Genomic DNA, 114,603 nt, shown 5'->3' with positions numbered 1-114,603 from the left:
ACGCCACTGCGGTGCTCCTTCCGGACGTCGAACCCGGCCTCCTCGTTGCGATCGAGGACCTACAGGCGGCCTGCGCGGGAGAGCACTTCACCGGCACTTCATGCCCCGGAGAGCTCAACGAGGCGTTCGAGCAACCGCTCGACGCCTCCGTGACAGCAGAGTGGTTCCGCGAGCCCGGACCCGAGATCCTCTTCATCGACGGCAACTACCAGGCCACATCGACCTACTCGGTCCGCTTCTCCGACGACAACGTCTCCATCATGACCGTCTCCTACACCGGAACAGTCACTCGCGACGCGGCAGGGGCCATCGGCTTCACCCTCTGACCACACGGACTGCCCACGAGACAGGACGTTCTTCGGACCGTGGCACCCTCAGCCAGTCTGGGGAAGCCTGCGCATTGCCAACCCTGCCGCGGCCTCGAGCACGCACAGTGCGGCCAGCCGCACGGTGCGCTGGTCAGGGGTGTCGGCGGTCGCGTCGATCTCGGTGAGGTCGATGGAGGCGACGGCGGCGCATGCGCCGGCAACTCGGGCTGCGGCCCGTAGTTCGTGGGCGGCGATCCCGCCCGGAAGCGACGCAGGGCAGGCGGGGGCCACGGAGCGGTCGCAGACGTCGACGTCGAGGTCGACGTGGACGGGACCGCCGCCTGCCGAGGCGATCTCCAGAGCCTGGGCCATGACGTCCGCCATCGGGCGCCGGTGCAACTCGTCGCCGTGGACGATCGTGATCCCTAAGTCGAGTGCACGGGCCGTGTAGGCAGCCGAGTTCGCGAAGTCGGCGATGCCGACCTGGACCACGCGGCGTCCGTCCAGGCCGGCCTCGATCAGGCGTCGCACCGGGGAGCCGTTACTGACGCCGTCGCGCAGGTCGTGGTGGGCGTCCAGGGTGACCAGGCCCGCCGTCGCGAGGTTCTCGCCCCAGGTGCCGAGGGCTGCGGGCACGGTCGCGGCGTTGTCGCCGCCGAGCGCGACCAGGACGCCTGAGCGAGCCGATGCCTGCGCTACCGCGCGGATAGCGCGCGCCTCGCCGTCCGGGCCATCGGGCGCGGGGACGTCGCCGACGTCGGCGAAGACCAGGGCGCCGAGGTCCACGAAGGGCGACGCTCCGCCGTCGGGCACCACGAACGGGCTGTAGCGACGCAGCGCGTCGCGGACCGCGGCGGGCGTGGCGTGTGCGCCGGTGGGGGACAGGGACGTGCGGTGGGTGGGGATGCCGATCAGGGTGAGGTCGACGCGTTCGGCAGGGTCGGCGGGCAGTGGTGGCCAGTCGCCGGCGCGGGGCCAGAGCGGGTCGTGCGACAGCGCCGTCATGGTGGAAGAGTAGCCGCGGGGTCGTCGACGGCGAGGCTCAGCTGCCGGATCAGGAGTACTCGCGAGTCGATCGCGGTAGCGGCCAGGTTCTGACCTGATCCCTTCGTAGGGTGTGAATCAGGTGATCGGGGAGCGGTCGCCGCGAGGAAAGGATGACCGATGGACTGGAAGATCGAACTGATCCATGTGCCGGTGACCGATGTGGACCGGGCCAAGGAGTTCTACGTCAGGATCGGCTTCAATGCCGACCACGACCAGACGCCGTTCGAGGGCCTGCGGTTCGTGCAGATGACCCCGCCCGGCTCGGCGTGCTCGATCGCTTTTGGTACGGGGCTCGGGGGGACCCTGGAGCCCGGCCAGCAGAACACGATCCAGGTCGTCGTGCCGAACGCCGAGGAGGCGCTCGCACACCTGCGGTCGGTGGGCGTCGAGGCCAACGGCGTCGATGAGCAGGCGTGGGGAAACTTCGTCACGTTCGACGACCCCGATGGCAACACCTGGACGCTGCAGGAACTGCCCGTGCGCGGTTGAGGTGGTCGGTGCCAGGGTGAGGCTCAGGGTCCGGATCGGACCCCGGCGGGCTCGGTGACGTCGGGGACGACCGGGTCGTTGCCGAGCCAGGCCTGCAGGATCAGTACCAGGGCGGTTCCGGAGAGCAGCCCGTCGACGATGCCGGCCGGGAGCAGGAAGATCATCAGCGCGATCGTGACCACGCACATGATCAGCGACAGGCCCAGGCCCCACATCCGGTTGCGCCACAGTGCGACGGCGCCGACGATCCGCAGCACCCCGAAGATCCCGCTCATGACCATCATCAGCTCGAGGTTGTCCTGCAGGTACGGGACGATGAAGGAGAAGTACTCGCCGGACCGGGACAGGTCCAGGCCGAGCGCGCTCACCACCACGAGCGCCACCAGGACGCTGCACTCCATCAGGGCGCCCTGCACGATCTGCAGGACGGCCGCGGCCCGAAGTCTGCGGCGTCGGCCGTCGGTCACGGGGTAGGTCACGGGCGGAGGCTAACACCCGTCGTCAGCTGGAGGGTGAACGACGACTGGGCTCCCCGTTGGGCCGGCCAGCAGCGCAGACGCTCGTCCCATCGGCCATGGGTGAGTGGTATCGTCGATGCATGAGTGGTACGTACACAGTCACGATGGGCGATCGCGGTCGACTCGTTGTCCCCGCGGAACTGCGGGAACGTGCGGGCCTGAGTATCGGCACGCCGTTGATCCTCGTTGAGAGTGAGACCGGCCTGGTCATCATGACTCGTGATCAAGCGCGCGCCCACCTGCGTCGACAACTCGAGGGCGCCGACTTGGTCAGTGACCTCCTCGACGAACGGCGCCGGGCCGCAATCGCAGAGGACGCTGCGTGAGGTCGGTGCTTGATGCCTCCGCACTCCTGGCGTTCCTCCAAGGAGAGGTGGGGGCCGACGTTGTCGAGTCGGTCCTGACGGATCAGGCGCACTGCTCCGCGGTGAACTGGTCGGAAGTCGCTCAGAAGGTCCGATCCGCAGGCGGTGACTGGCCCGTCGCCGACGCGCTGTTGTCGAGCTATGGAATACAGATCGAACCGGCCACGATCGACGACGCCGAGGCCGCTGCCCGGATCTCGCAGCGCGGCTCCGGGCTCTCCCTCGCTGATCGGTTCTGCCTTGCGCTGGGCGACCGGCTGGGCGCGACGGTCTTGACTGCCGACACCGCTTGGAGCTCACTGGCAGACGTGCGGCAGATCCGGTGACTGCAGTACCGAAGCGATAGTCGCCTGCCGCGTGATCGTGCCGCTGCGCCCTGTCACCGGTTAGCGTCCCCTCACCGGGCATTTTCGCGGGCCGGTCTTACGGGACGGCCCCGCCGCGCAGCGATTGAGGTCGGCGCGATGAGCACCCCGTCCCGGTGGAGGTTCGGCTTATGGGACGTGCGGCCGTCACTCGGGCCAGGCGGAGTTCTGGATGATCTCGACGAAGTTCATACGCGTGAACCCGGGCTGGGTATGGGCGAGAACGTCGGCCTTGACGTTGCCGAATGTCGTGTGCGGGCGGTCCTTGAGGCCGTCTGTGAAGGCGGCGATGATCTGGTTCTTGAAATCGGGGCGCGGGTGGGCGGCGATGACGGCTGCTCGCTGTTCGTCGGTGATCGCGTCGTAGCCGATACCCAGGACGTCCAGCTCTACGCCGCGAGTGACGAGGGCGACCTCGGGTGCCATGTGCAGCGGAATTTCCGGCGTGGTGTGCAGAGCGATGGCGTTCCACACCCGGTCCGCGGCCTCGCCGTCGATGCCGTAGCTGCCGAGGAAGCGGCGGGACTCGTCGGCGGCGTCGATCTCGAACCGCTGGTCGGTGCGGCGGTAGCGCTCGGTGAGGCCCAGGTCGTGGAACATCGTGCCGATGTACAGCAGCTCGGGGTCATAGTCGAGGCCGTCTCGCTGCCCGCTCAGGGCGGCAAAGAGGAACACTCGACGGGAGTGGTCATACACGAGCTGGCTGGCCACATCGCGCAGCAGCGTGGTCGCGTCCTTGGCCATCGCGCTGTCGGGGATCTGGATACCGGTGATCGTCTCGGTCATCGTGGGCACCTCTCGGTCGGGGATCAGGTCTCCTGACATCGTGACGCGCCTTGCTACGGTGTTGCCATGTCATTCCTGCCCGATAACCCTCGGTTCCGGACATGAGGCGGCGCATCGGGATTGTTGTGTTCGACGAGATGACGCTGCTGGACGCCAGCGGTCCGGCCGAGGTCTTCCACCACGCCGACCTCTCGGGTGAGCGCTACGACCTCACCTATGTCTCTCCCGCAGGCGGCACGGTGGTCTCCTCATCCGGGATGGCCCTGTCGGAAACCGTCGCCGCCGATGACGTCGCACCCGTGGACACCGTGCTGGTCGCCGGCGGTGCCCGGTTGGCAACCGGACCACTCGACCCCGCACTGCTTGTTGCCGTGGAGCGGCTCGCAGACGGCGCCCGGCGGGTGGCATCGGTTTGCACCGGAGCCTTTGTGCTTGCCGAGCTCGGGTACCTCGATGGGAGGCGGGCCACCACACACTGGCGTCATGCCCACGCGCTGGCGCGACGCCACCCGCGGGTGCAGGTGGAGCCGGACGTCATACATGTCCGTGACGGGCGCTACCTCACCTCCGCCGGCATCAGCGCCGGCATGGACCTGGCCCTGGCGCTTGTGGAGGCGGACCTCGGAGTGGACGTCGCCCGGGAGACCGCACGCGAACTGGTGATGTTCATGCAGCGTCCCGGCGGCCAGACCCAATTCTCCAGTGCTCTGCAAACCCCGCCCGCCCGGACGCCACAACTGCGCTCACTCACGGACGCGGTACTCGCCGAGCCCGCAGCAGAGCACACGGTGGCCACGATGGCGGCCATGGCCGGGGTCAGCCAACGTCACCTCCACCGGATGTTTCGCGCTGAGCTCGGCACACCACCAGCGCGGTGGCTCGAGCAGGTCCGGGTCGACGTTGCCCGCACGCGCATCCTCGAGGGCCACACCCTGACGCGCGTAGCGCAGCTGTGCGGTCTCGGCAGCGACGAGACCCTCCGCCGAGCCTTTGCCCGGCACCTGGGAACGACGCCCTCGAACTACCGAGAACGGTTCAGCACGACAGCCACAGCCGGGCGATCTAGGTAGGTGTTGTCGAGGGGAGCGGGTCGGCGCTGACGTGAAGATGGGGCGCGCCCGGGTGTGCAGCCGTCAACCCGGGTACTGGAGATCGACAGGTGGCGGCCGACGCCGACCAACTGGTCACCAACCGGCATCGCCGCCGGGGTAATGGCTCAGTCTGAGTCTGGTGGGGGGTCGAACAACGCGAGCTCGGCAGCATCGGGCGCCTGGAAAAGGGCAGCCCATTCGTCAAGGTGGGCGCGGCGGATGGGTGCGCTGTCCCAAGGTGGCTTCGAGTTCCGAGCCTCGATGCGCCGCCAGAGTTCGTCCACGGGAGCGTCGAGGACGTGTAGTTCGACACCCACACCAAGGCCACGAGCCACGGATCGCACCTGGTCACGTTCGGTCCGCGTCGAGAAGCCGAAGTCGAGGACAACGCTCAGACCCAGGCGCACGATGTCCTGGGCGAGCTGCCATAGTTCGTGATTCACCTTCGCCTGGGTCGTCGTGGCCCACGGGGTGGGGCCGAGAGCCCAGAGCCAGTCATCCTTCGTGAGGCGTACGGCGCCCCGGTCCGCGGCCAACTGTCTCGCGAGTGTGGTCTTGCCCGCCCCGGGCAATCCGCAGGTGAGAATCAGTCGGGCCTCGCTCACGTGCCTAGTCAAGCAGTTCTGCGAGTTGGGTGATGGACCACGCGCACTGGCCAGAGGTCAGCCGTGCCGGCTCGGTCGGTAGATCAACTCCTGGATGCTGCCATCAAGCGTCCGGGTCTCGAGCAGTTCGAGGTCGAAGTCGGCCGCGCCCTTGAAGATCGGATCCATCCCGTTCTCGCCGGTGATCACGGGGAAGAGCGTCACGTGCACGATGTCGACCAGGCCGGCGTTCAGGAGTGCGTTGTTCACCGCGAGGCTGCCGTGGGAGCGCAACGGCACCTCGGACTCCCCCTTCAGCCGGGCGACCACGTCGACGGCGTCGCCGCCCACGATGGTCGCGTCCGGCCAGTCGAGGGGGCCTTCCAAGGTGTTCGAGACCACGGTCATGGGCAGGTTCCTCATCCGGGTGACCCAGGGGTCGCGTACGTCGGAGTCCTCGGTGCTCGCGGCGAGCATCTCCACGAACGAGCGGAACGTGTGCGCCCCGAACACCATCCGCTGCTCCTCGTCGTAGAGGGCGAGACGGCGGTCGAGCAGTTCGGGGCCCTGCTTGCCCCAGTATCCGGTCCAGTTGCCGCCGGCGGCGCCGAAGCCGTCGAGGCTGCTGAAGACGTCGAAGGTGTAGGTGACGGTCATGATCGGCTCCTCGCGTGGGTGGTTGTCCCCCGGGGAGGTAGACCGAGGGGCACGGCGGAACTCATCGCTCACAGTGCGGCTGCGTGTCCGTTCGACGCGGCATCCGGCCGGCCTGACAGACTCGCCAGGTGCCCGGATTTCATCATGTCGAGTTGTGGATCGCCGATCTCGAGCAGGCCCGGACGGAGTGGGGCTGGCTCCTGACCCGAGTGGGTTTCACGCTCGACGGTGACTGGTCCGGCGGGCAGACCTGGGCCGCCGGCGGCGCGTATCTCACGTACACGACCTCACCGAACCTGACGACGGCCGGGCACGATCGTCGCAGTGTGGGACTCAACCACCTCGCCTTCAAGGCCGGCCCGCGGCCAGCCGTCGACGCGATCATGGCCGATGCTCCGGAGCACGGCTGGCGCCCGCTCTACCAGGAGCGCTATCCGCACGCCGGCGGGCCGGATCACTACGCCGGCTGGCTGGAGAACTCCGCGGGCTTCAAGGCCGAGATCGTCGCCGACCTCACGTAGGAGCCGGGCGCCTCTGACGAAGGGCCCTGCCTGCAGTCCTGATTGGCACGGGCGAGGGGGGCCCGCTCGCCACCGGACCAGATCTGGCCGGCCGTTAGCATGAACTGTATGTCGATCAGACTCGAGAACGTCGGGATCGCCGTCCGCGACCTCGAGGCAGCGATCTCCTTCTTCACCGACCTCGGTCTGGCGGTCCTCGGCCGGGACACGGTCAAGGGTGAGTGGACCGACACTGCCGTCGGCCTGGATGGCAACCACGCCAATATCGCGATGCTCCAGACGCCGGACGGTCACGGTCGCCTCGAGCTCTTCGAGTACATCCACCCCGAAGCGATCGAGTCCGAGCCCACTGCTCCCAACGAGATCGGGATGCACCGCGTCGCATTCTCGGTCGACAACATCGACGAAGCCCTCGAGATCGCCGCGAGGCACGGGTGCCGTCCGCTGCGCGGCGTGGCGACCTATGAGGACATCTACAAGCTCGCCTACGTCCGCGGTCCCAGCGGCATCATCGTCATGCTCGCCGAGGAACTGAAGAAGAACTGAGGAGTGCGGCCGGCTAGGAGTCGGCGCCCGCCAGCACGGTCGGTCCTTCCTTGCCGCCGGCATGCTCCTCTTCCCAAACCGCCAACGATTTTAGGAACCAACGACACGCGACATTAGTAGCTCACCTCGCCCGGGCTGGCTGCGAATGTGTTGCAGTTCGGCGTCCGGTTGCTGAAGTAGCCAGCGCTCAGCCAGTCCTCGATGGAGGCCTCGCTGCCGTGGATCGGATCGCCGTAGAAGGTCCACCACTCGAGGTAGTAGTTGAAGCCCAGGTCACCGGCGAAGAGCACGCCGTAGTAGTTCTGGCTCCCGAGCCACATTCCTCCGAAGCACGATGCTTGCAGCTCTGTCCGTCGCGCGGAGAGCTCACCCTCGGACGTGTCTGGGCCGACCTCGAATCGGTGCTCCCACTCCGCCGCCAGGATGCCGGAAAGGTGCTGGACATGATGCCCGAACTCGTGCGCAACAGTTTCGAGGTATGCCTCCATGGGCCACCCATCGTCGACGTTCATGTTGTCCATCAGCAGGTAGATGGTCTCGTTCGATCCGCAGTAGAACGCTGGTGCACCGGCGTAGTTCTGTCCGCACGGCGACTCTGCGTTCGATGCGCTCTCGACGATCACCAGACCCGGATCGCGGTACGGGATCTCCAACCCGGTCAGCGTCTCCTCCCAGCGGTCACCCAAGCACTCGACCGCGCTGGTCCAGTTCGCCCTGATCGATGCCGTGTCGTATCCCATCGGCGCGAGGTCGCAGCCTGGGCCGGCGACCCCGGTGCTGGTGGTGAGCAGAGGCAGCGTGCCAAGGTCCGCGAACTCCAGGGCGCCGACGCCTTCGAAGTCGACGCACCACTGGGTGCCGTCGGGCTGTCTGCCGCCGCAGTCTGCGCCGAACGTCTGGTAGCCCGATCCTTCCGGAGCCTGCTCATACAGCTGGTCGCAGGCCAACGGGTCACCCGCCGCACACTCGTCCCAGAGAGCGTCGAGCTGAGGGTCGTCACCGTGGGTGGGTGGGATCTCGTACGGGCTCGTGCTGACCGGCGTCGTTTCCGTGGTCGGCGGTTCTGTGGTGGACGGCTCCGTGGTGGGCGTGGGATCGGTGACGATCGGCGTGGGCGCGGCGGTCGGGTCGGGGTCGGTGTCGGCGGCGACAGCGCCCAGGAAAGCCACGAATAGAAACAACGCGAACCCGCCGCCCACGACCGCCAGTGTGATCCACAGGCCAGCGGAACTGCGTCGGCGCTGGGGCGGTCCGTACGTACCTCGCGGGTAGCCCGGGCGTGCCGCGTAGCCGGGGTGTGGGGCGTAGCCGCGGTGTGGGGCGTAGCCGCGAGCCCGGTGATATCCCGGTTGAGGGATGTTCCCCATCGGGGGTTGCCCCGGTTGCGCGTACCCCCGTTGCTGCCGGGCCGGCACCACCTGAGGGCGGGGCACACCGGGGTGAGCCTGCCCCCATACGGGTGGCCGCTGATGCGGATGGTTCGGTACCACCGCCTGCGGCGGCGGCAGGGGTGGCATATTCGACTGGCCGGTCAATTTCTCCCCAGGTGACACGTTCAGGCACGGAAGCGAACACAGACGCTATCTTGCGCAGCGTGAGACGACGACATCTGTTCATCGTTGGTGCGGCACTCGCGATGCTGGTGCCGGCCAGCAGCGCCGCTGCGGAGACGAGTGACGAACCGCACAGCGACGACGCCATCACCGTTCACGTGGACATGGTGCTGCAGGACGATGGTTCACTCTCGGTGACCGAGACGATCCGGGTCCCCGAGGGCATGCAGGCAGAGCGCGACCTGCCGCTGCGCATACCGCCCGCGGACGATCTCATGCGTGTGTTCACGCTCGCGGACATGGAGGTCACAGGTGCCGGGGCCGCAGAGGTCGTCGTGGATGCCTTGCACACCACGGCGCCCCCTGGCGAGACCGAGGTGAGATACGTCGTCTCCGGCACGGTCGCGGACAGCGCGGACGAGCAGCTCGCGACCTGGTACCCGACCGGTTGGTGGGACACGGACGTCGCCGTCGTGACCGGGACGTTCCTGGCGGCCACACCGGCGCTGTCGATCGGCTACTGCCGGGCGGGCGCGCCGGGCTCGACGGCGCGTTGCACACTGGCCGCTATCGCCGACGGCGGTGTCCTCGAGTTCGAGCAACATGACCTGCTCGGCGGTCAGCGCGTCGAGCTCGGCGTTGGGCTGCCGTTGCGGACCGTCCCTGCCACGGCTGAGTGGGACGAGGAGCCGACGCCGGTACGGGCGTTCGCCTTCACCACGCCGGCACTCGTGGCTACCGGTGCTCTCCTGCTGCTCCTGCTCGGCCTCGCGGCCTGGGTGGTCACCGCGCGCCGACGCGACCTCGCTCTGCTCGCCGAAGGCACCGCCGTCGACGTCATCACCGACTCCGACGGCGAGCCCGTCTTCTCGGTTCCCTACGGCGTGCTGCCCGGCACGCTGGGCACCCTCGTCGACGCCTCCGTGGATCCGGTCGACCTGGCCGCCTCGACGCTCGATCTCGCCGTCCGCCGCTATCTTCACATCGAAGCGGTTGGAAGCACCGCCGGGACAATCGAATGGACGCTCTCGCGCGCCAACGACCCCGATGACCAGCTCCGTGAGTTCGAGCGGCTGCTCGTCGAAGGGCTGGTGCCGGGTGACGGCGCGGTGGACCTCGGCGAGGTTGCGGAAGGATCGAACCTGGACCTTCGTGGCGTCCGTGCTGCCGTCTACGGCGACCTCGTGCACGCGCGCTGGTTCGCGGGCCGTCAGAGCCACCGGATAGCGACGTGGGCAGGCGGCGCACTGTTGCTCGCCGGCCTGGCTGCGACCATCGCGCTCGCTCTGACGGTGGGCCATGCCCTCGTCGGTGTCGCCGCCATGGTCGCCGGTTTTGGGGTCCTGCTCGCTCCCCGGTACCTCCCCCTGCGCACGGCCGCCGGCAGCCGTGTGGCGGGCGACCTGCTGGCCATGCGCCCGCACCTGCGGTCGATCGAGGCGGAGTCGATCCCGGCAGCGGAACGTGAGCTGCTCTTCACACGTGCACTTCCGTACGCGCTGGCGTTGGGTGAGTCCCGGACCTGGGTCAGCAAGTTCGCCGCACAGTCCCTGTCCGACGACGGAACACCCGGCATCGAGTGGCTGGGCGGGTTCGAGAACGACGCCGACCTCACCCGGTTCAGTGCGAGCTTCCCGCACCTGGTCGCCGAGCTCGAAGCGGCCTTCGCGGCACGCGACCACCGCGCCTCACTGGGTCACTAGTCGCCCGCCACCACGACCGGCCCTTCGTCCCGGCCGCGGTTGTCGAGCACGAGTGGGCGCTTGCCCTCGATGCGGTACCGGATGTGGGTGAGCCCGTCGGTGCCGATCACGCGGATGGGCGTCAATTCGATGCCCTCCTTGTCGCCGAGCCCGAGATCGGGGCCGAGCAGCCGCATCCCGTCGCCGAGCAGCACCGGGGCGATGTGCAGTTCGAGCTCATCGACCAGCCCGAGCGCCAGCGCCTGACGCACCAGCGAGCCGCCACCGGCGACCTGGACGTCCTTGCCGCGCGCTTGCTCCCTGGCCTGCGCCACCGCGCTCGCGACGCCGTCGGTGACGTACGTGAAGCTGGTGCCGCCGCCGCGGTGGAGCACCGGCCGGGGGCGGTGGGTGACCACGAACACGGGGGCGCGGAAGGGCGGCACGTCGCCCCAGGGCACCTCTCCGCCGTCGGCCATCCGCCGGCCCATCACGTAGGCACCCGCAGCCGCGAAGGTCTCCGCAATGATGTCCGAGTCGGACGTGTCCTCGCCTCCGGCGAAGCCCTGGCGCTCGCGCCAGGCCGCGGCGTCGGCGGCCCAGCGGGTCACGCGGTAGAACCCGGCGGCCTCCGCGCTGTCGATCCAGTTCGTGGTGTCGGTGTGCTCGGGACCGGCGTAGAAGCCGTCGAGCGAGACCGACATCTGTGCGGTGACCTTGGTCATGATCGTTCTCCTGCTTTCGTTGTGGGAAGGGGCGTGGCCGGACTCGGTCAGACGGCGAGCGACGCCCCGAGCTTGTCCAGCAGCCCCTTGGTGCCTTCCTCACGACCCGCGGGATCGTCGAGCCCGTCGAAGTGGGCGCCCTGCTCGGTGTAGGTGAGCCGGGTGGCCTCGCCGTCGGGCTCGAGCGCGATCGTCACCAGCGAGGTGGACATGTGCCGGTCGTCCACCCACATGTCGTAGGTGAAGACGATCCGGGTGAGATCGACGATGTCGGTGTAGGTCGAGTGGTAGCGGGACCGCGGGCCGCCATGCCATTGACCGTCCTCGGTGCCGTGCCCGCCGACCCGGAAGTCGTGGGACTTCTCGGTCTGGGTGAACTCGGGTTCGCCGGAGAACCACAGGTCCCGGGCGTCGTTGTCGGAGAGTGCATGCCAGACCCGTTCGGGCGATGCCGGGTAGGTCCGTTCGATCACGAACGTCGCGTGCGTCTGGCTGTGTTCGGTCTGCGTGTCCATCTCAGTTCTCCTTCGTGTTGTCCGGGGTGAGGAAGTCGCCCAGCCGGTCGAGTCGGCGTTCGGCGGGGAGCCGCTGGCGTCCGATCCAGTCCGCGCCGGGGCTCAGTGCGTCGACGGCGAACTGGAACGTGCGGACCCGGCCCACCTTCGACGAGGTGACGATTCCGGCCCGCTCCAGCACAGTGAGGTGCTGCAGCAGGGACGGCATGGCCATCTCGAACGGGCGGGCCAACTCGCTGACCGAGGCGGGGCCGAGGACCAGCCGTTCGATCAGGGCACGTCGCGTGGGATCGGACAGGGCGTGGAACATCCGGTCCAGATCCTCACGATAGTTAGGCATGTGCCTAAGTATTGATCGACGGGGCGCCGCTCGTCAACCACGCGCACAGAGGTTGCTTCCTACATGTGCACTCAACAACGAAGTTGCAGTCAACGCCCTGCCGCTCGGTCACGTGCTCCCGGCGGAACTCGGCGGACCCCTCGCCCGTGCCGTGAGTGGCCACCCCGTGCCGCAACCGCTGAGATTGCATCCGGGCAACCCGGTCCGAGCGCGGGTGGTCGCCGGAGGCTGCGGCCGCGGAGATGCTGACGCCTTGACCGTTCCGTCAGGTGCATGTTAGTTTCACGACACGCAACAGGTATCGACCGACAAGCTAGGACCCGATGATGAGTCGCAGATCTCGACGGACCCACCACGCGCCGCGGACCGGTCATAGCCGGTCAGCCCATTCCGCGCGAATGCACGAGTGACGACGCCCGGGCAGTGCTAGTCGGCTGCTAGTCACCGGCTCGTCATCACGGTTCGCCACCGTCGCTCACGGCACCGCGCTGGATGCGTGGAAGGCAGCGCCGTAAGCGCGGCGCACGAGTGCGTCCGAGCGAGAACTCAGCACGCGCGGGACGGCAGCGGTACGCCGTTCGCTGAGGCGTGCCCTGCCGCGCGTCCAGGTTCCGGTCGCAGGAGTCATCGCTGAATTGTGCGACCACCCGATCGCACGGGATGTCTGTCCCTTGTTCACGTAGTTCCCTTTTCGCCCTCAAGATCAGGAAGAAGACACGATGAAACGTCGACAGTTTTTGGGTCTCGGTGCCGCGGCCAGCGTTGCCGCTCTTGCCGCATGCTCGAATGGCACGAATTCCGGTGGCGGCTCCAGCGGTGGGGTCTCGCAGGTTCGATACGGCCACTGGGACAACGGAAGTGCGCAGGCGCTGTACGCCGCGTTGTTCCAGAAGTTCATGGACGCCAACGAGGACATCGAGATCCTCCAGGAATTCGCGTCCTACGATGCTTTCCAGGAACGAATGACCACCCAGATCGCCGGCGGCGAGGTGGCCGACATCTTCTGGATCGCCTCACCTCAGATCCTCGCCTACAACCAGGCGGGCATCTATCACGACGTCGAGGGCCTGCCCGGCTTCGATTTCGATTCGCTGGACGCGGACATGCTCGACCGCCTGAAGATCGACGGCAAGCTCAACACGCTCCCGGTGGGCATGATCACGCCGTGCTTCCGCTACAACCAGACCTTCCTCGACGAGCTCGGGGCAGAGGCGCCCTCGGTGTGGTCCTGGGACTCCACCGCGGAGTTCCTGCGCGACTACACGAACAACAACCCCGACGGTAACAAGGGCATCTTCTACCACGCCGGCCACGACCTCACGCTCGAAGCCTGGCTGCGTCAGCACGGTGAGGACCTCTGGACCGAGGACGGCCAGCTGGGCGCGAGCATCGACGGGATCGCCTCGTACCTGGACTGGTGGGAGCAGCTCAGGCTCGACGAGGTGACTCTCTCGGTCGAGGAACAGGGCGGCATCCAAGGCGCCTGGAACGAGTTCGGGTCCAAGGTGCTCTCGGACATCGGCAGCCACAACCAGATCCTCGAGGCGAGCCTGGTCTTCCCCGACTTCGAGTTGCGGGAGGTGCCGACACCGGTGCTCGAGGACGCCGCCGACGGCCACGCGTTCACCTACTTCGTCCGCGTGGGCGTCTACGAGGGCGTGCCCGAGGACCGGCTCGAGGCGGTCGGCCGCGTGCTCGACTTCAACCTCAACAGCGAGGAGTTCATCACCGAACTCGGCCCCGTCCAGGGGACGCCGGCCAGCCTGCGGCAGCGGACCGCGCTGGAGGGCACCGACGACCCGAACATCCAGCAGGCCAACAGCGTGACCGACGCGGTCCTGGCGCAGGAGATGCGGCCGCGGTACGACGCCCCGCCGAACGCGAGCACGTGGCGCCGGGAGTACGACGCCGCCATCGAGCAGGTCGTGCTGGGCCAGGCCTCGATCACGGACGCCGTCACCCAGTTCCACAGCACTGTGAGCGGGAGCCTTTGAAATCGGGCGTCGACGTGGGGGGGGGGGGCGCCGCCCCCCCCCCCCCCCCCCCCCCCCCCCCCCGCCCCGCCGGGGGGGGGGGGGGGGGGGCCCCCCCCCCCCCCCCCGCCCCCCCCCCCCCCACGCTCGGATCCGGAAGGGGTTCGATGACAAGCGGAACCGGCCGTGTTCGCCCCAGGCGAGCTCGCACGTGGCTCGCCGCGCACGTGATGCTCCTGCCGTGGCTCGTGGGCGCACTCGGGATCACGATCGGACCCCTGATCGCGTCGCTCGTCCTGTCGCTGACCAACTACTCGATCCTCGGCAGCACCGAGTTCGTGGGGTTGGACAACTACGCCGCGGTCTTCAGCGACCCGAAGTTCTTCAAGTCGATGAGCGTCACCCTGATGTACGTGTGCCTGGCCGTGCCTCTGCAGCTCGGGCTGGCGCTGGGTCTCGCGCTCCTGCTGGAGAAGGGCATCCGCTGGCTCGGGGTCTACCGGGCCGGCTTCTATCTGCCCTCGCTCCTCGGTGCCAGCGTCGCGATCGCGCTGCTCTGGCGGCAGATCTTCAAGACCGACGGGCTGGTCAACGCCGTCCTGTCGATCTTCGGGGTGACGGGCCGGAACTGGCTGTATGACCCCGACACTGCACTGCTGACCCTCGTGCTGCTGCAGGTGTGGACCTTCGGATCCCCGATGATCATCTTCCTTGCGGGACTCAAGGAGATCCCCAAGGAACTGATAGAGGCGGCCACGGTCGACGGCGCGGGGTACGGCCGCAGGCTGAAGAGCATCGTGCTCCCGCTCCTGACGCCGATGATCTTCTTCAACCTCATCCTGCAGACCGTAGGAGCATTCCAGGCTTTCAATCAGGCCTACATCGTCAGTGGCGGTACCGGTGGACCGGTCGATTCGACGCTGTTCTACACGCTGTATGTCTACATCGTCGGCTTCATCGAATACCGCATGGGTTATGCGTCGGCCCTGGCGTGGGTGCTGGTCATCTTCATCGGCATCCTGACGGCCGTGCAGTTCATCGTTTCCAGGAAGTGGGTCTATTATGGCGACCAGTAGTCTTGATCGCGTCGTCGCCGATCCGGTAAAGCTGCGAACATCGCGTCTGCGGCGTAATCGGTGGCTACGGCAGATCCTCGTCTCGGTGGCATTGGTGGCGATGATCTATCCACTGCTGTGGATGATTCGCCTCTCGTTCCTTCCCGAGTCGGAGGTCGCGAATGCGGGGCTGTGGCCGGAGGGCATCTGGACCGGCATCAACTACACGGAGGGCTGGTCGACGCTCAGCGTCGATTTCACGACCTTCTTCCTCAACTCCGCCGTGGTCGCGATCCTTGCCCTGATCGGGAATCTGCTGGCCTGCTCGCTCTCGGCCTACGTGCTGGCGCGGCTGCGGTTCAGGCTGCAGCCGGTGTACTTCGGCGTGGTCATCGCCACGCTGCTGATCCCGGTCCACGTGCTGTTGATCCCGCAGTACCTGACCTTCTCCTACATCGGCGCCCTGAACACCTTCATCCCGCTGGTGCTCCCGAAGTTCCTCGCCACCGACGCGTTCTTCGTGTTCCTGATGATCCAGTTCGTGCGGGGCATACCGCGGGAGCTGGATCAGGCGGCCTTCATGGACGGAGCGGGGTACTTCCGGATCTACTGGTCGATCATCCTTCCGCTGATGCGGCCGGCACTCGCGACGACGGCGATCTTCACCGTCATCTGGACCTGGAACGACTTCCTCGGCCCGTTGATCTATCTGACCAGGACCAGCCTCTACACCGTCCCGGTGGCGCTCAACGCGCTGCTCTCGACGGATACGGGCTTCGGCACGGGTCGCCTCCTCGCGATGTCCGTGCTGTCGCTGGTGCCGTTGGTGATCTTCTTCTTCGTCGCACAGAAGCAGATTCTTGAAGGCATCTCGAGCTCGGGTCTCAAGTAGTCCCCGCCGCTCGAACACCGGACCGGCGCGCCTGGCCGACAGGCGCGCCGGTCTACGCGTCGAGCGCCGTGGACAGGTCGGCGGCGGCCGCCTGGGCCGCCTGCACGATCGTGTCCTGGATGGGGTCGAGACGGTAGGACGGGCCATACACGCAGAGGGCGGCGATCGGCGCGCCGGCGCGGTCCCTGATCGCTACCGCGACCCGGCTGACGTCGTCGCCGCGGTCGAGGGTCGCCCAGCCGCGCCGCCGCGCGCGGGAGATCTCCAGGCTCAGGGCTTGGTGGTCCTCCGTGGAAAGCGGCGCCGTACCCACGTTCTCCGAGGCCTCGATGAGTTCCTGGACCCGGTCCTCGTCGTCCAGGGCGGCGAGCACGGCGATGCCCACGGCGACCTCGTGGAGCGGCCGCGGTGTGGTGGACTCCTCGCTGCGCACCACCTTGCTGGTCTGCATGTAGTCGAGGAAGAGCATCTCGCCGCCGTCGGCGATGGCCAGGTGGATCGCCTCGTCCACCTGGCGGTGCAGCTGCTCGAGACGCTCGCGGGCGAGGGCGACCAGATCGCTGCCGCCCGGCCGGCGGACCGCAAGTTTGGCGAGCTTCGACGTGCTGAAGTAGCGCCGGGTCCGGTCCTGCTGGACGTAGCCGATCGCGCGCAGGGTGGAGAGCGTGCGCGACGCCGTCGACTTGTCGAGCTCGAGCCGGGTGGCGACCTCCGTGACCGATGCGCCCTTCGAGCCGGACTGTGCCACCACCTCGAGAACCTGCAGGCCTCGGTGCAGCGACGAGGACGGTCGCGCTTCCGCGGCCTCCGCCGACGTGTCGTCGGACGTTCTCATGATCTGTATCCCATCTGCCGCTTGACACCTGACAAGCCAACAGTACATGCTGACTGCAACGCAGTTGTACAGAGCACAACCACGATGGAGGTGGTGAGACCCGGTACCAGGTGGTCCAGGCGAGCGTGCGGCCAGTGCGCAACTGAAACTGGTCCGCGGTGCCGGCCCCCGGGGTGCCGAACGTGCCTGCCGCACGCGTCCACCGGTGTCACCGGGCGCAACGGTCGGCCGAGACGCTGCCGTCAGACACCCCGACCGCCGCCGTAACTACATCGGCGAACGCACGACGAGGTCGCAAGTTGTCGCCGGCGCACCACGGGCCTCGCGGACGAGACCGCCCTTGCCGCGATACGACCGCGCGAGCGGCGGGCGAGCGAGCCGCGGTCCCGACCCTGGCGTGACCCAGGCCCGGCCCGGCTGACGACCCCGGCGGAACGGCGCCGCCAGCCGACCGGCCGGACGCCGCCGGTTCACCACAGTCCGATCTTCAGACCAACCACCCCCACGACCAGCCCCTCAACCAGGAGAACCACCCACATGAACCGGGTCATGCCCACCACCATGCTCGACGCGCGTGATCGCGACCTGATCGCCGCCCGGGACCGCGAGCTGCCGATCTCGGCCGAGCACGTCAGCCAGGCGTCGCGTCCCTCCGCGCTGCGCATCACCGACCTTCGCGTCGCGTGCCTCGACAAGGTCCCGTTCAAGTCGACGATCATCAGGATCGAGACCAACCAGGGCCTGGTCGGCTGGGGCGAGGTGCGGGACCAGGCGAGCGCGACCTACGCGTTGATGCTGAAGAGCCGGATCATCGGGGAGAACCCCTGCAACCTCGACCGGATCCTGCGCAAGATCCGTCAGTTCGGCGGCCACGGGCGCCTGGGTGGTGGCGTCTCCGGCGTCGAGATGGCCCTGATGGACCTGGCCGGCAAGGCGTACGGCGTCCCGGCCTACGCCCTGATGGGCGGGCAGTTCCGCGACCGGATCAAGTGCTACGCCGACACCCCGGGCGAGCGGGACCCGCACAGGATGGCCGAGCGGCTCAAGGGTCGTCTGGACGCCGGCTACACGATGCTCAAGATGGACGTCGGCGTCGACCTGCTCGACGAGGTCCCCAACGCCCTGGTGGGCCAGTCCGGCGCCATGATCGACCGGTTCACGCCGCACCCGTTCACGGCTCTGCAGATCTCCCAGGCGGGCGTGGACCACCTGGTCGACTACGTCCGCACCGTCCGGGCCGAGGTGGGCTACGACGTCCCGATCGCCGTCGACCACATCGGGCACGTGGACCTGAAGTCCTGCATCCGGATCGCCCAGGCCCTCGAGCCGTTCGGCCTTGCCTGGCTCGAGGACCTCATCCCCTGGCAGTACACCGAGCAGTGGAAGAAGCTGACCGACTCCACGACCACGCCGACCGCCACGGGCGAGGACATCTATCTCGCCGAGGGCTTCCGTCCCCTCCTGGACGCGGGTGCCGTGGACGTGGTGCACCCCGACCCGGCCACCGCCGGCGGTCTGGTCGAGACCAAGCGCATCGGCGATCTCGCGGAGGAGTACGGCGTGCCGATGGCCCTGCACCTGGCCGCGAGCCCGGTCGCGACCATGGCTTGCGTGCAGATCGCCGCGGCGACCTACAACTTCCTGGCGCTCGAGCACCACGGCGCGGACGTCGAGTACTGGAGCGACCTCGTGCTCGGCTTCGACGGCCCGATCATCGCCGGCGGCTACATCCAGGTGCCGGACAAGCCGGGTCTCGGCTTCGACGACGTCAACCTCGACCTCATGCGCGAGTGCCTCGACCAGTCGAACCCCATCTTCTTCGACGACAGCAGCGTCTGGGACTCCGACGTGGCACTCGACCGGACCTGGGGCTGACCTCCACGAGCGACGGCCGCCACCACGCGGCCGCACGAACGAAGGGAACATGATGTTCGTAGGCAAGGGCGCTGACTCCATCGAGGACATGCTCTCGGGGTACGTACACGCGAACGCCGAACTGGTGGCGCTGCGGGAGGGCGCCGTCGTGCGCAGGGAGGGAACCCCGGCCGGGCACGTGGCCGTGGTCGCGGGTGGTGGCGGCGGGCACTATCCCGGCTTCGCCGGCTGGGTCGGCGCGGGCATGCTGGACGCGGCCGTCTCCGGCCAGATCTTCTCCTCGCCCTCGGCGGCGCAGATCCACCGTGCGGCCCTGGCGGTGGAGAACGGTGGCGGCGTCCTGCTCGCCTACCTGAACTACAGCGGCGACCGTATCCACTTCGGCGAAGCCGCCCGCCAGCTCCGGGCGGAGGGCATCGCGGTCGAGGAGGTCGTGATCGCCGACGACATCGCGTCCCGGACGTCGCGGGAGGTGGCGGACGGGCGGGGCATCGCCGGTGCCCTGTTCGTGTGCAAGGTCCTCGGAGCGGCCGCCGCCGAGGGCCGCGGCCTCGAGGAGGTCGCCCACCTCGGCACCCGCGCGGCCGAGCGGACGGTCTCCCTCGGCGCCGCCGTCTCGGGCTGCACCCTGCCCGGAGACTCCGAACCGCTGTTCACGGTCGAGAAGGGGCAGCTCGCGATCGGCCTGGGGATCCACGGTGAGCCGGGACTCGAGACCCAGGAGCAGGGCACGCCGTCCGACCTTGCCCGGCGGCTCGTCGCGGCCACCCTCGACTACGAGCCCGAGGCCGGGCACGGCGGCTACGAGGGCCGCCTCGCGGTCCTGGTGAACAGCCTCGGCGGCTGCAGCCACGAGGAGCTGTTCGTCCTCTACGCACGGGTGCGGGAGGAGCTCGCGACCAGCGGCCAAGAGATCGTGGCCCCGGTGGTCGGGGAGCAGTTGACCAGCCTCGACATGGTCGGCGCCTCGCTCAGCACGATGTTCCTCGACGCGGACCTGGAGGCGCTCTGGAGCGCTCCGGTGCGCACGGCGAGCCTGCGCAGGGAAACACTGCCGACGGCGGACGAGCAGTCCGCGGGGACCGTGGCGGCCGGTGCCGACGCACCGGTGCAGGCCTCGCGCGCCCAGCAGGAGCTGGCCGCGAGGGCACGCGCCGCCATCGGTGCGGCCGCGGAGGCGGTGGCCCAGCACGAGGAACGCCTGGCGCAGCTCGACCGGGTCGGCGGAGACGGTGACCACGGGCGTGGCATGGTGCGCGGCCTGGCGGCGGCCCATGAGGCGGCCACGTCCGCGACGGAGGCGGGCGCCGCCGTCGGCGCCGTGGTCAGAGCCGCGGGCGCGGCCTGGTCGGACAAGGCGGGCGGCACGTCCGGCGCGCTCTGGGGCGCGGCCCTCGAGGCCTTCGCGTCCGCGCTCGGCGACGTCCGTCCGCCCACCGATGCCGAACTGGTGGACGGCCTCACCCGGGCGCGCGACGCCATCGTCGAACTCGGTGGCGCCCGACCGGGTGACAAGACCATGGTCGACGCGATCGAGCCGTTCGTGCAGGTCTTCGAGGCCGAGCCGGACGCCCCGTTCGCCCAGACCCTGGTCCGCGCGACCGCCGTCGCCGAGGCCGCCGCCGAGGCGACCGCGGACCTGGTCGCCACCAAGGGGCGGGCCCGGACACACGGCACCAGGACCATCGGGACGCCCGACGCCGGCGCCGTCTCCTTCGGGATCGTCGCCCGGGCCGTCGCCGAATCCCTCCAGCACGACCCGGCCGCGGCGCCGGCCGGAGAACCGACGTCATGAGCGAAACGGACAAGGTGATGAACGCAGTGAGCGAACGAACCGAACTGCTGGATGGCACGAGCATCCCGAAGGTGGGCCTCGGCTCCCTGCGGCTGGGGCCGGACGAGACCGATGCGACGGTCAAGGCCGCACTGCGGTCCGGCTACCGACTGATCGACACGGCCTCCGTGTACGGCAACGAGGCGGCGATCGGCCGGGCCGTCCGGGAGTCCGGGATCGACCGGGACGAGGTCTTCCTGACCACCAAGGTGTGGAACGGCGACCACGGGTACCAGCCGACGATCGACGCGTTCGAGGCCAGCCGCGCCCGGCTCGGGGTCGACCGCGTGGACCTGTACCTGATCCACTGGCCGGTCGCACCCGTCGAGCGGATGCTGGAGAGCTGGTCCGCGCTGATCGAACTGCGCAAGCGCGGCGACGTACGCGCGATCGGCGTCTCGAACTTCATGGTCAAACACCTGCGGGCCGTCGTCGAGAACTTCGACGAGGTCCCGGTCGTGAACCAGATCGAGTGCCACCCCTTGTTCCAGCAGCCCGAGCTCGAGGCCTACCAGCGCGAGCACGGGATCGTCACCCAGGCCTGGGCGCCGCTAGGCAAGGGACGCGTCCTGGAACACCCGACGGTAGCCGCGCTGAGCGCGAAGCACGGGGTCGGTGCCGCCCAGGTCGTGCTGAACTGGCACCTCGCACGCGGACGGATCGTCATTCCGAAGTCGACCAACGCCGAGCGCATCGCTCAGAACATCGATCTGGACTTCGAGATGCCGGAGGCGGACCTGGCCGCGGTCGACGCGATGAACGAGGACCTCCGGCTCGGCAGCCACCCCGACGCGCCACCCACGAACGCTCTGCCCGAGCAGTGAGCCTGGAGATCGCCGTCACCGGCGCCGCCGGCGTCCTCGGCCGGTACGTGGTCCGCGCGGTCACGGCCGCGGGCCACCGGCCGAGGACGATCGATGTCCGGGCGGATTCCGGCGTCGACGTCCGTGCCGACCTGCGCGACTACGAGGCCGCCGCCCGCGCGCTCGAGCGCGCGGACGCCGTCGTTCATCTGGCGGCCCACCCGAAGCCGGTCGCGGACCGGCCCGGCATGGTCTACGCCGAGAACACCACGATGAGTTTCAACGTGCTGTCCGCGGCCGCCGACCTCGGGATCGCGAAGGTCGTGGTGGCGTCGAGCATCAATGCGATCGGCGGGGAGTTCAGTGAGATCGCCGGCTATGACCGCTTTCCCGTCGACTTCGAGCAGGCGAGCCAGGCCCGCGACGAGTACTCGCTGTCCAAGTGGGTGATGGAGCAGCAGGTCCGCTACTTCGGGCGGATCCACGGCGACGACCGTTCCATGGTGTGCCTGAGGATCCACGCCGTCCAACCGCGCGAGGTCCAGCTCGGGGCCTACGAACGGTCCCCGGACCGGGGCCGCCGCAATCTCTGGGGCTATTCGCCGCCCGAGCAGACGGCCGCCGCCCTCGTGCGGGCCTGTGCCGCACCGCTGCCCGGCGTGCACTTCGGATACCTGGTCGCGACCGACAACGCGATGCACGCAGACCCCCGCGAACTGGTGCGCCGACACTGGCCGGACACTCCCTGCGACGGCCGGCTCACCGGCGTTCGCGGGCTGTTCGACACGTCCTTCGCGGAAGCGGAACTGGGGTGGGGTCCATAGCTCAGCCATGAGGCGGACTCCTCCGCCACCCACTGCGACAACACATTTCGAAAGGTTTGGAAGACTTGATGGTAGCGACGGAGAATGTGCCGGCTCAGAGCGTGGCACCCACGGCGACGACGACGGCGGACACGCCGATCCCGCGTATCACCCAGGAGCAGCGCGAGGCTCTCGCGGCGATCGGATCGGCGACGGTCAGCAGCCAGTTGTCGAAGCTCGGCATCCGCGACGCGCACCTCACCGGCATCGGGCAGCTCACCGACGGCGACGCGGTCGCCGGCACTGCGCTGACCCTGAAGTTCATGCCCAAGCGTGAGGACCTGTACCGGGTCGACGAGTACGCCGACCCGGAGGTGCAGCTGCACCGGCACGTCCTGTACGCGGTGGAGCCGGGGGACATCGTCGTGGTGGACGGACGCGGGAACATGTCCTCGGGACTGTTCGGCGAGATGATGCTCACCTACCTGCTCGGCCGCGGTGGCGTCGGGCTCGTCGTCGACGGTTGCATCCGCGACTGGCCGTCCGTGCGCAACCTCGGCCTGCCGGTCTGGGCGCGGGGAACCACGCCGAACTTCCACACCCAGACCGACCTGATGCCGTTCGACTACAACAGCCCGATCGCCTGCGGCGAGGCCACGGTCATCCCCGGTGATGCCATCGTCGCCGATGCCGACGGCGCCGTCGTGGTGCCGGCCGCCCTGGTGGACGAGGTGATCGCGCGGTCCTCCTCGCACCACGACTGGGAGGAGTTCTCCCGGCTGCGGCTGCTCGAGGGCGGCGACATGCGCCGCTACTACCCACTCTCCGAGGCGGCCCGGCCCGAGTACGAGGAATGGGCCCGGTCGAATGGGCACTGACGCCTCGCTCGGACTGACCGGCGATCCCACGGCCGAAGGCGGCGAAGGCCCATGAAACTGCTGATGCCGACGTCGGTGCCGGACGGGCTGGAACTCGACCCCGACCAGTCGGACGTCCGGGTGGTCTCCTATGACCCCGAGGCGCCGATCCCGGACGAGCACCGGGACGCCGAGGTGGTGGTCGCGTGGATGAACCCGCGGGACAAGCTCGTGGAGATCGCCGGGACGTTGCCGAGCCTGCGGTGGGTCCAGGCACTGGGTTCGGGCCCGGAATCGTTCCTGACCGCCGGCTTCGCGCCGGAGGTCGCCATCACGCGGGGCATCGACCTGCACAACGTGCCGGTCGCCGAGCATTGCGTCGCGCTGCTGCTCGCGGCGGCGCGGCGGCTGGATCTGGCGCGGGACGCTCAGTTGCAGGGCCGCTGGGCCACGGCGGTCACGGGCAACCAGCTGGTCACAAGATCCGGGTTCACGCAGATCCACGGGTCGAGGTTCGTGATCTGGGGTCTGGGGCGCATCGGTGCGACGGTGGCGACGTACCTGCAGGCTCTCGGGGGTTCGGTTCGGGGGATCGGGCGCACCAGCGGCGTCCGTGACGGGATCGAGATCAGTGACGTTGCCGACGCCGCGTCCGTCCTGGCCGACGCGGACGCGCTGATCGCCGTGCTGCCCGACCGGGAGAACACGGTCGGGGTGATCGACCGTCGGATCCTCGAGATGATGCCGGCGGATTCATGGTTCGTGAACGTCGGCAGAGGCCGGACCGTGGTCGAGGCAGACCTGATCGGCGTGCTCGAGGAGGGGGCCATAGCCGGCGCCGCCCTGGACGTGTTCGCGACGGAGCCACTGCCCGAGGACTCGCCGCTCTGGGGCCTGCCGAACGTGATCCTCACCCCACACAGTGCTGGCGGGCGTCCGTACGGCACGAGCGGGCTGATCAATGAGAATCTCAGGAGATATCGCTCAGGTCAGCCGCTGCTCGGGCTGCTTCACTGACACTGCCGACGCGATCCGGGCCTCACGCAAGCAGCGGCGGGCCGTCTCGACGGGTTCGCCCGGTCACGAAGCGCACCGCCTCGTCCGCCATCGCCGCGGGATTCCAGGCGTGATCCTTGCCATCGATCGAAGCGTGGGTCGCGCCAGGGATCGCCGCGACGACGGCGCGCGCCGCGTCGAGCATCATCGGGAAGGTGTGTGTTCCGGTCAGGAACGCCACCGGCACCCGGATGCCGGCGAGGAGGTCCGGCAACGGCTCGGACTCGATCCAGGCGAGCGACTGCGCGTCCGCGACGTAGCTCACGACGCCGGCGACCATCGCCTCCCACATCGGTGATCGCCTGGCGCCATCGAGCCACTCAGGGGGCATGTCCTTCATGTAGTGCGTGAGGGCGCCCTCGAGGTCGCCGCCGTCGATGCGGCGCAGCACCTCAGCGGCCCAGGCCGCGGCGCCGCCCGCCTGCCCGCCGATCGGTGCCTCCCAGAGCATCAGTCCGTCGACCGGGAGTCCGCGCACCGCGGCGGCGAGCGCGATGGTGCACCCGGACGAGTGACCGCAGAGCACGGCGCTTCCCCCGACCTCGTCGATCAGTGCCGCGATCGCCGCGAGCTCCCGATCGAGATCGATCACCCCGGCGGCGACCGACTCGCCGCGTCCGAGGCGGTCGTAGACGATCGTGGTGAGACCCGCGGCGGCGGCGCGTTCCGCGGTCTCGGTCGTCCAGGGGTCGATCGCTCGGAACGGCCCCGCGCCGGCCACGAACACGATGGCCGGTCCATCGCCGCGCCTGTCGAACGCGACCAGGTCGTTGGCACCGCTGGTGAGTGTCGTGGACATGGTCAGCCGACCCGTTCGGTGAGATGGACCGTCACGGGGTCTCCGTCGGTCTTGCCGAGAGCTTCACGCAGGGCGGCCTTGACGGGCACCATGTGGGTGCCGTCGCCCATGGGCAACAGGGTGGCGGCGAACGGATGCCCGTCCATCTCGCCACGGACCTTCACGGGCCTGCGCGTCCCGAAGTACTCGCCCGAGCCGGGCATGACCACGATCGTCCATGCGCCGGGAGTCTCCTCGTCCCTGCTGAGCGGACCCGTGAACGTGGTGTCGATGGGGTCTGGCATTACTCCTCCATGGAACTAGACCGTACAGTTCTTGTTTGGATGAAACTAGACCGTGCAGTACTGTCTGGTCAAGTACCTCCGAGGAGACCCACATGGCCGATACCGAAGAGCGCGCGCAGACCAGCCGCTCCGCGCAGCGTCGCGCGGCGATGCTCGCCGCCGCACAGGAGGCCTTCCTCCGTGACGGCTATCTCGGCACCAACATGGACGAGATCGCCACCGCATCCAAGGTCTCGAAGCAGACGGTCTACAAGCACTTCGGCAGCAAGGAGGCGCTCTTCGTCGAGATCGTCACCTCCATGACCGTGCGCGCGGGCGACGGCGTGCACGATGCCCCGCCGGACGTCCGGGACACCGAACAGCTCACCGACTACCTCCGCGACTACGCCCTCCGGCAGCTGATGTCGGTGCTGACCCCCCAGGTGGTGCAGGTCCGCCGGCTCGTCATCGGCGAGGCCGCCCGCTTCCCGGAGCTCGCCAGGGCGCTCTACGACCACGGCCCCCAACGTGCGTTGGACTCGATGACGGACGTCTTCGCGCGGCTGAGCGCCGACGGGCTGTTGCGCGTCGACGACCCTCGCCTGGCCGCCGAGCAGTTCAACTGGCTCATCATGTCCGGTCCGGTGAACCGGGCGATGCTGCTCGGCGATGACGCCATCCCCGCCAGAGCCGAACTGCGCCGCCATGCCGAGAACACCGCCCGCCTGATCGTCGCTGCCTACCGCCCGGCCTGAACCGCCGTCGAGATGCCCTGCCTTCCGCGGGCGGGTCCGACCGCGGCAGGCGCGCGCACGGGCCCGGCGACCCCACGGGAATGGACAACCGAGGGGCGAAGCGGTTGACTCCTGCGGTGCAGCGCCCCCGCAACCCGATGATCGCCACCCTCCTCAACCTCCGAGGCAACGGTCGTGCCGCCGTCTACACCGAGCCCCTGTGGGGCCTGTCGATGATGCTGGTGCTGCCCTACGCATCGGTGTTCATGCTGGCCCTGGGCGTGAACGACAACCAGATCGGTCTGTTGGCGACCATCTCGATCCTGTCGCAGGTGGTCTTCGGGCTGCTCAGCGGTGTGATCACGGACAAGCTCGGGCGTCGCCGAACCACGGCGCTGTTCGACATCATCGCCTGGGCGATCCCCTGTCTGATCTGGGCGTTCGCGCAGGACTTCTGGTGGTTCCTGATCGCTTCCGTCATCAACGGTGTCTGGCAGGTCACCCAGAACTCGTGGGACTGCCTGCTCGTGGAGGATGTCGACCGGTCCGAGATCCCCAAGGTCTACTCGCTGGTCAAGGTGGCAGGCGAATTCTCGGCACTCTTCGCGCCGATCGCTGCCCTGCTCGTCGTGAACCTCGGCCTGGAACTCGCGGTGCGGATCCTCTACCTCAACGCGTTCGTCATCATCTCGTTGAAGGTCTGGCTCCTGTACCGCTACACCACCGAGACGGCGACCGGACTGGTCCGGATGGAGCAGACGCGCGGGATCAGCATCTGGAGATCGCTCTGGGAGTACCGCACGGTGCTCTCTCTGATCGTCCGCTCGAAGGGCACCATCTTCTCCTTGGTGATCGCGGTGCTCGTGGGCGCCGTCGCCCTCGTGAACGGCATCTTCTGGCAGATCGTGATCAACCAGCGTCTCGGCGTGCCCGACGCGCTCCTGCCGTTCTTCCCCATGGTTCGGTCGCTGCTGTCCGTGCTGTTCTTCTTCACGATCATCCCGCGGCTCACGCGTGCCAGTGCGCTGAAGGTGCCGACTCTCATCGGCTTCTCCGTGTACCTCGCCGGGCAGTTGCTGCTCGTGAGCATCCCCGCCCCTGACGCCGCCGCTGCTGCGTCGACCTACCTCCTCCTCGCCGGCTGCCTGCTGCTCGACGCCTTCGGTGCCGGGATCCTGTTCATGCTGTCGGAGTCGCTGGTGGCACTTCACGTGGATCGAAACGAACGATCCCGCGTGATGGCCATCCAGCGCACCACGGTGATGCTCGCCATCGCCCCCTTCGGATGGATCAGTGGCTGGCTGTCCGGCATGGACCGCAGCTGGCCCTTCCTGCTGACCTCGGTGCTGCTGGTGCTCGGGCTCGTGGCCACTGCCCGGTTCTGGACGACCACGCACGAGGAGACCCACGCCGTCGAGGCCTGACGGCACTGCCGGGCATGAGTCACTCCGGCGTCGGGGTGACGTCCAGGTGCAGGTCGGTGCCGAGCGCGCGCAGGATCCGGCGCAACGACGGGACGGTCGGGCTCACCGTCTCCGCCTCGTACCGCGCGATCATCGCCTGGGAGGTGCCGGCGGCCTTGGCCAGCGCCGCCTGGGTCATGCCGGCCCGTATCCGCGCGTCGCGGATCAACGTGGCCGGGCTCGGCTCTTCATATCTGATCTGGTATGGCACGGCCGGATTGAACGCCGCCGCCGTGCCGAGCGTGCTCGATCGCACGACCAGGCGGTGCTGCACCACGGCTCGACGCGGTGGCGCCTCCGGCTCGGCGATCCGAGCGATGAGCAGCTTCAGGGCCTGGGTGGCGAAGTCGGCCATATCCGGGGCGATCGTGGTCAGCGGCGGCCAGGAGTACTCGCCCTCCGGCGCGTTGTCCCAGCCGAGAACCGCGACGTCGTCGGGCACCCGCAGCCCGAGGGAGGCGAGTGCGTGCAACGCCCCCACGGCAAGCAGGTCGGTGGCGCAGAGCAGTGCGTCGGGCCGGGCATCCGATTCGAACGCCATCCGCGTGCGCGCGAAGCCTTCGGACCGGCTGAACTCACTGGTCTCGATGAGCGTGAGCTCGGGCCGGTCCCGCTCGGCGGCTCGCGCCTGCTCGATGCCCGCGATGCGCAGCGACGAAGCGCGCCGATGGTTGGGGCCGATCTCGGCGCCGAGGAAGGCGAGCCGCCGTCTGCCCAGCATGAGCATGTGCCGCGTGGCCTCCCGGGCCGAGGCGCCGTTGTCGATGCTGACGTGGTCCAGGCCGCCCGACTCGGGCTGCTCGCCGAGCAGCAGCACCGGTGTGTCACTGCGCAGGGCGGCGACCTCGACGCCGGTCAGGCGCGAGGGACTCAGCATGACGCCGTCGGTGAAGCGGACCGCATAGCCTCGGGCCGCCGCCGTCTCGCGTACGACGGAGTGCCCGGTCTCGTCGATGAGCACCGTGTAGTCGTCCTCCCGGGCGCGCTGCACGATCGATCGGGCGAGGTCCGCGAAGTACGGCGTGGCGAGGTCGGGAACGGAGACCGCGAGCAGACCGGTACGGCCGTGCCGGAGCTGACGCCCGGCCAGGTTCGCGCGGTAGCCCAGGTCCTCGATGGCCTGCTCGACGCGGCGCCTCGTCGCCGGCCCGACGTTCGGTCTGCCGTGGATGACGTTCGTGACCGTCTTCCACGAGACGCCGGCCGCGGCGGCGACATCCTTGATGCCGACGGACCGCGCGCTGGACCGTCGTGACTGTGAATATGTCGGATCTGACATGCCGCAGACTCTATCGGGTCGAAATGCTGGTTCTGAGCCCTCTTCGCGGAGCAAATGCTGGCTTGACAGCGTCATCCATGCTCATGCCACACTCGTCTAACGTTGTACTGCTTGTCACCGCAGCCAGGCCTCTAGGAGAACCCGTGAAATCCACTCGGCGCACGCACCGCCGCCACGCCCAGATGACAGTCCTCGCCACCTGCGCCGCTCTCACGCTCGCCGCGTGCGGCGTGGGCGGAGGATCCGACGACGGTGGCGGGGAGCCAGCCGATCCGTCAGCCCCGATCCGCGCCGCCTGGTGGGGAGAGGACAACCAGAACCAGGCACTCGACGCGGCCATCACCGCGTTCACCGAGGCAGGTGGCCCGGACGTCTCCATCGAGGCGCAGCCCTGGGACGGGTACTGGGACAAGCTCGCCACCCAGGTGGCGGGCCGGGACATTCCCGACGTCGTCATGCAGGCGGCCAGCCAGCTGCCCACCTACGCCGGACGCGACGCGCTGCTCGACCTCTCCGAGGTCGACCTCGACCTGAGCGGCCTCGATGAGGGCATCCGCGACTTCGGCGCGGTCGGCGACGAGACCTTCGGCGTGGTCGCCGCGACCAATGCGATGGGCTTCGTCACGAACTCCGACCTCCTCGCCGAACTCGGCGTCGCCGCTCCGGAGGGTGAGTGGACCTGGGACGACCTGAGCACGTTCGCCAACGAGGTCCACACCGCCAGCGGCGGCGAGACCTGGGGCATTCAGGACGGCGGCGGCGACATGATCCTGTTCATCCTGTACGTCCGTGACAGCGGGCGTGAGTTCTACGCCGACGACGGTTCGATCAACGCCACCCCGGACGATCTGCGTGCCTGGTTCCAGCTGTGGGCCGACATGCGTGAGAGCGGCGCCGTCCCGCCGGCGGAAGCCACCGCGGAGGCCAGCGGCAATCTGCCCGGCAGCCCGTTGGCGAGCGGCCGCGCCGCAGCCACGTTCGCCTGGACCCAGGACTATGTCGCGGTCCAGTCGGTGACCGACGCGGCGCTCGACATCGGCCTGCCGCCGTACAACTCCGAGAACCCCAGCCTCTGGATCAACGCGGCCAGCCTCTGGTCGATCTCCGCATGGTCGGAGAACCCGCAGGGGTCCGCCGATCTGATCGACCACCTGGTCAACGACCCCGAGGCGATCGAGACGCTCGGCGTCTCCCTGGGCGTCCCGCCCACGGCGGCCGCCCGCGAGCAGCTGGTGGACCTGGTCAGTGACGAGGAGCGCCCGGCGGTCGAGTACATGGACCTCGTCGCGGACAACTCGCGTCCGCTGAACCGGCTGTGGCCCGATGGCTTCGCAACCTCGCGCACCCTCTTCGACCAGCTCGACGAGTCGGTGGCGTTCGGAGAGATGACGATCGATGAGGCCGTGGATGCGTTCTTCGCAGACGCTGAAGGCTGAGACGACGGCGGCTGCCAGGTCCGCGGCGCCGGTGCGGCCGAGCGGTGGGGCGCTGTCCGGGGGCGCGGCTCGTGGCCGCGCACCCAAGCCCCGGCGCTCGCCGCGGCAGCGCGGTGAGGCCCGGGCCGGCTACCTCTTCCTACTGCCGTGGTTCGTCGGCCTGGTCGGCCTCGTGCTCGGCCCGATGATCGTCTCGGCGTACCTGTCCTTCACCGAGTACGACCTGTTCCACGACCCGGTCTGGGTCGGCCTGGACAACTACCGCACGATGTTCACCGACGACCCGCGCTACCTCCAGTCGCTACGGGTCACGTTCACCTACGTGCTGGCCTCGGTGCCGCTGCGGCTGGCCGTCGCGCTCGGACTGGCGCTGCTGATGAACCGCGCGGTGCGCGGGATGTCCTTCTACCGCGCGGTGCTCTACCTGCCCTCGCTGCTCGGCGGGAGCGTCGCCATCGCGGTGCTGTGGCGCCAGCTCTTCGGCGGTGAGGGGGCGGTGAACCAGATCCTCGCGCTCGTCGGCATCGACGGGCCGAGCTGGATCTCCTCGCCCGACACCTCGCTGCTGACGATCATCGTGCTGGCGGTCTGGCAGTTCGGCTCACCGATGGTGATCTTCCTCGCCGGCCTGCGCCAGATCCCGCAGGAGGTGCTGGAGGCGGCCACCGTCGACGGTGCCGGTGCGGTGCGGCGCTTCTTCTCCGTGGTCCTGCCGCTGCTCACGCCGCTGGTGTTCTTCAACGTGATCATGCAGACGATCGTCGCCTTCCAGGCGTTCACGCCGTCATACATCATCTCGAACGGCACGGGAGGCCCGGTGGACTCGACCCTCTTCTACACGCTCTACCTCTACATCAAGGGGTTCAGCGAGTTCGAGATGGGCTACGCCTCGGCCATGGCGTGGGTGCTCGTCGCGATCATCGCGGTGTTCACCGCCGTCAACTTCCTCGGTGCCCGTCGCTGGGTGTTCTACGGGGACCAGTCGTGACGGCGCCGGCCGCGCTCCGCAGGGCGGACCCTCAGCGTGCCAGGGCCGCGCGGGCACGCCCGAGCAAACCCCCGACGAAGCGCTCGACGCCGTTGCGGACGATCGCCTGGCACGGGCTGATGGTGCTGATCTGCGTCGTCTCCATCTACCCGCTGCTGTGGATGGCGCGCAGCTCGGTGGTGCCGGAGACCGAGATCTTCTCGAGCCCCTCGGTGGTCCCGAGCGGCATCGACCTCTCGAACTTTCCCGCGGGCTGGGTCGCGAACCCGCCGGGATTCGGGCAGTTCATGCTGAACTCGTTCGTCATCTGCGTCGGTGCCGTGCTCGGGAACCTGATCGCCTGCACCCTGGCGGCGTACGCCTTCGCCCGGCTGCGGTTCCCGCTGAAGGGGCTGTGGTTCACGGTCATGCTCGGCACGATGATGCTGCCCGGGCACGTCACCCTGATCCCGCAGTACGCGCTGTTCTCCGCGATCGACTGGGTGGGTACGTATCTGCCGCTCATCGTGCCGAAGTTCCTCGCCACGGACGCGTTCTTCATCTTCCTCCTGGTCCAGTTCATGCGGGGCATCCCTCGTGAGCTCGACGAGGCCGCGGAGATCGACGGCGCCGGGCGCTGGCGCACGTTCCGCTCGGTGATGCTCCCGCTCACAGTGCCCGCTCTGGCCACGACGGCAGTGTTCACCTTCATCTGGACCTACGAGGACTTCCTCGGGCCGCTGATCTACCTCAGCGACCTCAACGACTACCCGGTGCCGCTCGGGCTGCGCATGTTCGTCAACGCGATGGGGAACTCCTCCTACGGTCAGCTCTTCGCGATGTCGCTGGTGTCCCTGCTGCCGGTGTTCATCACCTTCCTGCTCTTCCAACGCAAGCTCATCCAGGGCATCGCCACGACCGGGCTCAAGGGATGAACCCGGTCCGCCCTTCCACCACCACTTCAGTTGAGGAATCCACGTGATCACCCGTCAGGAAACGTTCCAGGTCGTCGTCTGCGGCGGCGGGCTCGCCGGCGTCAGCGCGGCTGTCGCCGCTGCTCGGCTCGGCCTCTCGACAGTGCTCGTCCAGGACCGTCCGGTCCTCGGCGGCAACAGCTCCTCCGAGGTGCGGGTGGTCCCGCGCGGCTCCGCGAACTACCACGGCTACGCCAGGGAGACCGGGATCATCGGGGACCTGCTCGAGCAGGAACGTCTGCTCAACCACGAGGAGATCTTCGAGAACGGCTTCACCAACAGCGTGTGGGACCTGACCATGTACGACCTGGTCGAGCGGACCCCCGGGCTCGAGCTGCGGCTCAACACCGCGGTGCGTGAGGTGAGCGTCGGCGACGACGGCCGCATCGAGGCCGTCGTGGGCTACACGGCCAGCGCCGAGACCGAGACGACCTTCCGCGGCGAGGTGTTCGTGGATTGCACCGGCGACGGCGTGGTCGCCGCGCTCGCCGGCGCCCCGTGGCGGATGGGGACCGAGGCGCGATCGGAGTTCGACGAGCCGCACGCCCCGCTGGAGGCCTCGGACGACGTGATGGGCAACTCCATCCACATCAAGACCAAGGACGTCGGTCACCCGGTGGACTTCACCCTCCCGGAGTGGGCCGTCAGCTACGACGACGCCGCGTTCTTCTACAAGGGAGGTCGCAAGCCGTCGACCCTCAAGGGCGGCTACTGGTGGATCGAGATCGGGGTGCCATGGCACACCATCCATGACGCGGAGACGATCCGGCACGAGCTGACCCGGCACGCCCTCGGCGTCTGGGACTGGGTCAAGAACAAGGATCCGCAACTCCGTGACCGGGCGCGCACCTTCGCCCTGGACTGGATCGGGCAGGTGCCCGGCAAGCGGGAGAGCCGCCGGATCATGGGCCAGCACCTGCTCACCGAGGGCGACCTGACCCGGTCCGAGCCGTTCGAGGACGAGATCGCCTACGGCGGCTGGAACATCGACCTGCACACCCCCGGCGGACTGCTCGCCGCCACGAGCGAGCCGACGGCCGCGGAAGGCCACGAGACCACCGCACCGGCCGCCGTCGCCGCCTACGTCGGCCCGTTCGGGGTCCCGCTGCGCTCACTGATCGCCCTCGAGGTGCCGAACCTGCTGATGGCCGGGCGCAACGTCTCCGCGACGCACGTGGCGCTCGGTTCCGTCCGGGTGCAGGCGACGACGGCGATCATGGGCCAGGCCGCCGGCACCGCGGCCGCCGTCGCGATCCGGGACGGCGTGCCCGTGCACGAGGTCGCCACCCGCTCGATCGAGGTGATCCAGCAGCGACTGCTGCGCGACGGCGCGTTCCTGCCGAGCGTGCGCAACACCGACGCCGAGGACCTGGCCAGGCGGGCCCGGGTCAGTGCCTCCTCCACGGCGCTCACCTACGGGGCCGGACCGGAATCGGTGGGTGTGACCCGCGGGCTCGCCGACCACTCCAAGCGCACCGACGACGTCCTGGCCGAGGTGCGCGGGCAATGGATCGCCGTCGAGGTGGGCCCCGGCGCACCGGGCCTGCGGGAGGTGTCCGTGTGCCTGACGAACACCTCCACCGAGACCCGCACGCTCGCCGCGCGGCTGCGGGCCGTGGACCACATCTGGGACTACCGCATCGACGACGCACCCGTCCTGGCGAAGACGGACCTCGAGGTGCCGTCGGGGGAGCGCGTCTGGGTGTCCTGGGAGGTGGACCTGCCGGCCGAGGACCTCACCGAGGGGGCGGCCGGCGACGTGCGCTACGTCCGGCTCGACCTCGACGCCGACCCGCAGATCTCCTGGCACCGCGCCGGCACGGTGGTGCCGGGATGCCTCTCCGGGGTGCGGATCGGCTCGGGCCGGATGCGCCGCTACCTGGACGCAATCACGCTGTCGCACCGGATCGACCCGCCCCAGTCCACCTACCCGGCGTCCGAGGTGCTCACCGGGGTCACCCGGCCGCACGCCTCGACGAACCTGTGGCGCTCCGACCCCGCGCAGGTCCTGGACCAGTGGCTCGAGCTGGCCTGGGACACCCCGCAGCGGATCGGCCGGGTCGAGCTGACCTTCGCGGGCAGCCTGCTGCGCGAGTACGACCGGTACCCGCCCGGCTACCGCGACCCGCAGGCCGCCAGGTCCTACTCGATCGAGGTCGCGGACGGCGATGGCGACCTACGCCGGGTGCTGACGATCGACGAGAACGCGAGCCGCCGCCGCCAGCACGACTTGCCCGAGCCGGTGCACGCGACGCGGCTGCGGCTCGTCGTGCACGCGACGAACGGCGACCCCTCGGCCGCCGTCGCCGAGGTCCGGTGCTACGCGCAGTAGGAGCCGGCGCGTCGGCGTCGCCAGTGGACCGCATCGGTGCCGGATCGTCGAACGGTGAGTGAGCATGGCGCGTAGATTCGTGCCATGACGTGCACCGTTGAGCGTCTTGGCCTCCTGATCCCCGACTGACCGCCGGGGCACAGGGGAATCGGCCATGGCACCGGAGGCGAGGCGGCCCGGCGCCGTGCGGGTCGCCAGATCGCGTCGGCCGGCCCGCGAGGCCGGCGCGTCCCAGTGGCTGCGCCACGATCGCTCCCGCCGCGCGGCCACGTACGCGGTGGTCGTGCTCGCGGTCCTCGGGCTGCTCTCGGCGGCTTCGGACCCGTTGCGCGGGCGGGTCCGGATCCTGCTGGAGGTCGTCCCGCTCGTCGTGCCGGAGACGGCGACGCTCACGCTCATCTTCGTCTCGTTCGCCTTGCTCCTGACCGCGCGGGGTCTGCGCCGCGGGCACCGGCTCGGCTGGATCGCGGCCGAGGCACTGCTCGTGACCTCCGTGGTGCTGCACCTGACCAAGGGCCTGGACGTCGAGGAAGCCGCGCTCGCTGCGGGCGGCGCGGTGTGGCTCGCGTTCAACCACCGGGCGTTCCCCGTGCTGGCGAGCCGTGCCGCCCTCACCCGGGCGGCGGTGGTCGGGATCGGCGGGGTGGTCCTCACCCTCACCATCTCCCTCGGGCTGGCCGTCCGGTTCGGCACCCTCGATGCCAGCGACCTCGACGAGTCGGCGCGGGCCGTCCTGCTTCGCCTCGGCGGGTGGAGCGACAGCCCGCTCCCGTTCATGGGCGCCTTCGCCGGCCCGATCCTGACCGCCGTCGGCCTTGGCCTGCTCGGCAGCGTGCTGTGGCTCCTGCTCTCTCCAGCGGCGTCGGCGCCGCTGGTGGGTGAGGCCCACCGGCAGGAACGCGAACGCGCCCGTGCCGTGGTCACCCGCTACGGCGGTGGCAGCCTGGACTACTTCGCGTTGCGCGACGACAAGCAGTGGTTCTTCACCGGTCGCAGCGTCGTGGCGCACGCGGTCCGCGGCGGCGTGTGCGTCGTCTCGCCGGACCCGATCGGGCCGCCGGAGGAGCGCGCCGAGGTCTGGGCCGAGCTCACCGCCCACGCCGAGCGGCACGGCTGGTCCGTCACGGTGCTCGGAGCGTCGCAGGAGTGGCTGAGCATCTACGAGACCAGCGGCCTGCGCGCGTTCTACCTCGGTGACGAGGCGATCGTGGACTGTGCCGCGTTCGACCTGACCGACAGCGCATTGAAGAGTGTGCGCCGTGCGCACCGGCGTATGGTCGCCGCCGGGTTCACGGTCGCGTTCCTCGACCCGGCCACGCTCGACGGCGGCACGCGGGCCGAGCTGGTCGAGGTCGCGGTCCGTAGCCGGCAGGGTGAGGCCGAGCACGGGTTCTCGATGACGCTCTCCAGACTGTTCGACCCGGCCGATACCGGGCTGTTGCTCGCGGTCGCGCGAGATGATGCCGGCCGGATCCAGGCGTTCATCCAGTGGGTGCCCGCTCCTCGGCTGCCGGGGTGGTCCGTGGACACCATGCGGCGGAGCCCGGCCGAGGGCATCCCGAACGGTGTGATGGACTTCCTGGTGGTCGAGTCCATCCGCCACATCGCCGCACGCGGCGGTGCGTCGGTGGCACTGAACTTCGCGGTCCTGCACAGCGTGGTCGCCGGGGACAGTGAGGCACCCACGAGCAGGCTCGCCCGGAGCGTCCTGCGCCGCGCCTCGAGCCGGATGCAGATCGAGTCGCTGTGGCGGTTCAACGCGAAGTACCAGCCACGCTGGGTGCCCCGCTACGCCGCCGTCGGGTCCATGGACCTGCTCGCGGCCCAGGGACTGGCGATCGCCGACGTCGAGGGCCTCACCGGGCTGCCGGTGGTCGGTCGCTTCCTCTCTCACCCGCCGCCGTCGTGAGTGGCTCCGAGGCCGGTCCCGTTTCCCCGGGAACCGGCGGGGTGCCGCGCAGATGCGTCGACGCGAACGTGAGCGCGTACGGCAGGCCGTCGCGCACCTCGGCCCAGCTGTGGCCGTGCCCCCGCGCGATGCGGAAGTACACGGTCTGGCCCCGGTCGGCGAGCTGGCGCGCGAGGCCGCGGACGGCACCGACGTCCGCGGTCCGTTCGCCGACGTCGAGGTAGACCGGCAGCCGCAGCGGCAGCGGCAGGGACGGCAGGTAGCTGCTGGGGGTGTGGGCGGCGATCACGTCGGGGTCGTCGCCGAGGGCCGCCGGTCCGGCGCTGCCGGGATCGCCGTAACCCTCGAACACCAGCGAGAGTCCCCAGGTGTCCAGGTGGCGCAGGCCCTGGTCGAGGGCGCAGAACCCGCCCATCGACATGCCACCCAGGCCGCGGGCGGACCGGTCCGCGATGGTGGGCAGCGTGCGGTCGACGAACGGGATGACCTTCCGGTAGAGCCACGACTCGATCTGCGGGCCGTCCCGCCAGTTCAGGCACTCGGTGTCCTTGGACGGTCCGCCGTTGGCGTCGATGGAGACCAGGATCATCGGTCGGACCAGGTGGGCGTGCAGCAGGACGTCCATCGCCCGGTCCACCAGCGCCGCGGCGAACCAGTCCGCCGAGGTTCCGGGCGTCCCGTGGATGAGGTAGATGGCCGGGTAGCGGACCACGGACGCCGCCTCCACGCCCGGGGGCAGGTACACCCAGGCGGTGCTCGGCGGCACCTGGAGGTCGAGGTCGCCGGGGACGGTGACCGTGTACACGGTTCCCCGCGACGGCGGTCCGTGCAGCAGCGCGGTGCGCCGCCCGGTCCGGCTCATCGGGTGCCGGGGCTGGAGCTCGGTGCTCTCGTGCCGGGCTCTGCGGAAGCCATGGGTGCCCAGGCGCAGGCCCGCGGAGGCGGTCGGCACGTAGCCCGCCAGCGCATTGGCCACCAGCGCTACCGCCGCCCCGAGCAGACCGGCTGCGGCACCGATCGGGAGCATGGCGGAGGGCGCCGTCGTACCGGCCGAACCCCGGCGAAACGCCCGGGTGGCCCGCAGGACCAGGGCGCCGGCCGCCGTCGTACAAGCAACGCCGACGGGCGCCACCACGCGCCACGAGCTCAGCCACACCACCTCGTGGAAGCGCCGAATCACGGCGGCCGGGACCTGGACGTCGACGTCGGCCGTGGTGGGAGGGTCGTGGGGGCGCTGCATGGTGGGTCCTCTCCGGGAACCACGATAGATCCGTCGGAACCGCGTCGCCCGGTGCCGTGCCAGACTGCTGCCCGGCGCACGCCACCGAAGAGCCGCACACCACTACGAGAGGCATGTCGATGGTTCCCGAAGATCTCGCCGTTTGGCGCCGCCAGCAGGACGCGGGCAACGCGAACCCCTGGTCGGAGGCCCTGCGCCTGCTCGCCGACGACGAGCAGCCGCCGGCGCTGGATACCAGCTACCTGACCGCCGAGGACCTCGCGAACCCGGACATCGCCGCCAACGTCCGGGCGATCGCGCAGACGGCCGCGCTGATCACGTGGGTCGCCCAGGACGAGGACGAGGGCCAGGCGTTCGGCTACTGGCGTGGCCCGAACGACCTCCCGCTCACCGCGGCAGCCATCGTCCGCTTCGACACCGAGGGCCAGTTCCACCTCCTCCGGGGCACCAACCTCAGCGAAGCCCTGAGCGACGAGTACGGCCAGTGGGCCGACGACGGCTATCCCGGCCTGGTCGCGCAGTGCCGGTCCCAGGGCGTCACGATCAGCACCGACGACCCCGACGAGCTCCCGGAGCCCGCGGTGTCGCCGACCCCCGCGGAGCACCACGAAGCTCGCTACCGCGACCTGCTCGCGGGCAGCTGATCCGGGGCCGAGCAGAGTGAGCGACGAGATCATCGAGGCCACCCCGGAGCAGGTGATCGCCGTGATCGAGCAGATGGTGGACCTGCCGTGGCCGGACGGGGACGAGTGGCTCGAGTGGGAGCTCGACGGGATCGAGGGGCAGACCACCTACTTGATGCACCTGCTCCCGCTGGCGGCCACCTCGGACGCGGCGGCCCAGGCGTCCTTCACCTCGGCCCTCGTGGTGGCGGCGAACCGGCGTTGGGGCGCCCGTCGCTACTTCGACGCGACACGTTTCACCGATGACAAGCACACCGACCCGGCGTCCTACGACCGGCGCAGTGCGCCCGCGAGCCTGGTGCGATCGCTCGGTGCGGACACCGCCGCGTGGTGGCCGCTCGGGAGTGACGCCGTGGTCCTTGCCGACAGCTCCGGGGCCGCGCTCGAGCGGAGCAAGGCGGCGGTATTCGTGCTGCCGGCGCAGTGGCTGGCCGGACCGGGAGCCGAGGAGGACGCGCTGCGGGCACCGCTCGTCGCGGACTTCCTCTCCGGCGAGAAGGCCCGCATCCTCAATGCGGTGTGGGAGGTGTTCGCGACCCGCGATCCCGAGATCCTGGCGCCGCTGGCACTGGCGTTGCCCGCCATCGAGAAGGCGACCGCGGACGCGGACCTCGGCGGCATGCTCGCGTCGAACAGCGCCAACCTCGAGCACGCCCTCGACCGGATCGAGCTCTTCGGCAAGGGAGTTTGCCTCTGCGCCGCCTACCCCTCGCACCAGTTCTACGACCCTGCGAAGGAGGTGCGCCGGGGGCACATCCGCATCGTGGAGACGGTCCCCAGCGACTGGAAAAGGGTGCCCGACCGCATCTGCGAGTGCCGCGACTGCGGCAAGCGGTTCCAGGTCGAGGAGGGGGAGTACCACTACACCTGGTGGAAGTGGACCGAGGCCGGGCGCTCCTAGGCAGTGGTGAACCCGAGCCGCCCGTCGCGGCCCGGGTCCACCGGTTCAGGGGGCCGGTCAGCCCAGCGCCACCTCCACGCCACCCGAAAGGAACGAGTCGTGCAACTCGAGCGTCGTCGGGACGGCGTCGGCCGGGATGTCGAACACGATCGTGCCCTCCACGGTGTTGCCCGGGTTGATCTCGGTGAAGAACGTGTCGTTGCCCTCGATCCAGAGCCCGGCGGTGGAGTTCGGGGAGAACTCACGCCCGGCGGCGTCGAAGAGCTGCTGGTCGCTGTCGGAGAAGTACTGCGGCGCCTCGCCGATGTTCGTCACGGTCAGGTGCACCAGGACGAACTGTCCCTGCGCCTGCTCGTTCAGGTACTCGCTGCCGACCGTATCCACGCCGGTCTCGATGCTCGTCACGACGAACTCGAACTTGCCGTCCCGCACCGCGGCGCCGACGCCGGGCAGCGCCTCCTCGACCGCGGGCTCGACGGCGGCCGGTTCCGTCGCGGCCGGTGCGGCCGGTTCGGAAGCGTCCCCGGCCGGGGCGTCCGGCTCGACGGCGGCCGGCGCCTGGGTGGTCGGCGCGTCGCCCTGGGCGGACGGCTGCGACCCGCCGCCGTTCACGGCGTTGATCACGATGCCGAGCAGCACGACGGCGCCGATCCCGGTCAGGATCTTGTGCCGCGCGAACCAACTGCGCTTCTTCGGCTCGACCGGCGGCGGCACCGGCGCGCCCGGGCCGTAGCCGCCCGAGCCAGGTCCGCCCGGCCCGGCCGGGTTGTACCCGCCCGGCCCCGGACCGGCGGGACCATACCCGCCCGGCTGGGCTCCGCCGTCGGGCGTGGAGTAGGAGACGGCGCCCTGCGGGGCGTAGGGCGGCTGGGGCGGCGTCTGGCCGCCGGGGACGTTGGTGCTCATCGGAACCTCCAGGTTCGGGGAATGACCCCAGCCAACGCCGTCGGGCAGCACCGCCACATCCACCGAACGCCTGGAGCCGGCTGGCCGATCGGGGGAGGGGCGACCGGGCGAACCTGACCGATCGATGGAGCCCGAATGTCCCCGCCGGGCCCTACGGTGCGGAATGTGCAGACAACGCCCGCCCGACGGCGCCGCGCCCCCTGGTGGCGGACGGCGCTGCTCGTCGTGGCGGCGTTCTGCGCCTCGATCATGAGTGTGGCGTTCTCCGACTGGGGTCAGGGCATCTCCGGTGAGAACACCGGGGTGGCCCTCGGGCTGTTCTTCGCGGCGATCGCCGTGCCCGCGCTGCTCGGGTGGCGCCACCGGTGGCCGTTCCTGGTCACGCTGGTCGCTGCGGGCGTCGCGGTGGTGCTACCGGTCGGGACATCGACGGCGTTGTTCGCCCTGGTCTCGCTGGTGGCCCACCGATCCGGGCCGCGCGTGTGGTGGACGGCGGGTGCGGTGGGCGTCGCGACCATGGTGACCGCGATCCGGGACGTGCTTGCCGAGACGATGGCCGAGTCGTTCCCGAAGACGATGCTTGGGCCGACCGGCGCGCCACCGGAGACGCCGGTCGAACTGAGCTGGTGGTTCGTGCCGCTGGCCGTGGCGCTGGCGCTGGGCCCGGCGATCGGGCTCGGCCTCGTGCTGCGGGCACGCCGGCTGTCCCGGGCCGCGGACCGGCGTGCCGACGAGGCCGTCGGCGACAGCGCTCGCCTCGGCGACGAGCTCGCCCGCCAGGTCGAGCGCGAACGGATCGCCCGCGAGGTCCACGACGTGCTCGGCCACCGGCTGTCCCTGCTGAACCTGCACGCCGGGGCCCTCGAGGTGAACGCGCAGGACGACGACGAGCTGGCCCGCAGCGCCGCGCTCGTGCGGGCCAGCGCCGGGCAGTCCGTGGAGGACCTGCGCTCGCTGCTGTCCGTGCTGCGCCAGGACCCGGGCGCCGACCACGCGCTGCCTGAGGCGTCCCTGGTGGACCTACCGGCCGTGATCGACGAGACCGTCCGCACCGGCGTGCCGGTCAGCGCCACCGTCTACCTGGACCAGGCCGAGTCGGCGGACCCGGCCCTGGCCCGCGCCGTCTACCGGATCGTGCAAGAGTTGCTCACGAACGCCCGCAAGCACGCGTCCGGGCAGCAGATCCGCCTCGCCGTGACCGGCGGCCCGAGCAACGGCGTCAGCATCGACGCCCGCAACCCCTACCGGCCCGCACCCGCCGGCGGCGCGCCCGGCCGCGGCCTGCAGGGCATCGCCGAGCGCGTCGAGCTGCTCGGCGGTCGCCTCCAGTACGGAGTGGACGACGGCGGAGCGACGTTCCGCGTCACGGTCACCCTGCCGTGGCGGCAGGTCGGGTAGACGGCGACGGCGGAGGTCGCCTGTGTCCAGCGCCGCGTGCTTCGGGCGCTACTGCTTCGCCTCGCCGCCGAGCATGCCGATCAGTAGTTCACGCACCGCGTCCTGGAGTTCGTCCAGCGCTGGCTCACTGCCGGCCCCGGCGATCGCGTCGAACATGATGCCCTCGCCGAATGCGACCACCTGGCGGCCGTGCCGGACCGGATCGGCCGACCCGGCAGCGGTGAGCAGGGCGACGGCGGCGTCGCGGAACCGGCGGCCGGCCCGGTCGTAGATGCGGCGCAGCTCGGGCCGGCGAGTCGCCTCCAGCGCGAGCTCGAAGCGCGCCAGGGTGCGCCGGCGGTCCTGCAGCTGGACCTGCAGCAACCGCGCCATCAGCTCGGACAGTTCGGCGACGGTCAGGGGCTCGCTCACGAAGGCGTCGGCGAAGACCCGCTCCTCCAACTCGGTCAGCCGGGACATCGTCAGCTCCAGCAGGGCGGCACGGGTGCGGGCCAGGTTGGACGTCGAACCGGGCGGCAGCCCGGCGGCCTCGTCGACCGCCCGGTGGGTGAGGCCGCGCATCCCCCGATCGGCCAGCAGGGTGATGGCTGCCTCTGCCACGGCCTCGGAACGCTTCATGGGTGCATACTATGGCTGTAGTGACACTACAGCCGTAGTGTTCTTGGATGGCGAACGTGGACTTGGAAGGGTCGAAAATGAAGGCAGTGGTGATCGGTGGCGGCATCGGCGGCTTGACGGCAGGCATCGCATTGAGCCGCGCGGGCTGGCATGTGGACGTGCTGGAGCAGGCCCAGGAGCTCGAACCCGTCGGCTCCGGTCTGGTGCTGGCGGCCAATGCGCTGCGCGCCCTGGACGCACTGGGCCTGGGCGACCGGGTCCGCACCCTGTCGCGGCTTGAGGGCCAGGCGGGCCTGCGTCGCCGCGACGGCCGGTGGTTGACGCACACCACCGAAGACAGGGTGCAGGAGCTGTACGGCGACTCCCTCGTCGTCCTCCTGCGCGCGACGCTCGTCGAACTGCTCGCGGACGCGCTCGGGGCGGACCGGTTGCGGCTCGGCACGGCGGTCACCGGCGTCGACGCCACCCGCGGGACGGTACAGACCAGTTCGGGTGAACTCACCGCCGACCTCGTGGTGGCCGCCGACGGCATCCACTCGCCGGTGCGGACAGCGCTCTTTCCCGGGCACCCGGGGCCGTCGTACGCGGGAGTGACGGCGTGGCGAGGGCTGGTGCGCAGGCCCGATTTGTCGATCCGGAGCTCGGAGAGCTGGGGTCGTGGCACCGTGTTCGGGATCCACGCGCTGGATGACGACCTCGTCTACTACTACGCCACCGACCGGTCTCCCGCCGGGGCGGTTCACCAAGACGAACGAGCCGAACTGCTGCGCCGGTTCGGAGACTGGCACGAGCCGATCCCCGCCCTGCTGGACGCCGCCGAGGCCGGCCGCATCCTGCGCAACGACCTGTACTACCTGCGAACGCCGCTACCCGCGATGCATGTGGGCCGGGTGGCCCTGCTGGGCGACGCGGCCCATCCGATGACGCCCAACCTGGGCCAGGGTGCCGGGCAGGCGATCGAGGACGCCGTGGTACTCGGGCACCTCGCGGACGGCGACCTGTCCGCCTACACGGCCGCCCGGCTGGAGCGGACAGCCGACGTCGTGCGCCGCTCGATGTCGATCTGCCGCGTCACCGCGGTGCACAACCCGGTCGCGGTGGCTGTGCGGGACCGGGCGCTCTCGCTGGCGACGCGGCTGCGGCCCGATCTGATGTTGCGCTCGATGGACGAGATCCTGGCATGGCGCCCGCCGGCGACCTGAAGGGCACAAGCCACACCAGCCCCCGCGATGCCGCGAACGTTGTAGCGGAATCGTTCGTCTACGGGACGCCAGACGTGTCCCGCACGACCCGCCGTCACCGGGCACTTTTTCGGGCGGGCTTGCGAACACTCGAACGTGGGTGCGCCCGGTGACCTGCACCGTTCCCTCGAGGGGTTCGGCTAACGGGACGCCTCAGGTTCTCAACGTCGGCGGCACGAGTGTCTTACCCGCGTGCACGCCGGTGTTCCATCGACCCGCTGCTGATGGGCAACCTCCAGACCGGAGCCAAACCGTTGCTTGAGCGAGCAGAACGGCCCGGCAGATGCTGCCGGGCCCCTCTATGCCTGGTGTGGGTCAACTGCGGGCGGAGACCCAGCCGGCCTCCATCTCAGCTGCGACCTCACCGAAAATCGCATCGAAGCGGTTGAACGTCACCGAGGACGAACCGCCGTCGACAGGGATGGTCACGCCACTGATGAACGAGGACAAGTCGGAGGCGAGGAACACCGCGGGGCCGGCGATGTCATTCGGGACACCAGTCCGGCCCAGGGGCTGCTCGTCCTTAGACTTCTCCTCCAGCCGCTCGAGGAACTTCCCGGAGTCCTCCTCGCTCAGCCCCGCGTAGCGGGTGAAGATCGGCGTCACAATGATGCCGGGGGCGATGACGTTGGATCGGATCCCGAACTTGCCGAGCTCGATGGTCGCCACTCGGGCGATGCTTGGTACGGCGGCCTTGGCGGTGGAGTAGCCAACGTCGCCCCACCCGCCTTGCAGACCAGCCAGGCTGGAGGTGGAGATGATGGACCCACCGGTGGCTTGCTTCTTGAACTGGCGTGCGGCGTACTTGTGGCCGAGAACCACAGAGCGGACGAACAGTGCGAGGGCCTTGTCGAGGTACTCAGTGCTGACGTCCACGATGGGCGACGGAGCGGACGGTGCGCCGGCGTTGTTGAACATCACGTCGAGCTTGCCGTAGGACTCCACCGCTGCATCCACGAGGCCGGCGACGTCGTCCTCATTGGTGACGTCAGCGTGGACGTATCGGGCCGAGTCACCCAGCTTCTTCGCAAGCGACTCGCCCAGCTCGTCTTGGATGTCGCCGATGATCACCTTTGCGCCGTGGTCGACGAAGGCCTCGACGCTCGCCTGGCCGATGCCGCTGGCGCCGCCCGTGATGATCGCTACCTTACCGTCAAGTAAATTTGCCATGTTTGTTCTTCCTCTCTCTCAATTTGTTTAACGCCGTCTGGCTGCTCGGTATTCCGTATGTGTAGCCGATCCGCCCGCCCTAGATGGACGGTGAGGCTTTCTGGGGAGCACGTCGAACTCCTGGTGTCGTTTTTGCTGGGCAGGAGGTGGCCGTCGTCGGCTCCCAGAGTGCTTTCTACAGGATCCGAAAGCCCAGGTCATCCGCGAGCCGACTCGGACATCGACCGCAAACTTCATCTCGCACTCCGTCCCCCATGGAGGATCGGTTTACGGAGCGTCAGCCAGCGCAGTGCCCGCCTGCATCGCCGCGAGCGGAGGCCGCCACAGAGCATCGACAGAACCCCGCCACTTAACGGCAAAGGCCGCAGGGCACAATCGGGCGGCCAGATGGGTAGATCGCCCAGCGGAGCCACCTTCCGCGTTGCCTTCACTAAGGGCTCCTTTAGAGACTTTTAGAGTCCGCCGATCAGGTTTCGTCAGCGCGTCGCTTCTTCTGCTCCTCGATCTCTTCGAACGTCGTGAACATGCCCTCGAACCGGCGCCAACTGCCATCGTCCGGACGCTTGCTGTCGAGCACCCGCTCGAGTGGCGCCGCGTGCTGTTCGCAGAGGTCGAATTGGACCGTCGAGCCGCCCTGCGTGATTCCGTAGCGCGCCGTCGACCGATCCAGTTGGCCACACATGTCGCACACGACGACGCTTACCTCAGCCATGGATCAGTCCTCCAAATGTCCGGTCCGACCGCCCAATGTAGCCCGGTCTCTGCTCACCATCTGTCGCACCATCGAAGGGGGCCACGTGGTGGTCGTCGCGGTCCGCGACTGGCGCCGGACCGTAGGCTTGCCGTATGACGACCAATGACGAACTGGACGAGGCAGTCCAGCAGGCACAGGTGGCATTCCTCGCAGCACGTGGGGCCGAACCGGACACCCGAGCAGGCTGGCTGGAGGCCATCGCGGACGGCCTGGACGCCGCCGCCGAGGACCTCGTCCCGCTGGCCCAGGCGGAGACCCACCTGGCCGAAGGGCGCCTGCAGGGGGAGTTGAAGCGGACCACGTTCCAGTTGCGCCTCTTCGCCGAAGAGGTCCGCCGCGGCGAGATCCTCGACGCCACGATCGACCATGCCGACGACTCCTGGGGCATGGGACCTCGGCCGGACCTGCGCCGGATGAACGTCCCCCTCGGCGTCGTCGGGGTCTTCGGCGCCTCCAACTTCCCGTTCGCGTTCTCCGTCATGGGTGGCGACAGCGCCTCGGCGCTGGCTGCCGGCTGCGCCGTGGTCCACAAGATCCACGAGGCCCACCTGCAGCTCGGGCTCCGCACGGCGGAGATCGTCGTGGCCGCGCTCGCGCAAGCGGGTGCGCCCGCGGGCCTCTTCAGCGCCGTCACCGGCCGGGATGCGGGCCAGGCGCTCGTGGACCACCCGCTCACCACGGCGGTGGGTTTCACCGGATCCACCCGGGTGGGCCGCATCCTCGCCGACCGTGCGGCCGCCCGCCCCGAGCCGATCCCGTTCTACGGCGAGCTGGGCAGCATCAACCCCGTGGTCGTCACCCAGCAGGCCTGGGCCGCGCGGCGCGACGAGATCCTCACCGCCTACGTCGGTTCCTACACCCTGGGCATGGGGCAGTTCTGCACGAAGCCCGGGATTCTGTTCGTGCCCCAGCTCGACGAGGACAGCACCCAGGTGCTCCGCGAGACCGTGGCCGGCAGCGACCCGTCGCCCATGCTCACCACAGGCCTGGCCGAGGGATTCCTCCACGCCCGCTCGGCCATGGCCCAGCGCGGCCTGACCGAGATCGTCCCCGGCGGGCAAGGTGACGCACCCGCGCCCGCACTCTTCGCCACCACCGTCGAGGCAGCCGTGCAGGATCCGGCCATCGTGCGCGAGGAGATGTTCGGACCGGCCAGCATCGTCATCTCCTACCGGGACGAGGCCGAGCTCACGCGGGGCGTCGAACTCCTCGAGGGCCAGCTGACCACCACCGTTCATGCCGAACCCGGCGAGCAACTCGACGAGCTGGTGGACGTCCTGGCCGCACGCTCGGGACGCGTGATCTGGAACTCCTGGCCCACCGGCGTCACCGTCAGTTACGCCCAGCAGCACGGCGGCCCCTTCCCGGCCACGACGGCGCCCGGCACCACCTCGGTCGGAACCGCGGCAGCGCGCCGGTTCATGCGCCCGGTGTCCTACCAGGGCTTCCCCGAAGCTTCGTTGCACGCAGCCCTGCGCGAGGACAACCCCTTGGCGATCTCCCGCCGAGTCGACGGCGAATGGCAGATCTCCGAACGAGGAGCGAAATGAGCACCCAGACCGACGCCGTGCACGCGATCCTCCCCACCGACGCCGACGAGGCGATCCTCGTCGGCCGGGTCTGGGACCCCGAGACCGGCGGACCCCGGCCGGTCCGGGTCCTCGGCGAAGCCGTCTACGACCTTTTCGACGTGGCCCCGACCGTCGCCGGCCTGCTCGAGCGCGATGACGCCGCAGCCGTAGTGACCGGCACCACCGGCGACCCGCGCTGGCGGCTCTCCGACCTCGTCGAGGCGTCCCTCGCTCGGGCGCAGGACCGCCCGCACCTGCTCGCCCCGCTGGACCTGCAGGTGGTCAAGGCCTGCGGCGTGACCTTCGTCGACAGCATGATCGAGCGCGTCATCGAGGAACGCAGCGCCGGTGACCCGGCCCGCGCGCGTCAGGTCCGCGAGACCCTCGCCGCCTCCCTGCACGCCGAGATCGACACCATCGAGCCCGGCTCCGAGGCCGCCGCGCGGGTGAAGGAGGTCTTCCTCGCCGAGGGCCTGTGGTCGCAGTACCTGGAGGTCGGCCTCGGCCCGGACCCGGAGGTCTTCACCAAGGCCCCGGTGCTCTCCTCGGTCGGCTACGGCGCCCAGGTCGGCATCCCGGCCTTCTCCTCCTGGAACAACCCGGAGCCGGAGCTGGTGCTCGTCGTCGACTCCCGCGGCCGGGTCCGCGGATGCGCGCTGGGCAACGACGTGAACTTGCGCGACGTGGAGGGCCGCAGCGCCCTGCTTCTCGGCATGGCCAAGGACAACAACGCCTCCAGTGCGATCGGTCCGTTCATCCGGTTGTTCGACAACGCCTTCACCTTGGACACCGTCCGGACTGAGCGGATCACGCTGCGGGTGGAGGGCGCCGAGGACGGCTACGTGCTCGAGGACGAGAACAACGTCGCCCGCCTGAGCCGGTCCTTCGAACGACTGGTCGAGGCCACCAGCGGCGACCACCACCAGTACCCGGACGGCTTCGCCCTCTACACGGGCACCCTGTTCGCCCCCACCCAGGACCGGGGTGTGCCCGGGCTGGGCTTCACCCATAAGATCGGCGACCGCGTCACCATCGCCAGCACCCACCTGGGCACCCTGGCCAACGAGGTCGCGCCGACGGACTCCCTGGCCCGCTGGGAGTTCGGGATCCGATCGCTCGTGGAGTACCTGCACCGCTCGCTTTCAGGCGGGCATTAGCCGGCGACGGCGGAGGTCACCCAAGCCCGTCTGCGCACCGTCTGTCGGTGCGGGCGCCTACGTTGGGGCCATGCCCCGACCGCACCGAGTGCTCCTCGTGGATGACGACGCTCTGGTGCGCACCGGGCTGCGCCTGATCCTGGACAGCGCGGCCGACATCGAGGTGGTCGGCGAGGCCGGCGACGGCGACGAGGTGGTGCAAGCCGTCCAGGCGCACGCCCCGGACGTGGTGCTCATGGACCTGCGGATGACCCGGATGGACGGCATTGCCGCCACCGCGGCCGCCCGTGCCCTGCCCAACCCGCCACACGTCATCGTCCTGACCACCTGGGACGTGGACGACGCCGTGCTGCGCAGCCTCGCCGCTGGCGCCGCTGGGTTCTTGCTCAAGTCCGCCCCGCCGATGGACATCATCCGCGCCGTGCGGGACGTGATGGCCGGCGACGCCGTGCTGTCCCCGCGCAGCACCCGACAGGTGCTCGACCACCTGGCCCGGGATATCGGCGGCGCCGAGCGGCGACGAGCAACGGACGCGATGTCGTCCTTGAGCGAACGGGAACGAGATGTCGCCATCGCCGTGGGACACGGGCACTCGAACGTCCAGATCGCCCGGCAATTGTACGTGTCCGAGGCGACGGTGAAGTCGCACCTGTCCGCGGCGCAGACGAAGTTGGGCGCCAGGAACCGGGTGGACGTGGCGGTGCTGGCGGAGCGTGCGGGCCTGTTGCATTGAACTCCCAGGATGACGGTCCTGTGCCGCTTGCTGATTGTGGTCAAGGTCCTAAACACGACGATCTAGGGGTGTCAGGGTTCAGTGGGACCCTCACGAGCCTCGTCCGCATCGCCAGGGATCCTCGGGTTTGCGGCTCACGCTACGGTTCGTTCGGAGCGCGTGACGTGAGGCTTGACAACGGCGCCGGGCGCGGTGGTGCGCACACGACCCCGACCCCGACCCGGAAGCCCCTAACCTACCCACGAGGCAGACGCGGCCAAGCTGAGACGGCCAGGGTTGCCAACTGCTTTTGGCGCCTATCGATGACGCTCTTCGTCCAATTTGAGTTCGCGGCCGCATCAGCCGTCACGCGAAGACTCGATAGCTTAAGTATCGACTGCTTGGCCGCCCACGGTTTGTTGCCGATTCGCCCGTTCGGGCCCTTCTGCAACAGGCAGAGGTTCCCTAAGCGATGGACGTACGCTCGCTGATCATCCTCTGTGAACGCTGGCCAGTCGTCACGCTTCGCGTTCTTCGGAAGGACATGCTCCAGATTGACGGCTTCGACGTCGTCGTTGACGACTAGCTCCGGCTCCGCATCGCCGCGCTCCTGTAATTCGAGCGCTCGAAGCAGGTATCTTGCGAGTGACCCACGCATGACGCGCCATCCAGCGAACGCTGCTTCGAACGCCCCGTCGGTTGGTATCAGAGTCCCTACGCGAGACTCTGCCAGGATTTGTTCGGTGGTCTTGATCTTGCCCGACCGGATGTCTCGAGCCGCCTCACAGAAAGCAGCCTCGGCGGTGCCTGCGCCGAGCGTTCCCGATGAGAGTCCGCGAATTGCCCATGAGACCATCGTGGGCACGAATCTAACGATCTCGCCGTGATCGAATTCGGACAAGGCTGCAAGCAGGAGCGGGCGGTATTGTTCAAGATTGAGCTCAACCAAGATCTCTGCGGCGCTCGACACATGCGCTGGGTAGTCGCCCCAGAAATCGCTATCAGCAGTAAGCATGGCGTAGTAGAGCCGAGACGAGTCCTTGAGCTCTTGGGAGAACGTCACTGCGGAGGCGGGCGAAGCGACGATGTCCTTCAATCGGCCATAGACCTCACGCTCGCGCGTCCGACCGTACTTAGAGCTGAGAAGGTGGCGCGCAAAGTTCGTAAAGCGCTGGTTGCCGACCCGGTTGATATCGAGGTTCGTCAGTGTTGCCACCCAGTTGTCACGAACCTCGTCGAGTCTCGACGCAGAGCGGCTGAACAGGAAGTTCTTGAGAAGATCGGCGACGGTCAGGTCGGCGCCGCGATCATTTAGCGTTTCGAAGATGAGGAAGGCATCGGCCTCGGTTGCCACATCGATGGCGACGATTTGTGCGCTCGTGTCAAGCCAGTCCACGAGCTCATTCAACTTGTCGCGCCAAGCGGTGCCGTGGCTCGCCGTGAAATTTTCAACCCTCTCGGAGAGATACTCAAATGCCTCGGAGATGAGCCCTTGACTGTAGTTTGCTGGCTCGACGTCGCTCCGACCCAAGACGATTCGACGCTCATAGAAGTCCCGGTCCTCGGTGTTCAATATGAGCTTAGGCTGATCGAGTCCAACTCTGCGATCGAACTTTCCGAGATAGTCCTGTTGGGTCGATTTCGCGAAGTCGTTCGCGCCGCCTGTCTCGAATTTGTCGCGAATCGCAGCCAGCAGGAGCGACGTCGTGGCTAGGCGCTGTTGGCCATCGATCACGAGTTGACGGCCATCGGCCCCGTCGCCCTCTCGTGCAAGGACGACGGTCCCCATGAAGTACGAAAAATTGTTCGCGAAGCTCGAGGTCAGATCACTCCAGAAGTCGATCACCTGAAGCTTGTCTACCTCTGAGTCGGGGGTGTAGGTGCTACCTTCCTTCGTGATCCATGAATAGGAACGCTGGTAGAACGGAACTGCGAGCGTTCGGGTGCGTAGCAGTGCGGCGATCCCTGAGGCTTCGTACTTGAGAAAATCGTCTTGGGGCACGTAGAGTCTCCGTCTCACTCGCTACTCCAGCTCCGGCGAGCCGAGTGCGGACCCCAAGCTTATTCGGTTCTTCCCGTTCGGCTGCCATTTTCCGCGACCCGCCCAGGCTCGTGTGGAGTCGCGTCGGGGAACTCGGTTCGCGCTCAAGCTAGTGGATCAGTCTCGCCAGGGATGCGGCTCGAAACCGCGTGAGTTGCCTCACCGGTTGGCCGCGCGCGTGCCTCGAGGCCCGACCGACATTAATTACCCTCGAAGGAAGGGCCGTGACCACCTACGCGACAGGCCGTCAACCACGAACCGCGTCGTCCTCAAAGCGGGAGACCTCGCCGTGTGGCCAGGGCGGGACATCGGCGGAGGAGTGGGTGGCTGGCTACCCGCGAGCCAACGGTGCCCCGGTAGCTTGTCGGAAATTGCCAACGGTGTAGCGGTTCCGGGAAGCTTCGAGGGCGCACAACGATAGGGGTGGCGTCACGGTGCAGCGGCGGTCGTTGACGAAAAGAGTTCGAGGGGCATCGGTGTGTTGAGCCGCCAGGTGATCGCGATGGGCCGTTCGCCCTGATGGGCGACCAGCTCGACCGGGCCGAGGTAGGTGTATGGCTCTGTGCCGACGGGCCCATGACCTCTGACGCGCACGAAGAGCAGGACGGTGCTGCTTCCGGCCACGTAGCGCTGTCCCGTGGGGGACAGCAGGGAGGTGGTTGATTGCGACTCCCAGTGGAAGAGAGTTCGAGAGATCGGGTAGTCGCGGTACATAGTGCTCGGCGAGAAGGCAGCTTCGGACTTCTCGACGGTCACGAAGAGGGCGTCGAGGTTCTGTTCGGATTCGTGGAGGACGCCAGCTTGGAACGACTTCGGGGTGCGCGACAGGTTCGCCCAACCCAGGGCGGCGAGCGCTTCCTCTCGTTGGTAGCGCGCGTGCAGGCGTAGCGGGAGGCCGGCCGTGGACCCCGTGGATGCGACTGTCAGTCGGAGCTGCGTGGCACGAGCGAGGTCGACCACCGTCATCAGTTCTTGGTTCGCTGCGGCCTCATGCGATGCCGCCGTGAGTCCATCGGCATACGACTCGAACCCACCGCCATCGGGGTAGAGCGAGAAGAACAGCATGCGGGCGAACGCTCGTTCCGTTGGGGAAAGTGATTCATAGTCTGCGCCGGACAGGACGGCGAGGTATGCGGCGGTCCGTTCGGAGTCGTCGACGTGGGCCAGCGCTCGGACTCGGCGAAGCAACACGTCCTCAAGTGGCCCACCCACCGGGACCTCTAGTCCCGCCTCACGTCGGAGTCGTGTCCAGGAGCGCTCGGGTCGCTCGATGACCGCACCAAGGTCATTGCCCGTCTCGTGTAGATATGTGCCGAGGGATACGTGGTCGCGTTGCGCACTCAGTGTCCGGAGTTCACTCACGAGCCGAGACCATCGGCGGGAGACCTGGTCTCTGACGTTTGCGAGGATTCGTTGCTGCGACTCGCGCTCCAGGACAATCTGGCATCCGCTCGGCAGGGTCGTGAAGCCCTTCTCGATGCCCTCAATCAGCCCTCGGCGAGACTGTCCGGTGATTGCTCCCAGTTTGAGGTCCCACCGGAACTCCTTGCGCTGGATCCCGACGAAGTCGAGCGCGGTCAGGACGCTCTTGGTTCGGGTGCGCCGCAGGCCTCGTCCGAGCTGCTGAACGAATATGGTCGCGCTCTCCGTAGGGCGCAGGAACAGCACGGTGTTGACGTCCGGTATGTCGACCCCCTCGTTGTAGACGTCTACGGCAAAGATCACTTTGGTGGCGCCGCTGCGGAGGTCCGTCAGGGCCTCGTCTCGGTGCGCGTGGGCAGTCTCTCCGGTGACTGCGCGCGACGGAATCCCAGCCTGGTTGAAGGCTTCAGCCATCGCGTGAGCATGTCCAACATCGACGCAGAATCCGAGTGCCTTCATCGCGTCGAGGTCAGCCACCTTGTCTCGCAACTGGCTAAGGATGATCCGCGACCGGGCGTCGTTGCCTGTGTAGAGGTTGCTGAGCGACCTGGCATCGTAGGCGCCGCGTGCCCAGGCGATCCGAGACAGATCTGTCTCGTCGTTGATGGCGAAGTAGTGGAATGGCGCGAGCAGATCTGAGGCGATTGCATCCCAGAGGCGCAGTTCCGTAGTTGGAGCCCCGCCGAACAATCGCGCAACGTGCACGCCGTCGGCCCGTTCGGGCGTTGCGGTCAGTCCCAGTGTCTCGTCTGGGGTTAGGTGTCGAAGCAGCTTCTGGTACGTGCTGGCGGCGGCGTGGTGGAACTCGTCCACGATGAGGACGCGGAAGCTCGCTGGTGGAATGTTCTCGACGCCATAGGCGGTCAGCGACTGGATGCTGGCGAACACGTGCTTCCAGCGCTCGGGGCGTTTGCCATCGACGTAGAGCTCGCCGAACTCAGGGTCCGTCAGCACTTCGCGGAACGTGCGCAGTGATTGTTGGAGGATTTCCCGGCGGTGGGCAACGAAGAGCAGCCGGGGGTGCTCTCCTGGACCCGCCTCCTCCGAAAGTCGGCGGTAATCCAAAGCTGCGACGACAGTCTTGCCCGTGCCTGTGGCCGCCACGACCAGGTTGCGGTGCCGCCCGTACACCTTGCGTGCGGCCTCGATCTCGTCGAGCATCCGCTGCTGGTATGGGTAGGCCCGCACCTCGAGTCCAGAGATGGAAAACGTGACTCGGGTGTGCTGCGAGCGGCCACTGGCTTCAGCGAGCGCGTCGTCAAGTCGGTCGCGATCTTCGACGTCGTCGGGCTGGTAGTCCTCGAACGTAGGGTCCGCCCAGTAGGTGTCGAACGTCGCCTCGAACTTCGCTAGCAGCGCCCGGTTGGCTCGCTGCGAGAGCCGTACATTCCACTCGACGCCGTCGAGGAGAGCCGAGTGAGACAGGTTCGACGATCCAACGTACGCCGTCGAGAAGCCTGAACGGCGGCGGAACATCCACGCCTTCGCGTGCAGTCGTGTCCGCTGGACGTCGTACTGGATCTTGACCTGCGCGCCGACTTCCCTGACCAGGCGATCCAGTGCCACACGTTCCGTGGCGCCCATGTACGTCGTCGTGGCAATTCGTAGCGGGACACCGCGATCTCGGAGGGAGGCGAGTCCGGGTCGCAAGGTTCGGACACCGGTCCACTTCACGAAGGCGCACAGCAGATCGACCTCATCTGCACTTGGCATCTCCGCGAGGATCTCCGACTGGAGCGATGGTTCACCATGCGCGTTCGTGAGGAGCGCTGCCTCCGAAAGGGGCGCCTGCGGTCGGGTAGCGAAACGAGAGGTCGTCGTGAGTTGCGTCGGGAGTCGCCGCTCGACAGCGAGCAGACGTTCAGCCGACGGGACCGTCTCGCCGTCATCAATGGTATCGAGCAGCTGGTTCACCAATGCGAGGCGCTCGGCGGAGTCTTTGACTCCCCGCAACCGGCGATGGACTGCCTCCGCGACGTGGGCGGCGAGCACGTGGGGTTGGTCCCCGTCAGGTACGGAACCGCTAGCCCAATCATCGGCGGGAAGGTTGCGTAGCGTGGCGGCAAGCCGCTCAGTGATGAGTTCCTCGTAGGCTCCCTCAACGAGCGCACCATCGTCGGGCAAGGGCGATGACGTCACTCGGTCAGTCTCACAGCAATCGGAAGCGCGGGTGGCTCGTCGAGGCCCTTGATTGCCCGCCGACTATGAAAAGTGCACCCCACCGTTGAGGTCCAGCACGGTCCCAGTGACGAACGCCGAGTCATCCCGCGCGAAGTACTCAGCCGCCGCGGCAACGTCTTCCGGATACCCGGGCCGCCCCACCGGGATCGACGCGATCGTCTTCTCCTGGTCCGCTGGTGCCGTGAACGTCTCGTGGAACGGGGTGTCCAGGATCAGTCCGGGGGCGATCGCGTTGACGGTGATGCCCTGCGGTCCGACCTCCTTGGCCAGCGCGCGGGTGAAGCCGTCGACGGCGGCCTTCGCGGTGGCGTACGGGGCAGAGCCGTTGCCGCCGCCGGTGGAGCCGGCCAGGGAGGAGATGTTGATGATGCGCCCGCCCTCGCCGAGGTGGCGCAGGGCGGCGCGGCTGACGTAGAAGGCGGAGGAGACGTTCACTCGCCACACGGCGTCCCAGTGGACGTCGGAGGTCTCGGCGATCGTGTGGCGGGCGAGCAGCCCGCCGGAGTTGTTCAGGACCACATCTAGGCCGCCGAGGCGGTCGGCGAGGACGTCGACGGCGGCGGTGACCTGCTCGCTGTCGGTGGCGTCGAACCGCAGGCCGAGCACGTCGAGGCCCTCGTCGGCGAGCTGCGCGACGACGTCGTCGGCGGACCGGGAGTGCGTGGTGAGCGCGACGCGGGCGCCCGCGGCGGCGAAGCGCCGGACGATGCCGAGCCCGATGCCGACGCCACCGCCGGTGACGATGACCCGGCGTCCCTCGAGGGTGCGGGGCAGGGGCGGGTTGCTGGCGCTGGCGGTCATGGGTCGAAAGTACCGCTGTCGCAACCTGTCAGATATCTGATAGGTTGCGGAACGTGTCGAAGCCGATGCTGTTCGAAACCGTGCAGGCCCAGCTCCTGGAGTACATCACCGAGCAGGGCCTTGGCCCTGATGACCCGATGCCCTCCGAGGGGGAACTCGCCGTCCAGCTGGACGTCAGCCGCGGGTCCCTGCGGGAGGCCACCCGCAGTCTGCAGTCGATGGGGGTGCTCTACGCGAAGGCCGGCAAGGGCCTGTTCCTGCAGGACTTCTCCCTCTCCCCGGTGATCCGGCTGCTGCCGTACCGGATGATCGCGAACGGCGCGAAACTCAACGAGCTGCTGGAGCTGCGGGCGGCGCTTGAGCGTGGCCTGATCCCGAAGGTGGCCGCGCGGATCTCCGAGGAGACCCTGGCCCGCCTGGACGCGATCGTGGACGAGATGGTCGAGCTCGAGGAGCAGGGCCTGGCCTTCCCGGAGCAGGACCGACTGTTCCACCGCACCATGTACGAGGCCATCGGCAATGACCTCATCCTCGACGTCCTGGACATGTTCTGGACGCTCATGTCCCGCATGCAGGCCGAACTCCCGCCGCTGCAGTACCACGACCTCGCGGACCGGCACCGCGCCATCGTGGACGCCCTGCGCCAGGGCGACGACGCCGTCTCCGCGCTCGACCAGCACTTCGTCGACATCGACTACCGGCTCGACCGGCTCATGCGGCCCACCGACTGACGCTCCGCATCACCACCCGCCGGCCGCGTCGAGGCCGGACAGAAATCCCAGGAGGGGATCGCACCACTCATGACTCACCCACTCGAGCGCGCGCACGGCATCGTGCCAGCACTGCTTACGCCCTACCTGGACGACGGCGCACCGAACCTTCCCGAACTGGGTCGCCTCACCGCGGCGCTGCTCGAGCGCGGCGTGGCCGGCTTCTACGTCGGCGGCAGCACCGGCGACGGCGTGATGCAGTCCCCGCAGGAGCGGCTCGCCTGCATCGAGGTTGTCGTCGCCGAGACCGGTGGGCAGGTGCCGGTGATCGCCCACGTCGGGACGAACGCGACCCGGCTCACGCTGGACCTGGCGAACCGGGCCGCGGCCGCCGGGGTCGACGCCGTTTCGGCGATCCTGCCGAGCGTCCCGCTCACCCCGGCCGAGCAGCTGGACTACTTCCGCACCGTCGCCCGCGGCTGCGACGTGCCGTTCGTCGCCTACAACTTCCCCGGCCGCACCGGGGTGAACCTCAGCGTGGAGTTCTTCGCCGCGCTCGCCGAGGAGCCGAACGTGACCGGGGTGAAGTTCACCTCCCTGGACATGTTCGGGCTGCAGCAGCTCGCCCGGATCGGCGACGGCCGGCTGGCCGTCTGGAACGGGCACGACGAGGTGGCCCTCGCCGGCTTCGTCTCCGGCGCCTGCGGCGCGATCGGGTCCACGTTCAACGCCGCCCCGGAACTGTTCGTCCGCCTGCTCGAGCAGTTCCGCCGCGGCGACTACGACTCCGCCCGGGCCACCCAGATCACCGTCTCGAACTACGTCCGCGACCTCGTCGCCACCGGGGTGCTGCCCACGCTGCGCGAGCTGCTGCGCCTCCAAGGGTTCGCCATGGGCCCCTCGCGCCACCCCCTGCACGACCTCGACGCGAACGGTGTGGCGCGCGTGCGCACCCTGTTCGCCGCGCACCCCGAGCTCTTCACCCCATCCGGAAACTGACTCACCGGCGCAGTTCGCTGCCGCCACCATGCAAAGGAGCTGTTGTGAACATCGTCGATCACCTCAACCTCACCCGCCGGCGCCTGCTGATCGGCGGCCTCGGCGCGGCCGGCCTCGGCGCGATCGCCGCCTGCACCCCGGGCGGCGGCAACGCCGGCGAAGAAGCCGAACAGACCGGGGACGGCAGCGCCCTGACCTTCTGGCACTACTACGGTGGCGGCGCCACCGCACCGATCGAGGCGCTGCTCGCCAAGTACACCGAGGAGACCGGTGTCGAGGTCACCCCGCGGCTGATCCCGTTCGGGGACTTCAACCGGACCCTGCTCCAGTCCGCTACGTCCGGCGACCTGCCGGACATCGCGCTCGTGAACGCCTTCGACACCGCCCTGTTCGCCGACTCCGGAATGATCGTCGACCTCAGTGATCGGGTGGAGGAGTGGGGCGAGAGCGACCAGTACTTCTCCGGGCCGATGGCCACCACCGTCTTCGGCGGCGCCACCTACGCCGTCCCGCACGTCGCCGACACCTACTCCCTCTGGGTCAACAACGCCACCCTCGCGGCGGCCGGCCAGCAGGCACCCACCACCTGGACCGAGGTCGAGGCCGTGGCCGCCGCCGTGACCGAGGGCCAGAACTTCGGGCTCGTGTTCTGCGGCATTGAGGGTGTCGAGGGTTCGACGGCCTGGATCCTGCGGTTCCTCGCCGCCGGCGGCGACATCCGCGAACTCGACTCCGATGCCGGGCTCGCCGCGATGGACTCGTTCCTGCGCCTGAAGGATGCCGGCGCGATCTCCGAAGGGGTGCTGACCTGGAACGAGGACGACGTGACCCTCCAGTTCCAGAACGGCACGGCCGCGATGATGATCAACAGTGCGTCCTACCTGTCCTCGCTCGCCGAGTCCGGCGACCTCGACTTCACTGTGGTGCCGATGCCCTCGGACGTCGATCAGTTCTCGTTCCTGTCCGCGGAGAACCTCACCATCACGAAGGACTCCGCGAACGCCGACGCCGCGTGGGAGCTGATCACCTGGATGCAGCAGCCGGACGTGATGAACTCCTACCTGCCCGAGCGCAACAAGCTCCCGGTCCGCTCCGACACCGCCGAGGCCGAGATCTGGGCGGACGAGACCCGGCAGGTCTTCATCTCCCAGCTGGACGTCGCCTGGGCCCCGGACGAGGAGGTCGCCCCGGTCTCCGCGGAGATCTTCACCGGGATCCAGAACGCCCTCCAGGTCAGCCTGTCCGGGTCCGGCACGCCCGCCGACGCGCTCGCGGCCGCGCAGGCCACGGCGGACGAGGCGCTGGCCTGATCGATGAGCACCACCGTTCGCGCGGCGAGCGCGCCCGCCGGGGCGACCACCCGCCGTCGACCTCGACGGCACTGGAGCCGATACGCCTACATAGCCCCCGCCGTCGTCTTCGTGGCCGCGACCACGCTCTACCCGCTGTACTACAACATCTCCCTGAGCCTGTACGACGCACCGATCCAGAAGTTCCTGGCCGGCACCATCGAGTTCGTCGGGCTCGCGAACTACGCCGAGGAACTGCGCAACCCGGAACTGTGGACCGGGCTGCGGGTGTCGCTGATCTACACGGTCGCCACGATCGCGCTGATGTACGTGATCGGGCTCGCGCTCGCGGTCTTCTTCAACCGGAAGTTCGTGGGGCGGAACGCAGTCCGGGCGGCGATCTTCCTGCCCTACATCCTGCCGTCGGTGGTGGCCGCGAACGTGTGGCGGTGGATCCTCGACGGCTCCTACGGGCTGGTCAACCACGCCCTGATGTCCGTCGGGATCATCGACGCCCCGGTGTTTTGGCTCGGCCGGGGCAACTCCGCCCTGGTCGCGGTGGTGCTCGCGACCGCATGGACGATGGCGCCGTTCGCGATGCTGCTCCTGCTCGCAGGGCTGCAGAACATCCCGAAGGGCCTGTACGAGGCGGCGAGCCTGGACGGCGCCGGCCCGGGCACCCGGTTCCGGGCGATCACGCTGCCGCTGCTGCGCCCGGTGTCCCTGGTGGTCGCGCTGCTCGGGTTCATCTACACGTTCCGCACCTTCGACACGATCTTCATCATGACCAAGGGCGGTCCCGGCGATGCCACCACGGTGCTGCCGATCCTCGCCTACAACGAGGCGTTCGTGAACTTCGAGCTCGGCAGCGGCGCGACCATCAACACGTTGATGCTGGTCATCCCGACCGTGCTCGCCCTGTTCTACTTCCGCGCGACCCGGAAGGAGGACGTGCTGTGAGGACCCGCACCGTCGGCCTGTCCGTGACCGGGCTGATCGTCGCCGTGGTCTACCTGATCCCGGTCTACTGGATGGTGGCCACGTCCCTGAAGGAGACCGGCGACGTCTTCAACTCACCGCCGGATCTGGTGCCGTCCCCACCGACCCTGGCCGCGTATCGGGACGCCGTGTTCGGCGACTCCGCGGTGCTGCAGGGCATCTGGTCCTCCACGATCATCACCATCCCGACGCTGCTGCTCACCCTCGCGCTCGCGGTCCCGGCCGCGTACGGGCTGGCCCGGTTCAGCCTGCGCGTCAACGGTGTGGTGATGCTGCTCATGCTCGCCGCGCAGATGCTGCCGACGATCAGCCTCGCGCTGCCCATGTTCGCGATCTTCAGCGACTACGGCCTCGTGGACACCTACGCCGGACTGATCATCGCGAACACCTCCCTGGCGCTGCCGTTCGCGGTGGTGATGCTGCGCCCGTACATGCTCGCGATCCCGCAGGACCTGATGGACGCCGGACTGCTCGACGGGTGCACCGGCTTCCGGGCGTTCTGGAAGATCGGCCTACCCCTGGTCCAGCCCGGCCTGGTCATGGTCGCCACCCTCACGTTCGTGATGACCTGGGGCGAGTTCGTGTTCGGCCTGACCCTGGCCACCAGCGACGCGATCCAGCCGATCACCGTGGTGCTGAACCGGTTCGTGGCGCAGTTCGGCACCCAGTGGACCAACCTGATGGCCGTCTCGACGATCATCGCGATCCCGATCATCGTCATCTTCGTGTTGCTGCAGAAGTACGTGGTGGCCGGGATCTCCGAGGGTGGGATCAAGGACTGATGGCCACCGCGATGAGCGCGAGCGAGCTCCGTGGGGTGTGGGGCACCGTGCTGCTGCCCCTGGACCCCGGCGACGGGATCGACCCCGGCCGGCTCCGCGCCGAGGTGGACCACCTCGCGCGCAGCGACCTGCACGGCGTGTACGCGCACGGCACCGCCGGGGAGTTCCACACGTTGACCGAGGCGGAGTACGACCAGGTCAACGCCGTCCTCGCCACGGCGTGCTCCGCCGTCGGCATGCCGTTCCAGATCGGTGCCAGCCACCCGCTGGCGCACGCGTCCCTGGCGCGGGTGCGCCGCGCCCGCGACCTCGAGCCGGCCGCGATCCAGGTGATCCTGCCCGACTGGATCCCGCTCAGCGAGGCCGAGGTGCTGCGCTTCCTCGACCGGGTCGCGCAGGTGGCCGCGCCCGTCCCGCTCGTGCTCTACAGCCCACCGCACGCCAAGACCCAGGCGAGCCCGGACCTGCTCGCGCGGATCGTGACCGAGGTGCCCGCCGTCATCGGCATCAAGACGCTCGACCGCGACGACGACTGGTTCGCCCGGATGCGGGCTCTGGCAGACCGGTGCGCGCTGTTCGTGCCCGGGCACCGGCTCGCCTCCGGGGTGGCCCGCGGCGCCCACGGCAGCTACTCCAACATCGCCGCGCTCTCGCCGGCGGGCGCGGCCGCCTGGTGGCGGCAGATCCAGACAGACCCCGACGGCGCAGCGGACGTCGAGCGTCGCATCGCTGAGTTCTTCGCGGCGCACGTTGCGCCGCTGGCCGAGTGCGGCTTTGGTGACCCGGCGCTCGACAAGTTCCTGGCCGCCGTCGGTGGCTGGGCCGACGTCGGCACCCGGGTGCGGTGGCCGTGGTTCGGGGCGCCGGAGTCGGCGGTGGTGCCGGCCCGGGAGCACGCGCGGGCGCGGCTGCCGGAGTTGCTGATCGGCTGAGTCGCGCCGCCACGCTATCGGCCAGCGCACACGACTATTCCTATTGTCACTCAGTGGTGAAAACTGTAATATTGGGTGGTGGAATGAGGAGGCCACCATGCTGATCGATGACGAGACGTTCACCCGACTCGCGCTCGAGCACGGAATCGAACTGTCCGACCCATCATCCCCGGACGCCGACATCGCGCTCCTCGTACCGGGCTGGCCGGCTGCGACCGAGTACAAGGTCAAGGTGTTCCCCACTCGGCTCACCCCCAGCGCACTGACGAAGGTCCTCGAACGCAGTTCGCCCAGGCCGCCGACGAGACTCCTTCTCGTCGTCCCGTCTGCCTCGAAGGCGTTCATCGACGGGGCGCGCAGGCGTGGTGTGTCCGTCGTGATCAGGCCGCCCGACGGTCGGACTCCGGCCCGCTCGGGTTACCTCATCGGAGACGGCGGCCGCATCCTGGCTCTTGAGAGCGCCCTGGAGCCCGACGCGCAGCCGACCCGGCGACCGGGCCCGGTGCCGTGGTCGACGTATGCCGTCGCATTCGAGTGCAGCGAGTCTGGACCGCGCACGCAGACCCAGATCGCGCACAAGCTCGGGATCTCCCAAGGCGGTGTCAGCAAGGCTATGCACAACATCAGTGCGACGAAGCTCACCAACGTCCTCACGACCTTCCCCAAGGACGCCGCACATGGCGAACGCAACGTCGAGAAGGATCAGCTGGCCCGACTGCACAACAGGCATAGCCCTGCGCGGGTGGAGACGCTGCTCAGTTGGCTGGCCGCCACCTACCCGCGCAGCTCGCGCGCGACGACCACCTGGTTGACACGCGAGAGCCCGAGCGACACGGCCCGCAGCGCCAGCGCGCTCCTCGCCCAGCGTGGGATCCGGCACGCCGTCTCCGGGCAGGTCGCCGCTGACAAGCTCGCACCCTGGGCGCGGCCCCAGCGAGCCCTGATCTGGGCCGAGAAGCTGACCGACATGTCCGAAGCCAACGCCACCCCCGTGCGAGCCCAGGACGCCAACCTCATCCTGGCCGTTCCCGAGGACCCGCATCTACTGCGCACAATCGACGACGAGCAACAGCCGCCGATCTTGCCGCCGGCACGTGTCTGGCTCGACTTGATCCGAGATGGAGACGACCAGGCAGCAGACGCGCTCAAGGCGCACCTCCTCAGGGGGCGTTCGGCTTGAGCGTCATCCCGGTACGGTCGCCGTCCGCTGCAACTGACGCAGCCTGGCTCGCCGCCGCCGACATCGCAACCATCGCCTCCACGCTCGAGGTCAAGTACCGGCTCGTCGGCGGGATCGCCGTCACGCTCCTCACCCACCGTTACGGCGTCCAGGACCAGGTCGACGCGCGCGAGACCGCCGACGCTGACATGGGTGTGCCCAAGGAGGTGTGTGGTGATGATCGGCTGCCGGCGGCCCTCCTGGGCCTCGGCTACAAGCGCGAAGGCGGCAACCGGTTCGTCCGGTCCGACGGTGACCGTAACCGCACTATCGACGTCCTCGCACCATCGCCCACGGTGCACCTGGAATCCAACCAGCCGGTCGGTGAGCTGTCCGTAGACCTCATCCCGGGCCTGACCACGGCACTGCGCCTCGACCCGGTGCAAGTCAGCATCAACGCCCAACTACAGGACGGTTCCTCGGTCACCATGACCCTGGATCTGCCGCACCTGATCGGCGCGCTGACCCTCAAGGCGTTCGCCTTCAAAGGCCGCCTGCAGACGAGCGACGCCATCGACATCTGGCGGCTCCTGGTGGCCGCTGACGCCGCCGGCATCACCGCCGCCGACTGGCCCAGCACCGGCGACGGGAAGCACGCTGGTGCGCTCCTGCACGAACACTTCGGAAGGACCAATGCGATCGCGGTCCGACGCGCGCTGCCCAGGCCAGCAGACCAGGCCAACCTGCGGCTGCTCCTGCGCGACGTTGTGGCCGACGCGCGAATCTGACGGGCGATCGTCCACGAGCAGCACGGTTGTCTTCCGGGGGACTTCCTCATCGGCCCGTCCCGAGGGCAATGTGCACGCCCCTCCCGGCAACAGCCCAACCTCGGCCTATCGCCGATCGGTGCCCACAGCAACGATCGCCGTCTAGGTAAGCGCTAGAAACTCCTTCCTCGAATCTCTGGACATCAGAATTTACAGCGCTGTAGTGTGCTCGATCAGCAGCAGTCACCGGAGCGAGCACGGCGGGCCCAGAGCCCGGCGGAAAGGAACAGAGACGTTCATGTCAGCGAGGACACGGCCGAACATCGTGCTGTTGATGACCGATCAGCAGCGCGCGGGGCTCACCGCCGGCGAGGGGGGCCCGGACACGATGCCGCGGCTCGACCGGTTGCTGGCCGGCGGCGTCCGGTTCGAACGTGCCTACACCAGCTCCCCGGTCTGCGTGCCCGCCCGGACCAGCCTGCTCACGGGCAGGTTTCCGAGCGCGCACCACGTGCGGCAGAACAGCACCGGACACCTTGCCCAGTACGCCACCGATCTGCTCGACCTGCTCCGGGGCGCCGGATACACGCTGCACTTCACCGGCAAACCCCACATGCATCCCGGACCGGAAGACTTCGACACGTTCCACGGCCCGTTCCTGCACGACGGCGGTCCGCAGGCCGGGGCGGAGCACGCCGCCTTCGACGAGTGGTTGCGCGAGCTCGACCACGCGGTCGCGGAGGAGCCGACGCCCTTCCCGGTCGAGTGCCAGCTCCCGCACCGGATCGTCGACGGCGCGATCGACGCGGTCGGCCAGGACGGCGACGCTCCGTTCTTCCTCTGGCTCTCGTTCCCGGAGCCGCACAATCCCTACCAGGTGCCCGAGCCGTATTTCAGCATGTTCGACGAGGCAGACGTGCCCGACCGGCTCGCCGGGCCGGAGGCCATCGAGCAGCTGGGCTGGCGCTACCGCTGGCTGCACCGGCTGATCGAGGAGAAGCGGCCGGGCTTCGACGAGCAGTGGCGCCGGTATCGAGCGAACTACCTGGGCATGCTGCGGCTGATCGATGACCAGATCGGGCGACTCCTGGATCGGCTCGGGGACCGTGCGCAGGACACCGTCTTCCTCTTCGTCAGCGACCATGGCGACTTCTTCGGGGACTACGGTCTGCAGCGCAAGGGCGCCGGGATGTCCGATGCCCTGATGCGAATCCCGCTGGCCATCGCCGGGCCGGGTATCGCCCCGCAGCGCCGTCGTGAGCTGGTCTCCATGGTCGACCTGTTGCCGACGATCGCAGAATGGCTCGACGAACCGATCCCGGCCGGGGTCCAGGGCCGCTCGCTCGCCCCACTGCTGCGCGGTGCGGATGCGCCCGAGACCGAGTTCGGCAGCATCCTCGGCGAGTCAGGGTACGGCGGCGTCTCCTACTGCGAGGACGACCTGCCGCCGCTGCACTTCCCCTATGACGGTCCCACCTTCGACGAGCTGAACAGCGTCACCCAGAGCGGCGAGATGCGGATGGTCGTCGCCGGTCGCTTCAAGCTGATCGTCGACGACAGCGGTGAGGGCGTGCTCTACGACCTCGTCGCCGATCCCGCGGAACTCGAGGACCTCAGCTCCGACCCCGCCCATCGCGACGTGCGCGACGCCCTCTACCGCACCCTCACGCGCTGGCTGCTCCGGGCCGCCGACGATCTGCCCGTCGGGCAGTACAACCCGAACACCCGTCCCCACAACTGGCGTTGGGCGTGAGCCCGACCGAGGGGAGCCGGCCCCGATGAGCGCGCAACAGCCGCACGTGCTGCTGGTGATGACCGATCAGCATCGGTCCGGCTTCACCCGACGATCGGGGTTCGCACTGGACACGATGCCGTTCTGCGATGCCCTCGCGGCGGACGGAGTCTCCTTTCCGAACGCCTACACCACGGCGCCGTCGTGCTCGCCCGCGCGTGCGAGCCTGCTGACCGGCCGGTGGCCGTCCGCTCATCGGGTGACGCAGAACAGCACCGCTCAGCACGCCTGGTACGACCGGGACCTGCTGCAGATCCTTCGTTCGGCGGGATACCGGCTGAGCTTCGCGGGCAAGCCGCACATGCACGCCGGCCCGGACGACTTCGATCACTACGCGGGGCCGTACTTCCATGTCGATGGGCCTCAACGCGAACCGGAACACGGTGCGTTCGACGCGTGGCTCGAGGAACTGGACCACGGCGTCGCAGCCGAGCCGACCCCCTTCCCGCTGGAGTGCCAGCTGCCCTATCGCATCGTCAGCGACGCGATCGCCGACGTGGACGCGGCCGCGGACCACGCGGGGCCGCAGTTCTTCTGGGTCTCGTTCCCGGAACCGCACAACCCGTACCAGGTGCCGGATCCGTACTTCAGCCTCTTCGCCGAGAGCGAGGTGCCCGAGCGTGCCCATGGCCCCCAGGCGGCTCGGGACAAGGGTGGCCACTGGCTGTGGCTGCAGGAGCTCCTCGAACGCAAGCGACCCGGCTACGACGCCGACTGGCGGCGCTACGTCGCGAACTACTGCGGCATGCTGCGGCTGATCGACGATCAGGTGCGCCGGTTCGTGGAGCACGCGCGAGCCACGCTCGACGGCGAGATCCTGGTCGTCTTCGTCAGCGATCATGGCGACTACACCGGTGAATTCGGCCTTCAACGCAAGGGCGCCGGGTTGCCCGAGTGCCTCGTGCGAATACCGCTGTTCTTCTCCGGCGCCGGGGTGTCCGGCGGCCAGGTGCGGGAAGAACTGGTCTCGATCGCCGATGTGCTGCCAACCCTGTGCGCGCTGGTGGGCCAGCCCTTCCCGGACGGGCTCCAAGGTCGCAGTCTGCTGCCCCTCCTGCGTGGGGCGCCCAGGCCGCGGGGTGAGTTCGACTCGATCTACGCCGAACGCGGGTTCGGCGGCCTGACGTACCGCTCGGACGAGCACCCGCCGTTGCACTTCTCTTACGACGGCCGCTCGCTCGACTCACTGAACTCCGTCACCCAGAGCGGCAGGTCCCGGATGGTGGTCCGCGACGGTCGGAAGCTCGTGGTGCACAGCGACGGCACCGGCGAGCTCTACGACCTGACGACCGACGCCGGCGAGGTCACCAACCTGATCGACGACCCGTCCCATGCCGCCGTTCGGCACGACCTGCTGTGGTGCCTGACGCAATGGATGCTCCGCGTCCAGGACGAGCTTCCGCGCGGCACCTACGTACCCAAGACGACCGAGCACAACTGGATGAAGTCCACGGGCTGACCCCGTGTTCACCGAGACGAAGGAGTCCTCATGCGCACCAACATCCCCCTCGAGCGCACCCCCGCCGGGATGCCGTCCCTCGACCGCCGCCGGTTCCTCGGCGTCTCCGGTGCGGGGCTGATGACCGCGGTCCTGGCCAGCTGCACCGGAGGTGGTCAGAGTTCCGAGGAGAGCGGCGGCAGTTCCGGCGCCGAGGGCACGATCAGGTGGTGGGACCAGTTCCGCCCGCTGACCGAGATGCTCGAGCAGGACCTGTTCACTCCCTACACCGAGGCGCATCCCGGCATCACGATCGAACGGCGCCAGCTCGCCGCCGCGGACCTCGGCCAGGCGCTGCAGGTCGCACGGCGCAGCAATCAGCTGCCCGACGTGCACACCCTCGTCGGTCTGGACTCGGCGCCCGCCGCGCTGGTCAGCGAGGACTGGTTCCAGCCGATCAGCGAATTCGCCGACTTCGACTCCAGCCCCGTGGCGGACCAGATCTTCGACGGACTCCACCGGTTCGACGGTGAGATCTACTCCGTCCCGCTCTTCTCCGCGCGCCAGCACCAGACCATCCCCTGGTACAACACCGAGCTGCTCACGCAGGCGGGCGTCGACCCCGAGGACGAGCCGACCACCTGGGACGACCTGCGCGCCGTCGCACGCCAGGTCACCGACAACACCGAGGCCTCCGGCATCTTCCTGCCCGCCCAGAACCCGAACTACCTCACCGCGATCGTGACCCAGCTCGCGATGGCGGCGGGTGCGCCGGGCGCCATCGACTGGAGCACCGGTGAGTACGTCTACGACTCGCAACCCTTCATCGACGCCGTCGAGTTCCTGCTCTCGCTCCAGCGGGACGGGCTGGTGCACCCGGCCTCGGCGGCGATGATCCCGCGGGACGCCCTCGCCCGGTGGGCCGCCGGCGAAGGCGCGATCTTCCCCTGGGGCCCATGGTTCATCGGCGACCTGATCACCGAGTCGCCGGAGGTCGTCGAGCGCGGGCTCGGCTGCTGGTCGATCCCGCGACCGGGTGCCGAGCGTCACTCGGTGCGGTCCGGGCCCGCGGGCGGCGTGTTCTGGGTCTCTACGGACTCCGGCCAGCCGGCGGTCGCGGCCGACCTGCTCCTGCAGATGACGGGCGAGGACTTCCAGGCCGCGCTGGCCAGCGCGATGGACCAACCACCGGCGCTGCTGGAGACGGTCGAGACCGCCGACGTGCACCCCGCCTACCGGGACTGCGTCAGCCGGTTCGCCGAGGACGTGCGGATCGCCCCGGCACCGGAGATCGGTCACCCGGAGGCGTGGCGCGTGGTCGCGGAGATGCGCGCGGTTCAGCCGGACCTCGGCATCATCGTGCAGTCCGCGCTCAGCGGCGAGGACATCGACGTCGCCGCCCAGCTCCGCACGTTCCGGGAGGCGGCCAGCGCCGAGCGTGACCGTGCCCTGGCGACGGTGCAGCAGGAGGGCATCGAGGTCGGGCTGGACGCGTGGGTGTTCTCGAACTGGGAGCCCGAGTCCGACTACATGATCGAGGACTACGAAGGACGATGACGGCAGAACTGGAACAACTGCGCACCACCCACCCGCCGGCGCCGCCGGCGCAGCCGAGGGCCGGTGTGCTGCGACGGCTGCGCAAGGACTGGTGGATCTACCTGTTCCTGCTGCCGACCGTCCTGGGGTACGGCGCCTATACCGTCTACCCGTTGCTGGCCTCGTGGTGGTTCGCCCTCCTGGACTGGCCCGGCTTCGCCGATCAGGGCACCTTCGTGGGGCTGGAGAACTTCGAGCGTCTGCTCGCCGACGACCTGTTCTGGAACTCCTTCCGCAACTCCCTGGTGTTCCTGGTGTGCGCCGTCCCCCTGCGGGTCGGACTCGCACTGTTCCTCGCGATCCTGCTCAACCGCAAGAAGACACCGTTCAAGGGCTTCCTGCGCACCCTGTACTTCCTGCCCGTCGTGACCACCGGCGCGATCATCGGCGTCTCCTTCACGCTGCTCCTCGACGCCGGTGGGCCGATCAGCCTGGCCCTGGTCCAGTCCGGCCTGTTGGACTCGCCCGTGAACTTCGTCGCCGACACCGGGACCTCGCTGTTCGCGGGGGCGGCCGTGTGGGTCTGGAAGTGGCTCGGGATCACGATGATCTACTGGCTCGCCGCCCTCCAGACCATCCCGGAGGAGGTCCACGAGGCTGCGATGCTCGACGGCGCTGGACCGGGGCGGGAGTTCCTGCACGTCACGCTGCCGCTGCTGGTGCCGTTCCTGGTGATCATCACGCTGATCGACACGGTCGGGGCGCTGAACGTGTTCGACCTGATGTACACGCTGACCGCAGGGGGGCCGGCGTTCTCGTCCGAGGTCATCGAGATCTTCATCTTCCGGACGGCGTTCGGTGCGAGCGTGCCGCAGTTGGGATATGCCTCGGCGGCGGCGGTGCTGTTCGGGTTGATCACGATGGGGCTGGCCGTCGCGCAGGCGGTCGGCGTGGGCTGGGCCCGGCGGTCGATCGGAGGCATGAAGTGACGGCCGCCGTGGAGTCGGACCGCACGCAGCCGCGGTGGCGAAGGATCCTGACCCGGCCCGGCAACGCGTTGATCTTCCTCGGATTGTTGCTCCTCGGCGTGCTGTGGATCTACCCGTTCATCTGGTTGCTTTCGGCATCGCTGAAGACCCAGCCGGAGATCTTCGGATCGGGCCTCGGGCTGCTGCCGCAGGAGCCGATCTGGGAGAACTACGCGCGGGCGTGGAACGTCGTCGGATTCGACCGGTACTTCCTCAACACGGTGCTGATCACCGGCGGCACGGTCCTGCTCATCGTCGTGCGCAGTGCGCTGGCCGGCTACGTGCTCGGCCGGTACAAGTTCATCGGCAAGAAGGTCCTCATCGCCGTCTTCGTGGTGACGTTCTTCCTGCCGGAGGGCTACACGATCATCCCGGTGGTCCAGCTGACCGACCAGCTCGGCCTGCTGAACACCTTCCTCGGCGTGATCCTCGGCCTCGGCGCCGGCGGACAGGTCGCCGCGACCCTGCTCTACGCCGGCTACTTCAGCGGCCTGCCCAAGGAACTCGAGGAGTCCGCGCGGCTCGACGGCGCCGGGCCGCTGCGGATCTTCACTCAGATCATGCTGCCGCTGTCGTGGCCGATCACCGCCACGGTCGTGATCCTGAGTTTCCTGTTCGCCTGGAACACCTACCTGCTGCCCTTGGTGTTCACCCTCAGCGAGCCGGAGATGCGGACCCTCGCGGTCGGCATGACCGCCTTCGTCGGCGAGAACAGCACCGACTGGCCCGGTCTGGCGGCCGCCGCGATCATCGCGCTGGTCCCCGTCATGGCGGTGTTCATCGCGTTGCAACGCAAGTTCGTGGACAGCATCGCCGGAGCAGTCAAGCAATGAGCGGCGCTCCCGCGAACCCCAGCGGCCCCCGGCCGCGCGATCCAAGGAGACCCATGTTCGGCAAGTCTGGACGTTCTCGCTTCCATGTCGGTGCCACGCTGATCACCGCGTGCGCGCTGTTGCTGCCGATGGCCCTGGCCAATGCCGCTCCCGGCGAGCAGGAGCCACCCGAGGCAAGCCCACCCTCTGGCCCCACGGTGACCGTGCGCGGCCAGGTCGTGGAGGCCGGCAGCGGTGAGCCGATCGAAGGGGCGTCCGTGCACGCCTCCCGCACGGAGGTCGTCGCCACCTCGGGCCCCGACGGCACGTTCGTGCTTCGCGACGTGCCCCGAGCGGCGGCGTTGGTGATCGCCGCCCGCGAGGGCTATGCCTTCGCGTCGGCCGCTGTCGGCAGCTCGGTTCGCCTCGAGCTCGAGCCTGACAGCGAACCCGCCCGAGGCGAGTACCCCCGTCCGGACGCCGACCGGCGGCCGTTCACCGACGACGCCTGGCTGTCCCTGAACGGGACGTGGTCGTTCGCGTTCGACCCTGAGGACGTCGGCGAGGCGGAGCGGTGGTACGACCCCGGCCATCGCCTGGACCGGGCGATCAGGGTGCCGTTCGGCTACCAGTCGCTGGCGGCGTGGGGCGAGGAGGAACTCGCGACCACCGAGGTGTTCCAGAGCGCCTTCGCCGACTACCGCGGCACGGTCTGGTACCAGCGGTCCTTCACCGTGCCGGCCGACTTCCCCCACGGCGCCCAGGTGCGGTTGCGCATCGGTGCCGCCGACTACGGCGCGGCGGTGTGGCTCGACGGCGCGCCGGTGCTGCCCTATTCGGGCGATGGGTACACCGAGATCAGCACGGACCTGGGGATGCTGGCGCCGGGGTCGACGCACACGCTGGCGATCCGGGTGGTGGCCCCCGCCACCGACGCGCAGACCCCGTATCCGCAGGGCAAGCAGACCGGAGAAGCCCCCGGCGGTGGCGGAGCGAGCGAGGGCTGGTTCAGCGACATCGGCGGCATCTGGCAGTCGGTATGGATCGAGCCCTATCGCGGGGCGCGCCTGACGCAGACGCACGTCACGCCCGAACTGACCTTCGAGGGAGACTCGCGGACGCCGTCGGAAGCCTTCGTGACGATCGACGTGACCGCCGAAGGCGTGCGCGGACGTCCGGCGGTGACCGTGGCGATCACGGATCCGGAGGGCCGCACCGTCCTCGGACGGGTACGGGTCCCACTGACCGACGGGCGCGGCAGTGTCCGGGTGCCGATCGAGGACCCCCACCTGTGGGACCCGGACGATCCCGCCCTGTACACCGCGGACTTCCGGCTGCTCAACGACGACGGCGTGCGAATCTTCTTCGGCATGCGCAGCATCGAACGGGACTGGGCCGCCGGGCACGAGGGGGAGTACCAGTACATCTACTTGAACAACCGCCCCATCTATGTCCGGGGCGTGCTCGATCAGGGGTACAACCCGTGGGGCATCTACACCTACACCGGGGTGACGGCCGGGCCCGATCTGCGGACCGGCACCGTGCAGGACCCGGGCCGCGGCTCGATGGTGCTGGACCTGCAGAATGCCCGCGACCTGGGCTTCAACCTGGTCCGCCACCACCTCAAGGTGAACGAGCCCGCCTACTACCACTGGGCCGACAAGCTCGGGCTGCTGATCTGGTACGACATGCCCAACGCGGGCTGGGGCTCGCAGGGCGACCCACAGGCCGAGCAGTTGTACGAGGAACTGCTGACCAACTCCCTGCAACGGGACCACAACCACCCGTCGATCGTGATCTGGACCGCGTTCAATGAGTCATGGGGGCTGACCGACCGTCCGTTCCAGGACCCGATCCCGCCCGGGGCCTTCGGCTACGTGCGCCGGATGGTGGACCTGATCCGAGAAGTCGACCCGTCACGGCTGGTGGTCGACAACTCCCCGTGCTGCCAGAACGGGCATCTCGAGGGGAGCACCGATCTCAACGACTTCCACTTCTACCTCGATACCTACGACGCCTGGAAGAACCTGCTGGACGGCTTCGTCGGTCAGCTCGAACCGGGCTCGAGCCGGAACTTCAACGACGGTGTCCAGGAGGGACAACCGTGGCTGAACTCCGAGTTCGCCGTGAAGGGCGGTCAGTTCCAGCACAGCGTCAGCCTGTTCCGGAGCTACCCCGAGATGACCGGCTACGTGGGTGTGCAGATCGCGGAGACGGAACAGGAGGTGCAGAGCCCGTTCCGCTACGACCGGCAGCCCAACTCGGCTGAGTTCCTCGACCACGAGGGCCGGGCCCGGACGATCGAGATGTTCCAGGCCGATGACGCGGTCGTGCTGATGACGCGCACCTCGCACACCCTTGAGCGCGGGGAGACGATCGACGTCCCGGTCCGGATCAGTCACTTCAGCGACCTGGACCTGTCCGGGGCGCAGCTGCGGTGGCGGATCGGCGGCTATGACGACGACGGCCGGTGGGTCGGTGACGCCGGCGGCGGGTCCCGGGCGATCGCCCCCGAGCGGTACACGGTGACAGACACCGGCACGGTCGCGGTGACGACGCCGGAGGACCTTCGGGTCGGGTATGTCTGGTTCTGGATCGAGGTCGACGGCGAGACCGTCGCCGAGCAGTACCTCACCTTCGACACCCCGTCGGGCGACGGCGAGGCAGGCTTCTCCCCGACCGACGTCGCCGGCCAGGAGTGGACCGGCGGGGCCGCCGCCCACGGTGACTCGGACTGGGTGGCCGGCTACGGCAGTGGCTACTTCGAGTACGAGGTGCCCGTGCCGGCGGAGATCCGCACCGGGGCGGAGGACGAGGCGACGCTGGTGCTGGAGGTGGCCTCGGCGCAGACCCCCGGCGTCTACGACCGGAACCACGTGACCAGCGCGCGCCGGTATCCGACGAATCTCACGGTCTCGGTCGGCGGGCAGGAGCTGCCATCGGTCCTGCTGCCCGACGACCCGAACGGGCCGCTCGCGGTGGCCGGCCGCTCGCGGGGCACCCCCACCGGTGACTTCGGCAACCGCTACGGCTACCGGATCGCGGTGCCGGTCACCGCGTCCCAGGTCGGCGACGGCGACACGGTCACGGTTCGGCTCGCCAGCGATGGTGGCGGCCTGGCGGTCTTCGGTGCACGGTCAGGCCGTCATGGCCACCCGCCGGTGCTGGTGGGCGGGACTATCACGGTCCCTGAGGAGCGGCCCGGCTACGACGCGGTCGACACCCGGCTGTCCGTCCATCAGGCCGCTGCCGAGATCTCACCCGCGACCGGGGCCGGGACGGTGATCGTCTCGGTCGTCAACGACACCGCCGAGCGGGTCGAGGACATCGAGGTCGGTCTCGCGACGCCGGAGGGCTGGACGACCGGCAGCCAGAGCCCGTCGCCGATCGCGTCGCTGGAGCCGGGCGAGGCGCGGCACGTCGCGTTCGCCGTCGAGGCGGCCGCCGAGACGGCTCCCGGCCAGACGGTGGAGTTCACCGCCACCGCCGGCTGGGACGGTCGCGCCATCCAGGCGACGAGTGTCTCGACGGTCGCCTTCGACCCTGCCGCCTACGGCACGGTCGGGGTTGCCGACGACTTCACGACCGACAGCAGCGACGAGTACACAGTCCTACAGCCGCCGGCGAGCACTCTCGTCCCGGAGGTGACGTTCGGAGCAGGCGCCCTCCAGGCACAGGCGGACGCGCCCTACTTCGGGATGGTCGCCCACCGCTCCGGTCCGGTGGGATCGCAGGTGGCGGTCGTGGTCGAGCACGGCTCCTTCGCAAGCAACGGCATCACGCCGGACGCCCAGTTCAACGGGCTCCTGAGGGACGAGAACAACTACGTGATGGCCTGGACCGGCATCGGGGGGAACTTCGGTGTCGACATCATGGTCGACGGGGTGCTCACGAACGCGTGCTGCACCCCCTACCGACTGCAACCCGGAGACCGGTGGGCCTTCGTGCTGGACGGGAACTCGATCGCGATCTGGATCAACGCGGGGCTCGGCTGGTCACGGCTGCGGACCGCGACCACCCAGGGGCGGATCGATTTCACCGAGCCGGGTGCCCTGGAGGGCTGGCACTACGCCGTCGGCATGCGCAGCGGCGGCGTCCAGACGATCACCTCGCTGGAAGGGCGAAGCCGGGAGAGCCATGGGTAGCCATGATCCCGCGCAGCTCGTGGGTGAGCGGCTGGTCGCGGTCGAACCGACCTCGCTCCGGGTCCGCTACCCGCGCACCGTGGGTCGCAACGCCCGGCTCGGCAGCCATGGGTCCGGCTTCCCCACCACGGCCGTGACGCTGCGCACGAGCTCCGGACACAGCGGATGGGGGCTGGTGGAGGGCAGGATCCACGACCTTCAGCAATGGGTGGGCCGTTCGGTGACGGAGTTGTTCCACCCGGACGTCGGCGTGCTCGAGAAGACGGCCGCACCGCTCGACTTCGCGCTGCACGACCTGGTGGCCCGGATCTTCGAGGTGCCCGTGCACGAGTTGCTGGGTGGTCAGGGCACGAGGAGCGTTCCCTGCTACTCCGGTGCCATCTACTTCGACGATCTCGACCCCGAGGATGCGCCGCGGGGGATCTCCGCGGTGTTGGAGAACTGCGCGTCCGACTGGGCCGCGGGCTTTCGCGCCTTCAAGCTCAAGATCGGTCGCGGTTTCCGGTGGATGGATCACGATGCCGGGTTCGCCCGCGACATCGAGGTGACCCGGGCCGTCCGCGAGGCCTACCCGGCCGCACGGATCCTCGTCGACGCCAACAACGGATACACCCCCGCCGAGACGGTCGACTATCTGCGGGCGGTCCAGGACTGCGCCCTCTACTGGATCGAGGAGCCCTTCCACGAGGAATCGTCCGGCCTCGGCATGGTGCGCGACCACCTGCGCGAATCCGGTTCGGACGTGCTGATCGCGGATGGCGAGTTCGAGCCGGACGAGCAGCACGTCCTCGAACTCGCCCGCCGCGGGTTGGTCGACGTGTTGCTCATGGACGTGTGTTCCTTCGGCCCGACGGCGTGGCGGCGCCTCATGCCGACGCTCGCCGAGATCGGGGTGCTGGCCTCGCCCCACGCGTGGGGCCAGCCGCTGAAGACCGCCTACGCCGCACAGTTGGCTGCCGGCTTGGGCAACATCGCGACCGTCGAAGGTGTGCCGGGCAGCACCGACGGGGTGACGGGTGAGGCGTTCGTGCTGCGCGACGGAGCCGTCGCCGTCCCCGACGCCTCAGGATTCGGCCTCAGGCTGACCGCGTCGCGTGGGGTAGCGTGATCGCCGTGGCACGCGATCGGAGGTCACCGCAGCCTCGTCTCGCCGACGTCGCCAGCATCGCCGGCGTGTCGATGAAGACCGTGTCCAATGTGATCAACGGCTACGCCCACGTCGCCGAAGGCACCAAGGAACGGGTCCTTGCCGCCGTCGAGACGGTCGGGTACCGACCGAACCTGTCGGCGCGCAACCTGGCGCGCGGCCGCTCGGGGGTGATCGCTCTCGTGGTGCCACGCCTGGAGATGCCGTACTTCGCCGGTCTGGCCGGTCAGCTCATCGAGCAGGCCGAGGCCAGGGGATGGTTCGTCCTCATCCACGAGACCGGTTGGGATCGCATGGCCGAGCGCGCTGCCATCGAGGGCCAGTTCCCGCAGCGCATCGACGGGCTGATCGTCAGTGCTCAACAGCTGGAGCGTGCGGACCTCGACCAGCGCACCGCCACCACGCCGCTGGTGCTGCTCGGCGAGCGTTCCTTCGGTGACGCGGTACACCACGTGGCCATCGACAACACCGCGGCTGCCCGCACCGCCGTCGAGCACCTCATCGAGCGCGGCTGTCGCCGGATCGCGATGGTCGGTGCCTCCGACGCCGCCGCGGACGACCCGCGGCGGCGCGGCTACCTCGAGGCCCTCGAGGCGGCCGGCCTGGAGCTCCAGCCGGACCTGATGCTGCCGATCCGGGCGAACTCCGGTGAGGAGGGCGAACGCGTCGTCCGTGAACTGTTGGAGTCCGATGTTGCGCTGCCGGACGGGGTCTTCGCGGTCACCGACTGGGTGGCGCTCGGTGCGATGCGTGCGCTGCACCTGCACGGGTTACGGGTACCCGACGACGCCGCAGTCGTCGGGTTCGACGACATCCCGTACGCACGGGCGGTGACGCCGTCGCTGACCACGATCGCCCCGGACCGGGCCGCGCTCGCCGAGGTGGCGCTACGGATGCTCGAGACGCAGTTGAACCCTGCCGGTGGACTCGCGGAACCAGTGCACCAGACCGTGCCGTTCGAACTGGTCGTGCGCGAGAGCACCACGAGTTTCGGTCCGCCGCAATCCCGGGCGCACTGAGCCGTACCCGACGCCGGGGCGAGCGAACCACCCAGAGGCGCCATCCGCCGTCGGGCCGGGCCTTGAGGACCTTGCTCGTCCGGTCACCGGCAACGCATCAGGCCCGGTCCCTACCGACGAGCCCGAACTCGTAGGCAGCGATCACGGCCTGCACCCGGTCGCGCACGCCGAGCTTGGCCAGGATCCGTCCGACGTGCGTCTTCACCGTGGTGGTCGACAGCTCGAACCGCTCGGCGATCTCGGCGTTGGACAGTCCTTCCGCCACGCAGCCCAGCACGTCGAGCTCGCGTGGGGTGAGTTCGCGCAGGCGCGGATCGAGCTCGCCGTCGGCAGGCTTCGCGGCAGCGCCGGCCGGCAGGTGCGCGGCGAACAGGTCGAGCATGCGACGCAGCACCCGCGGGGCGATGACCGAGCTCCCCGCCGCCACGGTGCGGATCCCCTCGACGAGTTCGTCCGGCCGGGCGTTCTTCAGCAGGAAGCCGCTGGCGCCCGAGCGCAGCGCCGCGAACGCCAACTCGTCGACGTCGAACGTGGTCAGCACGAGCACCCGCGTCGACGGGTGCTCCGCGGTGAGCCGCCGGGTGGCCTCGATGCCGTCCATGCCGGGCATGCGGATGTCCATGAGCGCGACGTCGGGTGCGAGGGCCGCGACCTGCTCAAGGGCAGCCAGGCCGTCCGATGCCTCACCGACGACCTCGAGGTCGGGCTCGGTCTCGATCACGAGGCGGAAGCCCATCCGCAGCAGGGCCTGGTCGTCGACGAGCAGCACGGTCGTCATCGGGTGATCGCCTGATCGGCCCGGTCCAACGGCAGGAGGACGTGCACACGCCATCCGCCGTCCGGCAGCGGGCCGACGTCGGCCCGGCCGCCGAGGAGCGCGGCGCGTTCTCGGATGCCGACGATGCCACGGCCGGTCCCACCGCCGGTCCCCGGCCGGGTGCCGCCGGAGTCGAGCACCTCCACCTCGACCGCCGAGCCGCTGGGCCGCACGGAGACCCGTACCGACGAAGCCCCCGGAGCGTGCCGGAGCACGTTCGTCAGGCTCTCGGTGACGATGCGCACCACCGCCAGCCGCACCGACGTGTCCTCGGGCAGCGGGCTGTCGAGACCGGTCGCGGTCACCGGCAGGCCGGCCACGCGGAAGCGTTCGACGGCGGTGGCCAGGTCGGTCTCGACGGGTGCTGGTCGGTCGTCGCTGACGTCGGCGTCGTCGGGGTCGAGTGCGCCGAGGACACGCTGCATGTCCGACAGTGCCGTGCGGCCGGTGTTCGAGAGCTCACGCAGGGCCTCCCGCGAGCTGGCCGGCGCACGGTCGAGGGCCGCGCCCGCGCCGTCGGACAACGCGACCATGACCGAGACGCTGTGCGCGACGACGTCGTGCATCTCCCGTGCGATGCGGGCGCGTTCGGAGGCTCGGGCGAGCGCGGCGCTGTTGTCCCGGTCCCGGGCCATCGCCTCATACCGCTCGACCAGACCCTGGGCGTGCGCGCGACGTGCTCGGGCTGCCGAGCCGGTCGCGACTCCGAGCAGCAGGAGTGCGAGCAGGAGTGACATGGACGCCGACCGCCGGCCCGGGGAGAACGGCGGTTCGGTGAGCTGGCGACCCGGGTCGCCGTCCGGTATCACGATCGGGTCGCTCCAGAGGAGGATCTCGGCCAGGCCGATGTCCTGCCACCACCAGATGGCCGCCAGGACCACGACGAACACGGCCGCGCAGGTGAGCCAGGTGGTTCGAGCCGAGTGTCTCAGGGCGACGTTGTGGAGCGCGGACGCGAGGCACACGCCCAGGACTCCCAGGACACCAACCGTGACCAGAGAGACGACGGCCAGGAGCGTGAGCGCCACCGTGATCGCCAGCGGCCACGCTCGCCGGGCGGTCAGGAGGGTGGCGCCAAGAAGGGCGCCGGCGAGCGTGCCCGCCGGGGACAGCCAGGCCGTGGGCGCGTCCGGTAGGTACATGCCCAGGCCGGTCGCCCCGTCGATGGTCAGCGCAACGAGGAGCGCCGTCGCGGCCCCGAGCAGGAGCACCGAGGCGACGAGGAAGACGTCGGCGATCCGGGGGTGCGCGGTGAACAGACGTCCGACCGGCCCGCGTCGCTGAACCTGCGTCTCGGTCAGCGGCGGGGCTGAGCCCGCTGCCCGCGCACGCTCGGGGCGTGGGTCGACCCGCGATGTCCTCACGTGGTCACTCTCCCATCGTTTCGCCGGTGCCTCCGGTCCGGCCGGCCCACCCGTCGACGCTCAGGCAAGGTCGTGGCGGCGCAGCCGGTAGCCCGCGGCGATGAGCAGACCGACGGCCCACAGGCCGAGCACGACCCCGCCGCCCCATGGGCCGAGCTGCGGCCCCAGGGTGGTCGCGTCCAGAGCGGTGAGCGTGGCGTCGTCCATGGTCAGCCGTGCGCCGCTACCCGGCAGCAGGGCGCGGACGGTGTCGGTCACCCGTCCGGGGTTCACCGCGAGCAGGTGGTCGAACACGACGAGCACCAGCACCCCCGTGACGAGCGCCGCGGTCGGACGGCGCAGCAGTGCCCCGATGCCGAGCCCGACCACGGCAACACCGACCAGGAAGCACACGTAGTCCACCAGGACGCGAACGGTCGCACCGTCGGTGAGGTCGACCGTGAGTCCACCGGCGCCCCGCTGACCGACCGTCACGAGGAACGAGGCGAGGAGCGCGCCGACCGCGGTCGCCAACGCGACCACCGCCGTGATGAGCGCCTGCGCCAGGAGCACCGGCAGGCGCCGGGGGACGGCGGTGAAGGTGACCCGGAACGTGCCGACGCTGTACTCACCTGTTCCCACCATCACGCCCAGGACCAGGGTCCCGAGTTGGGCGAGCAGGTAGCCGGAGACGATGAGCGAGGACCCGGACTGGCCGGAGTCCGGCCGGACGAACATGCCCAGCGCGAAGGCGAGCGACGCCGCCGCCAGGATCGTGCCGACCACGGTCCACAGGGTCGAACGCACACTGAGGAGCTTGGTCCACTCCGCGGCCAGGACCCGGGAGAAGGTGACCCCGGGCCGCGTCGGCGCCGCCACCGTCATGTCACATCCCGGGCGCGCAGCCTGACCGCGGCCCCGGCGAGTGGGACCAGGATCCAGGCGCCGAGGACGGCACCCCCGCCCCACGGACCCAGGTCCGGAGCGCCTTCGATGCCGCTGATGTCCGGCGTGGTCATCAGCGATCCCGCGCCGCTGGGTAGCAGCGTGACGATGGTGTTGACGACGGCTTCGGCGGGCGGCGGGCCCGACTCTGCCGGAGCCATCGGGTCGGTCGAGAGGTCGGAGGCGAGCATCAGCACGATCGGCAGCACCAGAGTCACGGTGACGGCGGTGACGACGGCACGGGCCGAGTGGCGCAGGAGCGCCCCGACGGCCAGACCGAACAGCGCCATGCCGGCGAGGTAGAGCGTCATCCCGGCGAGGACCAGCGGGGTCCCATCGCCGGTCAGGTCCAGGTTGATCTCCCGCGAGCCGGCGGCAGGCACGATCCCGAGCACGGCAGCGCCGACGGCGAGGAGGGCGACGACGAGCGCGAACGCTGCTGTGACGACGACCTGGGCGGCGAGGACCGGCAACCGCCGCGGGACGGCCGTGAAGGTGGAGCGGAAGGTGCCGGTGCTGAACTCTCCCGTCCCGACGAGGACCCCAAGGATCATGAGCCCGAGCGGGGAGAGCACCAGGCCGGAGGTGAGGGAGCTGAGCGGGTCGAATCCCGGGTCCACCGACGACGCGTTCGCCGACACGTAGGTGAGGGCCCAGGAGACCGCGACCGTGGCGGCCGCGAGCAGGAACGAGGACCGCAGGCTGGTGAGCTTGGTCCACTCCGAGGCGACGACGCGCGCGAAGGTTGCCCCGCGGCCGGCGGTGCGGCCGCGAGCCGGCACCTGCGTGGCAGAGGACGCGGCGGGCGCGCTCATCGGGTGCTCCCGGCGGTCGGGGTTGTCGCGGAGTCGTCGGCACTGCGGCCCCGATACTGCACGGAGTCGGCGGTGAGCTGCAGGTAGGCGTCCTCGAGGGAGGCCGCACCAGTGGAACGGTCGATGATCTCCTGGACCGGGGCGTCGGCGAGCAGCCGGCCCTTACCGATGATGACGACCCGGTCCGCGCACAGGGCGAGCTCGTGCATGAGGTGGGAGGAGAGCAGGACGGTTCGCCCCTCGTCCGCGAGCTCACGCACGAGCCGGCGGACCCAGAGGACGCCGTCGGGGTCGAGCCCGTTCACAGGCTCATCGAGGATCAGCGTCCCCGGGTCACCGAGGAGCGCACCGGCGATCCCGAGCCGCTGGCCCATGCCGAGCGAGAAGGTCCCGGCCCGCCGGCCCGCCACGGACTCCAGGCCGGTCATGCCGATCACCTCGTCGACGCGCTTGCGGGAGATGCCGTGGGTCCGGGCCTGCGCCAGCAGGTGGCGAAAGGCCGTCCGACCCGGATGCACCGAGCGGGCATCGAGCATGACACCGACCGCGTGCAGCGGTGCGGCCAGGTCGGCATAGCGCCGGCCGTCGACCGTCGCGGTGCCCGAGGTGGGGCGCTCGAGCCCCACGACGACCCGCATGGTCGTCGACTTCCCGGCCCCGTTCGGGCCGAGGAAGCCGGTCACGGCCCCCGAATGCGCTGTGAAACTCAGCTCGTCCACGGCCCTGACGGTCCCGTAGCGCTTCGTCAGCGACTCCACCTCGATCATGTGCTCTCCTGTCGTTGACGGATCGGACCCGCTTGGCCCCTCCGTCAACGACGCTACGGACACCGCTGCACATGCCTCGACCTCCCCGCAGCCGATATCGGCGACGGCGACGCGTCGTCCCTCAGGATGACGGCGTCCACCGGCGGTAGGGAGCCGCGTCCGCTGCAGGACCCGGCTGCACCAACGGCGGTGGGCGACCTGAACTACCCAGGCCGCCCACCGCCGTCGTCCGGTCTTCGTTAGTAGACGTAGTCCTCACCGGTGGCGCGGACGGTGATGTCGCTGATGTTCACGCCCCACGGCTGGTTGATCACGTAGACCACGTTCTGCGCGAGCTCCTCGGGGGTGACCGTCCAGTACTTCACGCTGTTCGGGTCGCTCTGCTCCGGGGCCAGCTCACCGTTGGCGTACTTGGTCATGTTCTCGCCGAACCTGGCGTGGTTGTGCGCGGCCAGGCCGACTCCCGCCTGCTCGTTGACGATGGCGCTGGCCAGGTTCGTTCCCTGGATCCCGGTGGGCTTGAGGGTGGTGACCTTGATCTTGCCCTGGGCCTCGGCGCGCAGGGAGTCGGAGATGATCTTCACCGCCGCCTTCGTGGCGCTGTAGACGCCCGAGCCCGCGACGCCGTAGTTGCCGTAGATCGAGGAGATGTTCACGACCTGGCCCTCGCCCTGCGTGATCATCTGGTCGTAGACGGCGGTGATGCCGTTGACGACGCCCTTGATGTTGATGTCGATCGCCTTGTCCCAGCCCTGCCACGCGGCCTTGTGGTCGGCGAAGAAGGCCAGCGGCATGATGCCGGCGTTGTTCAGGAGCACGTCGACGCGCCCGAACTTCTCGACGGCGAACGCGGCCACCGCGTCCATCTGCTCCTTGCTCGTCACGTCCGCGACCTGGTACTCGGCGCTCTGGCCCTTGGCCCGGATGCCGTCGACGACGGACTTGAGGTTCGCCTCGTTGATGTCGGCACCGATCACCTTCGCGCCGAGGTCGGCGGTCATCTGCGCGACGAGCTTGCCGAAGCCGTTGCCCGCGCCGGTGATGATGATGACCTTGCCATCCACATGGTTCGTCATGACGTGAATCCTCCTTGGGTAGAAAATGCGTTTGCATCTACTATGTCCAAGGTAGTTGAGCGCTCAACTATTCCCCGTCGTTGGCGGTCGGCTCGGTCCGGACCTGGGCACTCGGTGCCGTTCGGGGTCCGTTCACCCCCGCATCGCCGAACCGCTCCCGCCCGTTCATGCGTGCTCGAAAGGCTCGTCGACGGACCGGACCTGGGGGTCCGCTCGAGCCCCGAAAACTGGAGAACAGATGAATAGGCAGAGAACCCGGCGCCTTCCGCGCGCAGGTCGGTTGGCGGCCGCCACGGTTGCGTTGACGGTCGCCGCGGCCATGGGTGCGATGGCGCCCGCCGCGGCCGCGGCACCGGTGCTGACACCCCAGGACGGCGCCGGGGTCAGCGGCTCCCAGGCGGTCGGGGCGGGGGGGGCGCCGCGCGCCCGCCCGCGCCGGGGGAGGGTGTCACCGGGCTCAGCTTCGACGGCGCCGCGCTCGAGACGGTCGGCCTGCTGCCCCCGGGCACATCGGCTCTCGTGTTCAGCATCGACGGCAACAAGCTCGACGGGCGGGGGATGAGCATCGACCCGTTCTACCTGGTCAACGGCACCCGGCTGCCTATCACCGCGGACGTCCCGGTCGGTGCGACCGGCCGCCTCGAGATCCCCAACGACCTGCTCGTGCTCGGCGAGAACGTGGTCGAGGTGGTCCCGGGCCAGAACCTCGTCGAGTGCGGCTACAACGTGGACGACTACATCGTGCTCGACCCCACGCTCGAGGTTGCCGGTGGCAGCGCGGACGGATCCACGAACCTCGCCCGGTACCCGGTCGGCGACGGCACCTGCGGCTCGAACCCGAACAAGCACCCCACGCTGCTCCTCAACTTTGTCATCGCCAGCGACTCCGACCCGGCCGGCGTCCGCGCGACCGTGGACACGACGCTGGTCCCCGACGGCGCCCACACGGTCGCCGCGACCTCGGCGGATGGGACCACCGAGCACACCGTCACCGTGGACAACACCGCGCCCGACCTGGTGCTCAGCACCCCGTCGGCCGGGTCGGAGGTGAGCGCCCCCGTCACGGTGGACGCCGTGCTCCGCGACGCCACCGGCGTCGTCGACTCCGCGACCGCGCTCACCGTCGACGGCGCCCCGATCGCCCGCGGTGCCGTGCTGGACCCGGCGAGCCTCGCCCCAGGCGACCACGTGCTCGGCGTGAGCGCCCTCGACACCCTGGGCAACGCCGTCGTCCACGAGGTCTCCTTCACCACCGCCCTGGTCACCGCCACGCTCGGCGAACAACTGCCGGCCGACGGCGCAACGGAGGTCGGCGAGAGCGTCGCCCTCTCGGTGACCGTCGGAGGCGACGGCGGCCCGGTGGAGGTCACGTTCGCCGAGGCGGCCGAGTTCGGACCGGACGAGGTCGTGACCGGCGAGACCCTCGCCGTCGACCTCGCCTCGTTCACCCAGGCCGGCGACGGTCCGGCCACCGCCATCGCCCCGGACGTGCAGACCGGCGCCGAGCCGAGCGCGACCGTGCCCTACCAGCGGTTCAGCGTGCCCGTCGAGGGTGACGCCACGGACCTGCGGATCCGCTGGTCCGGCGAGATCGACCCGGGCCGGATCGTGACCCTGTTGGTGTGGAACACCGCCACCGGGACGTGGGACCAGGTCGGCGCCTCGCGCGGCGTGGCGGACGCCCTGACCCACCTGTCGGGCCCAATCGCGGCCGACCACCTCCTCGACGATGAGGTGCATGCCCTCGTGTACGGCACGGACCCGTTCGACGAGCCGACCGACGACGCTCCCGACGGTGCGTTCATGGACCCCGAGGACTACGACTTCTCGCTGGCCTGGACCACGGATACCCAGTTCCTCGCGCAGGGGGCCACCACCGCCACCGACCCGGCGGTGCAGCAGCTCTGGGAGGCCGGCTACCGCGACCAGATCGACTGGATCATCGAGAACGCCGACGAGCGCAAGATCGCCTACGTGGCCCACACCGGTGACGTGAACCAGAACTGGCACGGCAACCCGAACTACGAACAGGCGGTGCGGGAGTACGAGTTCACCAGCGCGATGCAGGCGATCCTCGACGATTCCGGCATCCCCAACGGGGTGCTCGCCGGCAACCACGACAACCTCGTCGGCGCGGAGACCGGCCCGGATTCGCTGTTCAACACCTACTTCGGGCCGGAGCGGTACGAGGCCACCTCCGCAGCCTGGGAGAACGCCTCCTACGGTGGCCCCTGGCGTCCGGACGACAACCTCAACCACTACGACCTGTTCACCGCCGGCGGCGTGGACTTCGTGGTGGTCCAGCTCTCCTACGGGGTGGACGCCGAGGAGATCGCCTGGGCGAACGAGGTGCTGGCCAGTTACGCCGACCGCAACGCCATCGTGCTCACCCACGCCTACCTCGGCACCGGGGCGAACGCGGACGGTACCGCCGCCGGCTACTCGGTCGACGGTCAGGCGGTGTTCAGCGGGATCATCGAGCCGAACTCGAACGTGGTGCTGGCCTTCGGCGGCCACGTGCATGGCATCGGCACGAACGTGCTGGCTCGCGTTGGCGAGCAGTCCGGCGGCGTGGTCGAGATGCTCGCCGACTACCAGGCCTATCAGGTGCCTGCCGAGCTGCTCGGCGTGCCCGGGCAGGGCGACCAGAACGGCGGCGAGACGTTCCGTGGCATCGGCGGGTTCCTGCGCCTGCTCCAGTTCGATGTGGCCGAGGGTCTGATGACGGTGGACACCTACTCGCCGTTCCTCGATAACCACGGCGCGTCGGAGTTCCACCCGGACGGGCGGTTCAACGAGGCCGCCGACGAGTTCACCGTGCCGGTCGACCTGGCCACCCGCCTCACGCGCGTGAACACGGAATCCATCGCCGTGCTGGCCACCGGTGGCGAGCCGATCGGTGCCGCGACGGTGGCGCCCGGCGAGACGGCCACGGTCGCCTGGTCCGGGCTCACGCCGGACACGACGTACTCCTGGTATGCCATCGCCCGCCCCACCTCCGGGCCGGAGGTGACCACGTTCGCGGTCACCGCGGCGCCGGGTGACGCCGCGACGGTCTCGCCGTTGCAGACCTTCACGACGGCGGCGCTCGTGGTGCCGCCGGGGGACGGTGGCGACGATGGGGGCGACGGCGGAGGTTCCGACGGCGGGGACGGTTCCGCGGGCGGTGGCTCGGGCGGGGGCGACGGCGGAGGTTCCGTTGATCCGGGCGGCTCCGGTTCGAGCTCGGGTCCGGGCACGACGGACGCCGGCCCGACCGGCGTCGGCACCCGCGGGGGTGCGCTCGCCAGCACCGGGGCGGACGTGGCCATCGTGGGGCTGGTCGCGGCCGGCCTGCTCGTGGCCGGTCTGGCCCTGGTGGTGGTGCGTCGACGGCGTGCCTGAGGCTTGACGACTGAAGCAGGGAGCCTCCCGGTCGGGGAGGCTCCCTGCTTCGGATCCGACGGGTCCGTTCCGGGACCGCCGCGTCGATCCGAGCGGTCGCGCCTGACCTGATCGTCAACGCGGCATTTCGACAGAGCGACTGGGCGACGACCGCCGACGGTGCGGCCAACGCCGCGTTGGCTGCTGCCGAGGTGGGCGCCCGCCTGGTGTTCGTCTCGAGCGACGCGGTGTTCTCCGGGGACAGTTCGCCCTATTGCGGAGAGCGCCACGCCGGACCCGATCACGCCGTATGGCGCTGCCAAGGCTGCTGCCGAGACGGCGGTCGGTGCGGTCACGCCTACGGCGGTCATCGTCCGGACCTCGCTGATCATCGGCCGCGACGGCAGTTCCGCGCATGAACGTCGTGCGTATGCGGCCGCACGCGGGCAGGGGCGCTTGTTCACCGACGAAGTCCGCTGTCCGGTGGATGTGGTGGACCTCGCGGCAGCGGTGCTTGAGCTGGCGGCGACCGACGCGAGCGGTGTGCACCACCTGGCTGGGCCGGAACCGGTCAGCAGATATGACCTTGGCCGGTTGATCGCACGCCGTGACGGACTGGACCCGGACGGGATCAGAACGGGAAAGCGGTCCGACCGTGCCGTGCCGGGTCCGCTCGACGTGCGCCTTGACTCCGCCGCCACTCAACGGCTGGTGGGTACGAGACTCCGCGCGCCCTCGGAGTTCCTCGCGACGCGCGGCGACCGCCCATAGGGCGGTACCCCGCTCACCAGGCACGGCCCCGACGGCGGGCGTATGTTCGAGTTTCGGATTGGGAGCCCCATGCGCGCACACGAGAACGTGACCATCAGCTCAACGCTCGAGGACCTGTACAAGGACCTGCATCGCCATCCCGAGCTCGGTTTCCAGGAACATCGCACGGCCGGGATCGTCAAGGAGAAGCTCGAGGGACTCGGCTTCGAGCTCTCGTCCGGGGTCGGCCGGACCGGAGTCGTCGGCGTGCTCCGGAACGGGCCGGGGCCGACCGCCCTCCTGCGGGCCGACATGGATGCGCTCCCCGTCAAGGAGGAGACCGGTCTGGACTATGCCAGCACCGATACCGCGACGGACGAGGGTGGCAAGGTGGTGCCGCTGGCCCACGCGTGTGGGCATGACCTGCAGACGACGTGCCTGCTCGGTGCGGCTGAGGTCCTCGCCCGCGAGCCGGCCACCTGGTCCGGCACGTTGCTGCTGGTGTTCCAGCCCGCCGAGGAACTCGGTGCCGGGGCACAGGCGATGGTCGACGACGGGTTGTTCGACGGGTTCCCGCGGCCTGACGTGGTGCTGGGCCAGCATGTGGCGCCGTTGCCGGCCGGCCGGATCGCCGGGCACGCCGGCCCGGCGTATGCCGGATCGGACTCGCTCCGGGTGCGCCTCGTCGGAAAGGGTGCGCACGGGTCGATGCCGGAGGCCTCGGTCGATCCGATCGTGCTGGCTGCCGCGACGGTGCTGCGGCTGCAGACGATTATCTCGCGCGAGGTTCCGAGCACGGCGACGGCGGTGCTCACCGTCGGTTCCATCCATGGTGGCGACGCTGCGAACGTCATTCCCGGCGAGGTCGAGCTACAGCTCAATATCCGCAGCTACGACGAGAAGGTGCGAAGTCGCATCCTCGCAGCGGTCGATCGGATCGCGAAGGGTGAAGCCGCGTCGGCCGGCGCCCCGCAGGAGCCGACGATCACCGAGATCGAACGGTTCCCCGTCGTGGTGAACGACGCCGGTGCGCTGCGCAAGACGTTCGACGCGTTCGGGGCCTGGTTGGGGCCGGACAAGCTCCTCGACCCTGGTGCCGGTGCCGGCAGCGAGGACGTCGGCGTGCTGGCCACAAGTTCGGGTGCGCCGCTGTCCTACTGGCTGCTGGGTGGAACGGATCCTTCGTTGTTCACGACGGGGGACCTCTCGGACCCGGCGTTGCTGACGGTGCCCTCGAACCACTCGCCCCGGTACGCGCCGGTCATCGAGCCGACGCTTCGGCTCGGTGTGACCGCGTTGGTGACGGCGGCGCGCACCTGGTTGCCGGCCGCGTAGGCACGGACCACGAGACCGGGCAGGCCGGCTGATGCCGACCTGCCCGGTTCGCTCCTTCCAGCAGGCTGCGGTCTCCTGCTGCCCGCCGGCGCGTCACACCACCGCGGGTGCCTCGCGCACCGGGCGGCTCGCGCTGAGCCAGCCCAGCAGCCGGTCCGGGCGGTCGGTGATGATGCCGTCCACGCCCCACTCCAGGGCCTGCGCCCACGCCTGGACGTCGTTCAACGTCCACGCGAACACGCTCATCCCGGCGTCGTGGATCCGGCCAACCAGGCCGGGGTCGGCGAGCAGCACCTCATAGCTCGGGTTGCACCCGGCCACCCCCAGCTCGGCGCAGAAGGACAGGAGTTCTGGGTTCGAGGCCGCCTCCTTCGAGATGAGCAGGTCCCGGCGCAGGTCCGGGGCCGCCTCGGCGAGCGAGCGCAGCGTCTGCGGCCAGAAGGTCTGCGCGATCGTGCGATCGGCGATCCCGGCGTCGGTGAGCGCGCCGACGATCCCGGCGGCCTGCGCCGGGGTGTAGTCGCCCTTGAGTTCCATGAGCAGGTCGGTGCCGGGATGGGCGGCCACGAACGCGGCCACGTCGGCGAGCAGCGGAACCCGATGGGAGGCGAACGTCGGCGAGAACCACGCTCCGCCGTCGAGCGCCGCGGCCTGCTCGGCGAGCAGGCCGGCCACCGGGCCGCTGGCGTTCGTGGTCGCGTCCACGGTCTCGTCATGGATCACCACACCGACCTCGTCGCGGCTGAGCCGCACGTCGATCTCGACGAGGTCGGCCCCGGCGCGCCAGGCACCCTCCACCGCGGGCAGGGTGTTCGGCGGCGCCATCGCGGTGTTGCCGCGGTGGGCGATCACGAGCGGTCCGTGACCGCCGAGGGGACTCACAGGTACGGCTCCACGTTGTCCTCGAAGGCCACGTCCAGCTTGGAGGAGACGTCCGGGAACACGTCCTCGGGGTTGGCGCCGGCCAGGACGAGCTCCTCGATGCCGTCGGTGATGATCTGGTCACCGCCCGGGGTGAACACCCGGACCCAGTCCTGGACCCGCGTCTTCTGCTGCAGCTGGTCGACGGACGTGCGGAACTGCGGGGTCTCCTCGTACACGGCGGCCATGATCTCGCCCTCGACCGCGGAGGTGCGCACCGGCATATACCCGGTGGACTGCGAGAACAGGGCGGTGTTGTCCCTCTCGGTGAGGAACTTCAGGAACATCGCCGCGGCGAGCTGCTGCTCGGGGGTCCGCGAGGACGGAATGGCCAGCCCGGTGCCGCCGGTGGGCACGTTCGGGGCGTCCACCGGACCGTTCGGAAGGAACGCGGTGCCGAGCTCGAACGGGGCCGCGTCCAGGTGGCCCTTCAGGGAACCGGTGGACCCCAGCAGACAGGCGAAGATGCCCGCCTGGAAGTCCGCGTTCGTGTCCGAGCCGAGGCCGGCGAACGCGGCCTCGCCGTTGTACATGTCCCGCACGAACGCTCCTGCGGCCAGCGCCTCCTCGGTGTCCAGGGTGACCGTCCACTCGTCGCTCATGTTGCCGCCGAGACCCCAGATCACGTTGGAGAACCACCAGCCGGCCCAGGACGGGCCGATGCCGAGGCCGAGCGCCTGGCCGTCCGCCGGCACCTGGGCCTGCAGCGCGGGTGCCCACTCCTGGAGCTCCGCCCAGGTCTCGGGGCCGCGGTCCGGCAGGCCCGCGGCGGCCCAGATGTCCTTGTTGTAGTAGAAGAGCGGGGTGGAGCGGGCGTACGGGGCGGCGTAGTGCTTGCCCTCGTACTCGTAGTCGCTGTAGAGCGTCTCGACGTAGTCGTCGGTGTCCACCTCGAGGTGGTCGAACACGTCATCGATGGCCATGATCTGACCGTTGATGAAGTACCGGAACCACCACACGTCGGAGGCGATGACCAGGTCCGGCAGGTCGTCGGTGCCGGAGGCCGCCTGGAACCGCTGGGCGATCTCGTCGTAGTTGGCGCCCGCGGTGACGTGGTTGATCTTGATGTCCGGGTATTCCTCATTGAAGGCCGCGATGTAGGACTCCTCGAGCTCCTTCGTGTTCCCCGGGTGGTTGGACCACCAGGTGATCTCCGTGGCCGGCTCGATGGAGGCCCAGTCGGTCGCTTCGCCCTCCTCCTCTTCGCCGCCCCCTCCTCCGACGGACGGGCCGCTGCAGGCGGCGAGCAGCCCGCCGGCGGCGCCGAGGCCGCTCAGCTGGAGCAGGCTGCGGCGGGAGGGGGTCCACAGCGGTGTGGTGCGACGTGACGTCGTCATGGTGCGCTTCCTTCTTCTTATGGGGGGATGAACAGGCGTAGTTCCTGGGGTGCGGGCGGATCAGCCGGTGACGGCGCCCGCGGTGAGGCCGGAGACGAGGCGACGCTGCAGGACCAGGAAGATGAGCAGCATCGGAGTGGTCACCACCACCGTGGCGGCCATCAGGACGCCCCAGTTCTGGAGGCCGTCGAGGCTCTGCAGCAGGGTCAGCCCGACCGGGAGGGTCATCGTGTCCGTGTTGTCCGTGACGAGCATCGGCCACAGGTAGTCGTTCCACTCCGCGACCAGGGAGATGAGCCCCACGGCGGCGATCGTGGGCATCGACATCGGCACCACGAACCGCCAGAGCCGGCGCCAGTGCCCGGCGCCGTCCATCTGCGCCGCCTCGAGCACCGAGATCGGCAGGGACCGGAAGTGCTGACGGAACAGGAACGTGCCGAACGCACTCGCCAGTCCAGGCACCAGGATGCCCTGGTAGGTGTTCAGCCAGCCGAGCGAGGCGATCAGGGTGTAGTTGGGGATGATCGTGATCTGGGACGGGATCAGCAGCGCGAAGATCACCACCACGAAGGCGACCCTCTTGAACGGGACGTCGATGAACACGAGCGCGTACGCACAGGTCAGGCCGAGGAAGACCTTCAGCCCGGCACCGGCGATGGTCAGGAACACGCTGTTGGCGAACATCCGCCCGATCGGGATGGACGTGGCGACCTGCTCGTAGTTGGCCCACTCGAACGCCTCCGGCAGCCATTGCAGCGGCACCGAGTAGATCTCGCCGGACTCCTTGAAACTGGCCAGGAACATCCAGATCAGCGGCACCGACATGACCAGGATCGCGGCGATCAGGGTCAGGTACAGACCGGCGTCCAGGTGCGCACGGAATGGTCGACGGCGGCCCTTGGGCTGGTCCGTTCCGGCCGGCGTGGGTGCATCGACGCGTTCGTCCACTGTGGTGCTCATGCGTAGTGGACCTTTCGTTCCATGAACTTCAGCTGGACGGCCGTGATCACCAGCAGGATCACGAACAGGATGGTTGCGGCGGCGGAGGCGAAGCCGGCGCGGCCGGTCTGGAAGCCCTCGACGTAGATCTGGTACATGAGCGTCGTCGTCGAGCCGAGCGGTCCGCCGTCGGTCATCGCCTTGATCAGGTCGAAGGACTGCAGCGAGCTCAGGATCGTGGTGATCAGCAGGAAGAACGTCACCGGGCCGAGCAGCGGCAGCACGATTGACCAGAACGTGCGCGTCTTGCCGGCCCCGTCGATCGCCGCGGCGTCATGCAGGTCCTGCGGCACGCCCTGCAGCCCGGCCAGATAGATCAGCGCGACGTACCCGACGTGCTTCCACAGGTAGACGATGATGATCATGATCAGGGCCCACGGCGAGGTGGTGTACCACTGCGGGGAGCTGAGCCCGATCGCCTCCAGCAGCGTGGAGAGCAGGCCGTACCGCGGGTCGAAGATGTACAGCCAGAGCATGCCGACCGCGATCCCGGACAGCACGTACGGCGCGAACGCCACGGTGCGGGCGATGCCCCGTCCGAAGATCTTCTTGTTCAGCAGCAGCGCCAGGCCCAGGCCGAGCACCAGGGAGCCGCCCACGGTGGTCACCGCGAAGATCGCGGTGGTTCCCATCACCTGCGGGGTGTCCGGGTCGGTGAACCAGCGGACGTAGTTCTCGAAGCCGATGAACCGGGCCACGCTCGAGCCCATGTTCCACTGCAGCATCGAGTAGTAGAAGCTCAGCAGCAGCGGCCGGTACACGAAGATCAGCAGCAGGGCGATGTTCGGTCCGGCCAGCAGGGCGAAGAAGCCCAGGTTGCGCAGCCGTTTGCGGCGCTGCGCCGCGCGGCGTTGTGCCGAATGGGGCTGGCTCGGCGCCGTTGCCGTCGGGGTGGCGGTCTGCGCCGTCATCGCCGGGACACCGTGGGGTCGTAGCGTCGGGGCGCCACGGGGTCGGTCATGCTCATAGTCGCTCCTTTGGGACATGCAAGGAGACCGCCACTGGCGGTCCGTTAAAGCCTTTGCACGATAGCGCCGCAAGCAGGTCGTGTCGAGTGAATCTGCGCGACATGCGCGCTAAACGTCATAATCGATCATTCGTCGCGCGTTCAACCATTGTTCACCTGCGGGCCCGTTCGGGTCCCTACGCTGGAGATCAGCAGGGTGCACTGGGGTGCCCGAAGGGAATGACGTGAGACAGCAGCAGCGCCTCGACCAGATCCTGGCGACGATCAGCACGCAGGATCGAATCAGCGTCGAGGAGATCGCGGAACTGTTCGGGACCTCACTGGCGACCGCTCGCCGTGACCTCTCGGTGCTCACCGACCAGGGTCTGGTGACGCGCACCCACGGCGGTGCCATCGCCATCGCGAGTGCGTACGAGCTCCCGATGGCGTACCGGATCGCGAGGAACGCCCACGCCAAGCGCGCGATCGCTGCGACGGCCGCGGCACTCGTGAGCCCCGGCGACGTCGTGGGACTGACCGGCGGCACCACCACGTCCGAGCTGGGCCGGGCGCTGGCGGCACGGGGGGATCTGGTGCCGAAGGTGGGCTCCGGCGTGACGGTCATGACGAACGCCCTGAACATCGCCTACGAGCTGGCCATCCGGCCCCATGTGAAGCTGGTGCTGACCGGGGGAGTGGCTCGGTCCCAGACCTTCGAGCTGGTCGGGCCGATCGCCGCTGCCACCCTGTCCGAAGTCGTCATCGACGTCGCGTTCATCGGCGTGGACGGGCTCGATGCCGAGCGTGGCGCGACCACCGCCGACGACGCGGAGGCGCACGTGAACCACCGCATGCTGAGCAGCGCGCGGCGCGTGGTGGTGGTGGCGGACTCCACCAAGTTCGACCACGCCGCGTTCGCGCGGACCTGCTCGCTCGAGGAGATGCACACACTGGTCACCGACGCCGAGCCCGGCGCCGCGCTGGCGCAGGCGCTGGCGCGCGCGGACGTCGAGGTGATCGTCAGCCCGCAGCGGGATCGGGGCTGACCGCGGCGAGCGTGCGGTCCTGCGGCGCGTGCGCCGGATGGGCCGCACGATGGCACGGTCGGCCTCCGGGTGCCGGGCTGAGCGTGCGATTCTGCGGTGCATCCGGCGGGTGCGCCGCACGATGACACGCTCGGCCTCGACATCGAGGTGATAGTCAGTCCGCAGCGGAGCCACGGCTGACTCGACGCACGCTCAAGCGTGATGGTCCATCTCATCCTCGATGACGGCTTCGAGTTCGGCCGCAGCTGGGAGTACTTCGCGAGCGTCGGCCGGCAACCCTTGATAGTCCGCGACCGCCACGGGCGCACTGGTGCTGGCCAAGGCGTTCCGGACGGCCGGTCCGGACTCACCGGTGCCCGATAAATGGATCTGGCGCCCGATGAAGGCCATCCCGCGCCCGAGCGAGCATCGTGTCCTGAAGCGGACGATGAGAGCCTGTTCGACTTCGCGTTCGGCCACCTTCTCCACCAGGCCAAGGTGTTCAAGCACCTACGAGTCCTTGACCAGCTGCTGCGCGAGGTCGGAGTCGGCTGCCTCAAGGGGTGGTCGTGAAGTTCGTCGGGCCGACCCCACCGCGGCGCGTGAGCCAGCCCTGATCTGATGCTCAAGCACCGCACGTGACCAGCCTCCGTAGTGCGAGCGGCGTACCAGTCGCGATCGGCACGCGTGCCGAGTCGCTCGAGTAACACGACGACGTTGCCCCAGGGCAATCGGCCAACAGGCTGTTGGCCGAACTACTCAAGCATGGGCCAGGGTTCCGTGATGCGGCGCATGTTCTTCAGGTTCGACGGTGACCAGCCTCGCTGATCCGGAAACTCGCGCTTGAGGTCCGCTGCCAGGCGGTCGATCACCTTGTGTCCCCAGCCCGCCGTTCGCTGCCGCTCGAGGATGTTGCGCCCGACCGACCAGCACAGACGCAACATTTCGGTGCGGCGCCCGGCGCTCGCCGGCTGCGGAACGATCACCTCGACCACGAAGCAGCCAGTCCCGGCCCGTTCCGCCCGCGAACTCCAGTGCCCGGCCACCCGCGGCCAGGTCAACGAGGACGTCCCACGATCGGGTCCTAAGGATGATCCAGCCACGAGGCTGGCCCAGGCGCCCGTGGCGTGCGGCGATGTCGGCTAGCTCGCCTGTTCCGCATCCGAGATCCGGCCGGACACGAACCCTCCCTGAGACATGCTGCATTCATTCCATGCGATTCGCCTAGCCTTGCCGAGCAGGCGATGACGCCGTGCGAGGTCAAGGGAGCGGTGCGTGTCAGGATCGTGTCGAGGCAGCCGTCGTGCTCCGCGGTGGCGGGATGGCCAGGCTGAGCAATGAGCCGACCGGTGTCGAGGTCGCCGCGGTGACGGGCAGCCGCCGACGGCGGAGGTCGCACCGGCTCGACCGGCGCCGCGTGTGGCTGCGCCTTCGGAACACCAAACGGTCGGCGTGGGCGCATTTCGCACAGCGGCCCACCCACCGCGCGGAGCAGTGCCGGTGACCGTCTCTGACGGGGCCTTGGTGGACCCTCGCGATGGCGGTGCGCGCACGCTCAAGTTCCAGACCGTCGCAGACAATCTCCGCCGCGGCATCCTCGCCGGAACCTGGGCGCTCGGTGACCGCCTGCCCACCGAGCAGCAGCTCATGACCAGCACGGGCTACTCCTTGAACACCGTTCGGCGCGCGGTCGAGGAACTGGAAGCCGAAGGGCTGGTCGAACGCCGGCAGGGCGCCGGTACATTCGTGGTGCTGCAGCGGCGCACGCGCCCGCGGAGCCGGGCGAACATCGGCGTGCTCCTGCCGGACACCAGGCTGTACTACCCGCGAGTGCTCCAGGGAATCGAGTCCGCGCTCACCGCGGAGGGTGCCTCCCTGCAACTCGCGACCTACAACTACGACCCCCGTCGCGAGGACGACTGCATCGAGCGGCTGCTCTCGGCCGAGGTGGACGGACTCCTGCTGGTGCCGACGTTCGTGCAGTTGACCAGTCCACAGGACCGTGCGGAACAGCTCATGGCATTACCGGTGCCCGTGGTGCTTCTGGAACGGAGCCTGATGGACCTGGGCCCGGGCGACGAGACCGAGCACGTTTGCTCCGACCATCAGGCCGGTGCCCACGACGCCGTGAGATATCTGAACAGGTTGGGGCACCGGCGCATCGCACTGCTGTTGCGTGGCCGGTCGAACACCGGATTCGCCGTCCAGCACGGGTACTCCCGGGCGATCAGCAGCCTGCAGCTGCCCGAGATTCCCATCTTCAAGGCCGAGTACGAGGAATGGGAGGCGCGACGTGCGGAGGACGCGCTGGACGCGCTGCAGACCGCGCGGGCGACGGCGGCACTCGTGTTCGGAGATCGGGAGGCGACGCTGCTCGAGGGCGCGGCCCGCAGGCGCGGACTGCGCGTGCCGGAGGACCTCGCCTTGGTCTCCTACGACGACGAGACGGCGGACATCGCCGAGGTGCCACTGACGGCTGTCGCCCCACCGAAGCATCGCATCGGACGAATGGCGGCGCAGATCCTGCTCCAAAGACTGGCCGAGGGCGAGGCCTGTCCCATTCATCAGATCCGCATCAGGCCGCGGATCGTCGTCCGGGAGTCTTGCGGGGCCAAACGCGGGCCGAACCCGTCCGCGGCGACTTAGGCCATCACTCCTTCTGTATTCGTCCCGTTGTGGCCGGTTCGACTACTCGCATGTCCCGGGCAGCCGGGCACCAACAGACGAAAGGCATCACTCATGTCAGCACGAACGCTGGGCAGAGCCGCCCACGTTGTCCTCACGGCCGGTCTGGTGACGGCGATGGTGGCCGCCTGCGGCACCCAGTTCCAGGAGGACGAGACCGGTGACGATGCGGCCACCGCGCAGGACGTGACCCTCACCTACTGGTCCGCCTGGAACATCGGCGAACCACAACAGGAGATCTTCGAACGGCTCGCCGCCGACTACACGGATGAGACCGGGATCGAGATCGACGTGCGCTACCTCGGGCGTGACGTCACCACCAACCTGATCAACGCGCTGGGCACCGGGACGGGCCCAGATCTCTTCGACGCCGGCACCCGCAACATCCTGGATCTGCACGAGCGAGGCTTCGTCGCCAATCTCGACGGGCTGCTCGATCAGGAGGTTCCTGGTGACGGTGGCACCGTCGGCGAGACGCTCGCCCCGAGCATCGTCGCGGCCGGGTCGAGCGAGGACGGCCTCGCCATCCTGCCCACCTACATCACGTCGAGCGGGATCTGGTTCAACGCCGCCCGGTTCCCCGAACTGCAGGAGCAACCGCCGGCCACCTGGGAGGACTTCATCGCGCTCCTTGACGAACTGAAGGCGAATGGCGAGGTGCCGCTGGGGGCTGACGGATCCGTCTCCGGCTACAACATGTTCTGGTTCCTTCAGGCGATGATGCGCAACGGTGGACCCGGCTCGCTACGGGCGCTCGGAGAGGACGCCGAGAACTGGAACTCCGACCACGTACTGGCGTCCGCGCAGATGGTGCAGCAACTGGTCGACGGCGGCTACTTCCAGCAGGACTACATGGGCACCCAGTTCCCGGCGGCCCAGGTCGCGTGGGCGAACGACGAGTACGCCTTCATGCTCAACGGCAGTTACATGGGCGGGGAGACGGCGGAACTGCAGGCCGAGGGCTTCGAGGCCTCGACCTTCGTGTTCCCGATGGTCGACGGCGGATACCCCACCATCGATGTCACGGCCAGTGGTCTCGCGGTGAACGCCGCCAGCGAGAACTCCGAGGCGGCCACGGACTTCCTCGCCTTCGCGGCGCAGGAGGAATACCAGGCCCTCTACTCCACGGAGGCAGGCTTCATGGCAGCTCACACGGCCGTCGAGGTGCCGCCTGCCCTCGGCCCACTCGCCGAGGCGATCGCCGCAGCCGAGGTCACGACCGGTTCCAACGACCTGGCCCCCGCGACGAACCCCGGTTGGTGGAGCGACGTCATGAACCCGTTGGACGATGCCCTCTTCTCCGGCTCGATCAGCGCCGAGGAATTTGTCGCCCAGGGATACGAGCAGACCGCCACGTACCTCGAGAACAACTGATCGCGCGCGGCCGACCCATGACCGAGACTCTGACGCCGCGCCCGGCGAGCGTGAGTTCCAGACGTGCCATCCGGCGACGCCGTCGGGGGGTGGACCGCATCCTCGTGGTGTTCGCAGCCCCGGCCATCGTTCTGATGACCGTGGTCCTCCTGGTGCCCTCGGTATTCACCGTGATCATCTCCCTGACCAAGTGGCGCGGGTTCGGTACCGACGTGGCATGGGTCGGCCTGCGCAACTACGTGAGCCTGTGGCAGTCGGAGATCTTCCGAACGGCGATGCTGAACACCCTAATCCTGGTATTCGTGGGTGGCGCGATGATCTTCGCCGTCGTGTTCTTCATGCTCATCGGCCTACGCCACATGCGGGGCGCCGGCTTCGCCCGATCGGTCGTGTTCGTGCCGATGATCATCTCCCCGATCGCGATCGGGGCCGCCCTGGGCTTCCTCCTGAACCCCAACGGCGGCGTGAACGCGATCCTCGCGGCGATCAATCTGGAGGGACTCCGGCAGGCGTGGCTCGCGCCCGACTTCGTGTTCCGGATGATCGTTCTCGGTCTGGTCTGGAGCGTGAGCGGCTACTACCTGGCGATCGTCGCCACCGGCGCCGACCAGATCCCGATCGACCTGTACGAGGAGGCCGATCTCGCCGGCGCCAGCAAGTGGCAGCAGTTCTGGCTCGTCACCCTGCCGCTGAGTTGGGAATCGACGAGCGTCGCCGTGGTCCTCTGGCTCATCAGTGGCATGAAGACGTTCGAGATCGTCATTGCCTTCATCGGCACCCAGGGCACGCCGCCGGTGCAAGCCCGAACCGCCGCGGTCCAACAGTTTCTCGCCACAACCGGCGGGCCCGACGGGACGCCACAACTGGGACAGGCCAGCGCCATCGGCATCGCCATCTTCGCGCTGACGTCGGTCTTCGTGATCCTGGCCCGCCGGATCCTGTCCCGCGACCGAGTGGAGCTGTCATGACAACGACCGTGACGCCGTCGCCCGGTCGCACCCGGGCCAACGCCGCAGGTCCGGCCGAACAGCGCGGTGGGCGCACTCGAGGGTCGAAGCCCATCGGCAATCATGTGATCCCGACGTTCGTCCGGGTGATGCTGTGGCTCTGGGTCGCCTTCAACCTGTTCATGGCGATCTGGGTGGGGATCTCTTCGCTGAAGACGGGCCGGGAGATCTTCAACTCCCCGTTCGGGCTGCCGAGTACCCCGGTGTGGGAGAACTTCGTTTCCGCCTGGTCCGTCTCCGGCTTCGGTGGCGCCGCCGTGAACTCGTTCACCATCGTCGCCGTCTCAGGTGTGGCGACGGTCGCCCTGGCCGCGCCGGCCGCGTATGTGATCTCGCGCAGCTCCCGCCGGCTCGCACGCGGTCTGAACACCTACGTCGCACTGTGCTTGGCGTTGCCCGTGCAGGCGATCCTCGTCCCCCTGTTCGTCGCGAGGACCGAGGTGCACCGGTTCGCCGTCGAATTCCTGTTCGGCTGGTGGGACGACCGACTCACCCTGGTGTTCGTGTACATCGCGGTCTCGTTGCCGTTCAGCGTCTTCCTGCTCACCGCCGCGTTCGCGAGCCTGCCGGTGTCGCTCACCGAGGCGGCCGAGCTGGACGGCGCTTCCCCGGCCCGGGCGTTCTGGTCGGTGGTGGTTCCGGTGGCCTGGCCGGGCATCAAGTCCGCTCTTGTCCTGAACCTGCTGAACATGTGGAGCGAGACCTTGCTCGTGCTGGTGCTGCTGGATGACCCCGCGCTGCAGACGCTTCCGGCCGCCTTGCTCCGCCTTTACGGAACGATGCAGTACAACGCGAACTGGGGCGGCCTGTTCGCGGGCATCGTGATTCTGGTCTACCCGATGATCGTGCTCTACCTCTGGGCCGGCAGTCGGATCATGGAAGGGATGACTGCCGGTGCCGTCAAGTAAGCGGCCCGCGCCCGAGCAGATCTGGTCGGTCGCGGTGGCGATGCCCGAACACCTGCGCCAACAGTTCTTCGCCCCCGGCAGCTGGGAGCGGCTGACGCAGTGCGCGGATACCTGGGTGATCGCCGATCACGCCGACATCCTCTCCGAGCCCAGGCTCGAGCGCTTGGCCGCCACGGACGCCCTGATCACGGGCTGGGGGACGCAACTGGTGAGTACTCAGGTGCTGGCCCGCATGCCCCGGCTGCGAGCCGTGGTCCACACCGGGGGTAGCGTGCGCAAGATCGTCGCGCCCGAGGCGTACCGACACGGCATCCGCGTCTCCTCCCAGGCGGTCAACAACGCCGTGCCGGTGGCGGAGTACACCCTGGCCATGATCATCCTTGCGCTCAAGGGTGTCCCGACGGCGGCTCGGACGTACCTGGCGAGCCGGAGCCGGCCGGATGTGTACCGGCAGATGGCGGGGGTCGGTGTGTACCGCCGCACGGTGGGCATCGTCGGGGCCTCGAGGGTGGGCAGGCGGGTGATCCACCTGCTGCGCAGCCTCGACGTGGACGTCGTGGTCTACGACCCCTACCTCGACGCTGCTGCGGCGGTCGAGCTCGGTGTGCGGATCGTGTCGCTCGTCGACCTGGCCAGTTGCAGCGACGTCGTCTCGATCCACGCCCCGGCTTTGCCGGAGACACACGCGATGATCGACGCCGACTTCCTGGCGGCGATGAGAGATGACGCGACGATCATCAACACCGCCCGGGGAATCGTCATCGACGAGGCGGCGCTGGTGGACGAGGTCTCCCGTGGCCGTATCCACGCCGTCCTGGACGTCACCTACCCCGAGGTGCCACATCCGTCGTCGCCCCTGTGGACGATGCCGAACGTGGTCCTGACGCCACACGTGGCAGGTGCGCTCGGCGTGGAGCTACAGCGCTTGGGCGACTCGGCCATAGAGGAGGTGTGGCGCCTCACCGTCGGCGAGTCGTTGCGTCACGAGGTGTTCCCTGACCAGCTCGGTGCGATGGCCTGATCGGGCCCGACGACCGAGCTGAACGGAACGAATCCACCGTGGCGGGTCCGCAGCCACGGCGCGTAGGGGGATGAGGTCAACCTTGATTCATGCTACCTACGCAGGGTTCGCTCGTGCTTGAATTCTGAGACAACTACAGGGAGCAGGAACGCGAGATGCCGATCGTACGCACCGAGGCCACCGGAGACCCGCTGCTCTCACCCTCGACGGTGTACCGCCGTCTGGCCGCCGAGATGGATCCCAGACTCAGCTTCTCCGGCCAGGATCTCGAGACGTGGCAGGCGGCCCTCCGCAGCGAGTTGCACAACCTCGTCTCGATCCCGTCCAGCACGGTGCCGCTGAGCCCCACCTCGGAAGGGCACATCGACGCGGACTGGGCAACGATCGAGAAGATCCGGTACCGCGTGGAGGAGGGAGCAGACGTCGTTGGCTACCTGTGCCTGCCGCGGGACGTCGAACCTCCCTACCCGGTCGTCATCTGCCTGCAGGGCCACACCAGCGGTGCCCACGTCTCGATCGGGCGGGACTACGACGACGAGGCTCTCCCGATCGAGGTCGACGGCGATCGAGACTTCGCGGTGCGAGCGGTCCAGCGAGGATATGCGGCACTGTGTATCGAACAGCGAAGCTTCGGCAGGCGCGCCGAGCGTCGCCAACTCCACATCTCGGACTACATGTGCTTGGACGCCGCGCTCAAGGCGCTGCTGGTCGGCAGGACGCTCACTGGGGAGCGCCTGCTCGATGTCGACCGCGGCATCGACTACCTCGCAGGCCGGGGCGACATCGACCTGGAGCGGGTCGGCCTGATGGGCAACTCAGGTGGCGGCGTGATCACCATGTATGGCGCCGCCCTACTGGACCGTGTCTCGTTCGCGATGCCGTCCTGCGCCTTCTGCTCCTTCGAGTCGTCGCTCATGCACATCTATCACTGCGCTGACAACTACATCCCCGGGCTGTTACAGGTTGCCGAGGCGGCGGACATCCTGGGTCTGTTCGCGCCGAAGCCGGTCGTGGTCGTGGCCGGCAGGGAAGACCCGGTCTTCCCTGTCGAAGGTGTCGGAACGGCGTTCGAGGGCCTGCGCCGCATCTACTCCGCCGCTGGTGCAGCGGACAACTGCGTGCTGGTCGTGGGCGACGAGGGGCACCGCTTCTACGCGGACGCCGGGTGGGACGCGCTCGATCGGCTCCTCGCTGCCCGTTCGTCGACGGCCGAGAGCGCGAGACGCCATGTGGGTGTTTGTGTGGCGGTCCCGGCGGACGGGCAGGGCTCACGGACCTGCCCGTCCGCCGAGTGGTCAGTTTCCCAGCACCACCGTGAACTGCTGGGGGACCGTCGTGCGCGGGACGGTGATCCGCAGCGATGGCCCGTCCAGTTGCACGTCCGCCCCGCCGTTGTCGATGACCTGAGGCCAGCCGGCACTCATCAACGAGACCACCAGGGTGCCCTCGGCGCCTCCGTGGGGGGTTACCGCGATGGTGCGCACGCGGGTTTCGTCCTTGACCACCACGGTGCCTGGCCCGTCCGCACTGGTTCCGTGGGCACGGGTTCCCTCCGCATCGATGGTGTGGGCCCGCCAGAAGGCGAATCCTTGCGACACATCGCGGCCACTGGGTCGGATCTCCACCGCCTGGACCAGTTCGTCATTGGCCAGCACTGTGTACCGCGGCTCGGCCGCCTCCGCCGCGGTCTCCTCCGGCGTAGCCCCGGGCAGCAGGACATAGCCATAGGTCTTGCTGTTCGGGTTTGCGCTGTGCCACAGCCAAAGCGTGAGCCAGCGGCGGGTGATGACGTCTGGCGGGCCGGCCACATTGATGTCCGACCAGGCGCCGCTGCGCTCCTCACGCTTCATCTTCAGCACGGAACTCGGTTCAAGCAGATACCCGCCGACGCCCTCCAGGTGCGCCCAGCGCGGATTGTGGACAGTGCGGGAGGTCCCCATCCCAGGAATCTGCTCTTGCCCGTCCACGAGCAGCCGGTTCTCGCCCGTCGCGTGCAGGTTGCGGTTCTCCAGGATGGTCTCGACGAGGCTGCCGCTGCCGGACCGGATCTCGGAGCCCAGTGCTACGACCATTCCGTCGAAGCTGAACCACGCCTTGCGGGCGCGAAGCCGAGTCGTGCCAAGTCCGTGCATGTGCTGGGCGAAGACGACGCTGCTCCCGGGTCTGTCGCCATGCACGACGCTCCCTCCGGTCCATTCGCCGTGGTTCAACGCCCGGCCGAACGTGCCACCGGTCTCGTCTGGCAGCCGCAACTGGTCGCTGGTGGTTCCGGGCAGTCGGTACCAGTCCACCGTGGGCCAGAAGTTGTCGTCGTACTGATCGATGTCGTCGTTGTAGAGAGTGGTCATCCCGGCGCCGGTATAGAAGCCACGCGGGTTCTCGCCGTTTCCGGGCTCGTAGTAGGCGATCCGGTTGCTCGCCCCGGCGATGGCCAGGCCCCAGCCCGGCTCACGGATCACCACGCGATCCATGGAGCCGAACAGGTTTGCTCCGGGAGACTCGGGCACCGGCGGTGCGGAGTGTGCCTCCAGGCGACGCAGGGCGGAGACGAGGGCCACGCTGTACAGCGGAACTTCCCCGTCGTGGTCGGCGATCCAGGACTTGCACGCCCCGAGCCAGCGGTCAGCCGTTTCGTCGTCGACAGCAGAGCTCATGGTCACCATCGCCTCGATGAGAGCCGTGGTCGCGTCCCAGCTGCGGATGTTCTCCCGGCTGATGGCTCGGCCACGGGTGGAATCGAGCATCTGACCGCGGTAGACGACGGGCAGGAAACTGCGCTCGATGAGTTCATAGAACTCGTCATAGCCGTCCTCGGGCTGGACCACGGGTTCCAACAACGCGAACAGTCGGAACAGCGCCTTGGGAACTTCGAGACCGTAGGAGCCGGTGTAGGCGACCGCGTCGTGGGTGATGAATGACCCGTCGGGGTAGAAGCCGTCGCCGCTGGTGACTTCCTCCCAGGAGACGGACAGGCCGGTGCGGGCGCGGTCGAGTTTGGCGGTGTGCCCTTCGCAGATGGCACGCAGGATGACCACTTGACTCATATTGGAGCGACCGGGGCCGACAGCCAGCTTGGTGCCCTGGAGTTTGTACCAGGGGTCGGGTACGTAGAAGTCGATGGTCGCGCAGTAGTCGGCGACGTCGGCGCTGTCCAGGTGATCCCAGAGCAGCACCATGGTGGTGCCCAGGGCCGTGGATGCCCCGACCTCCCAGGTCCACCAGTTGCCGTATTCGGCGATGCTCGGGTTGTAGCCGTTGTCGTGCCCGGTGCGCAGTCCGATGACGATCTGGGACAGTAGCTCGTCGTCCTCGAACAGCGCGGTACCGGGCGTCGCCCAGGTGGTGGCCATGTCGCGAAGGCGCCGGTAGGTCAGCAGGACTCCGGCGTTGGTGTCGATGGGGGCATCGGTGAACACGTCGGTCCGGTCGGAACTGTGATCAAGGAGGCTCTGGGCGTCGACAGCGCCCGTGGTCAGCCGCGCCAGCACCTCCGTGAAGCGTGGGTCTGAGGTGTCGACATCCTTGCGGCCGGTGACGATGTCGCCCCAGCTCTCTCGTAGAGCGGGGTAATCAATGGTGGTGTCGGCTCTGGCCGGTAGTACGCCGAAGAGAGACGTCAGCGCTCCCGCGGTTGGGAGAGCGCCTGCAGCCATGAGGAAAGTGCGTCGGGACGGGGTGAGATGCGACATTTCTGCTCCTAGGGTCCGCGTCGATGGGGACACGCACATCAGAACTCACGCCGGAGGCAGGATTCCAGCCTCATTGCCGGGCCCGACCGAAGGAGGGTGAGCTTTGGGACAGCGAGCGATGCGTCGTGCCTGGAAGGAGCCGGGCGCGATACTGGGGCGCGTGAGCCGGCCGTCGAGGCCGGCGGGGGAGGGAATCGTGACCATCATCCGCAATGTCCGCCCATGGGACGGACCGTCCAGCGACGTCCACATCACCGACACCCAGATCACGGCGATCACCGCGCACGACCCGGCCACCGCCGTCGGGCAGGAGACCGGGACCACCGCCGGCGGTGACGTCATCGACGGCGGCGGCCGGCTCGCCCTGCCGAGCATCGTGAACACGCACGCCCATGTGGACAAGTCGTGGCAGGGCCTGCCGTGGCAGTCCTACGGCGGCGAGGGCGGCACGGACGGCCGGATCCGACACGAGCGCGCGCGCCGGGGCGAGCTCGGCATCCCGGGTGTGGAGATCACCACCGCGGTGCTGCGGGAGTTCGTGCGGCACGGCACCACCGTGATGCGCACGCACGTGGACGTGGACCTCGGCGTCGCGCAGCGGGGCATCGACGTGGTCCGGGAGGCCGTCGCCTCCTTCGACGGCGCCGTCGAGGCGCAGATCGTCGCCTTCCCGCAGGACGGGGTGCTGCGGCGCGAGGGCGTGCTGGACCTGCTCGCCGAGTCGGCGCGGGCGGGCGCGGAGTACATCGGCGGCCTCGACCCGGCCACCATCGACCGGGACCCGGTCGGTCAGCTCGACGGCATCTTCGCGATCGCCGCCGAGCACGGCTGCGGCATCGACATCCACCTGCACGACCCGGCCGAGCTCGGCGCGTTCCAGTTCGAGCTGATCCTGGAGCGGACCGCGCGCTACGGGCTGGCCGGCCGGGTCAACGTGGCGCACGGGTTCGCGATCGCGCAGCTGCCGGCCTCCCGGCGCGCGGACCTGCTCGCGGCCATGGCCGAGCTCGACGTCACCATGACCACGGTCGCGCCGCTGCGGGTGCCGCAACTGCCGCTGCACGAGTTCGACGACGCCGGCGTCGCGTTCGGCTTCGGCACCGACGGCATCCGGGACCTGTGGTCGCCCTACGGGACCGGGGACACCCTCGGGATCGCATGGCAGTACGGCCGTGCCGCCGGGATCGTGCGCGACGAGGACCTGCTCCGGGTGATGCGGATCGCGACGTCGGCCGCCGCTCGGTTCGTGGGACGTGACGTCCACGATCTGGTCCCCGGCTCGCGCGCGGACCTGATCCTGCTGGACGCGGAGAACCCGATGGACGCACTCGTGCGCACCCCGCCGCGGGACCTGGTCATCGGTGGCGGGCGGGTGCTGCACAGCACGCTCTGAGCGCGCTGCGATCAGCGGGCGGGGTCGGAGTGGGCTGCGATGAGCCGGGTCAGGGCGAGGGCGATCGCGGTCATACCCGCGTCGTTGGGGTGGAACGACGCGCCGGTGCGGGTCAGGTCCGTGTGGAACGGCTGCACCCAGGGGTCCGAGGAGTCCCACGCGTGTGCGGCGCTGAGGGTGGAGGCGCGGACCAAGTCGGCGCCGGTGCGGTCCGCGGCATCCGTGAACGCCCGGGCGAGGGCCGCCTGGATGACGAGGAAGTCTCGGACCTCGTCCTCGGAGAACAGGGCGGACCGGCTCGAAACCGGGTCGAGCACGGTGAGGTAGTCGACCAGGATGACGCGCGCTCGGGAGGCCTTGCTGCGGGCGGCATCGACCACCCGCACCAGGCCGGCGGTCGCCCGTTCGACGTCCTCATCGCTCGGGAACGGGACGCCGTCGGGGAACACGCCATCCATGAGTTGCTGCGGGTCCGTGTGGGCCCAGGCGGTGTGCAGCAGCGCCGCCGAGAACTGGAGGTCGTTACCGCCGGCGGTGATCGTCACGATGTCGGTGTCCGCCGGCACCCGGTCGAGCTGAGGTCGCAGCGCCTGTCCCGGACCGGCCTCCTGCGGGGTGTCGAGGAGGTTCGCCGTGGTCGCACCCGACGTGGTGACGTCCACGAGGTCGGCGCCGATGCGGTCCGCGAGCTGATGGGCATAGTTCCGACCGGACCGCATGGCGATCGGGTCGATGAGGGGGTCGATGCCGGGTCCTGACGCGAACGAGCTGCCGAGGGCAGCGATCGACAAGGGGCGCCGGGTTCGCTCGCCCGGGGTGGGTTGGTCCGCCGACATGCCCGGGCTCCTCATCGGTGTGGTCTCGCGGGTGGCCGCTCGATGCCGCCTGCCGGTACCCCGAGCACGCGACGTCATTCTTCCCCACGCCCGGCTGCGATCAGTCTCGGGCGAGCTCCTCGAGGCCCCGCACCAGCATGATCACGAGCGCGTCGAAGCTGATGTCGAGATCGCGCGGGAGCCCGAAGCCGCCCTCCAGCTCGAGCAGCACGAACCCGTGGATCGCCGAACGGAACACGCGGATGGCGTCGATCGCCCGGTCCGGCGTGAAGTCGTAGCCGCGCAGGGCGCTCGTCGTGACCTCGAAGGTCTCTGCGCTCGCCTCGATGATCGCGGCATCCGCGGGCTCGTCCGGATCGCCGGCGTGCTGGGCGGCAAGGTACCGGGCGGGCGTTCCTTCCGCGAAGGCGCGCATACCTTCCGCGAGGGAGACGACGGCGTCCGCTCCGGCGCGCCCGACGGTCGCCCGGCTGAGCGCTCGGGTGAAGGCGCGGACCGACTCCAGAGCGACGTCCCGCCGCAGGTCCGCCAGCGAACCGACGTGCTTGTACAGGCTCGGCGTCGAGACGCCGTGCTTGGCGGCGACCGCGGCCAGGGTGAGGTTGTCGAAGGCCCGGGGCCCGCCCTCGTCGATGATGGCGAGGGCGGTCTCGGTCAGGGCCTTCCTGCTCAGGCCGGCCCTAGGCAACGGTGCCGCCAGTCGTCTGGGAGCCCGGGTTCTGGGCGGTCGGACGGACCTTGGACAGGAAGGACAGCGTCGCAGGTGCCACGAGGTCGGGGCGCTGGGCGTGCGGATAGTGGCCCGCGTCGGCGATCAGCGTGCCCTCGGCGTCGATCGCGGCAGTGGCCCAGGCGAGTTCGTCGGCGGGGGAGCGGAAGTCCGGGTCGTGGTCGCCGATGAGGACCAGTGCGGGCGCGGAGACCTCGGGCAGCCGCACCTCGACCTCCGAGTGGTTCAGTTGCACGGCCAGGTGGCGCAGCGAGCGCAGCCGGCCCGGCTCGCGGAGGCTGCTGCGGATGGCGCGCACGTGCTCGTCGAGCCACGGCGCCTTCGTCACCCTGTTGAGGCCGGCGTAGTAGGCGCCCCAGAACGCGGCACCCCACGGACGCGCGAACATCACGCGGTAGAGCACCCGCATGGCGGCCTGGGCGAACCGGTTGCTGATCGGCTCGCGCAGGAGCGGGCTGACCAGGACCATGCCGGCGACGGCGTCCGGACGCTCGGCGGCGGCCCACGCCGCCGCGGAGGCGCTCATCGAGTTGCCGATCACGATCGCCGGCTCGCCGAGCTCGTCGGCGAGGGCGAGGATGTCGGCGCCGGTCACGGCGTCGCCGTGCGTGGTGAACGTGGTGTCACTATCGCCGTGACCGCGCAGGTCCATGACGGCGAGGCGGTAGCCGGCCTCGGTGAGCGGCCCCGCGAGGTCGCGGTAGGCGGAGCGCAGGTCGCCCATCCCGGGGACGGCGATGACGAGCGGCCCGGTACCGGTCACGGTGTAGGCGAGCCTGCCCTCTGGTCGGGCGAGGTGGTGGATCTCGGCTTGGTTAATGTCCATACCCGTAAAGCTAATGGCATTAGCCGAGATGCGCAAGGGGTGGCGCGATGGCAGTGAGCGTTGACCGCAACAGATGCGCGCGCTATCTTCGTGCAAGAAGAACTACGCATGAATAGATATGCAAGACACCAAGGAAGGTGCCAGTGTGACCGAGGCAGACGGGGCCGTCGCCGTGTGGCGGGAGGTCGAGCTCGAGTTGCGTCTCGATGGTCGATGGACGAATGCCTACACCGATGTCGACGTGTTCGCCGAGTTCCGCCACGAGAGCGGCGAGCTCCTCATCCGGCCCGCGTTCTGGGACGGCGGCAACTCGTGGCGTGTTCGGTTCGCCGCCCCCGGCACCACCGGAACATGGACGTGGCGGGCCGTGGCCCCGAAGGGGATCTCGGTCGAACCGGCGTCGGGGTCGTTCGATGTCACCGGCCATCCTGCCGACGAGCCGCTCGAGTTCTACCGGAGCGGCTTCTGGCGGATGTCGGAGGGTGGACGGAACGTGGTCCACCCGAACGGGGCTCCGGATCTCATCGCCGCCGACACCGCATGGGCGTTGCCTTGGCGCGCGACCCTGCCGGATGTCGAGACCTACGCACGCGACCGCAGTGGTAAGGGCTTCAATGCCGTGCTGCTGATGAGCGTGCAGCCGGACATGGATGCCCGAGGTCCACGTGAGCGCACGTTGCCCGGCGGATTCGACGTCGGCTTCGAGGACCTGAGGGAGGGTCGCTTGGAGCAGGTGAACATCGACTACTTCCGGACCCTCGATGCCATCGTCGCCACCCTGCGTCGGCACGGCATCGTGCCGGTGTTGCAACCGGTCTTCCACGGGTTCGGCTGGAAGGGTCTGCGGGCGGCCGGGCCGCTGGTGCCCCCGGCCGACTACGCCCGCTACTGCCGGTTTCTCGTGGCCCGGTACGGTGCCGGGCCGGCGATCTACCTCGTGGGTGCGGACGGTGCCGGCACAGAGCCCCAGATCGAGGCGGGAGGCCGCGAGGTCGAGGAGTGGGACGCCTACGGGCAGCCGTGCGGCATCCACTACCGTCCGCACGCACGCAACGACGCGCACCAGGACGCGCACTGGTTGGACTTCCAGTGGAGCCAGACCGGGCACGGTGGTGAGCACGTGCCGGAGCGGGTCGCGGACCAGTGGCGCAACCTACCGGCGAAGGGCGTCGCCAACGGCGAGCCCAGCTATGAGAACACCGGCCGTACCGGACTGGCCTCGGGCTGGTGGCAGGGGCACGAGGCCTGGTCCAACCTCTGTGCCGGCGGCACGATGGGCGTCTTCTACGGCGCCGGAAGTCTGTGGCAGTGGAAGTTGGCGGCCGACGAGGCTGGTCACAGCGACTTCTTCAGCGCTCCCGGCGCGGGCTGGCGCGAGGCTCTCGACTTCGAGGGCTCGGCGTACGTGGGACTGGTCCGCACGGTGCTCGCCGGGCTGCCCTTCACGGACATGGCACCTGACTGGACCCAGGCTATCCAGCGGCGGGCGCTCACTGTCCCGGGCCGGCTGGCGATCTTCTACAACGAGATGGGTGGCCCGGTACTGCTCGCCGAGGACAACGACATCCCACTGCCCTACCGGGTGGTGGACCCGCGAACCGGCGCACAGCTCGCCGAGGGCCACCGCCGACCCGAGGACCGTGTCATACCCCACGACGGCGAGGGCCCGGCCGTCTTCATCTGTCAGGTGGCGTCCTGAGAGCAACCACCTCCCCCCGTTCGGCCGAACAGGGACAACACCCCCAACCCATCCCCAACACAGATTGGACTTCGAGGATGAAGTTTCGACAAGCACGCCCATTGGTCATCGGCGCCACCGCTGCGGCGCTACTCCTGGCCGGTTGCTCCGGATCTTCCGGCGGGGGTTCTGACGACTCCGTCGAGATCACGTGGTGGATGCTCACTCCGGAGGAGAGCGAGGTTGCCGCGTTCGACGCGCTGATCGAGGAGTTCGAGAGTGCCAACGAGGGCGTCACGATCAATCTCGAGACTCGCGCCACCGATCAGCACAAGGAAGCACTGCGAACCAGCGTCGGCACGTCCGGGGCGCCGGACATCTACTTCATGTGGACCGGGTACGGCCTCGGCGGGGAGTTCGTCGGGCTCGGAGCGAGCATGGACCTGACCGACGCGTACGCGGAGTACGGCTGGGAGGAACGCTTCGACGGGGCCACGATGGGTGCGATCACTCAGTACGGACAGTACGACGGGGTGCCCTGGACCTCTGCCGGTGAGTTCATCTACTACCACAAGGACCTGTTCGAGCAGGCCGGCCTCGAGGTGCCCGAGACCTACGACGCCTTCGTCGAGGTGGCCGAGACGCTCAGCGCGCAGGGCGTGACGCCGATCGAGTTCGGTGGCACCGTCAACTGGCATGTCATGCGCTTCCTGGACTCCCTGCTCGAGACGTCGTGCGGCGCGGACACCATGGACACGTTGCTCGCACTCGAGGGTGACTGGGGAGCCGAGGCCTGCGTGGAGGAAGCGTTCGCCGAGCTGAAGACGTGGGGCGACAACTACTTCAACGAGGGCTACCTCGGGATCGACAACCTCCAGTCCTCCCAACTCTTCTACACCGGTGACGCTGCCATGGCCTACGAGGGGGACTGGTTCAACGCCCAGATGGTCGACAACGGCGTGGACGTGGAGGAGATCGGGATCTTCGCCTTCCCCACGGACACGGGCCGGCTCTACGGGCTCAGCGAGGCCCTGTACGTCAGCCCGAACACCGAGCACCCGGACGAGGTCATGGCGTTCCTCGACTTCGTCAGTTCGGAGGAGTCCCAGAGCGAGATCGCCGGAGTCTTCGGCGCCCGGTCCGTCAACGTCAACGTGCCCGTCTCCGCGGACAACCCGCTGAACGCCGTGGTCGCCGAGCTTGCCGGTGAGGCCACCGGCAGCTATGTCAACAACGACCAGGCGCTCCCGCTGGACGTCACCACGGAGTACTGGCGGGTGCAGAACTCGGTGCTCACCGGCGACATCGACCCGGCCGACGCCGGGTCGACCCTCCAGGACTTCATTGACGCTCGTTGATCGTCCGAAGCGGGCGGGCTCGGCCTGCCGGGCCCGCCCGCAGGACTGGAGGTGACTCACGCATGACCACAGTCGTTCGAGAAGCGCGAGCGGGCAAGCGGATGAAACGGGGTGGATTCCGCTCGGCGCTGCCCTATCTCGCCCCTGCGCTCGTGCTGTACGGGGCGTTCCTGGTCTATCCGATCCTGGATGCGATCCGCCTCAGTTTCTTCTCCTGGGACGGGTTCAAGCTCTCGGAGCAGATCTTCGTCGGTCTGGACAACTACATCCGGGTGTTCACGAAGGACCCGGTCTTCGGCACGGCCTTCACGAACACCATCATCTGGACCGCTCTGTCGGTGGTGGTGCCGACGACCCTCGGCCTCGGACTGGCGATCGCGCTCAATCGTCCGATGCGCGGCCGCGGTGTGCTGCGCTCCATCTTCTACGTGTCCAACGTGCTCGCGCCGATCGCCGTGGCCACCGTGTGGAAGTGGATCTACAACCCCACGGTCGGCCTTCTCAACCAGGTACTCGAGGCGGTGGGCCTCGGGTCGTGGGCGCAGAACTGGCTCGGTACCCCGAGCTTCGCCCTCTACTCGGTGTTCGTGGCGTTCGTGTGGCAGGTGGCCGGCTTCAACATGGTCCTGTATCTGGCGGGGCTGCAGTCGGTACCGACCGAACTCGTCGACGCGGCCCGCGTCGACGGGGCCAACAGGTGGCAGGTCTTTCGCGCCGTCACGCTGCCGTCACTGCGCCCCACCACTCTCGTGGTCCTGGTCCTGACGATCATCCACGCCCTGAAGGTGTTCGACCTCATCGTCGGCATGACCGGCGGTGGCCCGGCCCAGTCGACACAGGTCTTGGCCCTGTGGTCCTACACGCAATCCTTCGGCAACCACAACTTCGGGCAGGGCAACGCGCTCGCCACGATCCTGCTCCTGGTGACCCTGCTGATCGTCGTGCCCTACATGCTCTGGAACATGCGGAGCCTGCGGGGAGGTGGACGATGACCACCTCGCAACTGCCTGGTTCGGCGCAACGATCCCGGGTGCAGTCGTCCTGGGGACGCCGCGACCCGTTGCCCGGCAACGCTTCGACGACCGGCCGGCGCGGTGGATTCCATCTCGGCCGTGCCCTGCTCACGCTCGGCCTCCTCCTCGGTGCGCTGATCTGGGTGGCGCCGTTCCTGTTCGTCTTCCTGACCTCTGTGAAGTCTCCGGCGGACATCAACGCGAACCCGGCCTGGGCGCTCCCGGCGATCTGGGAGTGGGGCAACTACGCGGATGCCATCGACCGGGGGAACCTGGTCACCACCGGGTTGAACTCGGCACTGATCACCGTGGTCAAGGTGCCTCTGGGGTTGGCCGTCTCCGCGCTGGCCGCCTACGCGCTCGCCCGCATCCGGTTCCGGTTCAACCTCGTCGTCACCGGGATCATCGCGCTCGGGGCCATGATCCCCGTGCAGATCGCCCTGGGCCCGCTGTTCGCCCTGATGCTCGAACTGGACCTGCTCAACAGCTGGCTCGGTCTCCTGTTCCCATATCTGGCATTCGGGCTCCCGTACCAGACGTTCGTTCTGTTCGGGTTCTTCTCAGCCATCCCGGACGATCTGGAGGAGGCCGCGCGCATCGACGGCGCGAGCACCTTTCGGATCTTCCGCAGCGTCATCCTCCCACTGGCCCGCGCTCCGCTCGCGGCCCTGCTCATCCTGGACTTCGTGGCGACCTGGAACGAATACCCGATGGCGACCACGCTCCTGCAACGGCAGGACTCGTGGACCGTGCCACTGGCCATCCAGAGCTTCAACTCGCAGTTCTCGAGTGACTACGGCGAACTCAACGCGTTCATCGTGATCACCATCATCCCGGTGCTGGTCGTCTACCTGACGTTCCAGCGCTACTTCGTCAACGGCGCCCTGGCCGGAGCGGTCAAGGGCTAGAGATCAAAGGAAACGTGACACATGGCGCAGACCCGACCCATCGGATCGCCCCGACGGCACCGCGCGATCATCAACACCGACGCGAAGAACGAGGCGGATGATCAGTTCGCGATCGTGCATGCCCTGCTCTCGCCGACCATCGACGTCCGTGGCCTGGTGGCCGCGCACTTCGGCACGGTGAGATCGCCGCGCAGCATGGAGGACTCCCGGGACGAGATCGACCTGATCCTCGAGCTGCTCGCGCTCGATCACGAGGTGCCGGTGGCGAACGGCGCTGGCCGGGCCATCCCGGACGTGAGCACGGCGGTCGATTCCCCGGGTGCTCGGATGATCATCGAGGAGGCGCACGCCGGGGGAGATGGGCCGCTCTACGTGGCGTTCCTCGGGCCGTTGACGGACATGGCGAGCGCGCTGCTGCTGGATCCCAGCATCCAGGACACCGACACGGTTGTGATCTGGATCGGCGGACACCACTACTACGACCCGATCTATCCCCTGGAGCCGAAGGTCGAGTTCAACCTCTCCAATGACATCGAGTCAGCCAATGTGGTGATGGCGTCGCGGCTGCCGGTGTGGCAGGTGCCGAGCTCGATCTACCGGCAGGTGTCCGTCGGCTACGCCGAGCTGGAGGAACGGGTCGCGCCGCACGGCCGGCTCGGGCGATACCTGGTGGACCAGCTGCATGAGTGGAACGCGACTCACCACGCGACCCCGATCGAGCACCGCTCGCTCGGAGACTCCCCGGCGATCGGCTTGATCCTGAACCCGAACAGCGCGCACTTCTCGTCCCGGCCCGCCCCGGTGTTCGCCGATGACGGGTCGACCGACGTCAGTCATGGGGGAGCCCGGAACGTCCTGGTAGCGGAGTCCTATGACACCCGCTGGCTGCTGGAGGACATGTTCCACAAGATCGCGCGGCACGCCCGCATGGGCTCGTCCTGACCGCACCCAGGCGGAGATCCGGCCGCCGTCCGGCCAAGCCCGGTGGACGCCGCAGGGATCGGCGTGCCATGCTTGAGCAGATTCATTCTTGTATGAATAGATATGCGAGGTAGCGCAGTGTTGGTGACCGACTCCCAGCAGGTGAGTGCTTGGCGTGTGGTGCGCGACGTCGTCGAGACGGGTTCGCCGGCTGAACGTGCCGCGGTCCTGGCAGAGCAGTCCCGACTGATCCGGCGATCCGTTCTCGCCATGATCGGTAGGGCGCAGGCCGGCCACATCGGCGGCGACTTCTCCGTCACGGACGTCCTCGCCACGCTCTATTTCGGGGTCCTCCGGATCGACCCGGCCCGGCCCGACGCCCCGGTCCGCGACCGGTTCATCCTGAGCAAGGGCCACTGCGCCGCGTCCCTGTACTCCACGCTCGCGTTCTCGGGCTATTTCGACCCCGCCGCGCTGGACACGTTCATGGGTCCCCACTCGCCGCTGAACGGACACCCGAACCGCGTCAAGGTGCCCGGCGTCGAGACGAACACCGGCCCCCTCGGGCACGGGCTACCCGTGGCTGTCGGGGAGGCCCTCGGCGCCCGTCTGCTCGGCCACGACAGCCGGGTCTTCGTGGTGTGCGGGGACGGGGAGATGCAGGAGGGCAGCAACTGGGAGGCGCTCATGTCCGCGGCCCACTACCGCCTGGCGAACCTGACCCTGGTGATCGACCGCAACCGGCTCCAACAGGGCGACCGCACCGAGGAGACCAACGCGCTCGACCCCCTGGCGGACAAGCTCGCCGCGTTCGGCTGGGAGGTGCGCGAGGTGGACGGCCACGACCACACCGCGCTCCTCGCCGCGTTCGCCCCCGCGGCGGGCACCCGACCCGTCGCGGTCATCGCCAACACCATCAAAGGCAGGGGCGTCTCCTTCATCGAGGACCGCGTGGAGTGGCACCACAAGGTGCCCAGCCCTGATCAGATCGCGCTCGCCCTGAAGGAGTTGGCATGACCCTCGCCGAGGCCGCTACAGCCGCCACCTACGACAACCGCGCCGCGTTCGCCGATGAACTGATCGAGAGGGCCCGCGCTGACGAGCGGGTGGTCGCCGTATGCAACGACTCGGTGGGCTCCTCGAACCTGGTCGCGTTCCGGCAGGAGTTCCCCGACCGCCTCATCAACGTCGGCATCGCCGAGCAGAACATGGTGGGCGTGGGTGCGGGACTCGCTGCCGCGGGCCTGATCCCATTCGTCTGCGCCGCGGGCCCTTTCCTCACCGGCCGTGCCCTCGAGCAGGTCAAGGCCGACGTCGTCTACAGCGCCCACAACGTGATCCTCTGCGGGATGAGTCCCGGTATGGCCTACGGCGAGCTCGGCCCCACGCACCACTCGGTCGAGGACCTGTCCTGGCTGCGTGCCCTGCCGGGCCTGGACATCGTGGTCCCAGCGGACCGGCACCAGACCCGCCAGGCCGTGCGCCAGGCCGCCGCGGATCCACGCCCGACCTATATCCGGGTCGGTCGCTACAAGGTCCCGGACGTCACCGCGCCCGGCGACCGTCTCGAGCGCGGTCGGTTCCAGCTCGCGCGTGAGGGCGCCGACGTCACCCTGATCGGCGCCGGCACCCTGGTCTCCCGGACCTTAGCCGCAGCCGACCTGCTGGCCGCCGACGGGATCGAGGCGCGTGTGCTCAACGCTGCCTACATCGCCCCGCTGGACGTCGAGGCCATCCGTGCCGCCGCACAGACGGGGGCGATCGTCACCGCCGAGGAGGCGAACATCTCCGGCGGCCTGGGCGCTGCCGTCGCGCTCACCGTGGCCGCACAGGGTGGCGGCCCGGTGGTGAGAACCTTGGGCCTGTCCGACTTCGCGCCGACGGGAAGCACCGACATGCTGCTCGAGTACTTCGGCCTCACCGCGCCCGCGATCGCAGCCGCCGCGCGGGAGGCGCTCGCGGTATGAGCAATGGGCCGATGCCCGACGGCGGAGCCGGGCCGGGCGTGATCGTCGCCATCGATCAGGGCACGTCCGCGACGAAGGCGATCGCGCTCGACGGCGCAGGTCGCCTGATCGCGTCCGTCACCACCTCGGTGGGTCAGTCGCACCCGCGGCCGGGCTGGGTGGAGCAGGACGCCGCCGAGATCCTCGCCGGGGTGCGCTCGGCCGTGGCCGAGCTGCTCGACCGGGTCGACGCGCCCGTGCTCGGCCTCGGGTTGAGCAGCCAGCGCGAG

103 protein-coding genes and 1 pseudogene (2 of these 104 running past the window's edge) are annotated in these 114,603 nt (G+C 69.0%); 67 read left to right on the top strand and 37 right to left on the bottom strand.

Annotated features, from left to right (window positions below):
• Positions 1–326, top strand: partial view of a hypothetical protein gene (locus KCQ71_RS17545; RefSeq protein WP_223408280.1) — the end only. The gene continues 652 nt to the left of window position 1, outside the view; 326 of the gene's 978 nt are visible here — the last part of the coding sequence; the start codon falls outside the window, past its left edge; the stop codon is at positions 324–326.
• A 48-nt stretch (positions 327–374) separates the two neighbouring features.
• On the opposite strand, the gene KCQ71_RS17540 is transcribed toward KCQ71_RS17545, so the two are convergent.
• Entirely contained in the window at positions 375–1,313 is a 939-nt protein-coding gene (locus tag KCQ71_RS17540) for an arginase family protein (protein ID WP_223408279.1), read from the bottom strand.
• Between the two features lie 159 nt (positions 1,314–1,472).
• On the opposite strand from KCQ71_RS17540, the gene KCQ71_RS17535 reads away from it, so the two are divergent.
• Complete coding sequence (locus tag KCQ71_RS17535; RefSeq protein WP_163541246.1) at positions 1,473–1,844, top strand: VOC family protein; 372 nt, start codon at positions 1,473–1,475, stop codon at positions 1,842–1,844.
• Between the two features lie 23 nt (positions 1,845–1,867).
• Here KCQ71_RS17535 and KCQ71_RS17530 read toward each other — a convergent pair whose 3' ends face one another.
• Positions 1,868–2,323, bottom strand: a complete 456-nt coding sequence (locus tag KCQ71_RS17530; protein ID WP_223408277.1) for a hypothetical protein — start codon at positions 2,321–2,323, stop codon at positions 1,868–1,870.
• A 119-nt stretch (positions 2,324–2,442) separates the two neighbouring features.
• On the opposite strand from KCQ71_RS17530, the gene KCQ71_RS17525 reads away from it, so the two are divergent.
• Entirely contained in the window at positions 2,443–2,688 is a 246-nt protein-coding gene (locus KCQ71_RS17525; protein WP_223408275.1) for an AbrB/MazE/SpoVT family DNA-binding domain-containing protein, read from the top strand.
• Positions 2,685–3,053, top strand: a complete 369-nt coding sequence (locus tag KCQ71_RS17520) for a type II toxin-antitoxin system VapC family toxin (protein WP_223408273.1) — start codon at positions 2,685–2,687, stop codon at positions 3,051–3,053. Before KCQ71_RS17525 ends, KCQ71_RS17520 begins: the two co-directional genes overlap by 4 nt.
• A gap of 186 nt (positions 3,054–3,239) precedes the next feature.
• On the opposite strand, the gene KCQ71_RS17515 is transcribed toward KCQ71_RS17520, so the two are convergent.
• Positions 3,240–3,878 (bottom strand): HD domain-containing protein, encoded by a 639-nt coding sequence (locus KCQ71_RS17515; RefSeq protein WP_223408271.1) that lies wholly within the window; start codon positions 3,876–3,878, stop codon positions 3,240–3,242.
• A 101-nt stretch (positions 3,879–3,979) separates the two neighbouring features.
• Between KCQ71_RS17515 and KCQ71_RS17510 the strand changes: the two genes are divergently transcribed.
• Complete coding sequence (locus tag KCQ71_RS17510) at positions 3,980–4,948, top strand: GlxA family transcriptional regulator (RefSeq protein ID WP_223408269.1); 969 nt, start codon at positions 3,980–3,982, stop codon at positions 4,946–4,948.
• Positions 4,949–5,094: 146 nt separating this feature from the next.
• Here the strand turns inward: KCQ71_RS17510 and KCQ71_RS17505 are convergent, their stop codons facing one another.
• Positions 5,095–5,574: a P-loop nucleotide/nucleoside kinase family protein gene (locus tag KCQ71_RS17505; protein ID WP_223408267.1), complete on the bottom strand. Its 480-nt coding sequence runs from the start codon at positions 5,572–5,574 to the stop codon at positions 5,095–5,097.
• 57 nt (positions 5,575–5,631) lie between these two features.
• Positions 5,632–6,210 (bottom strand): dihydrofolate reductase family protein, encoded by a 579-nt coding sequence (locus KCQ71_RS17500; protein ID WP_223408265.1) that lies wholly within the window; start codon positions 6,208–6,210, stop codon positions 5,632–5,634.
• 128 nt (positions 6,211–6,338) lie between these two features.
• Here KCQ71_RS17500 and KCQ71_RS17495 point away from each other — a divergent pair, with 128 nt between their 5' ends.
• Complete coding sequence (locus KCQ71_RS17495; RefSeq protein WP_223408262.1) at positions 6,339–6,731, top strand: VOC family protein; 393 nt, start codon at positions 6,339–6,341, stop codon at positions 6,729–6,731.
• A gap of 108 nt (positions 6,732–6,839) precedes the next feature.
• Positions 6,840–7,277, top strand: a complete 438-nt coding sequence (locus KCQ71_RS17490; protein ID WP_223408260.1) for a VOC family protein — start codon at positions 6,840–6,842, stop codon at positions 7,275–7,277.
• A gap of 113 nt (positions 7,278–7,390) precedes the next feature.
• Here KCQ71_RS17490 and KCQ71_RS27710 read toward each other — a convergent pair whose 3' ends face one another.
• Entirely contained in the window at positions 7,391–8,476 is a 1,086-nt protein-coding gene (locus KCQ71_RS27710; protein WP_223408258.1) for a neutral zinc metallopeptidase, read from the bottom strand.
• A gap of 395 nt (positions 8,477–8,871) precedes the next feature.
• On the opposite strand from KCQ71_RS27710, the gene KCQ71_RS17480 reads away from it, so the two are divergent.
• Positions 8,872–10,533: a DUF2207 family protein gene (locus KCQ71_RS17480; protein ID WP_223408256.1), complete on the top strand. Its 1,662-nt coding sequence runs from the start codon at positions 8,872–8,874 to the stop codon at positions 10,531–10,533.
• Here KCQ71_RS17480 and KCQ71_RS17475 read toward each other — a convergent pair.
• From KCQ71_RS17475 to KCQ71_RS17465, 3 genes are read right to left on the bottom strand one after another with little or no spacing between them, the layout of a single operon-like run.
• Complete coding sequence (locus tag KCQ71_RS17475; protein ID WP_223408254.1) at positions 10,530–11,237, bottom strand: dihydrofolate reductase family protein; 708 nt, start codon at positions 11,235–11,237, stop codon at positions 10,530–10,532. The genes KCQ71_RS17480 and KCQ71_RS17475 overlap by 4 nt on opposite strands.
• A gap of 47 nt (positions 11,238–11,284) precedes the next feature.
• Positions 11,285–11,752 (bottom strand): SRPBCC family protein, encoded by a 468-nt coding sequence (locus KCQ71_RS17470; RefSeq protein WP_223408252.1) that lies wholly within the window; start codon positions 11,750–11,752, stop codon positions 11,285–11,287.
• 1 nt (position 11,753) lies between these two features.
• Positions 11,754–12,092 (bottom strand): ArsR/SmtB family transcription factor, encoded by a 339-nt coding sequence (locus tag KCQ71_RS17465; protein WP_223408250.1) that lies wholly within the window; start codon positions 12,090–12,092, stop codon positions 11,754–11,756.
• A 719-nt stretch (positions 12,093–12,811) separates the two neighbouring features.
• Between KCQ71_RS17465 and KCQ71_RS17460 the strand changes: the two genes are divergently transcribed.
• From KCQ71_RS17460 to KCQ71_RS17450, 3 genes are all read left to right on the top strand, one after another.
• Positions 12,812–14,086 (top strand): ABC transporter substrate-binding protein, encoded by a 1,275-nt coding sequence (locus KCQ71_RS17460; RefSeq protein WP_223408240.1) that lies wholly within the window; start codon positions 12,812–12,814, stop codon positions 14,084–14,086.
• Positions 14,087–14,232: 146 nt separating this feature from the next.
• A complete protein-coding gene (locus KCQ71_RS17455) occupies positions 14,233–15,141 on the top strand; it encodes a carbohydrate ABC transporter permease (RefSeq protein ID WP_223408238.1) in 909 nt (302 codons plus the stop codon).
• Positions 15,142–15,226: 85 nt separating this feature from the next.
• Positions 15,227–16,012, top strand: coding sequence for a carbohydrate ABC transporter permease (locus tag KCQ71_RS17450; RefSeq protein ID WP_223408236.1), 786 nt, complete (start codon positions 15,227–15,229; stop codon positions 16,010–16,012).
• A 52-nt stretch (positions 16,013–16,064) separates the two neighbouring features.
• Here the strand turns inward: KCQ71_RS17450 and KCQ71_RS17445 are convergent, their stop codons facing one another.
• Complete coding sequence (locus KCQ71_RS17445) at positions 16,065–16,847, bottom strand: IclR family transcriptional regulator (RefSeq protein ID WP_223408234.1); 783 nt, start codon at positions 16,845–16,847, stop codon at positions 16,065–16,067.
• Positions 16,848–17,384: 537 nt separating this feature from the next.
• Between KCQ71_RS17445 and KCQ71_RS17440 the strand changes: the two genes are divergently transcribed.
• The 6 genes from KCQ71_RS17440 to KCQ71_RS17415 all read left to right on the top strand — a co-directional run bounded on the left by KCQ71_RS17440 (position 17,385) and on the right by KCQ71_RS17415 (position 24,036).
• Entirely contained in the window at positions 17,385–18,722 is a 1,338-nt protein-coding gene (locus KCQ71_RS17440) for a mandelate racemase/muconate lactonizing enzyme family protein (protein ID WP_223408233.1), read from the top strand.
• 49 nt (positions 18,723–18,771) lie between these two features.
• Positions 18,772–20,517 (top strand): dihydroxyacetone kinase family protein, encoded by a 1,746-nt coding sequence (locus KCQ71_RS17435; protein WP_223408232.1) that lies wholly within the window; start codon positions 18,772–18,774, stop codon positions 20,515–20,517.
• 26 nt (positions 20,518–20,543) lie between these two features.
• The gene (locus KCQ71_RS17430; protein WP_223408231.1) at positions 20,544–21,380 is read left to right on the top strand and encodes an aldo/keto reductase; all 837 of its coding nucleotides are present in this window, start codon (positions 20,544–20,546) and stop codon (positions 21,378–21,380) included.
• Entirely contained in the window at positions 21,377–22,183 is an 807-nt protein-coding gene (locus KCQ71_RS17425; protein WP_223408230.1) for an NAD-dependent epimerase/dehydratase family protein, read from the top strand. Before KCQ71_RS17430 ends, KCQ71_RS17425 begins: the two co-directional genes overlap by 4 nt.
• Before the next feature lie 68 nt (positions 22,184–22,251).
• Positions 22,252–23,040 carry a ribonuclease activity regulator RraA gene (locus tag KCQ71_RS17420; protein WP_223408229.1) on the top strand — a complete coding sequence of 263 codons (789 nt, stop codon included), beginning with the start codon at positions 22,252–22,254 and terminating at the stop codon, positions 23,038–23,040.
• Between the two features lie 51 nt (positions 23,041–23,091).
• Positions 23,092–24,036, top strand: coding sequence for an NAD(P)-dependent oxidoreductase (locus KCQ71_RS17415; RefSeq protein ID WP_223408228.1), 945 nt, complete (start codon positions 23,092–23,094; stop codon positions 24,034–24,036).
• A gap of 22 nt (positions 24,037–24,058) precedes the next feature.
• Here the strand turns inward: KCQ71_RS17415 and KCQ71_RS17410 are convergent, their stop codons facing one another.
• Positions 24,059–24,874, bottom strand: a complete 816-nt coding sequence (locus KCQ71_RS17410) for an alpha/beta fold hydrolase (protein WP_223408227.1) — start codon at positions 24,872–24,874, stop codon at positions 24,059–24,061.
• 2 nt (positions 24,875–24,876) lie between these two features.
• Positions 24,877–25,158 carry a DUF1905 domain-containing protein gene (locus tag KCQ71_RS17405; RefSeq protein ID WP_223408226.1) on the bottom strand — a complete coding sequence of 94 codons (282 nt, stop codon included), beginning with the start codon at positions 25,156–25,158 and terminating at the stop codon, positions 24,877–24,879.
• 92 nt (positions 25,159–25,250) lie between these two features.
• On the opposite strand from KCQ71_RS17405, the gene KCQ71_RS17400 reads away from it, so the two are divergent.
• On the top strand, positions 25,251–25,892 hold the full coding sequence (locus KCQ71_RS17400; protein WP_223408225.1) for a TetR/AcrR family transcriptional regulator: 642 nt from the start codon (positions 25,251–25,253) through the stop codon (positions 25,890–25,892).
• 116 nt (positions 25,893–26,008) lie between these two features.
• Positions 26,009–27,295: an MFS transporter gene (locus KCQ71_RS17395; RefSeq protein ID WP_223408223.1), complete on the top strand. Its 1,287-nt coding sequence runs from the start codon at positions 26,009–26,011 to the stop codon at positions 27,293–27,295.
• Between the two features lie 19 nt (positions 27,296–27,314).
• On the opposite strand, the gene KCQ71_RS17390 is transcribed toward KCQ71_RS17395, so the two are convergent.
• Complete coding sequence (locus tag KCQ71_RS17390) at positions 27,315–28,613, bottom strand: substrate-binding domain-containing protein (RefSeq protein ID WP_223408221.1); 1,299 nt, start codon at positions 28,611–28,613, stop codon at positions 27,315–27,317.
• 143 nt (positions 28,614–28,756) lie between these two features.
• On the opposite strand from KCQ71_RS17390, the gene KCQ71_RS17385 reads away from it, so the two are divergent.
• The 5 genes from KCQ71_RS17385 to KCQ71_RS17365 all read left to right on the top strand — a co-directional run bounded on the left by KCQ71_RS17385 (position 28,757) and on the right by KCQ71_RS17365 (position 36,231).
• Positions 28,757–30,049: an ABC transporter substrate-binding protein gene (locus KCQ71_RS17385; RefSeq protein WP_223408219.1), complete on the top strand. Its 1,293-nt coding sequence runs from the start codon at positions 28,757–28,759 to the stop codon at positions 30,047–30,049.
• The gene (locus tag KCQ71_RS17380; RefSeq protein ID WP_223408217.1) at positions 30,021–31,037 is read left to right on the top strand and encodes a carbohydrate ABC transporter permease; all 1,017 of its coding nucleotides are present in this window, start codon (positions 30,021–30,023) and stop codon (positions 31,035–31,037) included. Before KCQ71_RS17385 ends, KCQ71_RS17380 begins: the two co-directional genes overlap by 29 nt.
• Complete coding sequence (locus tag KCQ71_RS17375) at positions 31,034–31,951, top strand: carbohydrate ABC transporter permease (RefSeq protein ID WP_223408216.1); 918 nt, start codon at positions 31,034–31,036, stop codon at positions 31,949–31,951. The genes KCQ71_RS17380 and KCQ71_RS17375 overlap by 4 nt, the downstream gene beginning before the upstream one ends.
• 43 nt (positions 31,952–31,994) lie before the next feature.
• Positions 31,995–34,322 carry an FAD-dependent oxidoreductase gene (locus KCQ71_RS17370; protein ID WP_223408215.1) on the top strand — a complete coding sequence of 776 codons (2,328 nt, stop codon included), beginning with the start codon at positions 31,995–31,997 and terminating at the stop codon, positions 34,320–34,322.
• Positions 34,323–34,476: 154 nt separating this feature from the next.
• A complete protein-coding gene (locus KCQ71_RS17365; RefSeq protein ID WP_223408214.1) occupies positions 34,477–36,231 on the top strand; it encodes a bifunctional lysylphosphatidylglycerol flippase/synthetase MprF in 1,755 nt (584 codons plus the stop codon).
• On the opposite strand, the gene KCQ71_RS17360 is transcribed toward KCQ71_RS17365, so the two are convergent.
• Complete coding sequence (locus KCQ71_RS17360; RefSeq protein ID WP_223408213.1) at positions 36,179–37,471, bottom strand: alpha/beta hydrolase; 1,293 nt, start codon at positions 37,469–37,471, stop codon at positions 36,179–36,181. The genes KCQ71_RS17365 and KCQ71_RS17360 overlap by 53 nt on opposite strands.
• Positions 37,472–37,584: 113 nt before the next feature.
• Between KCQ71_RS17360 and KCQ71_RS17355 the strand changes: the two genes are divergently transcribed.
• Both KCQ71_RS17355 and KCQ71_RS17350 read left to right on the top strand, forming a co-directional pair.
• Positions 37,585–38,115, top strand: coding sequence for a hypothetical protein (locus tag KCQ71_RS17355; protein WP_223408212.1), 531 nt, complete (start codon positions 37,585–37,587; stop codon positions 38,113–38,115).
• Between the two features lie 16 nt (positions 38,116–38,131).
• Positions 38,132–39,055, top strand: a complete 924-nt coding sequence (locus KCQ71_RS17350; protein WP_223408211.1) for a hypothetical protein — start codon at positions 38,132–38,134, stop codon at positions 39,053–39,055.
• Between the two features lie 57 nt (positions 39,056–39,112).
• On the opposite strand, the gene KCQ71_RS17345 is transcribed toward KCQ71_RS17350, so the two are convergent.
• Positions 39,113–39,961, bottom strand: a complete 849-nt coding sequence (locus KCQ71_RS17345; RefSeq protein ID WP_223408210.1) for a DUF4352 domain-containing protein — start codon at positions 39,959–39,961, stop codon at positions 39,113–39,115.
• A 165-nt stretch (positions 39,962–40,126) separates the two neighbouring features.
• Between KCQ71_RS17345 and KCQ71_RS17340 the strand changes: the two genes are divergently transcribed.
• The gene (locus tag KCQ71_RS17340; protein ID WP_223408209.1) at positions 40,127–41,359 is read left to right on the top strand and encodes a sensor histidine kinase; all 1,233 of its coding nucleotides are present in this window, start codon (positions 40,127–40,129) and stop codon (positions 41,357–41,359) included.
• A 48-nt stretch (positions 41,360–41,407) separates the two neighbouring features.
• Here KCQ71_RS17340 and KCQ71_RS17335 read toward each other — a convergent pair whose 3' ends face one another.
• Complete coding sequence (locus KCQ71_RS17335; RefSeq protein WP_223408208.1) at positions 41,408–41,977, bottom strand: TetR/AcrR family transcriptional regulator; 570 nt, start codon at positions 41,975–41,977, stop codon at positions 41,408–41,410.
• A gap of 77 nt (positions 41,978–42,054) precedes the next feature.
• Between KCQ71_RS17335 and KCQ71_RS17330 the strand changes: the two genes are divergently transcribed.
• A complete protein-coding gene (locus tag KCQ71_RS17330; protein ID WP_223408207.1) occupies positions 42,055–43,179 on the top strand; it encodes an FAD-dependent monooxygenase in 1,125 nt (374 codons plus the stop codon).
• A 354-nt stretch (positions 43,180–43,533) separates the two neighbouring features.
• Here KCQ71_RS17330 and KCQ71_RS17325 read toward each other — a convergent pair whose 3' ends face one another.
• A complete protein-coding gene (locus KCQ71_RS17325) occupies positions 43,534–44,388 on the bottom strand; it encodes an SDR family NAD(P)-dependent oxidoreductase (RefSeq protein ID WP_223408206.1) in 855 nt (284 codons plus the stop codon).
• A 466-nt stretch (positions 44,389–44,854) separates the two neighbouring features.
• Positions 44,855–45,100, bottom strand: coding sequence for a hypothetical protein (locus KCQ71_RS17320; RefSeq protein ID WP_223408204.1), 246 nt, complete (start codon positions 45,098–45,100; stop codon positions 44,855–44,857).
• Positions 45,101–45,234: 134 nt separating this feature from the next.
• Between KCQ71_RS17320 and KCQ71_RS17315 the strand changes: the two genes are divergently transcribed.
• From KCQ71_RS17315 to KCQ71_RS17305, 3 genes are all read left to right on the top strand, one after another.
• Complete coding sequence (locus tag KCQ71_RS17315) at positions 45,235–46,692, top strand: aldehyde dehydrogenase (NADP(+)) (RefSeq protein ID WP_223408202.1); 1,458 nt, start codon at positions 45,235–45,237, stop codon at positions 46,690–46,692.
• Positions 46,689–47,870, top strand: a complete 1,182-nt coding sequence (locus tag KCQ71_RS17310) for a fumarylacetoacetate hydrolase family protein (RefSeq protein ID WP_223408200.1) — start codon at positions 46,689–46,691, stop codon at positions 47,868–47,870. The genes KCQ71_RS17315 and KCQ71_RS17310 overlap by 4 nt, the downstream gene beginning before the upstream one ends.
• 70 nt (positions 47,871–47,940) lie before the next feature.
• Positions 47,941–48,603, top strand: coding sequence for a response regulator (locus KCQ71_RS17305; protein ID WP_223408189.1), 663 nt, complete (start codon positions 47,941–47,943; stop codon positions 48,601–48,603).
• Between the two features lie 235 nt (positions 48,604–48,838).
• On the opposite strand, the gene KCQ71_RS17300 is transcribed toward KCQ71_RS17305, so the two are convergent.
• The 3 genes from KCQ71_RS17300 to KCQ71_RS17290 all read right to left on the bottom strand — a co-directional run bounded on the left by KCQ71_RS17300 (position 48,839) and on the right by KCQ71_RS17290 (position 55,027).
• The gene (locus KCQ71_RS17300; protein WP_223408187.1) at positions 48,839–50,584 is read right to left on the bottom strand and encodes a DUF262 domain-containing protein; all 1,746 of its coding nucleotides are present in this window, start codon (positions 50,582–50,584) and stop codon (positions 48,839–48,841) included.
• A 468-nt stretch (positions 50,585–51,052) separates the two neighbouring features.
• Entirely contained in the window at positions 51,053–54,184 is a 3,132-nt protein-coding gene (locus KCQ71_RS17295; protein WP_308116656.1) for a DEAD/DEAH box helicase, read from the bottom strand.
• A gap of 63 nt (positions 54,185–54,247) precedes the next feature.
• Positions 54,248–55,027: an SDR family NAD(P)-dependent oxidoreductase gene (locus KCQ71_RS17290; RefSeq protein ID WP_223408177.1), complete on the bottom strand. Its 780-nt coding sequence runs from the start codon at positions 55,025–55,027 to the stop codon at positions 54,248–54,250.
• 53 nt (positions 55,028–55,080) lie between these two features.
• Between KCQ71_RS17290 and KCQ71_RS17285 the strand changes: the two genes are divergently transcribed.
• From KCQ71_RS17285 to KCQ71_RS17210, 16 genes are all read left to right on the top strand, one after another.
• On the top strand, positions 55,081–55,758 hold the full coding sequence (locus tag KCQ71_RS17285; protein WP_223408175.1) for a FadR/GntR family transcriptional regulator: 678 nt from the start codon (positions 55,081–55,083) through the stop codon (positions 55,756–55,758).
• Between the two features lie 69 nt (positions 55,759–55,827).
• Positions 55,828–56,736, top strand: a complete 909-nt coding sequence (locus KCQ71_RS17280; RefSeq protein WP_223408173.1) for a dihydrodipicolinate synthase family protein — start codon at positions 55,828–55,830, stop codon at positions 56,734–56,736.
• A 44-nt stretch (positions 56,737–56,780) separates the two neighbouring features.
• Positions 56,781–58,046 (top strand): ABC transporter substrate-binding protein, encoded by a 1,266-nt coding sequence (locus KCQ71_RS17275; protein ID WP_223408171.1) that lies wholly within the window; start codon positions 56,781–56,783, stop codon positions 58,044–58,046.
• Between the two features lie 3 nt (positions 58,047–58,049).
• A complete protein-coding gene (locus KCQ71_RS17270) occupies positions 58,050–58,985 on the top strand; it encodes a carbohydrate ABC transporter permease (RefSeq protein WP_223408168.1) in 936 nt (311 codons plus the stop codon).
• Positions 58,982–59,806 carry a carbohydrate ABC transporter permease gene (locus KCQ71_RS27030; RefSeq protein ID WP_223408167.1) on the top strand — a complete coding sequence of 275 codons (825 nt, stop codon included), beginning with the start codon at positions 58,982–58,984 and terminating at the stop codon, positions 59,804–59,806. Before KCQ71_RS17270 ends, KCQ71_RS27030 begins: the two co-directional genes overlap by 4 nt.
• Complete coding sequence (locus KCQ71_RS17260; protein WP_223408165.1) at positions 59,806–60,738, top strand: dihydrodipicolinate synthase family protein; 933 nt, start codon at positions 59,806–59,808, stop codon at positions 60,736–60,738. The genes KCQ71_RS27030 and KCQ71_RS17260 overlap by 1 nt, the downstream gene beginning before the upstream one ends.
• A 97-nt stretch (positions 60,739–60,835) precedes the next feature.
• Positions 60,836–61,918, top strand: a complete 1,083-nt coding sequence (locus KCQ71_RS17255; protein ID WP_223408163.1) for a type IV toxin-antitoxin system AbiEi family antitoxin — start codon at positions 60,836–60,838, stop codon at positions 61,916–61,918.
• Positions 61,915–62,685 carry a hypothetical protein gene (locus KCQ71_RS17250; RefSeq protein ID WP_223408161.1) on the top strand — a complete coding sequence of 257 codons (771 nt, stop codon included), beginning with the start codon at positions 61,915–61,917 and terminating at the stop codon, positions 62,683–62,685. Before KCQ71_RS17255 ends, KCQ71_RS17250 begins: the two co-directional genes overlap by 4 nt.
• 277 nt (positions 62,686–62,962) lie before the next feature.
• A complete protein-coding gene (locus KCQ71_RS17245) occupies positions 62,963–64,417 on the top strand; it encodes a sulfatase-like hydrolase/transferase (protein ID WP_223408159.1) in 1,455 nt (484 codons plus the stop codon).
• Between the two features lie 25 nt (positions 64,418–64,442).
• Entirely contained in the window at positions 64,443–65,915 is a 1,473-nt protein-coding gene (locus KCQ71_RS17240; RefSeq protein ID WP_223408157.1) for a sulfatase-like hydrolase/transferase, read from the top strand.
• 30 nt (positions 65,916–65,945) lie between these two features.
• On the top strand, positions 65,946–67,451 hold the full coding sequence (locus KCQ71_RS17235) for an ABC transporter substrate-binding protein (protein ID WP_223408155.1): 1,506 nt from the start codon (positions 65,946–65,948) through the stop codon (positions 67,449–67,451).
• Positions 67,448–68,419 carry a carbohydrate ABC transporter permease gene (locus KCQ71_RS17230; RefSeq protein WP_223408153.1) on the top strand — a complete coding sequence of 324 codons (972 nt, stop codon included), beginning with the start codon at positions 67,448–67,450 and terminating at the stop codon, positions 68,417–68,419. Before KCQ71_RS17235 ends, KCQ71_RS17230 begins: the two co-directional genes overlap by 4 nt.
• Positions 68,416–69,291 carry a carbohydrate ABC transporter permease gene (locus tag KCQ71_RS17225; RefSeq protein WP_223408151.1) on the top strand — a complete coding sequence of 292 codons (876 nt, stop codon included), beginning with the start codon at positions 68,416–68,418 and terminating at the stop codon, positions 69,289–69,291. Before KCQ71_RS17230 ends, KCQ71_RS17225 begins: the two co-directional genes overlap by 4 nt.
• Positions 69,292–69,344: 53 nt before the next feature.
• Entirely contained in the window at positions 69,345–73,415 is a 4,071-nt protein-coding gene (locus KCQ71_RS17220; protein WP_223408149.1) for a glycoside hydrolase family 2 TIM barrel-domain containing protein, read from the top strand.
• A complete protein-coding gene (locus tag KCQ71_RS17215) occupies positions 73,408–74,523 on the top strand; it encodes an enolase C-terminal domain-like protein (RefSeq protein WP_223408147.1) in 1,116 nt (371 codons plus the stop codon). The genes KCQ71_RS17220 and KCQ71_RS17215 overlap by 8 nt, the downstream gene beginning before the upstream one ends.
• On the top strand, positions 74,520–75,581 hold the full coding sequence (locus KCQ71_RS17210; protein WP_308116655.1) for a LacI family DNA-binding transcriptional regulator: 1,062 nt from the start codon (positions 74,520–74,522) through the stop codon (positions 75,579–75,581). Before KCQ71_RS17215 ends, KCQ71_RS17210 begins: the two co-directional genes overlap by 4 nt.
• Positions 75,582–75,678: 97 nt before the next feature.
• Here KCQ71_RS17210 and KCQ71_RS17205 read toward each other — a convergent pair whose 3' ends face one another.
• From KCQ71_RS17205 to KCQ71_RS17180, 6 genes are all read right to left on the bottom strand, one after another.
• Positions 75,679–76,359, bottom strand: coding sequence for a response regulator transcription factor (locus KCQ71_RS17205; RefSeq protein ID WP_223408143.1), 681 nt, complete (start codon positions 76,357–76,359; stop codon positions 75,679–75,681).
• Positions 76,356–77,762 (bottom strand): sensor histidine kinase, encoded by a 1,407-nt coding sequence (locus KCQ71_RS27705; RefSeq protein WP_223408141.1) that lies wholly within the window; start codon positions 77,760–77,762, stop codon positions 76,356–76,358. Before KCQ71_RS27705 ends, KCQ71_RS17205 begins: the two co-directional genes overlap by 4 nt.
• A gap of 60 nt (positions 77,763–77,822) precedes the next feature.
• A complete protein-coding gene (locus tag KCQ71_RS17195) occupies positions 77,823–78,626 on the bottom strand; it encodes a hypothetical protein (protein ID WP_223408139.1) in 804 nt (267 codons plus the stop codon).
• Positions 78,623–79,501: an ABC-2 transporter permease gene (locus tag KCQ71_RS17190; protein ID WP_223408137.1), complete on the bottom strand. Its 879-nt coding sequence runs from the start codon at positions 79,499–79,501 to the stop codon at positions 78,623–78,625. Before KCQ71_RS17190 ends, KCQ71_RS17195 begins: the two co-directional genes overlap by 4 nt.
• Complete coding sequence (locus KCQ71_RS17185; protein ID WP_223408135.1) at positions 79,498–80,268, bottom strand: ABC transporter ATP-binding protein; 771 nt, start codon at positions 80,266–80,268, stop codon at positions 79,498–79,500. The genes KCQ71_RS17190 and KCQ71_RS17185 overlap by 4 nt, the downstream gene beginning before the upstream one ends.
• A 239-nt stretch (positions 80,269–80,507) precedes the next feature.
• Complete coding sequence (locus KCQ71_RS17180) at positions 80,508–81,344, bottom strand: SDR family oxidoreductase (RefSeq protein WP_223408126.1); 837 nt, start codon at positions 81,342–81,344, stop codon at positions 80,508–80,510.
• Between the two features lie 519 nt (positions 81,345–81,863).
• On the opposite strand from KCQ71_RS17180, the gene KCQ71_RS27700 reads away from it, so the two are divergent.
• The 4 genes from KCQ71_RS27700 (at position 81,864) to KCQ71_RS17165 (ending at position 86,792) form a co-directional block, all read left to right on the top strand.
• Entirely contained in the window at positions 81,864–84,728 is a 2,865-nt protein-coding gene (locus KCQ71_RS27700) for an LPXTG cell wall anchor domain-containing protein (RefSeq protein ID WP_223408124.1), read from the top strand.
• Between the two features lie 44 nt (positions 84,729–84,772).
• Positions 84,773–85,126, top strand: a complete 354-nt coding sequence (locus tag KCQ71_RS27915) for a sugar nucleotide-binding protein (protein WP_372454057.1) — start codon at positions 84,773–84,775, stop codon at positions 85,124–85,126.
• The gene (locus KCQ71_RS17170; protein ID WP_372454056.1) at positions 85,008–85,478 is read left to right on the top strand and encodes a sugar nucleotide-binding protein; all 471 of its coding nucleotides are present in this window, start codon (positions 85,008–85,010) and stop codon (positions 85,476–85,478) included. Before KCQ71_RS27915 ends, KCQ71_RS17170 begins: the two co-directional genes overlap by 119 nt.
• 69 nt (positions 85,479–85,547) lie before the next feature.
• Positions 85,548–86,792, top strand: a complete 1,245-nt coding sequence (locus tag KCQ71_RS17165; protein WP_223408122.1) for an amidohydrolase — start codon at positions 85,548–85,550, stop codon at positions 86,790–86,792.
• Between the two features lie 93 nt (positions 86,793–86,885).
• On the opposite strand, the gene KCQ71_RS17160 is transcribed toward KCQ71_RS17165, so the two are convergent.
• Genes KCQ71_RS17160 through KCQ71_RS17145 form a run of 4 tightly spaced genes read right to left on the bottom strand, consistent with a single transcriptional unit; the run spans position 86,886 to position 90,960 of the window.
• The gene (locus KCQ71_RS17160; RefSeq protein WP_223408121.1) at positions 86,886–87,674 is read right to left on the bottom strand and encodes a glycerophosphodiester phosphodiesterase; all 789 of its coding nucleotides are present in this window, start codon (positions 87,672–87,674) and stop codon (positions 86,886–86,888) included.
• Positions 87,671–89,050, bottom strand: a complete 1,380-nt coding sequence (locus KCQ71_RS17155) for an ABC transporter substrate-binding protein (RefSeq protein ID WP_223408120.1) — start codon at positions 89,048–89,050, stop codon at positions 87,671–87,673. Before KCQ71_RS17155 ends, KCQ71_RS17160 begins: the two co-directional genes overlap by 4 nt.
• A 60-nt stretch (positions 89,051–89,110) precedes the next feature.
• Positions 89,111–90,010: a carbohydrate ABC transporter permease gene (locus tag KCQ71_RS17150; RefSeq protein WP_223408118.1), complete on the bottom strand. Its 900-nt coding sequence runs from the start codon at positions 90,008–90,010 to the stop codon at positions 89,111–89,113.
• Entirely contained in the window at positions 90,007–90,960 is a 954-nt protein-coding gene (locus tag KCQ71_RS17145) for a carbohydrate ABC transporter permease (protein WP_223408116.1), read from the bottom strand. The genes KCQ71_RS17150 and KCQ71_RS17145 overlap by 4 nt, the downstream gene beginning before the upstream one ends.
• Positions 90,961–91,240: 280 nt before the next feature.
• Here KCQ71_RS17145 and KCQ71_RS17140 point away from each other — a divergent pair, with 280 nt between their 5' ends.
• On the top strand, positions 91,241–92,041 hold the full coding sequence (locus KCQ71_RS17140) for a DeoR/GlpR family DNA-binding transcription regulator (RefSeq protein ID WP_223408098.1): 801 nt from the start codon (positions 91,241–91,243) through the stop codon (positions 92,039–92,041).
• A 192-nt stretch (positions 92,042–92,233) separates the two neighbouring features.
• On the opposite strand, the gene KCQ71_RS17135 is transcribed toward KCQ71_RS17140, so the two are convergent.
• Positions 92,234–92,530: a hypothetical protein gene (locus KCQ71_RS17135; RefSeq protein ID WP_223408096.1), complete on the bottom strand. Its 297-nt coding sequence runs from the start codon at positions 92,528–92,530 to the stop codon at positions 92,234–92,236.
• A gap of 245 nt (positions 92,531–92,775) precedes the next feature.
• A complete protein-coding gene (locus KCQ71_RS17130; RefSeq protein ID WP_223408094.1) occupies positions 92,776–93,015 on the bottom strand; it encodes a DUF1016 N-terminal domain-containing protein in 240 nt (79 codons plus the stop codon).
• A gap of 505 nt (positions 93,016–93,520) precedes the next feature.
• Between KCQ71_RS17130 and KCQ71_RS17125 the strand changes: the two genes are divergently transcribed.
• From KCQ71_RS17125 to KCQ71_RS27905, 6 genes and pseudogenes are all read left to right on the top strand, one after another.
• On the top strand, positions 93,521–94,666 hold the full coding sequence (locus KCQ71_RS17125; protein ID WP_223408092.1) for a GntR family transcriptional regulator: 1,146 nt from the start codon (positions 93,521–93,523) through the stop codon (positions 94,664–94,666).
• Positions 94,667–94,759: 93 nt separating this feature from the next.
• A complete protein-coding gene (locus tag KCQ71_RS17120; RefSeq protein ID WP_223408090.1) occupies positions 94,760–96,079 on the top strand; it encodes an ABC transporter substrate-binding protein in 1,320 nt (439 codons plus the stop codon).
• 89 nt (positions 96,080–96,168) lie between these two features.
• The gene (locus KCQ71_RS27015) at positions 96,169–97,047 is read left to right on the top strand and encodes a carbohydrate ABC transporter permease (protein ID WP_223408088.1); all 879 of its coding nucleotides are present in this window, start codon (positions 96,169–96,171) and stop codon (positions 97,045–97,047) included.
• Complete coding sequence (locus KCQ71_RS17110; RefSeq protein WP_223408086.1) at positions 97,044–97,994, top strand: carbohydrate ABC transporter permease; 951 nt, start codon at positions 97,044–97,046, stop codon at positions 97,992–97,994. Before KCQ71_RS27015 ends, KCQ71_RS17110 begins: the two co-directional genes overlap by 4 nt.
• Positions 97,981–99,015: a hydroxyacid dehydrogenase gene (locus KCQ71_RS17105; protein ID WP_223408085.1), complete on the top strand. Its 1,035-nt coding sequence runs from the start codon at positions 97,981–97,983 to the stop codon at positions 99,013–99,015. The genes KCQ71_RS17110 and KCQ71_RS17105 overlap by 14 nt, the downstream gene beginning before the upstream one ends.
• A 155-nt stretch (positions 99,016–99,170) precedes the next feature.
• Positions 99,171–99,677, top strand: a pseudogene (locus KCQ71_RS27905) (alpha/beta hydrolase family protein); the annotation flags it as partial.
• 633 nt (positions 99,678–100,310) lie between these two features.
• Here the strand turns inward: KCQ71_RS27905 and KCQ71_RS17095 are convergent.
• On the bottom strand, positions 100,311–102,668 hold the full coding sequence (locus KCQ71_RS17095; RefSeq protein WP_223408083.1) for a polysaccharide lyase 8 family protein: 2,358 nt from the start codon (positions 102,666–102,668) through the stop codon (positions 100,311–100,313).
• A gap of 232 nt (positions 102,669–102,900) precedes the next feature.
• On the opposite strand from KCQ71_RS17095, the gene KCQ71_RS17090 reads away from it, so the two are divergent.
• Positions 102,901–104,097 carry an amidohydrolase family protein gene (locus tag KCQ71_RS17090; RefSeq protein WP_308116653.1) on the top strand — a complete coding sequence of 399 codons (1,197 nt, stop codon included), beginning with the start codon at positions 102,901–102,903 and terminating at the stop codon, positions 104,095–104,097.
• 11 nt (positions 104,098–104,108) lie between these two features.
• On the opposite strand, the gene KCQ71_RS17085 is transcribed toward KCQ71_RS17090, so the two are convergent.
• From KCQ71_RS17085 to KCQ71_RS17075, 3 genes are all read right to left on the bottom strand, one after another.
• Positions 104,109–104,933: an SGNH/GDSL hydrolase family protein gene (locus tag KCQ71_RS17085; RefSeq protein ID WP_223408081.1), complete on the bottom strand. Its 825-nt coding sequence runs from the start codon at positions 104,931–104,933 to the stop codon at positions 104,109–104,111.
• Positions 104,934–105,033: 100 nt separating this feature from the next.
• Positions 105,034–105,621: a TetR/AcrR family transcriptional regulator gene (locus KCQ71_RS17080; RefSeq protein ID WP_223408080.1), complete on the bottom strand. Its 588-nt coding sequence runs from the start codon at positions 105,619–105,621 to the stop codon at positions 105,034–105,036.
• Positions 105,614–106,489, bottom strand: a complete 876-nt coding sequence (locus tag KCQ71_RS17075; protein ID WP_223408078.1) for an alpha/beta fold hydrolase — start codon at positions 106,487–106,489, stop codon at positions 105,614–105,616. Before KCQ71_RS17075 ends, KCQ71_RS17080 begins: the two co-directional genes overlap by 8 nt.
• A 145-nt stretch (positions 106,490–106,634) precedes the next feature.
• On the opposite strand from KCQ71_RS17075, the gene KCQ71_RS17070 reads away from it, so the two are divergent.
• The 8 genes from KCQ71_RS17070 to KCQ71_RS17035 form a co-directional block, all read left to right on the top strand.
• Positions 106,635–108,188, top strand: a complete 1,554-nt coding sequence (locus tag KCQ71_RS17070) for a glycoside hydrolase family 140 protein (RefSeq protein WP_223408076.1) — start codon at positions 106,635–106,637, stop codon at positions 108,186–108,188.
• A 77-nt stretch (positions 108,189–108,265) separates the two neighbouring features.
• Positions 108,266–109,525, top strand: a complete 1,260-nt coding sequence (locus KCQ71_RS17065) for an ABC transporter substrate-binding protein (protein ID WP_223408074.1) — start codon at positions 108,266–108,268, stop codon at positions 109,523–109,525.
• A gap of 62 nt (positions 109,526–109,587) precedes the next feature.
• Positions 109,588–110,517: a carbohydrate ABC transporter permease gene (locus KCQ71_RS17060; RefSeq protein ID WP_223408072.1), complete on the top strand. Its 930-nt coding sequence runs from the start codon at positions 109,588–109,590 to the stop codon at positions 110,515–110,517.
• Positions 110,514–111,446 carry a carbohydrate ABC transporter permease gene (locus KCQ71_RS17055; RefSeq protein ID WP_223408070.1) on the top strand — a complete coding sequence of 311 codons (933 nt, stop codon included), beginning with the start codon at positions 110,514–110,516 and terminating at the stop codon, positions 111,444–111,446. Before KCQ71_RS17060 ends, KCQ71_RS17055 begins: the two co-directional genes overlap by 4 nt.
• A gap of 21 nt (positions 111,447–111,467) precedes the next feature.
• Positions 111,468–112,388 (top strand): nucleoside hydrolase, encoded by a 921-nt coding sequence (locus tag KCQ71_RS17050; RefSeq protein WP_223408068.1) that lies wholly within the window; start codon positions 111,468–111,470, stop codon positions 112,386–112,388.
• Between the two features lie 123 nt (positions 112,389–112,511).
• Positions 112,512–113,384, top strand: coding sequence for a transketolase (locus KCQ71_RS17045; protein WP_223408066.1), 873 nt, complete (start codon positions 112,512–112,514; stop codon positions 113,382–113,384).
• Entirely contained in the window at positions 113,381–114,334 is a 954-nt protein-coding gene (locus KCQ71_RS17040; RefSeq protein ID WP_223408064.1) for a transketolase family protein, read from the top strand. Before KCQ71_RS17045 ends, KCQ71_RS17040 begins: the two co-directional genes overlap by 4 nt.
• Positions 114,331–114,603 carry the beginning of an FGGY family carbohydrate kinase gene (locus KCQ71_RS17035; protein ID WP_223408062.1) on the top strand. The gene runs 1,218 nt beyond the window's last position, so only the first 273 of its 1,491 coding nucleotides appear in the window; it begins with the start codon at positions 114,331–114,333; its stop codon lies off the right edge, out of view. Before KCQ71_RS17040 ends, KCQ71_RS17035 begins: the two co-directional genes overlap by 4 nt.

This window comes from Occultella gossypii, from assembly GCF_019947135.1.
GTDB lineage: Bacteria > Actinomycetota > Actinomycetes > Actinomycetales > Beutenbergiaceae > Occultella > Occultella gossypii.
The sequence above is the reverse complement of the archived record's forward strand: the minus strand, read 5'-3'. Positions and strand labels throughout refer to the sequence as shown.

What these genes read in the sequence shown, in the direction of transcription:
- KCQ71_RS17540 (WP_223408279.1), bottom strand. Translation starts at nt 1,313, where the DNA reads ATGACGGCGCTGTCGCACGACCCGCTCTGGCCCCGCGCCGGCGACTGG.
- KCQ71_RS17535 (WP_163541246.1), top strand. Translation starts at nt 1,473, where the DNA reads ATGGACTGGAAGATCGAACTGATCCATGTGCCGGTGACCGATGTGGAC.
- KCQ71_RS17525 (WP_223408275.1), top strand. Translation starts at nt 2,443, where the DNA reads ATGAGTGGTACGTACACAGTCACGATGGGCGATCGCGGTCGACTCGTT.
- KCQ71_RS17515 (WP_223408271.1), bottom strand. Translation starts at nt 3,878, where the DNA reads ATGACCGAGACGATCACCGGTATCCAGATCCCCGACAGCGCGATGGCC.
- KCQ71_RS17510 (WP_223408269.1), top strand. Translation starts at nt 3,980, where the DNA reads ATGAGGCGGCGCATCGGGATTGTTGTGTTCGACGAGATGACGCTGCTG.
- KCQ71_RS17500 (WP_223408265.1), bottom strand. Translation starts at nt 6,210, where the DNA reads ATGACCGTCACCTACACCTTCGACGTCTTCAGCAGCCTCGACGGCTTC.
- KCQ71_RS17490 (WP_223408260.1), top strand. Translation starts at nt 6,840, where the DNA reads ATGTCGATCAGACTCGAGAACGTCGGGATCGCCGTCCGCGACCTCGAG.
- KCQ71_RS17475 (WP_223408254.1), bottom strand. Translation starts at nt 11,237, where the DNA reads ATGACCAAGGTCACCGCACAGATGTCGGTCTCGCTCGACGGCTTCTAC.
- KCQ71_RS17470 (WP_223408252.1), bottom strand. Translation starts at nt 11,752, where the DNA reads ATGGACACGCAGACCGAACACAGCCAGACGCACGCGACGTTCGTGATC.
- KCQ71_RS17465 (WP_223408250.1), bottom strand. Translation starts at nt 12,092, where the DNA reads ATGCCTAACTATCGTGAGGATCTGGACCGGATGTTCCACGCCCTGTCC.
- KCQ71_RS17460 (WP_223408240.1), top strand. Translation starts at nt 12,812, where the DNA reads ATGAAACGTCGACAGTTTTTGGGTCTCGGTGCCGCGGCCAGCGTTGCC.
- KCQ71_RS17455 (WP_223408238.1), top strand. Translation starts at nt 14,233, where the DNA reads ATGACAAGCGGAACCGGCCGTGTTCGCCCCAGGCGAGCTCGCACGTGG.
- KCQ71_RS17445 (WP_223408234.1), bottom strand. Translation starts at nt 16,847, where the DNA reads ATGAGAACGTCCGACGACACGTCGGCGGAGGCCGCGGAAGCGCGACCG.
- KCQ71_RS17440 (WP_223408233.1), top strand. Translation starts at nt 17,385, where the DNA reads ATGAACCGGGTCATGCCCACCACCATGCTCGACGCGCGTGATCGCGAC.
- KCQ71_RS17435 (WP_223408232.1), top strand. Translation starts at nt 18,772, where the DNA reads ATGATGTTCGTAGGCAAGGGCGCTGACTCCATCGAGGACATGCTCTCG.
- KCQ71_RS17420 (WP_223408229.1), top strand. Translation starts at nt 22,252, where the DNA reads ATGGTAGCGACGGAGAATGTGCCGGCTCAGAGCGTGGCACCCACGGCG.
- KCQ71_RS17415 (WP_223408228.1), top strand. Translation starts at nt 23,092, where the DNA reads ATGAAACTGCTGATGCCGACGTCGGTGCCGGACGGGCTGGAACTCGAC.
- KCQ71_RS17410 (WP_223408227.1), bottom strand. Translation starts at nt 24,874, where the DNA reads ATGTCCACGACACTCACCAGCGGTGCCAACGACCTGGTCGCGTTCGAC.
- KCQ71_RS17405 (WP_223408226.1), bottom strand. Translation starts at nt 25,158, where the DNA reads ATGCCAGACCCCATCGACACCACGTTCACGGGTCCGCTCAGCAGGGAC.
- KCQ71_RS17400 (WP_223408225.1), top strand. Translation starts at nt 25,251, where the DNA reads ATGGCCGATACCGAAGAGCGCGCGCAGACCAGCCGCTCCGCGCAGCGT.
- KCQ71_RS17390 (WP_223408221.1), bottom strand. Translation starts at nt 28,613, where the DNA reads ATGTCAGATCCGACATATTCACAGTCACGACGGTCCAGCGCGCGGTCC.
- KCQ71_RS17380 (WP_223408217.1), top strand. Translation starts at nt 30,021, where the DNA reads ATGCGTTCTTCGCAGACGCTGAAGGCTGAGACGACGGCGGCTGCCAGG.
- KCQ71_RS17365 (WP_223408214.1), top strand. Translation starts at nt 34,477, where the DNA reads ATGGCACCGGAGGCGAGGCGGCCCGGCGCCGTGCGGGTCGCCAGATCG.
- KCQ71_RS17360 (WP_223408213.1), bottom strand. Translation starts at nt 37,471, where the DNA reads ATGCAGCGCCCCCACGACCCTCCCACCACGGCCGACGTCGACGTCCAG.
- KCQ71_RS17355 (WP_223408212.1), top strand. Translation starts at nt 37,585, where the DNA reads ATGTCGATGGTTCCCGAAGATCTCGCCGTTTGGCGCCGCCAGCAGGAC.
- KCQ71_RS17345 (WP_223408210.1), bottom strand. Translation starts at nt 39,961, where the DNA reads ATGAGCACCAACGTCCCCGGCGGCCAGACGCCGCCCCAGCCGCCCTAC.
- KCQ71_RS17335 (WP_223408208.1), bottom strand. Translation starts at nt 41,977, where the DNA reads ATGAAGCGTTCCGAGGCCGTGGCAGAGGCAGCCATCACCCTGCTGGCC.
- KCQ71_RS17330 (WP_223408207.1), top strand. Translation starts at nt 42,055, where the DNA reads ATGAAGGCAGTGGTGATCGGTGGCGGCATCGGCGGCTTGACGGCAGGC.
- KCQ71_RS17325 (WP_223408206.1), bottom strand. Translation starts at nt 44,388, where the DNA reads ATGGCAAATTTACTTGACGGTAAGGTAGCGATCATCACGGGCGGCGCC.
- KCQ71_RS17320 (WP_223408204.1), bottom strand. Translation starts at nt 45,100, where the DNA reads ATGGCTGAGGTAAGCGTCGTCGTGTGCGACATGTGTGGCCAACTGGAT.
- KCQ71_RS17315 (WP_223408202.1), top strand. Translation starts at nt 45,235, where the DNA reads ATGACGACCAATGACGAACTGGACGAGGCAGTCCAGCAGGCACAGGTG.
- KCQ71_RS17310 (WP_223408200.1), top strand. Translation starts at nt 46,689, where the DNA reads ATGAGCACCCAGACCGACGCCGTGCACGCGATCCTCCCCACCGACGCC.
- KCQ71_RS17305 (WP_223408189.1), top strand. Translation starts at nt 47,941, where the DNA reads ATGCCCCGACCGCACCGAGTGCTCCTCGTGGATGACGACGCTCTGGTG.
- KCQ71_RS17290 (WP_223408177.1), bottom strand. Translation starts at nt 55,027, where the DNA reads ATGACCGCCAGCGCCAGCAACCCGCCCCTGCCCCGCACCCTCGAGGGA.
- KCQ71_RS17280 (WP_223408173.1), top strand. Translation starts at nt 55,828, where the DNA reads ATGACTCACCCACTCGAGCGCGCGCACGGCATCGTGCCAGCACTGCTT.
- KCQ71_RS17270 (WP_223408168.1), top strand. Translation starts at nt 58,050, where the DNA reads ATGAGCACCACCGTTCGCGCGGCGAGCGCGCCCGCCGGGGCGACCACC.
- KCQ71_RS17260 (WP_223408165.1), top strand. Translation starts at nt 59,806, where the DNA reads ATGGCCACCGCGATGAGCGCGAGCGAGCTCCGTGGGGTGTGGGGCACC.
- KCQ71_RS17255 (WP_223408163.1), top strand. Translation starts at nt 60,836, where the DNA reads ATGCTGATCGATGACGAGACGTTCACCCGACTCGCGCTCGAGCACGGA.
- KCQ71_RS17245 (WP_223408159.1), top strand. Translation starts at nt 62,963, where the DNA reads ATGTCAGCGAGGACACGGCCGAACATCGTGCTGTTGATGACCGATCAG.
- KCQ71_RS17240 (WP_223408157.1), top strand. Translation starts at nt 64,443, where the DNA reads ATGAGCGCGCAACAGCCGCACGTGCTGCTGGTGATGACCGATCAGCAT.
- KCQ71_RS17235 (WP_223408155.1), top strand. Translation starts at nt 65,946, where the DNA reads ATGCGCACCAACATCCCCCTCGAGCGCACCCCCGCCGGGATGCCGTCC.
- KCQ71_RS17230 (WP_223408153.1), top strand. Translation starts at nt 67,448, where the DNA reads ATGACGGCAGAACTGGAACAACTGCGCACCACCCACCCGCCGGCGCCG.
- KCQ71_RS17220 (WP_223408149.1), top strand. Translation starts at nt 69,345, where the DNA reads ATGTTCGGCAAGTCTGGACGTTCTCGCTTCCATGTCGGTGCCACGCTG.
- KCQ71_RS17215 (WP_223408147.1), top strand. Translation starts at nt 73,408, where the DNA reads ATGGGTAGCCATGATCCCGCGCAGCTCGTGGGTGAGCGGCTGGTCGCG.
- KCQ71_RS17205 (WP_223408143.1), bottom strand. Translation starts at nt 76,359, where the DNA reads ATGACGACCGTGCTGCTCGTCGACGACCAGGCCCTGCTGCGGATGGGC.
- KCQ71_RS17195 (WP_223408139.1), bottom strand. Translation starts at nt 78,626, where the DNA reads ATGACGGTGGCGGCGCCGACGCGGCCCGGGGTCACCTTCTCCCGGGTC.
- KCQ71_RS17190 (WP_223408137.1), bottom strand. Translation starts at nt 79,501, where the DNA reads ATGAGCGCGCCCGCCGCGTCCTCTGCCACGCAGGTGCCGGCTCGCGGC.
- KCQ71_RS17185 (WP_223408135.1), bottom strand. Translation starts at nt 80,268, where the DNA reads ATGATCGAGGTGGAGTCGCTGACGAAGCGCTACGGGACCGTCAGGGCC.
- KCQ71_RS17180 (WP_223408126.1), bottom strand. Translation starts at nt 81,344, where the DNA reads ATGACGAACCATGTGGATGGCAAGGTCATCATCATCACCGGCGCGGGC.
- KCQ71_RS17165 (WP_223408122.1), top strand. Translation starts at nt 85,548, where the DNA reads ATGCGCGCACACGAGAACGTGACCATCAGCTCAACGCTCGAGGACCTG.
- KCQ71_RS17155 (WP_223408120.1), bottom strand. Translation starts at nt 89,050, where the DNA reads ATGACGACGTCACGTCGCACCACACCGCTGTGGACCCCCTCCCGCCGC.
- KCQ71_RS17150 (WP_223408118.1), bottom strand. Translation starts at nt 90,010, where the DNA reads ATGAGCACCACAGTGGACGAACGCGTCGATGCACCCACGCCGGCCGGA.
- KCQ71_RS17145 (WP_223408116.1), bottom strand. Translation starts at nt 90,960, where the DNA reads ATGACGGCGCAGACCGCCACCCCGACGGCAACGGCGCCGAGCCAGCCC.
- KCQ71_RS17120 (WP_223408090.1), top strand. Translation starts at nt 94,760, where the DNA reads ATGTCAGCACGAACGCTGGGCAGAGCCGCCCACGTTGTCCTCACGGCC.
- KCQ71_RS17110 (WP_223408086.1), top strand. Translation starts at nt 97,044, where the DNA reads ATGACAACGACCGTGACGCCGTCGCCCGGTCGCACCCGGGCCAACGCC.
- KCQ71_RS17095 (WP_223408083.1), bottom strand. Translation starts at nt 102,668, where the DNA reads ATGGCTGCAGGCGCTCTCCCAACCGCGGGAGCGCTGACGTCTCTCTTC.
- KCQ71_RS17085 (WP_223408081.1), bottom strand. Translation starts at nt 104,933, where the DNA reads ATGTCGGCGGACCAACCCACCCCGGGCGAGCGAACCCGGCGCCCCTTG.
- KCQ71_RS17075 (WP_223408078.1), bottom strand. Translation starts at nt 106,489, where the DNA reads ATGGACATTAACCAAGCCGAGATCCACCACCTCGCCCGACCAGAGGGC.
- KCQ71_RS17065 (WP_223408074.1), top strand. Translation starts at nt 108,266, where the DNA reads ATGAAGTTTCGACAAGCACGCCCATTGGTCATCGGCGCCACCGCTGCG.
- KCQ71_RS17060 (WP_223408072.1), top strand. Translation starts at nt 109,588, where the DNA reads ATGACCACAGTCGTTCGAGAAGCGCGAGCGGGCAAGCGGATGAAACGG.
- KCQ71_RS17055 (WP_223408070.1), top strand. Translation starts at nt 110,514, where the DNA reads ATGACCACCTCGCAACTGCCTGGTTCGGCGCAACGATCCCGGGTGCAG.
- KCQ71_RS17050 (WP_223408068.1), top strand. Translation starts at nt 111,468, where the DNA reads ATGGCGCAGACCCGACCCATCGGATCGCCCCGACGGCACCGCGCGATC.
- KCQ71_RS17040 (WP_223408064.1), top strand. Translation starts at nt 113,381, where the DNA reads ATGACCCTCGCCGAGGCCGCTACAGCCGCCACCTACGACAACCGCGCC.